A 115,343-nucleotide genomic window follows, 5' to 3' on the forward strand; every position below is an offset into this window, starting at 1 on the left:
CGAGAGAACATACTTTTCAGTATGGAAGGGATGGAATCTATACCACGTTGAGCCGCATTATTAGCCACCGTTAGTGCAAGGTCTGGCTTGGATGAACGTTGAATAGCTTTAATGATCACGCGTCGAGTCGGCCATTTTTCATTATCTGGCACACCGGCTACATCATGATATACATTACGAAAGCCTTCTTTGTATAAGAAGTGTTCCATATCTAATGCCGGAAGCTTCGTTAATCTATCGCGCTCTGCATCATTACTTTTTAACGCAAAATCTTTAACGGTAGCAGCATATTTCTTACCCGCTTCATCACCATCCACTAAAGTATGCCATTCTATCCCCATATAGGTTGCATACTTTAATAATGGCTTAAGTCCACATTGCGCAAATTCAATGACTTTTATACCTTCTGCTTCAAAGAAATAATTACATTGCCTTGCCAATTCGTTCATTAACCAAATCTCTGTTTCACCTTCAACTAATAACCAACAACGCGCAAATAATGCCGAGGGTCGGTTATAACGAATATGAAAGGAGATACGTCGCTCTTCATCAGAATGTAGTTGCTGCTCCCCAACACGATAAGCAGCAACTTTATCGGTATCACGTACTAAACGGCACACACTCTCTAATGGAGCGAGTGACAGTAATTCACCTGAGTTTGTCGTTGTGATCCGTTGTAATGAGAAAAGATTGAGTAATCCCCAAGCCACCGAAAGCATAATAGGATGTAAACGCGTTTCTGGATTTTCAACGATGACAATAGGTCTTGCATAAGGATCTAACGCGGCACTACCACGAGACTGTAAGATAGAAGAGAACATCCCCAAGATAATTAATCGAATACTTCTTTGATTAGGTTTTGCCAACACTTTATTGATATTTTCTAAAGCGTGCCAACCACGCACGTGAGGCTCGTTAACTTTGCGATGACGAGGGCGAGATTTAAACAACAACGAACCGTGATCTGCAAAATAGTGCCCTAATAGTTGTTGCATTGCATCAAGGCCTTCACGTAAATCATCATCTGACAACTCATCAGGATTTTTGACTAACGCTTTGGTTAACTCACTCATTTTATTATTAAACGCTTCTCGATGAGGATTATTATGGGGATCGATAACGTCAGAAGCAAGATCACGCACAAAACGTGCATCTTGTAAGCGAAGAACAGGATAGAGCCTAACTATCTCTGCAATAATTTCTTGAGTTTGTCCATTAGGTAAGCGAATTTGCTTTCCTTCTTTATCAAGAAAATAGCGGAATGTTTTTACATTCTTTTGTTCATCTAATTCAGCACTGATACGGTAATAGATATGTTTTAGTTCATCACCATTTTCAACCCATACAGGCGCTAATTTATGAAAACGATAAGAGCGATGACGTCCAGGGCGAGATTCGGTAAAGGTTAAAATAATTTGTAGACTTTTTTTGCCATTTTCTTCTGGCTCATTCGGCAAACGATGGAAATCCTCGGGTGTAAATGCATATTGATAGGTTTCAATTCCCAAACTGAGTGTTAACGCATCAAGTAATGAGCTTTTACCCCACGCATTTTCACCCACTAAGACTGTATTCATATCAAGAGGTAATGAAAGACGATTAAGTCCACGGAATCCAACTATTTCCACTCTTTCTAAATACATAAATTCCCTCGTTAGTTACGACTAAGCTATGGTTTTATTTTATTCTTCCTATCTTTATTTTATGCTTAATCAGCTAATAATTTCACTTAATGGATGTTTTCATTAAATCACAGTTCAAGATAGCCGTAATAAAATTTACTCAACTATTCGATATATACCCATTTCGTTCACTTTTCAATCAATTAAAGCCTCTTACATCTAAACGTGATAGGCTCGTTACCCCTAATAAATATTTTAGACTTATCTTAATTTCTGTATCCACAACATCATAAGTAAATGTTATAATCCGATTTACATTATTAGTTTACTTTATAATTTGAGCACACTCAGTAAGGAATAGAAATGCTATCAGGGTTATTGATTATCCTACTTCCGCTTTTTGTAGGATATTTGATTAAGTTAAACAATCGCCCATTACTTCATCTGGCAAACCGCCTGCTTAGCGCGATGGTTTACGTTATCCTATTTCTAATGGGCGTTAGTTTAGCCATGCTAGATAATATTGGTGAAAACTTAGTTTCTATTCTTTCTTATGCCAGTGTTTTCTTTTTATGTACCTTTGGCGCCAATTTACTATTTTTATGGCTACTGGATAAGAAAGATCCTTGGCACGTCCCTGCTCATAAGCAGTCCAAGCCCCCTTCACGCATAAAAATGGTACTTGAATCACTGCAATTATGTGGCGTTGTTGTCGTGGGCTTCTTTGTCGGTTTAACCGGTTGGTCAATTTTCCATTATGCTTCTCATGCCAGCCAAGGTGCGCTTATCTTCTTACTTTGGTTAGTCGGATTACAATTACGTAATAGCGGAATGAGCCCAAAGCAAATTCTTATCAACCGTCGTGGAACAACCGTTGCCGTCGTTATGGGCATTAGCGCACTTGCTGGTGGTGCCTTAGCCGCTTACTTACTGGGGTTACCGATGAAAATGGGATTAGCTATTGCATCTGGTTATGGTTGGTATTCATTATCGGGTATTGTACTAACTGATGCATTTGGCCCCGTTATTGGTAGCACCGCCTTTTTCAATGATTTAATGCGTGAATTAGCAGCAATCATGCTTATTCCGATTATAGTTAACCGTTACAGAAATACGGCATTAGGAATTTGTGGCTCAACATCTATGGACTTTACTTTACCTGTTTTACAAAGAAGTGGCGGTGTTGCCATCGTTCCTGCGGCTATTGTGCATGGATTTGTTTTAAGTTTAATCACACCAATCTTGATGGCGTTCTTTACTTCATAGAAAAATCAGTAACAATAGAACCATAACGTTCTCTTTTTACAATGGATTAACCATGAATCAACAGCGTGTATTAGTACTTGGTGCAAGTGGGCACATTGGTCAAAATCTTATTCCTGCTTTGATAGAGCAAGGTCATCAGGTCACTGCTGGTGCCCGTCGAGTAGACTGGATGATGTCTCAAGGTTGGGAAAATACACGCTGTATCTTTGTCGATTTATATGATCCTGAAACCTTAACCAAAGTCATGCATGATACTGATATTGTTTATTACCTTGTTCATAGCATGAGCGATGCACATAATTTAATTGAGCAAGAGCGTAAAGCGGCAATCAATGTTGTGGAAGCATTAGAAGGCAGTAATGTTAAACAAATTATCTTCTTAAGTGCGTTACAACATAAAGACCAACAATATTCACCTCATCTTATTGCCCGAAAACTAACAGGAGAAGTGTTAAGAACCAGCACTATTCCCGTGACCGAAATTCGCACCTCAATGATTGTCGGGCCAGGCTCTGCTGCCTTTGAGATTATGCGTGATATGGTTTACAACCTTCCTATTCTTACACCACCACGTTGGGTTCGTTCTAAATCTTCCCCTATTGCACTCAAAAATTTAATTCACTATTTAACTGAAATAATTCATCACCCCACTCATCAACACCGTATTTTTGATGCCGGTGGTCCTGAATATATTAGCTATCAAACCCTTTTTGAGTGCTTTATTAAAATCTCAGGTAAAAAACGCGTATTAATCCCGCTACCGATGCCCGGCAGTCTTATTTCTGCCGGCTTTATCAGTATGATCACATCGGTGCCAACCTCTATTGCTAAAGAGCTGATCCAAGGGCTTAAATACGATCTCCCAGCCAATGATGAACCATTACGTAAACTTATTCCTCAAACCCTAATTAAATTTGATGATGCAGTAAAAGAAACACTGGCTGATGAAGCCGCCGCTTTAGATAACCAAGATTGGGGTTACTCTTCTGCAGTTCGTAGTCGTTGGAAACCAGGCTATGGTTATTACCCTAAAAATGCAGGTTACACAGTATCCACCCCGGCAAGTGCAACATCACTTTGGCATACAGTGCAACAAATCGGCGGAGAACAAGGCTATTTTTATGGTAATACGTTATGGAAAATACGCGCCATTATGGATGATATCGCAGGAAATAAAGTCACTTACGGACGCCCTTCTAGAGAAACATTAGAACTTGGCGATATGATTGATGGTTGGCGTGTGATCAAACTTGAGCCTGAAAAACAGCTCACACTGTTATTTGGAATGAAAGCACCCGGTTTAGGTAGACTCTCTTTCACGATCCACGACAGTGGTAATCTTCGTTCAATAGATGTTCGTGCTTGGTGGCACCCAGCAGGATTTAGTGGATTGCTTTATTGGTTTGCCATGATGCCTGCGCATTTATTTATTTTCAAAGGTATGGCTAAAACAATAAGTATTAACGCTTACGAACTGGATAAAAATTCATCTAACAATGAGAAAAAATAGCTAAATTACCCATTTTTATATAAAGAAACCACTTTATTATGCAGTTTTAGTTGCATAATTATTCTTACCGTTTTATTATTTGAAACAGTTGATGACTATTCAAAAAAAACGCATGAGTATTCAATTAAAAAACATAAATTGTTTCTACGGTTCGCACCAAGCACTCTATGACATTAATCTAGAATGCTCTGCCGGTGAAACAATGGTTCTATTAGGACCAAGTGGTGCGGGTAAGAGCTCACTAATGAGAGTTCTCAATTTATTAGAAATGCCACGTTCAGGCGAATTAGAAATTGCTGGTCTGCATTTTGACTTTAGCCAACAGCCTAACGCAAAGGCAATTCGCTTATTACGTCAAAATGTGGGTATGGTATTTCAACAATACAATTTATGGCCACATTTAACGGTTCTTGATAACTTAATTGAAGCACCTTGTCGTGTATTAGGTTTATCAAAACCGCAAGCCAAAGAAAAAGCGATGAAATTACTTGAGCGTTTGCGTTTAAGTGATTATGCAGGACGTTTTCCTCTACATTTATCTGGAGGACAACAACAGCGTGTTGCTATTGCAAGGGCATTAATGATGGAGCCTCAAGTTCTCTTATTTGATGAACCAACGGCAGCATTAGATCCTGAAATTACAGCTCAAGTTGTTGATATCATTAAAGAGCTTTCTGAAACGGGTATTACACAAGTTATTGTGACCCACGAAGTTGAAATTGCACGCAAAGCCGCGAGCAAAGTTGTATATATGGAAAACGGCCGTATTATAGAGCAAGGTGATAACTATCGTTTCACTGCTCCACAAACGGAAGCTTTTGCTAATTACTTGTCACACTAAATCAGGATCAGACAATGAAAAAAATATTATTTGCAGCACTTCTGACCAGTATTACACTTTCTGCAACTGCGGCTGAGAAAGAGACAATTCGTTTTGCAACTGAAGCAACGTATCCTCCATTTGAAATGATTGATGCGAATAATCAAATTGTGGGATTTGATGTTGATTTAGCCAATGCAATGTGTGCAAAGATTAATGCTGACTGTACCTTTACCAATCAGTCATTTGATAGTTTAATTCCGAGTCTGAAATTCCGTCGTTTTGAAGCGTTAATGGCTGGTATTGATATTACGCCAGAGCGTCAAAAACAAGTTGATTTCACTGATTCTTACTATGATAACTCTGCAGTATTTATCACCGTAAAAGGTAAAATCTCTGATGTTGCAAGCTTAAAAGGCAAACAAATTGGTGTGCAGAATGGGACAACCCATCAGAAATTCATCAATGAACAACACAAAGAGATGAAAACTGTGCCTTATGACAGTTATCAAAATGCAGTATTAGATCTTAAAAATGGTCGTATCGAAGCTATCTTTGGTGATACAGCTGTTGTTAATGAATGGCTGAAAAAGAATCCTGAATTAGGTATTGTAGGCGACAAAGTTGCAGATCCTAACTACTTTGGTACAGGCCTTGCGATCGCAGTAAGAAAAGGTAATGCTGATTTACAAGATAAATTAAACAAAGCATTAGCTGAAGTAAAAGCTGATGGCACCTATGATGTCATTTATAAAAAATGGTTTGAATAACAATAATAGCTTAATAAATGAATGAAATAACAACTCTAGCAGGTGCGGCCGTCACAACGGTCACACTTGCTATTTCTGCTCTTATCATCGGATTAGTTCTAGCCATGCTGTTTACAGCTTGGGAATCCGCGAGATGGAAAGCCTTTGCTTTCTTAGGAACATGTTGGGTAACACTAATTAGAGGACTACCAGAAATGCTGGTGGTTCTTTTTGTCTATTATGGCACCTTACAAGGTGTCATGATGTTAATGGATGGGATTGATCTCGGTGCTTTCACCTTACAAATTGATTTTGGTGATACTGAATCATTGCCTTTCTATTGTGGTGTTATCGCCCTTTCACTTCTTTATGCGTCTTATGCATCCCAAACTTTACGTGGCGCATTAAAAGCAGTACCTACAGGACAATGGGAAGCCGGCCAAGCCTTAGGCATGGGCCGTATTACTATTTTCTTCCGCTTTATCATGCCTCAAATGTGGCGTCACGCTTTACCGGGTTTAGGCAATCAGTGGTTAGTTCTATTAAAAGATACGGCTTTAGTCTCATTAATCAGCGTTAATGACTTAATGTTACAAACACAAAGTATCGCTAACCGAACTCAAGAGCCTTTTACTTGGTATAGCATTGTTGCATTAATTTATTTGGCAATTACGTTGGTCAGTCAATATATCCTGAAATGGTTAGAGATGAGAACAACCCGATTTGAACGGAGTGCCTCATAATGTGGGATTATATTGTTGATATTTTACCGGGATTACCAACCAGCCTTTCTTTAACATTTGTAGCTCTATTGGTTGCATTTACACTTTCGGTTTTAATGACTTTTGTTTTGGCATTAAAAACACCTGTTATTAGCCAAATAGTAAAAGCCTATATTACCTTATTTACTGGTACACCTTTATTAGTACAGTTCTTCTTAATCTATTATGGCCCAGGGCAATTTCCTACGTTGCAAAACTATCCAGCAATATGGGAGTTACTATCAACACCATGGTTTTGTGCAATGGTTACATTGGCATTAAACAGTGCGGCTTATTCAACTTTACTTTTCTATGGTGCAGTAAGAGCAATTCCGTCAGGACAGTGGCAATCCTGTCAAGCGTTGGGCATGTCACCCGTACAAACAGCACGAGTGATATTACCTTACGCATTTAAGCGTGCGCTTTCATCCTATTCAAACGAAGTGGTCTTAATATTCAAAAGTACCTCACTTGCCAGTACTATCACCTTACTTGAATTAACGGGTTATAGCCGACAAGTTTTTGGTCAGAGTTATGATGTGATGGTCTTTGTTGCAGCAGGCATTATTTATCTGTGTATCAATGGAATGCTGACACTTTTAATGAGATTGATTGAGAAAAAAGCCTTAGAGTTTGAACATCGTAATTAAAAACGAGTAAACTGACCTGTGAATATAAAAACACCCCAAAGTTGGTGTCCAACTTTTGGGGTGCAGTTCACTTTTCATTCTGGGGTGTTTTTATATGTCTGAATAAACAATAAAAACGCTCGATGTGATCCATTGAGCGTCAATACATTATTTATACTAACGCTGAGCTATTATTTTTTAATAACTATCTTAGCTGTCTTGTAATATCAATAATGTAAGGACTTCATAGTGAGAAGTATGAGGAAACATATCAAACAATTGCACTCTATCTATCTGATAGTGTGAAAGTTGCTGAATATCTTTCGCCATAGTTTGAGCATTACAACTTGAATAAAGAATAAAGCGAGGTTTCATTTTATTTAGATAACCACACAATACCTCACCAATACCTCGCCTTGGTGGATTAACAAGCACTAATTCAGGAACAGACTCTTTAGCCAATGCATAGCCCGTTGAATCTAACGCTTGAAACTCAACATGCTCTAACCCTAACTCCTGAGCCGATAAACGTGCACATTCAATCGCTTCTGGACTAATTTCAATCCCTGTTAAGTGGGTGGATTTATCTGCACAATGCAACCCAAACCCTCCTGATCCACAAAACATATCCCACAAATGAGTGATATTTAATTCTCTTACCCAACGACCTGCCGTGGCATAAAGTGATGAAGCCACCGCCGGATTAGTTTGGAAAAAACCTCTAGGACGAATATGCAATGGAATTTGGTTAAATGATTCATCTAAGAACGTTTTTTCTGTCAGAATAATTTCTTGCTCACCTTCCAAAATAGCCATATGTATAGGTTGAATATTGACGGAAATAACGACCAATTGGGGTAATTGCGCTTGTAACCAAGGAAGTGCTTTACGAAGTTGTTCTAGTTTTTTTTCTGAACGCAAAACAAAGCGCAGCATCATCGTGCTATTACTTCGGCTCTCCGTTAATAAAATAAACTTAAGCTCACCACGACGACGCTCAATGTCGTAAGGTACTAACCCTGCTTTCGCAATAAATGTTTTTAAAACTGGGAATACAGGTGCAAAAGAAGCTGGGTACAGTGGACATTCGCATAAATCAACAGCGACACTTTCTTTAGTTTTTAAACCTAATATTGGTCTTTCGACACTCCCGCTGACGACCATTTTGGCTTTATTACGAAACTGCGCCTGTTGGCTTTCAACGGGTGCTAATTTATCAAAAGCATAATCTTCTGGAAGTAATGCTAATAGGCTATGCTGTTTTTTCTTGATTTGTTCAGGATAAGCAAGAGAAAGCCATTCACAAGAATGACATTCACCCGCACTAAATCGTGCGCATTGCATAAGATTTTGTGACCGTTATGGAGATTAATATTAATGTACAGTATAAGAAGAGTCAGTTGATGTGCTATTTATCTCAACATCTTCTTCATCTTCGTTTTCACTTTCTTGCTTTTCACCATACAAGAAACCGTTATTAAAAATTTCGCTAATAACTTCAGCTGATTGCTCTTCTGCTTTTTGTAAGAACAGATCAAATTGATTAAGTGAAATACCTGCAGCAACTGGAAATGATTGGCAAAAAACTAATTTTGGTAAGTTCTCGTCACTAATTTCTAAAAATGTTTTAATAAATAAAGAACTTGCATTAATTTGGCTTAAATTTGCCATTAATGGCACTATTGCTGACGGTTTTAGCTCAGCGATAGCGGTAAATACAAGCACATCTTCAAGAATATCAATTTTGGCATCAAAAATACCACTGATATATTGAAGGTGAGGTAAATGTAACGCCTGACAAGAGTCACATTCATAATAAGCGATCTGCAATTCATCAAGCCAAGACTTTAGCTGATCCAGATCGGTAGTCACAACAGCGTTCATTCAAATAACCTTTACGCGCAAAAAAAGAGTGCCTGTTGGCATTGACGCTATTTTGCCACTTTTTCTATCTTGAAGGCACTAATAAATAGAAAAACTAAGAAAATTAAGCCAATTTACACATTGCGTTTTCTTAGTTTCTAATACATTTTGAGGAAAAACAGATAGCTACTTTTCGTTATTCTCTTTTTTCTTTTGACTCTTTGTAGACTGATGATCAATCCCTAAAAAAGTTAATCGATAAATAGCACGCCATACTATATGGATAGCTGGCGGGATCATGCAGATAACCCCTAATACAACTAACGTTAATTGTCCTGTATATGTTCCTAGCCACTGCGGAGAGGTCATATATTGATTAATATAAAGATAAGCAACCACCAATAAAATAATCCCTATTATTTCAATGATGATAATAGGTTTTGGCATATCTGACAGTGATTTCATATCTCGATTTGAAGGCTTTTCCATCATTTCTCCGCTAAATGCAGTGTTGCAGTCCTATCTCATTATTCAGCAAATTGGTATAATTTATCACACTAAAAGGCAATAACTGTTTTTATTTAGCCTAATAAAAGGGCATAGTAACAACCAATAGAAACTATTATGCCTGAATTTTATTTCCTCAATAAGGAGTGTCGTATGTTTGTTGTCATTTTTGGTCGCCCTGGTTGCCCATATTGTGTTCGTGCGAAACAACTGGCTGAAACTTTGTCTGAAAAACGTGACGATTTCGATTTCCGTTATGTTGATATTCAAGCAGAAGGAATTACAAAAGCTGATTTATCTAAAACTGTCGGTAAACCAGTTGAAACTGTGCCACAAATTTTTATTGATGAGAAACACATTGGTGGTTGCACAGATTTTGAAGCTTATGCTAAAGAAAATTTAGGCATCTACAACTAATTCAAAAGCGCTAAAACAGATTATTTATCAATATGTTTTAGCGCTTTCTTTTTTTTTCATCATGACTTTTCTCTTTACCTACCTTCTCTTTCTAAAAAAAACTCTATTTTTTTTCATTAGTCAGCGAACTTTCTTTCTAACCCGTAGTCTGAATAAGTGCCACTGCTTTTCTTTGATGTCCCCAAATATTGAGGAGCCCGATAGTTTCAACCCTTTTGGTGAAATAACTGTCGGGTTTTTTATTGCTTGATATTTAGTAACACTCACCTTGCAATGTCACAATAATACGACGCTCTCCCCCGTGATTACGATGTTCACCAAGATAAATCCCCTGCCAAATTCCTAAATTCAACTCACCTTGACTAATAGGGATCGTAACACTTTGTCCAAGTAAGCTACTTTTAATGTGCGCAGGCATATCATCACTGCCTTCATAGGTGTGAAGATAGTCATCCTCGTCCTCTTTTACACTTCGATTAAAAAAGCTTTCAAAGTCACTTCGAACTGTCGGATCCGCATTTTCATTAATCGTTAAAGAAGCCGATGTATGTTGAATAAAAAAATGAGCAATTCCAATTTTATATTGTCTTAGTTGCGGTAATTCTTGAATCAATGTTTGTGTAATTAAGTGAAATCCTCTTGGCCTTGCATTAAGGACTATATTTTTCTGGAACCACATAAAGTTATACCTCATTGAAGATAAGAAAAAGAACGATGCGAGAGTAATAACACAAGCGCAATACTCTTTTTAAGCGTGCTTGAGCTCAGTTTGGTATAAAACTGACAAATTTTTTAAAAAAGCACAATTAAATAAGAAAAAAACACTTTACCCCTATTACTCCCTCATTTACCCTTAAAAACTTGCGTATTATGTATCATAAACATCGCTTATCAATACGACATGTATGGAGCCTACTTTGCTGGAACAATTCAATTTAGCCGTATTTTCAATAATGAATGCAACACCTGCGGCATCGCCTTTAGAAATCGGTACGGCGATAATTATTGCTAAGTACCTTGTCTATCTTTTTCCGTTATCTTTAGTGTTCTATTGGTTATGGGGTAATGAAAAACATCTTAGTCAGCAAAGAGCATTAGCATGTAAAGCGGCTGTCTCTTTGGGTATCGCACTTTCTATCTCTTGGATGATTGGTGCTATTGCTCCTCATGACCGCCCTTTTGCTGCCAACATTGGCTACAACTTTCTTGATCATGATGCAACACCATCATTCCCAAGTAACCATGGTACCTTTGTTTTCACCATTGCTTTAGCTTATCTCTTTTGGCATAACAGCAAACGCATTGGCTATATTATGCTCGGTTTAGGAATTGCGATTGCTTGGGCACGTATCTACCTTGGTGTGCATTGGCCAATCGATATGATTGGTGCTTTTATTGTTGCTCTACTCTCTTGTGGCCTTTGCCAGATCTTCTGGTCTAAAGGCGGTGATATACTCCAAAAATGGGTACAACACCTCTATCAGCTCTGTTTCGCTTATCCTATTCGTAAAGGTTGGACAAAGGCCTAACCTTTCTAAGATCGAAAAGGCCACATTTATGTGGCCTTTTTATATTTAACTTAAGTGCCTTCCCTCTTCAATATATTAATATATAAATAAAAATATTCTCTACTATTATATTAATCGTCCAAAAGTAAATGTGTTGTTATTTTAATCAAGTTTAAACTTTTATATTCGTTGTATAACAACCTACCCAACTCATTTATTAACGAATTTATTGTTGTTTTTATAAACAATATTCTATTTATAAATGAAATATAGCTATATTCATTTCATAAAATAAAAAAATTCATTAATAAATAATCATATTGCATCGTTTCTATATTCTTTTATTTACTTTTAAATATTAATTAAGAAAAATAATTTTTCATTAAATTTCAATATGATACACTGTTAATATAATGTTCCAATTGTAAATAAAAATAACCTAATTGATTTTAATCATCTATTTCCCAAATAATAAAAATACCCAAGAAAAATCATTAACATGTGAATGTTTAGGCATTTAGCTTTATTTAATACTTACCTTAAAATTGGAAAATTATTTCAATATGTTTAAAAAACCAATTCAAAAAACATAAAATATAAAAAATGTTACATTTTTAGGTTTTTCAGTTATATTTAGCATTTGAGATGGTGATCACGGTAGTTTATCCTGAAAAACACTATATTCTGCACCTCTTAAGTCTGGATATAAACTTATTGAATATTTTTTCAAATTTTAAAAGAGCTTAATTCTTTTGAAAGTTAAAGATTTTTATATGTGGTAATTGAAGATATTGAGATAACACCAGGTGCTCAATAAACTCATTTATTCATAATTAAATTTATACCGTAGTTGTTTCTAGAAAATACAATTGCGCTCTTATTTTTCTTCATTATTTTTTTACCGCGTTATTTCGGAGAGTATTATGGATACAACCAAAGCTGGTTCTATCGCATCGGGTAACACCCAAGGTGATTACAAAACATGGCGTAAGTCAGATACTGTATGGATGTTAGGTTTATACGGCACAGCTATCGGTGCTGGCGTTCTATTTTTACCCATCAACGCAGGGATTGGTGGTTTAATTCCTCTGTTGATCATGTTAGTGCTTGCATTCCCAATGACCTTCTTTGCACACCGTGGTATGTGTCGCTTTGTGCTATCAGGTAAAAACCCTGGTGAAGATATTACTGAAGTTGTTGAAGAACACTTTGGTAAAACTGCAGGTAAACTAATCACACTGCTTTATTTCTTTGCAATTTATCCTATTTTATTAGTTTATAGTGTTGCTATCACTAATACTGTAGAAAGCTTTATTGTAAACCAAATGCATATGGCTGCTCCTCCTCGCGCAATTTTATCACTGATCCTGATCGTTGGTATCATGTGTATTATTCGCTTTGGTGAACAAGCTATTGTTAAAGCAATGAGCGTGCTGGTATTCCCATTTGTTGCAATCTTGATGGTACTTGCACTGTATCTGATCCCAGAATGGAATGGTGCAATCCTTGAGACACTCTCTTTTGATCACGCAACCACTTCTGGCATGGGTCAAGGCCTATTAGTAACCTTATGGTTAGCTATCCCTGTAATGGTGTTCTCTTTCAATCACTCTCCAATCATCTCTGCGTTTGCAGTTGCAAAACGCGAAGAATACGGCGAAAACGCAGAGAAAAAATGTTCACGCATTTTAGCTTATGCACACATCATGATGGTTATCACTGTTATGTTCTTCGTGTTTAGCTGTGTATTTAGCTTAACACCAGAAAACTTAGCAGAAGCAAAAGCACAAAACATTAGTATCCTGTCTTACCTTGCTAACCATTTTGAAGCACCCGTTATCGCTTATATTGCACCTTTCATTGCCTTCGTTGCGATTACTAAATCTTTCTTAGGCCACTATTTAGGTGCCCGTGAAGGTTTCAATGGTTTAATCATCAAATCACTGCGTGAAAAAGGTAAAACAATCGAAAAAGATCGTTTAAATAAAATCACTGCACTGTTTATGCTGGTTACAACTTGGATCGTTGCGACATTAAACCCAAGTATTTTAGGTATGATTGAAACATTAGGTGGACCAATTATCGCAATGTTGTTGTTCCTGATGCCTATGTATGCAATCCGTAAAGTACCAGCGATGAAGAAATATGCTGGCCACATCAGCAACGTATTTGTTGTAGTTATGGGTCTTATCGCAATCTCAGCAGTTTTCTATAGCTTAATTAACTCTTTCATGGGCTAATAAAGCATCACGTGGCTACTTTCTGAAAAGAGAGTAGCCATTGCTTTAGAGTTCAAAACTGACACTTAACATTCTAATAATCACACAGTTGCGCCTTTAAATGAATTAGGGAGGCGAATATTATGGTTAGCGTCTTTGATATTTTTAAAATTGGTATTGGCCCTTCAAGCTCACACACTGTAGGTCCAATGAAAGCAGGTAAAGAATTTGTTGATTTGCTTGCTGAAAAAGAACTTCTCTCTTCTGTTTCCCGCGTTATCGTTGATGTTTATGGCTCTTTATCTTTAACAGGTAAAGGTCACGCAACGGATATTGCTATTATTATGGGACTCGCAGGAAATTTACCTGATACTGTCGATATTGATTCTATCGCGCCATTTATAAAACAAGTAGAAACAACCGGTCGCTTAATGCTGGCAAATGGCATAAAAGAAGTAGATTTTCCGGTTGAAGGCGGCATGAATTTTCATAAAACCAATCTGCCTCTCCATGAAAATGGCATGACTATTACCGCTTATAACGGTGAACAGATTTTATTGAAAAAAACTTATTATTCTATTGGTGGCGGTTTTATTGTTGATGAAGAACATTTTGGCCAACCTGAAGAAAATACAGTTCAAGTTCCTTATCCTTATCAATATGCGGCTGATTTACGACGCCATTGCAAAGAAACAGGCCTTTCTTTATCAGCATTAGTGATGCAAAACGAATTAGCATTACGTAGCAAAGAAGAAATCTCATCCCATTTTGCTGCTGTTTGGGAAGTGATGAAATCAGGTATTGAACGCGGTGTAAATACCGAAGGCTTATTACCAGGACCATTACGCGTGCCTCGTCGTGCTTCTGCATTACGCCGCATGTTAGTCACAGAAGATAAAACGACAACAGATCCAATGACAGTGGTTGACTGGATTAATATGTTTGCCCTTGCCGTGAATGAAGAAAATGCGGCGGGTGGACGTGTTGTCACAGCACCAACAAACGGTGCCTGTGGTATTATCCCAGCAGTATTGTCTTACTATGATAAATTTATTCGTCCTGTAAATGAAAACTCTTACACTCGCTTTTTCTTAGTTGCTGGTGTTATTGGTTCACTTTACAAAATGAATGCATCTATCTCAGGTGCTGAAGTCGGTTGCCAAGGTGAAGTTGGTGTTGCTTGTTCAATGGCTGCAGGTGCATTAACTGAACTTTTAGGTGGTAGCCCAGAACAAGTTTGCATTGCAGCGGAAATTGCGATGGAGCATAACTTAGGACTTACCTGTGACCCAGTAGCAGGACAAGTACAAGTTCCTTGTATTGAACGTAATGCTATCGCAGCCGTACAAGCAGTAAACTCATCGCGCATGGCTTTACGTCGTGTCAGCGATCCTCGTATTTGTTTAGATAAAGTCATTGAAACAATGTACGAAACAGGTAAAGACATTAATGCTAAATATCGTGAAACCTCTCAAGGTGGATTAGCTATTAAAATTTCCTGTGACTAACCCTGTGAGTCTTAAATACTGATAGCTATAATAGATAAGGCGCTGATATCAGCGCCTTTTTTGTTTATTTAGTATCTATCTCATTACTCTTCTTTTTTAATATCATCTTTTTTGTATGAGATTAAATTGTCATCCTTAGTTAAAATATGTTTTTTCAAACGAGCAAAGCATCACTCAATAAAGATAATGTAAAGAAAAAATAGGAGATAACAACACATATTATTTAAATGCCGTGACGATAAACGCGTTATCTAAAGTAAATAATTACAAATTAATCAATCTATTGGCGATATTTAGATTATTGTCTAAAGTTGATAAGTAAAGATCACTAGAGACATCATCAGCGGGATAAAAAGAGAACTAAAATGAAATCAGATATTCAAATCTCCCAAGAAGCACACCTCTTACCTATTCAAGAAATTGCGAAAAATTTAAATATTGATCAAGATGATATCGAGTTTTATGGCAAGTACAAAGCCAAATTTAGCCACAGTATTTGGTCAAAAATTGCAGCCAAAAAGCCCGGAAAATTAGTTTTAGTTACAGCAATTAATCCGACACCCGCTGGTGAAGGTAAAACAACAGTCACGGTTGGATTAGGACAAGCTCTTAATCATATTGGAAAAAATGCGATTATTGCGTTGCGTGAACCCTCCTTAGGCCCTTGCTTTGGCATTAAAGGCGGAGCAACCGGTGGTGGTTATTCACAAGTTGTTCCTATGGAAGATCTCAACCTTCATTTTACTGGCGATTTTCATGCTATTACCTCTGCCAATAACTTACTTGCAGCCATGCTTGATAATTCAATTTATCAGGGTAATCCTTTAAATATCGATCCTAAGAAAATCGTGTTTAAACGTTGTATGGACATGAACGATCGGGCTTTACGTAATATTGTTGTAGGGTTAGGTGGCGAAAAAGACGGCATCACACGAGAAGATAACTTTGTTATTACCGTTGCGTCTGAAATTATGTCTATCCTTTGTTTAGCAGAAGATATTGATGATTTGAAACAACGACTTTCTCGCATCATTGTTGCCTATTCTTATCGTGGTGATCCTATTACAGCAAGCGATATACAAGCCGTCGGTGCAATGGCTAGTTTATTAAAAGATGCCATTAATCCTAATTTAGTACAAACACTCGAAAATACCCCAGCCATTATTCATGGCGGTCCTTTCGCGAATATTGCTCATGGTTGCAATAGCGTAAGAGCGACAAAACTTGCTCTTCAACTTGCTGATATCACTGTGACAGAAGCGGGTTTTGGTGCTGATTTAGGTGCTGAAAAATTCTTAGATATAAAATGCCGGATCAGTGGATTACGCCCTGATTGTGCCGTGATTGTTGTCACCACTAAAGCGCTAAAATATAACGGTGGATTAGGTAAAGGCGAGTGGAATAATGAAGATTTAAGTGCACTTGAAAAAGGTATTGTAAATCTTGAAAAACACATTGAAAACCTAAAAAAATATGGCTTACCCGTAATTGTCGCTCTTAATGCTTATGTTACTGATAGTATTGCAGAGCATCAGTTTATCAAACAATTCTGCCAAGATAGAAATTGTCGCTTCGCAATGACTAAAGTGTGGGAGAAAGGAGGCGAAGGTGGTATTGAATTAGCTAAGCAAGTGATTGACACACTTGAAAATGAGCAGAGCCAATTCCAATTAATTTATCCTAATGAAGCCTCACTGAGTCAAAAAATCGATATTATTGCCAAAGAAATTTATGGTGCCGAGGGTGTGACTTATAGCCGTTCTGCTCGTAACATGTTGGAAAAAATAGAAAAAATGGGATTTTCTCATTTCCCAGTTTGCATGGCAAAAACGCAATATTCACTCTCAGATGATCCCACATTATTAGGTCGTCCGACTGATTTTACAATAAACGTTCGTGAAGTGTATGTTTCTGCTGGCGCTGGCTTTGTTGTCGCCTTAACTGGCTCTATCACAACAATGCCCGGATTACCGAAAACACCAGCAGCTATCACTGTTAATGTTGATAATCAAGGTAAAATTGATGGTCTGATTTAAACTCTAAAGTAAATATCTCCCAATTTTATTGAATATAAAAAAATCCGTAATCGTAAAACAATTACGGATTTTTCATATTAAAATAACAGCTAATCTTTCTTTTGGGGTGAAAAACTCAGTAACGTTTTGATAGAGCTATTCTTGATAAATTAACCAAAAATAGCATTAAACCAACCGGATACTGTTTTAACAACAAAATCCCAAATACGGCTGAAAAAACCGCCTTCTTGAACCGCTTCTTTGACAACCAGTGGGCGTTGTTCAATCACTTCATCGTTTAATAAAAAGTTAACTGTACCTACAACCTGATTTTGAGTTAACGGCGCTTCTAATACAGGGTTGGTTAACGTAAAAGAGGCTTTCAGGTTTTTCAATTCACCTTTAGGAATAGTAATTGAGGCATCATTAGCAACCCCTAATGCAACTTCACCTTTATCCCCGTACCACACTTTTTGACTGGTTAGTGGTGTAGCGGCTTTTACTGGTGTTACCGTTTCAAAAAAGCGGAAACCCCAGCCTAATAACTTTTCACTTTCAGCAAAACGTACTTTATCTGATGGTGCGCCTAAAACAACAGCAATCAAGCGCATATCACCTTCAGTTGCCGAAGAAACAAGATTGTACCCTGCTCCATTAGTGTGACCGGTTTTCACACCATCGACATTCATATTTTTATTCCACAATAAGCGGTTACGATTTGGCTGACGAATATTGTTGAATGTAAATTCTTTTTCTTTATGTATTTCATACTCTGAAGGAACATCGCGGATCATGGCTGCTGTGAGTAATGCCATATCTTGTGCTGTTGTATATTGTCCTTCAGAATCTAACCCATGAACGGTTTTAAAGTATGTATTTTTTAAACCAAGATTCTTAGCATAGGAGTTCATTAAATCAACAAAAGTTTCCTGACTACCCGCAATATGTTCGGCTAATGCGATACTGGCATCATTACCAGATTGAATAACCATACCGCGATTTAAATCAATCACTTTGACCTGATCACCCGGTTTCAAGAACATCAATGATGATCCCTTCAATACCGGATTTCCTGTTGCCCATGCATTACGTCCAACAATAACCATATCGTCAGGTGACATACGACCTTCTTTAATAGCTTGCCCAACAACATAGCTACTCATGATTTTTGTAAGACTAGCAGGATCTAAACGCTCATCAGGTTTTTCTGATGCTAGAATTTTTCCGCTGTTATAATCCATTAATACATAAGATTTTGCCTCAATTTGAGGAGCGACTGGATTATTTACTGCAAATGAAGGACTAGAAATAATTAGCAGTAAACCCATTCCCGCGGTAACCTTACTCAGAACAGATGGAATATTTTTTGTCATTACCGATCACCCTTTTATATCAATTTGTTAAAGCTTTCCTACTATATGGCTTTCTGGAATAAGACGCCAACATTGATATGTAGAGATTTATCTTATATTCATATTTAGCGCCCTATAGAGGGAAATTTTATTACTTATCGTGGTTTAGGAGACCTTTATGTTAAAAGTCTGGGGTAGAAAAAACTCATCTAACGTTAAAAAAGTTCTTTGGTGTTTAAAGGAATTAAATGTTCCTTATGAGCAAATCGACGTTGGCGGCCCTTTTGGTGGACTCAATGAAGCAAATTATCTAGCGATCAACCCCAACGCATCTATTCCAACCTTACAAGATGATGACTTTGCTTTATGGGAATCTAATACCATTATTCGTTATTTATGTACAAAATATGAAAATAACACACTCTATCCCATTGATCTAAAACAACGAGCAAATATAGAAAAATGGATGGATTGGTCAAATGGCAGCTTATTTGCTCCCATTCAACAAATGATGATCATGATTGTTCGCACGCCTAAAGAACAACAAAATCCTGAGATTGTTAACGCGTTGAAAGAAAAGCTTAATAAGCTTATTAAAATTGCTGACGACCAACTTGCAAAAACAACTTATTTTGCAGGAGATGCATTTTCTCTTGCTGATATAGCAATCGCTCCATTGGTCTATCCATGGCTAGAAGTTTGCAAAGATAGACCACACTTCCCTCACATTGAGCGTTGGTTTGCACAATTAAGTGAAAGACCTATTTTCCGTGATATCGTGTTACTGCCTGTAAATTAAGTTAATTCATTGGCATTTTGTCGGGATCTGGGTAATGGTAATGAAATCCAAGATCTCGACAGATCTGCTGACCATCAATTTCTCGTATTAAAGGCTTCTCTTCCTCAACAAATTCTGGCGGAATAAGATCGAGTTGATTAGATGCTCTTGAGTAAAAATCTTTCTTTTTAGGGTGAATAGGAGCACATAAGTTATATAAATGGCCACCTTCATTCTGCGCAAGAAGTTGTTCAACAGCAAAAATCACATCGTCTAAGTGGACTAAGTTAACGCATTGATGAGCGCCTTTTACCTGTTTTTTACCAGATAAAAAACGTCCTGCATGGCGACCCGGTCCAACTAATCCAGCTAACCGAAGAATATCAACCGTAGTTAACGGTAAACGATGTAGCCAGTTTTCAACTTCTGCTAACATTTTTGCTGATTGTGTTTCTGGTCGAATATCCATTTCTTCCGTGATATTACCCGTTTGATTGCCATATACAGAAGTAGAGCTAATATAAATGACTCTCGTAACATGACGAGACATTGCGCTATCCACTAACGTCTGAATAGCTTCAACATAATCATAGCCACCACCAGCAGCACTGGGTGGTAACGTGATAATAAGGACGTCAGTTTCCATTAAGTAATCAAAATCATCTCTATCACATTCAATTGCGGGTGTTAAATTCACTAAACAGCAGTCAACACCACTCATTCTTGCTGCTTCTACGCCATCTTCGGTGGTTTTAGTCCCTTTAACTTGATAGCCTGCATCACGCAACGCAGCGGCAAGTGGTAAACCTAACCAACCTAATCCTACGATGGTTATTCGTTTCATTTTGCTCCCCTACTTAAATGGCTTAGTCAAAGTATGCTATAAAATTTCAGTTTCGCCATTACTTATAAATAATACTTATATTTCATAAACGTTTCGCATCTCCCTATATACTCGCCTACTTATCCCATTAAGTAAATAAGAGAAATATTAAAATTACATTAAAAACAAAAGGTTATAAAATAATTAAATTATTATTAAAAAATAGGTTGCTTTCTGCTTTGTAAATCATGTAGGTTGAAAGGCAGACAAATTCTAAATGCAGGTTACTAAATAGAGATTAACCGTAACAGGCATTATTAAATAACAAATAGTGTTATTAGCTAGGAAAATAATCATGTATAGCATTCAACTAAACCACCATCATCACCATCACCCTGACTAGTCTTTCAGGCGATGAGTGCTGGAAGACGTTTAAGAAACGCTTCCGGTGGTCTGAATGCAGATAACAACTAAAACCCCGGAAGGCAACTTCCGGGGTTTTTTTATAGCTAATTTTCAAACAAAAAATTAAGACAAGGACAGGGTAATATTATGTTAGACAAAACAAGATTAAGAATTGCAATGCAAAAATCAGGTCGCTTAAGTGATGAATCTCGCGCCCTTTTAGCACGTTGTGGCATCAAAATTAATTTAAACCAACAACGTCTAATTGCTTACGCAGAAAATATGCCAATCGATATTCTACGTGTTAGAGATGACGATATTCCTGGATTAGTAATGGATGGCGTTGTTGATTTAGGGATCATCGGTGAAAACGTTTTAGAAGAAGAGTTATTAAAGCGTCGCTCTCAAGGTGAAAACCCAAGTTATCTGACACTACGTCGTCTTGATTTTGGTGGCTGTCGTCTATCTCTTGCTACCCCTGTCGATTTTGATTATCAAGGTGTGGAATGCTTAAATAATACTCGTATCGCAACCTCCTATCCAAATCTACTCAAGCGCTATTTAGACCAAAAAGGTATCAAATTTAAATCGTGTTTATTAAACGGCTCTGTTGAAGTCGCTCCTCGTGCGAGTCTTGCTGACTCAATCTGTGACTTGGTTTCTACTGGCGCAACATTAGAAGCCAACGGTTTAAAAGAAGTTGAAGTGATTTATCGCTCAAAAGCGTGTTTGATCCAACGCGACGGTGAAATGGAAGCCGATAAACAAGCGCTTATCGACCGCTTACTAACGCGTATTCAAGGTGTTATTCAAGCTCGAGAATCAAAATATATTATGCTGCACGCACCAAGTGATTGTCTTGAAGATGTCATTGCATTACTTCCGGGAGCTGAAAGACCAACTATTTTACCTCTGGCGGGAGACCAAAATCGTGTTGCAATGCACATGGTGAGTAGCGAAACCCTATTCTGGGAAACAATGGAAAAGCTTAAAGCATTAGGTGCAAGTTCAATTCTTGTTTTACCAATTGAAAAAATGATGGAATAAGGTGAAATGATGAAAACGGGTTTTAATACATTAATTTACTGGAATAAATACACGAGAGAACAGCAACAACAGCTATTAACTCGCCCTGCTATTTCTGCATCAGGTTCAATTACAGAACAAGTTGCTAACATCATTTCACAGGTACGTAATGAGGGAGATAAAGCGCTTAAAGCGCTTAGCCAAAAATTCGATAAGGCAGCGCCGGAAAGTGTTTTGGTGTCAAAATCGCAAATCGATGAAGCCTCATCACGACTTGATAACAAAATAAAACAGGCAATAGCACAGGCGATGAATAATATTCGTCGCTTTCATGAGGCGCAAATTCCTAACACTATCAACGTAGAAACTCAGCCCGGTGTATTTTGTCAGCAAGTAAGCAGAGCAATTGATGCTGTAGGACTTTATATTCCCGGAGGTTCAGCGCCATTGCTTTCAACAGTCATGATGTTAGGTATTCCTGCCCGTATTGCAGGTTGTCGTAAAGTTGTTCTTTGCTCACCGCCCCCAATTGCTGATGAAATTTTATATATTGCTCAACAAATTGGTATTGATGAAATCTTTCAAGTAGGAGGTGCACAGGCGATTGCTGCCATGGCCTTCGGTACTGAATCTATTCCTAAAGTTGATAAAATTTTTGGCCCCGGTAATGCTTATGTAACAGAAGCGAAACGTCAAGTAAGCCAATCGCTACAAGGTGCTGCTATCGATATGCCAGCAGGCCCTTCTGAAGTTTTAGTGATTGCTGACGCGGATGCAAATCCTGCGTTTATTGCTGCCGACTTACTTTCACAAGCTGAGCACGGCCCTGATTCACAAGTTGTGTTATTAACACCTGATGAAACACTCGCTAAAGCCGTTATTGCTGAAACTGAAACACAACTGACACTATTAAGCCGTGCTGAAATAGCTAAACAAGCGCTTGCAGAAAGTCGCGTCATTATTACTCGCGATCTTGAACAGTGTATTGAAATCAGTAATAGCTATGGCCCTGAGCACTTAATTATTCAAACCAATGATGCTGATACTCGTGTTGATAGCATTACCAGCGCTGGATCTGTTTTTCTTGGTGCTTGGTCGCCTGAATCTGCGGGAGACTATGCTTCTGGCACTAATCACGTTCTACCAACTTATGGTTATACCTCAACCTACTCCAGTTTAGGTTTAGCTGACTTTATGAAGCGCATGACGGTACAAAAACTGACAGCAAAAGGTTTATCTGATTTAGCAGAAACGATTGAAATATTAGCACAAGCTGAACAATTAACCGCTCACAAAAATGCAGTTACACTTCGTGTTAATGCTTTGGCTCAAGGGAAAAATAACGATGAAAACTAAATTTGATATCACCACACTTGCCAGAAAAAATGTACGCGAACTAACCCCATATCAATCTGCTCGGCGCTTAGGCGGAAATGGTTCTGTTTGGTTAAATGCAAATGAATACCCTATCGCGCCTGACTTTACTTTTAATGAAAAAAACTTAAACCGTTATCCTGAATGTCAGCCTGTGAATGTAATTAGTCGTTATGCAAAATATGCAGGTGTAGACACTAACCAAGTTTTAGTTAGCCGTGGTGCAGATGAAGCGATTGAGCTCCTTATTCGTGCTTTTTGTGAACCGGGTAAAGACGCAGTGCTCTATTGCCCACCCACATATGGCATGTATAGCGTTAGTGCTGAAACTTTCGGTGTAGAACAGCGTGTTGTCCCTGCTCTTGCTGATTGGAGTCCTGATGTCAAAGCTATCGCATCACAACTTGATAATGTCAAACTTATCTACCTATGTAGCCCAAATAATCCGACAGGAAATATTATTGATCCTTCGCTTATTCGTGATGTATTAGCATTGGCTAAAGACAAAGCCATTGTTGCGATAGATGAAGCTTATATTGAATTTTGCCCACAAGCATCAATTGTTTCATGGCTTGAAGATTATCCGAATTTAGTTATTTTGCGAACCTTATCGAAAGCTTTTGCTTTAGCAGGGCTTCGTTGTGGCTTTACGCTTGCCAACCCACCTGTCATTGAATTATTACTAAAGGTAATCGCACCATACCCACTTTCAACACCTGTTGCAGATATTGCGGCACAAGCATTAACAGAAGCCGGTATTGAGATAATGAAAAAGCGAGTAGCCGAAATTTCGCGCAACAGAGCCTTTTTATCTGATACGTTAAAAAAATTGCCTAATGTTGAACAGGTTTATAACAGTGAAACCAACTATATTTTAGTGAAATTTACTGATGCTACTCTGATTTTCCGAACTTTATGGGAACAAGGGATTATTTTACGCGATCAACAACGTCAATATGGGCTTAATGGTTGTTTGCGTATATCTATCGGTACAGCAGAAGAATGTGATAGCGTGATTAATGCCATAAAAAATATTCAAACTGCAAACATATAAAACATTAAAAACGATAACAACAAAAAATCGCAACTGAAGGATCTCAACCATGAGCCAAAAAATTCTTTTTATCGACCGTGATGGAACTTTAATCACAGAGCCCCCCACTGATTATCAAGTTGATAGACTTGATAAGCTTGCCTTTGAAAATGGCGTGATCCCCGCACTTACTGCTCTGCAAAAAGCAGGTTATAAACTCATTATGATCACAAATCAGGATGGATTAGGCACAGAAAGTTTTCCTCAAGCAGATTTCGATCCTCCTCATAATTTAATGATGCAAGTTTTCTCTTCTCAAGGGATCTCATTTGATGACGTTTTAATTTGTCCTCATAAGCCCGAAGACAACTGCCCTTGTCGCAAACCAGAAACAGGACTTGTCACCCAATATTTAGTTGATGGCGCACTAGATAAAGATAACAGCTATGTCATTGGCGATAGGCAAACTGATATTCAGCTAGCTGAAAATATGGGTATCAAAGGCCTGCTTTATAATACCGACAAACTCAATTGGGCTGTTATTACAGAGCAATTGACTAAAAAAGATCGCTATGCCCACGTTGAGAGAAAAACAAAAGAAACACAAATTGCGATCGATATTTGGCTCGATCGTGAAGGCAATAGCCAAATTAGTACGGGGGTCGGTTTCTTTGATCACATGCTTGATCAAATTGCGACACACGGTGGCTTTCGTATGAATATCAATGTGAAAGGTGATTTAGTGATTGATGATCACCACACAGTAGAAGATACCGGCCTTGCTTTGGGTGAGGCATTACGTGAAGCATTAGGTGATAAACGAGGTATTGCTCGCTTTGGCTTTACATTACCAATGGATGAGTGCCTCGCAAGCTGTGCATTAGATATTTCTGGTCGTCCACACCTCGAGTACAAAGCCGAATTTAAATATCAACGCGTTGGTGATTTAAGTACAGAGATGATCGAACACTTTTTCCGTTCTCTCTCTTACACCATGGGTTGCACATTACACCTGAAATCAAAAGGCAAAAATGATCACCACAAAGCTGAAAGCTTATTTAAAGTCTTTGGTCGTACCTTACGCCAAGCCATTCGTGTTGAAGGTAATACTTTACCAAGCTCAAAAGGTGTTCTGTAATGAAAGTGGTTATTCTTGATACAGGTTGTGCCAATTTAGCCTCTGTCGCTTACGCCGTTAAGAGACTCGGTTATGACCCAATAGTGTCCTATGAAAAAAATAAGGTGTTATCTGCGGATAAACTCTTTTTACCCGGAGTAGGCACGGCTAGAGCGGCAATGGAACAACTCAAAGCACGTGAGCTAATTCCTTTGATTAAAGCCTTAACACAACCCGTTTTAGGTATTTGTTTAGGCATGCAAATATTGGCCTCACTAAGCGAAGAAGGTAAGGATATCCCTTTATTAGGTTTAGTTGATGGCACCATAGGTAAGCTTGATACAGCCGGATTACCATTACCTCATATGGGGTGGAACCAGGTATTAGCAAAGCCTGGACATCCTCTTTTTCGTGAGCTTGGTAGCGATGCTTGGTTCTATTTTGTTCATAGCTACGCTTTAGCACTCAATGAATCGACGATTGCAGAAACTGAATATGGCACTCGTTTTAGTAGTGCAATTCAGAAAGATAACTTTTATGGCGTGCAATTTCACCCAGAGCGTTCAGGAAAAGCAGGTGCTCAACTTATCAAGAACTTTTTGGAGATGTAACCCGTTATGATTATTCCAGCATTAGATTTAATTGAGGGTAAAGTCGTTCGTCTTCATCAGGGTGATTATGCCAAACAGCGCGATTATGATGATAACCCGCTGACACGCTACCAACAATATGAAAAAGATGGCGCAAAATTACTTCACTTAGTGGATTTAACGGGAGCAAAAGATCCCTCTGCCCGCCAAATTCCACTGTTAAAAGAGCTTGTTACTTGTGTCAATGTACCAGTACAAGTGGGAGGCGGTATTCGCACTGAAGATGATGTTAAATCACTACTTGATGCAGGAGCAAGCCGTGTTGTTATTGGCTCTACCGCAGTCAGTCAGCCCGAAATGGTAAAAACATGGTTTGAGCGCTATGGAGCAGACGCCATTGTATTAGCCCTCGATGTTCGCATTGATAAACAAGGCAAAAAGTGGGTTGCTGTCAGTGGTTGGCAAGAAAACTCGCCCTATACGCTTGAAGAGATCATCGAGCTTTATCAAAGTGTGGGTTTAAAGCATGTGTTATGTACTGACATTTCTCGAGATGGCACATTAGCGGGCTCTAACGTCGAACTGTATAAAGAAATTAGCCAGCGTTTCCCTGATATTTTATTCCAAGCTTCGGGCGGTATTGGTGATTTACAAGATATCGCAGATCTTCCAGCATCTGGTGTTGCCGGTATTATTGTTGGTAGAGCATTATTAGAAGGCAAGTTTACATTAAAAGAGGCAATATCATGTTGGCAAAACGCATAATTCCTTGTCTTGATGTCCGAGATGGGCAAGTTGTTAAAGGTGTTCAATTCCGTAATCATGAAATTATTGGTGATATTGTTCCTCTTGCTGAACGCTATGCCAAAGAAGGTGCTGATGAACTAGTATTCTATGATATTACAGCATCTTCTGATGGTCGTGTTGTGGATAAAAGTTGGGTATCGCGTGTCGCTGAAGTGATTGATATTCCTTTTTGTGTTGCAGGTGGCATTCGCTCTGTTGAAGATGCAGGGAAAATTCTTTCATTTGGTGCAGATAAAATTTCGATTAACTCCCCTGCACTTTCCGATCCTTCACTGATATCTCGTTTAGCTGATCGCTATGGTGTACAGTGCGTTGTTGTAGGCATTGACACTTGGTTTGATGAAAAAACAGGTGAATATTTAGTTTATCAATTCACTGGCGATGAAAAACGCACACAACAAACGCACTGGAAAACCCTTGATTGGGTACGTGAAGTTCAGCAACTTGGCGCAGGCGAAATTGTTTTAAATATGATGAACCAAGATGGTGTAAGACAAGGCTATGATCTAAAACAACTGGCTTTAGTACGCCAAGTTGCAGATGTTCCTATTATTGCATCAGGGGGAGCTGGCGAAATGTCACACTTTCTTGATGCATTTCAATTAGCCAATGTTGATGGCGCTCTTGCAGCTTCTGTTTTTCATAAACAAATAATTAATATCAACGAATTAAAACAGTATCTTGCAAAGAATGACGTTAAGGTAAGAATATAATGAATAGTGAAACATTAGCGCAACTAGATTGGGAAAAAGTCGATAATCTGATGCCTGTGATTATCCAAAATACCATTTCAGGTGATGTATTAATGCTAGGATATATGAATAAAGAAGCATTAAATGTCACTCTAGAAAGTGGAAATGTTACCTTCTATTCGCGCACTAAACAGCGTTTATGGACAAAAGGTGAAACTTCAGGCAACTTTCTCAAATTAGTCAATATTTACCCAGACTGTGATAACGATACTTTACTTATTTTAGCCAATCCTATTGGCCCAACTTGCCATAACGGAACCGAAAGTTGTTTTGCCCCAGCACAAAGCCAATGGGGATTTCTCTATGAGCTTGAAAATTTATTACGTGAACGTAAAAATGCCTCGCCTGATAGCTCTTATACTGCCCGCCTTTATGCCAGTGGTACAAAACGTATAGCCCAGAAAGTGGGAGAAGAAGGTGTTGAAACAGCATTAGCTGCCACTGTTAATGATAGAGAAGAGCTAAAAAATGAAGCCTCAGACTTGCTTTATCACTTAATGGTACTACTACAAGATCAATCATTATCACTCACTGATGTCATAGGTTGCCTACAAGAGCGCCATAAAAAAACAGAGTAAATGAATTAACATTAATATGAAAAAAGCCGATACAAACTAACGTATCGGCTTCATTTTTTGGGAAAAACAAAAGTAATGGCTTAATTACCTTTTTATTTCCTAAAGAACATTACATTGCTTGGCGGAATAACTCGATAACATCACTTTCAGAACCCTGAACTGGGTTAGTGATTGCGCAAGCATCTTTCAGCGCATTTTCAGCTAATGTTTTGAAATCTTCTTCTTTCACACCTAATTCTTTCAGACCTGCTGGAATACCAACATCTTTAGCCATTTTACGAATTTCTTCAATACACGCTTTCGCACCTTGCTCATCGCTCATTGCAGAAACATCAACACCCATAGCTTGCGCGATATCTTTTAAACGACCTGCGGCTGCTTGAATGTTATAAGCTTGAACATGTGGTAATAGAACCGCATTACACACACCATGAGGTAAGTTATAGAAACCACCTAATTGGTGAGCCATAGCATGTACATAACCTAAAGAAGCATTGTTAAATGCCATTCCGGCTAAGAACTGAGCGTAAGCCATGCTTTCACGCGCTGCCGCATCACCACCATTATCAACAACTTTACGTAAAGACTCACTGATCATAGTAACAGCTTTTAATGCACACGCATCAGTAATTGGATTAGCAGCAGTTGAAACATAAGCTTCAACAGCATGAGTTAACGCATCCATACCTGTTGCAGCGGTTAAACCTTTTGGCATACCAATCATTAATTCTGAATCATTTACAGATAAAAGTGGTGTAACGTTTTTATCAACGATAGCCATTTTAATATGACGCACAGTATCTGTGATGATGCAAAAACGTGTCATTTCTGACGCAGTACCTGCTGTGGTATTAATTGAAATTAATGGTAATTGAGGTTTTTCAGAACGGTCTACACCTTCATAATCTGCAATTTTCCCACCATTAGAAGCCACTAAAGCAATACCTTTAGCACAGTCATGTGGAGAACCACCACCTAAAGAAATCACACAATCACATTGATTTTCTTTCAGCAGAGCTAAACCCGCTTCTACGTTTTCAACAGTAGGGTTTGGTGCTGTACCGTCATAAGTAACACTAGAAATACCAGCCTCAGTCAGTAACTTACTGACTTTATCAACAACACCCAGTTGATTTAAAATGCTATCAGTGACAATCAACGCCTTATGAAAACCGAAGTCTTTCATTGAGCTTACAGCATCAGCAAGGCAACCAGCACCAATTTTATTTACAGAAGGGATATAGAATGTTGAAACTGCCATTATTGACTTCCTTTTTAGTAATTAAATCTGCGTTTTAATATGTTCTATTCTTTTTGTTCTTAAATTGATCATCATCAAAATAATGAATAAATATCAATTTGTTTATCATTCTATTATAGGTAATTTAATAAAGAAGCCCAATTACCCTATTAATTCAATAGGATAATACTATTAACATATTATCATTTGTAACAAAATAATTTGAAAAGCTTATCAAAATAATCAAAACCAGCTATGAACATCACAGCAGAATATTTTTTTTAAAGTCGTATAATGACCTAAAAGAAATAACTTATTAAATTCAGGAGTCATTGATGTCTTTGACTATTTTTGAGCAACTTACAGCTTTATTAGATAAAAACCACGCTTCTTACCGTGTTATGAAACACCCAACTGCAGGTCGTTCTGAAGAAGTTGCAAAAATCAGAGGAACACAATTAGGACAAGGAGCAAAAGGACTTGTTTGCCATATAAAAGGTAATGGCGTTAAGCAACATGTTCTTGCAATATTACCCGCCGATAAACAAGCCGATCTATCAAAACTCGCTCACCAAATTGGTGGAACAAGGGCATCGCTGGCAAGCCCTAAAGAAGTGGATGATCTGACTCAATGCGTATTTGGCGCAATACCGCCTTTTAGTTTTCATCCTGCATTGAAACTTGTAGCTGACCCTCTACTTTTTGAACGTTTTGATGAATTAGCTTTTAATGCAGGTACATTAGAGCGTTCTATTATTCTTAATACACAAGATTACAAACGTATTGCACAACCGGAATTAATCTCTTTTATTCGAGATGAAGAAACCCAGCAATAAAAATCTTCAACTTATCTTTAACAATTACCCTAATCTAAGGGTAATTGTTATCATAATAACTATTCTTTCTGAAGGCTTATTTGTTTGTGGGTTAACGTTTTATTTATATTAAGGAGTTTATCATTAGTTAATTTCCACTTTAAACAAATCCAACAAAAACAAACAGTTACATGAAATCTCTTTTCCTATCTCTCCCCCACCATATATATTTACATTTTAATCATTTTATTCACTAAAAAAACGAAGCAAAGACACATGCTTTTAACGAAACACTATAAATAAAAACAAAACATAACCTTATTAACCTATTGATTTAAGATAAATAAATCCCACAAATAGCGATAAATTGAAATTAAATCTAATTTTTTAGATGAAGAGCACAATATTTGATAAAATCAACTTTATTTTATTGACCTGATTTACTCATACCTTTAAGTTACCTATTACAACAAAATAAATGTAAATAATAATTTACATCATAATTTCTTTTTTATTTAGTCAATATCTTTCAGTTACAGGGAATTTTTATGCAGACTTCATCCCGCAAGCTCCCCTTTTATCGTGTGTTATATATTCAAGTTATTATTGCTATCATTTTCGGCATTCTATTAGGGCATTTTTACCCTGATGTTGGTGAATCCTTTAAACCACTAGGTGATGGATTTATCAAAATTGTAAAAATGATCATCGCACCGGTTATCTTCTTAACAGTAGTAACGGGTATTGCTGGTATGAATAACATGAAAGCCGTCGGTAAAGTGGCTGGTAAATCAATGATTTACTTTCTCACTTTTTCTACGATTGCACTTGTGATTGGATTAATCACTGCTAACATTATTCGTCCCGGCGATGGCTTAAATATCACTCCTGAATCATTAGATAGTAGCCGAGTAGAAATGTATGTCACTCAGGCACATAGCTCTTCTCTTGTTGATTTTTTAATGAACATCATCCCTGACACTATCGTTAGCCCATTAGTTAACGGCAATATCTTACAAGTATTGTTTGTTTCTGTGATTTTTGGTCTAGCATTAGCATCAATCGGCTCTCGGGGTGAACCTGTATTAAAATTCTTACAACAACTTTGCGACCCAGTCTTTAAGATGGTTAGTATGCTAATGAAATTAGCACCTATTGGTGCCTTTGGTGCAATGGCTTTTACAATAGGTAAATATGGTATTTCTTCTATTGGCAATTTAATGTTGTTAGTTATCACTTTTTATTTAACAGCATTACTTTTTGTATTGGTGGTTTTAGGCGCTGTTGCTAAATATAACGGTTTTTCTATTCTCTCTTTAATTAAATACATAAAAGATGAACTCTGGTTGGTGCTAGGTACTTCTTCATCTGAAGCCGCACTCCCCACATTAATGAATAAAATGGAGAGTCTAGGCTGTAAAAAATCAGTTGTCGGTTTAGTTATTCCAACGGGTTACTCTTTTAATTTAGATGGCACTAATATCTATATGACTATGGCAGCCTTATTTATTGCGCAAGCAACGGGCGTAGATTTGTCATTAACAGAACAAATTACGTTACTCTTTGTTGCCATGATTAGCTCAAAAGGCGCGGCAGGTGTCACTGGTGCAGGTTTTATTACTTTAGCAGCAACCTTATCGGTTGTCCCTAGTGTTCCCGTTGCAGGTATGGCTCTAATCCTCGGTATCGACCGTTTTATGTCTGAATGTCGTGCATTAACTAATATTGTGGGTAATGCTTGTGCCTGTATTGTTGTTGCGCGTTGGGAAGATGCCTTAGATAAAGAGAGAATGAATGATGTTTTTAGTGGAAAAATATCAAAAGAAAACTTTTCTGATGATAATTTAGTCTCTGATAAAACAAACAAAGAGCCTCATTATGTGAAAATCTCTGAGCAATAACTTGTGTTTTTTCTTCACTCGATAATGATAAAAGAGGATATTTAAATAAGTATCCTCTTTTTTATTGAATTATTCATATTTAATTACTTTGTTATTACCATAGTAATAAATAATACAATCATGACAAGTCATCGATTGTATTTAAATACCACTGAAAATTATTTTCACTTTAATAGATTAAAATAAGTGTATAGAAAAATAGTATTTTTAATGTTTTTTAATAATGCTCATCCCGTTTAATACTACAATATTATATCTATAAAAAAGGTGCTCTATTTGAGCACCTTTTGTTTGCTATATTTTGAGTAATATAACCGAATATTTAATCTTACTTATTCCATCCACTCAGTGTGGAATACGCCATCTTTATCAGTACGTTTATAAGTATGCGCACCAAAGTAATCACGCTGAGCTTGGATTAAGTTTGCTGGTAACACTTCTGCACGATAGCTATCATAGTAAGAAATCGCCGCAGAGAATGTTGGAGTAGGAATACCTGCTTGTACACCATAACACACAACATCACGCAGAGCTTGTTGGTAATCGTCAGCGATTTGTTTGAAGTATGGCGCTAATAGCAGATTTGCAATATTTGCATCTTCGTTATAAGCATCTGTAATTTTTTGCAGGAATTGAGCGCGAATAATACAGCCAGCACGGAAAATTTTCGCAATTTCACCGTAGTTTAAATCCCAATTATATTCGTCTGATGCTGCTTTTAGTTGTTGGAAACCTTGAGCATAAGAGACAATTTTACCTAAATACAGCGCACGACGAACATTCTCGATAAAGGCTTTTTTATCACCTGAGAATGCTTTAGGTGTTGGGCCTGATAGTACTTTAGATGCAGCAACGCGTTGATCTTTTAATGAAGAGATATAACGAGCAAACACAGACTCGGTGATAAGAGTAACTGGTACACCTAAGTCTAAAGAGCTTTGGCTAGTCCATTTACCAGTACCTTTATTTGCCGCTTCATCAAGAATCACATCGACAAGGTATTTACCTTCGTCATCTTTTTTACGGAAAATATCAGCTGTAATTTCAATTAGATAACTACTTAATTCACCTTTATTCCACTCGGTAAAGGTTTCTGCTAGTTCTTCGTTAGTTAGACCTAAAGAGTGTTTTAATACTGAATATGCTTCTGCAATCAGTTGCATATCGCCATATTCGATACCGTTATGTACCATTTTTACATAGTGACCCGCACCATCAGCACCGATATAAGTGACACAAGGTTCACCTTCAGCAACAGCCGCAATCTTTTCAAGGATTGGAGCAACTAATTCGTAAGCTTCTTTTTGTCCACCAGGCATGATTGAAGGACCTTTTAATGCACCTTCTTCACCACCAGAAACACCTGTACCAATGAAATTGAAGCCTTGTGCTGATAATTCACGGTTACGACGAATAGTATCTTTAAAGAAAGTATTTCCGCCATCGATAAGGATATCACCTTTATCTAAATGCGGTGTCAATGCAGCAATTGTTTTATCCGTTGCTTCACCCGCTTTTACCATTAATAAAATACGGCGCGGTTTTTCTAACGAATCAACAAACTCTTCAATAGAATAATTCGGAACCAGTTTTTTACCTGGATTTTCAGCGATAACATCGTTGGTTTTATCGCTTGAGCGGTTGTAAATGGATACAGAATAACCACGGCTTTCAATATTTAGCGCAAGGTTACGTCCCATAACGGCCATACCAACCACGCCGATTTGCTGTTTTGACATGAAAATAACTCCCGTCTGAAAATAAACCTGCCAGTATCAATGTACTGACAATTTGTTAACCTGATCACATAGTAACTCACTCTCTCACTTGGTGGTAGTTATTGATGTAATTGGTATCACAATCTTTTAGACGAAATGAAATTATTCCCCTACTACTAATAATAATTTATTGAAAAATTCCTTCAAATTGCTCATTATTCTCAAGTCGGCATATGCCGTCTTTATAGAAGGTAAAACAAACTGTATGGAATGGATCTTAGATCCGACAATCTGGGTAGGGCTCTCCACCCTTATTGTTCTCGAAATCGTACTTGGTATTGATAACCTTGTTTTCATTGCTATTCTGGCAGATAAACTCCCAGCAAAACTAAGAGATAGAGCTCGTATAACAGGTCTATTGTGTGCCCTTGTTATGCGGATTGTGTTGTTATTTAGTCTCTCTTGGCTTATCACTCTGACAAAACCTCTTATTACACTGTTTGATCATCCTTTCAGTGCAAGAGACTTAATTATGTTGCTCGGAGGGATATTCTTACTGTTCAAAGCGACTATGGAGCTTAATGAGCGACTAGAAGGTAAAGATCACGACGAAGGAAAACAACGCAAAACTACTCGCTTTTGGTCTGTGGTTGCACAAATTATCGTGCTGGATGCGGTATTCTCACTTGACTCAGTGATAACCGCTGTAGGTATGGTTGATCATTTAGGCGTAATGATTGCGGCTGTTACTATTGCAATGTTCTTGATGATCCTAGCAAGTAAGCCTCTAACAAGTTTCGTCAATAATCACCCAACCATTGTTATCTTGTGTTTAAGCTTCTTGCTGATGATTGGTTTTGCATTAGTTGCCGAAGGCTTTGGCTACGCCATTCCAAAAGGTTATCTATATGCAGCGATCGGCTTCTCTATCATGATAGAAGTCTTTAATCAGCTTGCACAATTTAACCGTCGCCGTTTTTTATCTGCTTCTCGCTCTTTGCGTGAACGTACAGCAGAAGCGGTTCTACGTATTATTAATGGTAAGCCCGAATCGTCTGAATTAGATCCTCACACATCTGATTTAGTCTCCAGCTCAGAAGAAGTGTTTGATCCTCAAGAGCGTCAAATGATTGTGCGTGTGCTTGGTTTAAGCCAACGTAATGTCAACAGTATTATGACGTCTCGTCATGATGTTGAATACGTAGACTTAAATGCAACACAAGATGATATCCGCCAATTATTAGAGAAGGATCCCCACTCTCGTCTGGTGATCACTGATGAACAACATAGTGATGAACCGATCGGCGTGGTTAATGTCATTCAGCTACTGAATCAACAGTTACGTAATGAGCCTCTAAACTTACGTTTATTGGTCACTCAACCTTTGATTTTCCCTGAAGGCTTATCCTTGCTACAAGCGTTAGAACAGTTCCGTAGTGCTCACACTCACTTCGCTTTTGTTGTAGATGAATTTGGTTCAGTAGAAGGGATCGTGACGCTAACTGACGTTATGGAAACTATCGCGGGTAACCTACCGGTCAGTTCTGAAGAAAACGATTCACGTCATGACTTGGTTCAAAATGAAGATGGTTCATGGACTGTAAACGGTTTTACACCACTTGAAGACTTAGTGCTTTATATCCCAATCAAATTGGATGAAAAACGTGAGTATGAAACCTTAGCAGGCTTATTAATGGAACATTTACAACGTGTTCCAACTGTTGGTGAAAAAATCCTTATTGATGGCATTGAATTTGAGCCGTTAGAAGTGAACAACCATCGAATTAATAAAGTCCGAATTGTTGAACCGACACCAGAAAACGAAGAGAACGTTGACGAAGCGTAATCCCCGTCAAATAGCAAAATATCCGCCTTAAAGGCGGATATTTTTTTATCTGAAGATAATGCGCTGGAAAATACTGCATACCAATGTCAGTGTTAAAATCATCTGGTTAACCTCTATTGTCTATTGAAGGAGGAAGACAATCACCACCACCTTTAACTGGTTTTTATTATCCAACGATTCAACTGCCTAATGTGCAAAATAGCTGGAGCCTTGTGATTGAAATTTATGAAGGCCCGAAAAAAGTCGCAGATGTTTTTATTCAATTTAAATAACCACCTTCTATATAATTTTTCCTGAGTAAATAAAAAAACGGGCTTTGTTTTCACACAAAGCCCGCCAATAAAATTTTAAACACTCATTTTAGATTAATTCAATACAATGAAAATTAACCTAAAGTACTTGGTACAAGAATTTCTGTAGCAACAATTACAATCACAAGACCGACTAATACAGGTACAGAAACTCGTTTCATCACTTCGAAAGGTGAAATTTTTGCCATACCCGATACCGCGACCACAACACCAGAGACCGGTGATAATGTACGGCCTAAGTTTGAAGCTTGTAACATAGGAATAGTTAAATAAGCCGGGTTTACACCCATATTGCTTGCTAAACGAGGAATTAATTCAACAAACGCATAGAATGGCGCATTACCAGAGCCAGTTGTCATTGCTGCTAACATGGTAATTAAGACCAGCGCAATCATCATCACAATCGCACCCGAACCTAATGATTGAGCACCATCAATTAACGCATTGATAAAGCCAACTGTTGTTAAGCCTTGAGCAAATACCCCTGCCGCCACTAATAACATAACAACTTGAGCAAAGGCATCGGCCATACCGCGATAAGCAACTTCTAAACCTTCAAAAACTTGTTTTGCACTAAAGCTACGAATAAATTCGATAACAGCCGCTAAAATCATACAGATAATAATAATGGCGACAATATGTAATTCTGGCAACCATTTACCATCAAAGACGAGAACGCCGATAATTGGCGTGAAAGGTAAAATCGCATAGAAACTTGGTGCATGAGTTTTGATCTCATTCACGTCTAACATTTCTGTTTCGATATGCTCTTTACGGTCAAGATAACGTTGCCAGAAGAAGTGAGCGATACACATACCTATAATTGCAGCAATAGAGATAGGTAATGTGGTTTTAAATGCAAAATCAATTAACGGCATTTTAGACGCTTCTGCGGCTAAAATAACATCACCTGATGTTGGCGCTAAAATAATAGAAGCTGGAGAGGCACAGATTGCAGCCGCCGCTCCGCGGCTAATTCCCATGTTCACCATAACAGGGAACAATGTTGCCATTAATAACACACCTAAACCTGTTGCTGATGAAACAGCCAGCGACATCAAACATGCAACAATGTAAGCCGCAACCATTAGCAGATAAGGCGAGTTAATCATTTTCAGTGGACGTGAGGCTAATTTAACAACAACATCATTAGCGCCGATGTGTGTCATATAAGAAGCAAAGCCACAAAGTATCATGATCATCATACCTAAATCGCCACCACGGCTCATTAGTAGATTTTTCACATACTCAACAATATCGATTAAACCATAACCTGTCGCAGTTGCACTTGCAGGTAAAACAGTTCTTCCCATAATAACGCTGATGATCAGTAATAACAGACCACCCGTCATTAAAACACCTGTTGGTGAATAGCCTTTTACAATATAACGTCCAACACCTACAGCAACGAAGGCGCCGATAAGAATTTCGATCATTTATTTATCCTGTCTAACATAGTCATTTATAAAATGAAGTTTTTTTATTTTTATCATCATTTTTGCGTTTAGTGCGATTGACACACTCTGCCCAAAGGCAACGTTCCAGTGTATGATATATATCAAAAAAAACGACTATTTTTTTGCACATACATAGCATGAATGCTTACTTTTCATTCAAAAGATAAATTAAATGATAGATATAAAGCAAAAAGCACACAATTACCAAAATAGTGTGCTTTTATTAAGAATGTGATGAAGTTAAAAATCGTGAAATTAGATTTTCTTCAATAGTTGATTAAGTGCTTTTACTTCAGGACTTTCTGCATCTTGTTTATTTAACCAATTATCGATAGCTTGCTTGGCTTTTTGCTGTAATTGGTCGCGCAATAATTTTTCAATATTAAGTTCATATTGAATAGCATTCCAATCACCATAGAGCCTTAATGGAATTTCAATTTTAGCCAATTGACGGATAAAATCGTTTTCTTTACCCCAACCTTTTTTGATATTAACCAGTAACATCACATCAAGATCATGACGTTGAAGATCCACTTTACCCTGCCCTTTAATTTGATAAGCCTCTGCTTGAGCATCGAGTGAATTAATGGTTACTTTCCCTTTGGGCGCTAATTTAAATTGGGCAATCACATTATCTGCTTGGGTATAACTTTCGACATCTTCAGGGTAAATTACTTTATCCGTCGCTTGAGCGACAGATTGCTGAATAACCTGTGGTACATTTAATCCCTGCATTTTAAATTGAGCAACTGATGTATTAAGCGTACCTTGCCAATAATTATAAAAAGCTTTTCGGTTATATCCCGTTCCTTCTAAATTTCCTTTTGCTGAAATTAATCCACTAAAATTTTCAGGTTGATTAAAAACACGCAATAGTGGCTGTAATGGAATATTGTTCATTGTGATATCCATGCTAATATGCGCTGGCACAATGCTTGTAGAGATAACCGTTGGAAGTGAAAAATCACCTTGAAGGAGTTGCCCTGTTAAGGTTTTAATATTCAAGGAGTTAGGATTATTTAGAGCATCAAGTTTAAAATTATTAATCTCTAAATCTTTATAAAGAAGCTTATTCAGTGCTAATTTCAATGTAAATTCAATATTACTCCAATGAGTTAAATCATATTCTTTACTTTCAACAGCGACTGAAGTAATAACCGGTTTTGCCATAATAGTGGCATTTGGTGCAGGTGCTGCATGGGCTGTATTAAATAATGAAAATAACGGTGACGTTTTATTATCTTTTGATGTCAATAATACAGTTTCAGTAGTGTTAGTCGCAGCTAACTCAGGTAACAAGGTATTTAAATTTAATTGTTCACCTTTTAGATCAACTTGATAACGAGTCGTATCTGCAAATTCTGCACTGATATTACCTTGCAATTGACTATCATTAGCAGTGAGATTTAAGTTATTAAGTGAAATTTTTCTCACGCCTTCATTTTGGATATGAAAATCTGAAGTTAAACTTCCTGCAATTCCATTTTCAGGGATCCCAACACCTGATAAAGCGTAATCTAACTGTGTGATATTACCTGAAACTTGGTAAGGATAACTTTTCATATCCGCATTAGCGGCAATATTTAGCATGATCTCACGACGGTCACGATTCACTTTCGTGCTCATTTCAAGACTAACTTGTTTTTTCTCGTCTGTTTTCAACGACAGATTAATATCACGTAAATTAAGTTGCTCACCATCTTTCATTTGCCAAATAATTAAGCTATCTGAAATATTCACTTTAGCGATATTCAACTGCCAATTATTGGCTCTAGGTTCGATAACGGAACGAGAAATATCTCGAGGAGTAGACGGAGGTGATATTTTAGGAATTGCTTTACTTTCAGGTGTTTGGCGAACCACTGCACCTTTAAGCATAACTTCTTTTACTTCAAGTTGATGGGAAAGTAGCGGCAATAACTCAACATCAAGACGCATGTTATCTGCTGTGACTAAAGGCATTTCAGCACCAGGTGCTGTCAATGACATTTTACCACTGATAATGCTTAACTTTGGCCACACATGCCAACGCATATCATCTTGTAATGTGAGTTTATAACCGCTTTGTTTTTCAACCCTTTCAATAAGGTATCCACGGAAATCATTTGGGTTAATGAGTAAAACTAACGCTGTTAAGCCTGCCAAAATAACCACAAGCAAAATAGCCAGTGTTGTCAAAAACCTTTTCATATAATTACCCGTTTAGTGAACATGATAATGATGATTATAAAGATAGTTAATCTTCACTAATCCGACTACCAACTGCACCTTGTTGATTTTTATATTTTGCATCTTGACGACGATTATAAGGTCTATCAGCAGAACCCGACATAGGCTCAAAGCTTAATGCACCAATAACCATACCCGGTCTTAATGCGAGAGGAAGTTTACCTGAATTAAAGAATTCTAATACGATTTGTCCATGCCAGCCAGGATCAATACGATGGGCGGTAACATGCACCATTAAACCTAAACGAGCTAATGATGAGCGTCCATCTAACCATCCAACAACATTATCAGGCAAAGTGACTGACTCCAGTGTCACTGCTAACGCTAATTCACCCGGATGTAAGAAAAATGCTTCACCTTCAGGTAAAACAATTTCATCACTCATTACACGCTCTAGCGCAGCGTTCACTTCAGCCTTAGGTCCACTCAAATCAATATAAGCTGCAGTATGACCTTGGAAAACACGAAATTGATTTCCTAAGCAAACATCTGCTGTTGCGCCGTTAATTCGCTCGACGGGCGGGCGGGGTTCAATGACTAATTTACCTTCATCCAGCCACTGAATAATATCACGGTCGCATAATCGCATTTTATTTCCTTCTTCAAGTTAAACAGGCAGTTTCATCATGCATGAAAGCTGCCTACAAATGAATCTATTATTCGCAGAATTGCCCAATTTTTGCTTTCAGAATATCAATCGCAACGCGGTTTTTTCCCCCTCTAGGGACAATAATATCGGCATATTGTTTAGAAGGCTCAATAAACTGGAAGAACATCGGACGAACGGTTTTATTATATTGTTCAATGACTGAGTCTAAGCTACGTCCACGTTCATTCACATCTCGTTTAATTCTACGCATCAAGCAAATATCTAATGGCGTATCAACAAAGATAGAAAAATCCATCTCTTCACGCAGGCGTTTATCTGTTAATAACAAGATGCCTTCAATGATAATAACTTTTTTAGGTTGAAAAGGAATGGATTCTGCTTTGCGAGTGTGAGCAACGTAGTCGTATTGAGGGAGTTCTATGGATTTTCCTGCTTTTAATTCACACAAATGATGATATAAAAGTGCGTGATCCATCGAGTTTGGGTGGTCATAATTGACCTTATATCGTTCTTCCATCGTTAAATCACTTTGGTCACGATAATAACAATCTTCTGGTATCACTCCGATATTATGATCACCTACTTGCGCTCTTAATTCGCGGTAAAGTGTACTTGCAATAAGGCTTTTACCCGAAGCAGAGGCTCCAGCGATACCTACAATTGTGCACTGATGTGCTGTGTCAGCCATAATCAAAAACCTGGTTTGAAATAAAAAGAGGGATAACGTAATAATATGTAAATATTACGCTAGCGCAGATTATAGTTTTGAAATCACTCTGGTTCCAGCGTAAAACCAGAAATCTATTTGTTTTTTATCAAAAACAGTCGGAAATTGCATATAAAAATGGAAAGCCAAATGGCTCTCCATTTAAATCAGCAAATAATTCAAGATATTATTCCACTGTAATTACACTGCGCGGAAAGAAATTTCCGTTGGAATTGCATCACCATCCCAATACATTTGAGCGGACACTGTAGATGCGATTTCGCGATAAATATCGGCAAACTCACCTTCAGGATCACGCATCACGGTTGGTTGTCCGCGGTCTAGGTCTTCACGTAAAGAGATATGAAGAGGAACTTGACCTAATAATTGACAATGATACTTCTCTGCTAATTTAGCCGCACCACCAGTACCAAAGATAGGTTCAAGGTGACCACAGTTACTACAAATATGTGCACTCATGTTTTCAATAATACCTAAGACAGGCACATTGACTTTTTTAAACATGACGATCCCTTTCATTGCATCCACCAGCGCGATATCTTGTGGTGTTGTTACCACAACCGCAGCAGTTACAGGGATATTTTGAGATAAGGTCAATTGGATATCACCTGTTCCCGGTGGCATATCGATAACCAGATAATCCAAGTCAGGCCACAGCGTATCTTGAAGCATTTGCATTAATGCTTTGCTCGCCATAGGACCACGCCATACCATTGCATTATCATCGGTGACTAAATAACCGATAGAGTTAGACGCTAAACCATAAGCCATAATCGGTGCCATATGTTGTCCATCAGGAGACGTTGGACGCTCCATTGTGGTCCCCAACATATTCGGAATAGACGGCCCATAAATATCAGCATCAAGAATACCTACTTTAGCGCCTTCTTGTGCAAGAGCTAACGCAAGGTTAACGGCTGTACTTGATTTACCAACGCCACCTTTACCAGAGCTCACTGCAAGAATATTACGCACACCATTAACACCTGGCAGATCATTTGCACGGCGTAAGGTTGAAATATTATGCTTGAGTTTCCATTCAATGGCTTTTGCACCAGTAATATTGCGAAGTTCGGCGGTCTTTTCTTCAATTAGGACTTGGAAAGGTTTTTTCCAAACAAACGGCATCACTAACTCGATATGAAGAACATCGTCAATCATCGCACATTGATGTAATGCTTTTAGAGAAAGCAGATTACGTTTCAATGTTGGGTGTTCAAAAGTAGACAAGACACCTGAAACTTTTTCGTTCAGAATCTCAGGGGTGGTCTGCTCGGGGGATTTATCACTCATCCCGGCTCCTCTCGTTTTCATTATTTATTAAATATATGAGTGTATCTATCATATCAGATAGTAGATGACTACGATAATGCCTTACCTCAATTTGCCAACTGAAATTTCTCTTGCAAAAACTCAATTATTGCCCTAGCGACATCATGACGGATCGGTTAACATCAAAGTCCCTTTTATTAATTTTATGGAAGTAAGATCCTTACTATGTCTCACGTCGCGAATAAATTATTGGTAACCTGCGCGTTACCTTATGCTAACGGTTCAATTCATCTCGGTCATATCCTTGAACACATTCAGGCAGATATCTGGGTCCGTTATCAACGAATGCGCGGCAAAGAAGTTCATTTCATCTGCGCTGACGATGCTCACGGTACACCTATTATGCTAAAAGCCCAACAACTGGGTATCACGCCAGAAGCAATGATTGAAGAAATGAGCAAAGAGCATCAGCAGGATTTTGCGGGTTTCAATATCAGTTATGATAATTATCACTCTACACACAGTGAAGAGAGTCGCCAATTATCAACTAAAATTTATCTTGCACTGAAAAAAAATGGTCACATCAAAAGCAAAACTATTTCTCAGCTTTATGATGAAGAAAAAGGTATGTTTTTGCCTGACCGCTTTGTAAAAGGCACTTGCCCTAAATGTAAAGCGCAAGACCAATATGGTGATAACTGTGAAGTTTGTGGCTCAACCTACAGTCCAACAGAATTAATTAACCCACGCTCTGTTGTATCAGGTTCAACGCCTGTTATGCGTGAAACTGAACACTATTTCTTCGACTTACCTGCATTTAGCAATATGTTACAAGAGTGGATCCGCTCTGGTGCTCTGCAAGAGCAAGTTGCGAATAAAATGCAAGAGTGGTTTGACAGCGGTTTACAACAGTGGGATATCACTCGTGACGCACCTTATTTTGGGTTTGAAATTCCAGATGCACCGGGTAAATATTTCTATGTATGGTTAGATGCACCAATCGGCTACATGAGTTCATTCTTAAACTTATGTGAAAAACGCGGTGATTTAAGTTTTGACGAGTTTTGGAATAAAGACAGCAAAGCAGATCTTTATCACTTTATTGGTAAAGATATCGTCTATTTCCACAGCTTATTCTGGCCTGCAATGTTAGAAGGTAGCGAATATCGCAAACCAACCAACTTATTTGTTCACGGTTACGTCACTGTAAATGGTGCGAAGATGTCAAAATCTCGTGGCACCTTTATTACAGCGCGTGCTTATCTTGATCATTTTGATGCTGATTGTCTACGTTATTACTATGCTGCAAAACTTTCATCACGCATTGACGATATTGACCTAAACTTAGAAGACTTTGTTCAACGTGTTAATAGCGACATTGTAAATAAAGTCGTTAACCTAGCATCACGTACAGCGGGTTTTATCAGCAAGCGTTTTGATGGCAAATTAGCTGATTCTTTAGATGATGCTAAACTTTATCAACACTTTGTTGATATGAAAGAAACTATCGCACAGTCATTTGAAAATCGTGAATTTGGTAAAGCTGTTCGTGAAATTATGGCATTAGCTGATGAAGCTAACCGTTACATTGATGAAAAAGCGCCTTGGATCGTGGCTAAACAAGAAGGTCAAGATGCTCAGTTACAAGCAATCTGTACTATGGGAATTAACTTATTCCGCGTATTGATGACTTATTTAAAACCAGTATTACCTTCACTAACAGAGCGTTCAGAAGCCTTTTTACAAACTCAATTAACATGGGATGCGCTTGAAAAACCGCTGTTAGGCCAAGAGATCACTAAATTCAAAGCGCTGTTTAATCGCATTGAAATGGATAAAGCCAATGCCATGGTTGAAGCATCAAAAAGTACCATTGCGCCAGTAAAAGAAATAACAGGCCCATTAGCAGATTCGCCGATTCAAGAAACCATCAACTTTGATGATTTTGCGAAAATCGATATGCGTATTGCTGAAATTAAACAAGCAGATTTAGTTGAAGGTTCAGACAAACTGCTGAAATTAATTCTGGACTTAGGTGGCGAAACTCGCCAAGTATTCTCAGGTATTCGTACTGCATACCCTGATCCTAAGGTGTTAGAAGGTCGCTTAACGGTAATGGTGGCAAACTTAGCTCCTCGTAAAATGCGTTTTGGTATTTCAGAAGGCATGGTAATGGCGGCAGGTCCTGGCGATAAAGATATCTTCTTACTCAGCCCAGATTCTGGTGCAAAACCGGGTCAGCAAGTGAAATAACGACTAAAATTCATTTACAAAATAAATGAATGGCGGGGTTCTATTAGAGCCCCGCCTTTTTTTTATTGTGATCCATAGCACACTTTCAAAATCGGTGTATGATAATTCTGTTAGTTGATTTGGGACACTTACTTATGAAATCTAAACGGGCACGATTGCAGATTACGCTTTGGCATTATCTACGATCTTTTTTGGTACTTTATCTTTGTCTCTTCGCTGGTAATCTTATTTCAGCCCTTCTACCCTTCGCGGTTCCAGGCAGTATTGTTGGCTTACTAATTCTTTTTGGTTTACTGGCTTTTCAGCTTATCCCTGTGCGTTGGGTTAAACCTGGTGCAAATATCCTCTTAAAAAATATGTCATTACTCTTTATCCCCATCGGGGTTGGTGTAATGAACTATTATGATTTGTTAAGTCAGCAACTTTTTCCCATCGTTTTAGCCTGCGTCGTGAGTACCTTTGGTGTTATGGCACTCGTTGCCTATTGCTCACACTATGTTCATCGCGAGCGCGTTATCGTGGGTTCGAAACCAGACCAAGTTGAAGATATTGTTGAAACAAAAGAGAAAGACGATGATAAAGCGTTAAGTGAGAAGAGAAAATGTTAGCTATATTAATGAATATTTGGTGGTCACTTCCTTTAAGTATTTTTATTTTTTACTTAGCTCGTAAGCTTGCAGCCCGATTTAAATTGCCTATTTTAAATCCTCTGCTAATTGCTATTGTGGTAATTATACCTATTTTGTTAATAGCCAAAGTGCCTTACGAAAATTATTTCGCAGGTAGTCGAGTTTTAAATGACTTACTGCAACCCGCCGTTGTCGCTTTAGCTATACCACTTTATCAGCAATTACACCAAATTCGTGCACAGTGGAAATCATTAATCAGTATTTGCTTTATTGGTAGTATTGCTGCGATGGCCAGTGGCACAGCCATTGCATTATGGGCTGGTGCAACACCTGAAATTGCCGCATCAATCTTACCTAAATCAGTGACAACGCCAATTGCAATGGCTGTCGCAGACTCCATAGGTGGTATTCCTGCAATCAGTGCTGCATGTGTTATTGCAGTAGGTATTTTAGGTGCCATTTTTGGTCATACATTATTTAAGCTACTGCGTATTCCTACTCACGCCTCTCGTGGTTTGGCTATGGGAACCGTATCTCACGCAGTGGGAACAGCACGAGCTGCAGAAATCGATTATATTGAGGGGGCTTACAGCTCATTGGCCTTAATGACTTGCGGGATTATTACTTCCCTTACTGCGCCATTTATCTTCCCTATTATTTTACATCTCTATAGTTGATATCTTTCTTACCCTCTATTCTTAAATCCCCGATTTAATTAAATTTATTTCGGGGATTTCACTATAAATTTGAGATATATCTCTCAATTAATGAATTTGTTGCAATTGTTTCATTGAAAACATGACTTTTATCACATATAAGAGTGAGTAAAGATGCCTAGAATCTTACAATACAGAAAGATTAATGGGAGACTCATGTATGCATACTCGTTTTCAGGCAGTTTGGTCAGATTTATCCCCTCAGTTGCAACAAGCGCTTGCTCCTTATCTTGAGCAGGATGAATTCCCTGCAATGTTTACGGCAGAGCAGGTCAATGCCATAAAAACTCAGTTACAATGTAATGATGATGCCTTAGCCCTCGCACTTTTACCGGTTGCTGCTGCTTGTGCTGTTGCACCAATCTCTAATTTTAAAGTCGGTGCGGTTGCACGTGGTGAGAGTGGTAATCTCTACTTCGGTGCCAATATGGAATTTGCTGGCGCCCCACTACAACAGACTGTTCACGCTGAACAAAGTGCTGTAACTCATGCTTGGTTACGTGGTGAGTCTCGCTTAATTTCAGTCACCGTTAACTATACACCTTGTGGTCATTGTCGCCAGTTTATGAACGAATTGAACAGTGGCACCCATATTCAAATTCAGTTACCGGGTAGAAAAATGGCAACATTGGGTGATTATTTACCTGATAGCTTTGGCCCAAAAGATCTTAATATCACCTCTTTATTAATGGACAAAGTTAATCACGGTTACAAAATTGATAACCCTAGTGAGTTAGCGCAACAGGCGCTACAAGCGACTAATCGTAGCCACGCACCTTATAGTGAGTCGCACAGTGGTATTGCTGTGCAAATGAAAAGTGGCAAAATTTTCCAAGGTAGCTACGCAGAAAATGCTGCATTTAACCCAAGTCTTCCGCCATTACAAGCCGCATTGATTTTATTAAATATGGCAGGTGAGAGTGTGATGGATATTGAATCGGCTGTCTTAATTGAAAAAGCAGAAGCCATTTTAACGCAATGGGATGCAACTCAAGCCACATTAATGGCTTTAGGTTGTCGCCAGATGCAACGCATCACTTTGTAAAAAATTTTAACTTATTCCTCTAAAAATCGCTCCTAAAAAAGCATCAGCATGTAAATTTTGCTGATGCTTACCAGAAAAAGTTGTAACAACTGTATCTATCTCTCATTTCTAAGCATAAAAATCATAAAAAAATAACATAAGCTGTACATATTTTTATTATTTTGTAGGATCTACAATTGTCATGTGACTAACTGCCTTACAAGAGTATTTTTCATGGAACTGGAACACGAAAGTAAACGCCCTCTCTACATCCCGTATGCAGGCCCAATCCTGCTTGAATTTCCCCTGTTAAATAAAGGTAGTGCTTTCAGCGAAGAAGAACGCAGCACCTTTAACTTACATGGTTTACTGCCAGAAGCAGTTGAAACCATCGAAGAGCAGGTTGAACGCGCTTATCGCCAATATCTTGATTTCAAAAACGATAACGATAAACATATTTACCTACGAAATATCCAAGATACCAATGAAACCCTGTTTTACCGTCTATTGGAATCTCACCTCACTGAAATGATGCCAATCATTTATACGCCAACAGTGGGTGAAGCTTGTGAACATTTCTCTGATATTTATCGTCGAGCTCGCGGTTTATTTATCTCTTACCCTAACCGTGCCAATATCGACGATATGCTACAAAACGCCACGAAACAGAACGTCAAAGTCATTGTTGTAACAGATGGCGAACGTATTCTCGGTTTAGGTGACCAAGGTATCGGTGGTATGGGTATACCTATCGGTAAACTCTCTTTATATACCGCGTGTGGTGGTATTAGCCCAGCGTACACACTGCCTGTTGTACTTGATGTTGGTACTAACAACCCACAACGTTTAAATGATCCTCTGTATATGGGATGGCGTCATCCTCGCATTACAGGTGATGAATACAACGAATTTGTTGATGAGTTTATCCAAGCAGTTAAACGTCGCTGGCCAAATGTTTTATTACAATTTGAAGATTTCGCACAAAAAAATGCGATGCCTTTATTAAACCGTTATCGTGATGAACTATGTTGCTTTAACGATGATATTCAAGGTACAGCATCGGTCACTTTAGGTAGCCTAATTGCAGCAAGTCGTGCTGCTGGTCGCCAGTTAAAAGACCAAACAGTCACTTTCTTAGGTGCTGGTTCTGCAGGTTGTGGTATTGCTGAGCAAATCATTGCCCAAATGAAATCTGAAGGTTTAAGTGATGAGCAAGCGCGTGAACGTATCTTTATGGTTGACCGTTTCGGCTTATTAACAGACAAACTGCCAAATTTACTGGATTTCCAAAGCAAACTTATCCAAAAAAGCGAAACCATTGCTAATTGGGAAACCGCAAGTGATGCAATTTCACTGCTAGAAGTGGTTAAGAATGCAAAACCAACTATTTTGATTGGTGTTTCAGGACAAGCAGGTTTATTCACTGAAGAAATTATTCGTGAAATGCACAAACACTGTGAACGTCCTATCGTAATGCCATTATCTAACCCAACGTCTCGTGTAGAAGCGCGTCCTGAAGATATTATCAACTGGACTGATGGACAAGCTTTAGTGGCCACAGGTAGCCCATTTGCACCCGTTAAATACAAAGATAAAGAGTATCCAATTGCACAATGTAACAACTCTTATATCTTCCCAGGTATTGGGTTAGGTGTTATCGCATGTGGTGCGAAGCGTGTTACTGATGCCATGTTAATGGTTGCAAGCCGCGCATTAGCAGATTGCTCTCCAATGGCAAAAGAAGGTGATGGTTCTCTGTTACCTTTACTGGCTGATATTCAACAAGTTTCGCGCTACATCGCAAAACAAGTTGCCAAACAAGCACAAGTACAAGGTGTTGCTACTGTTACGTCTGATTCAGCATTAGAAGAAGCGATTGAACGTAACTATTGGGCACCAGAGTACCGTATTTACAAAAGAACCTCGTTCTAGTAGCTTGAAACACTAAGTACCATTCTGAAAAGCGCGTCATTACTTAATATGAGGCGCTTTTTTCTTGCTTCCCTATTCCTGCTCAAGTAGCCTTAAGCATTATGAAAGTCATTGGTTATTTGCGTCATTAAGGCAAGGACATGCTAAAACGCCTCATTTATCTCTTTCTCACACTTTTTATGCTGCTTGCAGTCATTTTGATTGCCTGCGATCGTTGGATCGGCTGGAAAACTAATCCTTATATCTTTGAAGATGTGGATACATTACCCGCTAAAAAAGTGGGTATGGTGTTAGGTACATCGAAGTACTATACCAGCGGTTATATAAATCAGTTTTATCAATACCGTATTCAAGGTGCTGTTAATGCTTATAATAGTGGCAAAATTCAGTATTTATTACTTAGCGGTGATAATGCAAAACATAGCTATAATGAGCCAAATACGATGCGTAAAGATCTCATTAAAGCAGGCATTCCTGCCTCTCGTATTGTGATGGATTTTGCGGGTTTCAGAACACTCGATTCAGTTGTACGAACAAAAGAGGTGTTTGGTACAGATGGATTTACCATTATTACTCAGCGTTTTCACTGTGAACGTGCTGTTTTTATCGCATTAGAAAAAGGAATTGATGCGCAATGCTTTGCGGTTGCATCCCCAAAAAGCATGTTTAAAGTGCGTGTACGCGAAGTATTTGCAAGAGCAGGTGCAATGATTGATGTTTATATTCTAAACCGCGAACCCCGCTTTTTAGGGCCACCAGAAACGATCCCCGCAATACAATCTATCCCTGAAGGCATTAAAGGTTATCCTGCGGTTTCACCGGAGGAAGTCGAATCACTTCCTCTGAATGAAAATAATCATGAAAAAACCTAAAAAAATTGTGCTAATTTTGAGGCTGATTTGCGCCAGATCCACTCTATTGGCCCTTGCGGAAAATAACGTAACCAAATCACAGCAAAAGCAATATTAATTGCCCAAATGACGACAACAAAAGGCATCAGCTCAGGTAAAGTAAATTGGTTAAATAACCCCATACGCTGAAATAGATAAATACCAATAACACTTTGCATTAAATAGGTCGTTAACGCCATTTTGCCAACACAACGTAAAGCATAAGCAAAATAAGAATGTTGAATACTATTCCAACTCCAATAGAACAGCGCAATATATCCCAAACTTTGCACCACTTGTATCAGCATAGTTAAAGGCTGTGCTAAAATAGCCGCCCAGCGGTAATCCCAATCAAGATAATAATCCACCAGCACAATAACCGTTTGTAAGCTTAAACTTATTGTGAGGAAATAAAGTGCTACACGACCATAATGAGCGCGACTAAATTTCTGCTGCAACCAGCCTGATGCCATTAATGCTGCTCCCATCAACATCGCACCAAACAAAAACCAACTGTATTGACGTACTAGATTAAAAACAAACAGCGTTAGCTCATTTAAACGATAATAAACACTATTTAAATAAGGCCCTGTTTTCCAATCTGATTCAGATAATTGAGAATATGGTGTGCTATACCAAACGGTATCAATAAAATCACGATAATAATAAAACAACGCACCTAAAATAAGCGCACCACAAAAATAGAGTACCGCGCCTAATATAAATTGGTGCTTTGTCGCAATTGATTTGATAAACGCAAAAACAAATAAACCACATATACTATATGGAAATAAAATGTCACCTTCCCAAATAAATAATGTGTGAATAACCCCAATCAATGCCAATACAACGAGTCGCGATAAATTAAAACGCATCCCTTTATACAAAAGCAGATAAAGCGTACCACCAAATAGTAACGCAAAAATAAAGAGGAATTTTCCTTGAGCAAACAGATTTAATGCCATCCATGTTATACGATCACCAAAAGAGGCTTCTCCCGAATGTAATGGGTTAAATGAAGCCACTCTTAATAATGCAAAACCTGAAATATTGAGCAATAAAATGCCAAGGATCGCCATTCCTCTCAACGCATCAAGTGCTTCGATACGCTGATGAGACGATTCATTCATTTTTATTTAAAATCTCAAATATGACGAACAGCGCGCAAAAACTCCTGACGCGTATTTTGACTAGATTTAAATAATCCACCTAACGAAGTTGTTGTCGTTGCACTCGTTGCATCACGGATGCCTCGCGCTTTAACACAATAGTGCACCGCATCAATAGAAACAGCCACATTTTTTGTACCGAGTAACGTTTGTAATGCGATAAGAATTTGCTGTGTTAAACGTTCTTGAACTTGAGGGCGCTGAGCAAAGAATTGCACAATTCGATTAATTTTAGATAACCCAATCACTTTATCTTTTGGAATATAAGCCACAATCGCTTTACCATCAATAGTGACAAAATGATGCTCACAAGTACTTGTTAATGTGATATCTCGCACCGTCACCATTTCATCAACTTGCATTTTATTTTCAATTAGCGTGATTTTTGGGAAGTTGTGGTAATCCAGCCCTGAGAAAATTTCATCAACATACATTTTAGCAATACGACGAGGTGTTTCAGCTAAACTATCGTCGCTTAAATCCAGATTTAACAGCTTCATCACTTCTGTCATATGATGTTCAATTTGCTGCTTGCTCTCACTTGGAGAGAGTTGTGGTTCACGAAGAGGCGTTTCCAAACCGCGTTCGACTAACGCAGCGTGCACCCATTGCGCCTCTTTACTTAATGATGACATTGGACTCTCCGATAAACACATTAATTAAGTAGCTGTTATCGCGCTTAGCAACAACAGCTTACACTTTAGATGACCTCAATCACATTATCCAGCAATACCGCATTTTTCGTTATGAAATTATTGCATTTTTGTATGGACTATTTTTTGTTTGCTAAGCTATTTTTCTTTTAAACACACCAGAAAACCGCCGATTATCAATACAATAAAGGCAACATAAAGTGCGGGTTCTAATTTTCCCGTCAATGCCGTTGAAAGTGAAGAAATGACAGGGCCAACTAATTGTCCAATAGCATAAAAAGTAGTGAGTAAACCCGCCATATAACGCCCATGCTCAGGCGCTAATTCTCTACCTCGTAAAAAAGCCAGCTGTACCGCACACATAAGACCGCCACCAATTAAGAAAGCGCCAATCGCAAGCCCTGTTATTGTCGGAAGCCACTCTGCAATCAAAATACCTAATGCTTGTAACCAAAGCGTAATAGCTAAACGTAACTGCGTATTTAATACATTACGCGTTAAAATAGCGATCCCAATACATAATGCCGCAGAAGCACCGAATACAGGCCAAACAAATTGCGCAATTAGGCTTCCTGGAAAGCGTTCTGCCGCCATTTGAGAAAGAAATGTTGCAGGTAAAATATAACCAAATCCGGCAAAAGTATAACCCCAAATCAGCTTTTTCATCGCGGGAGTTAGCGTTAAAGGGGCAACGTTTACTGCTTCTCTACTCATTGACCAAGGCTTAGGAAGATAGTAGCTCACATATAGGGCACAAATAAAAGCAAGAGAACCATAAATTAACCATCCCGCCATCGCGCTCATTTGCCATTTCATTATAAACACAGCAAGAATACCGCTAATAAATATACCTGCGCCAGTTCCGGCATAAACAGCCACACTTAATGCTGGTCGATTAAGACGAGCCAGTAATTCGTTAGCCCATGAAGCCACTAGCACTAACGTCCAACCACTTGCCCAGCCAATAAAAAATCGTGCAATACTATGTGTAAATGCATCATTTAAAAAAGCAGACAGCAGCGTAATTATCACCGCTCCCCAAAGACCAGCCCACAAGCGATATCCCACACCTTTAACGGCTTTCATCGCATCATAGGAGCCCGCAAGATAACCAAGATAATTAAATGCAGCGACAATACCCGCACTTGTCAGTGTTAATTGATATTCTGCAATCATCAACGGCACTTGTGGTGTAAATGTAAAGCGCCCTATTCCCATTGCCACAACTAAAGCAAGAAACCCACTAAAAGCGATATGAAAAGCTTGCGCTGAATGACTTTGATGATTTGAAGTATTCATGGATATCCACTATTTTATCATTTTAAATATGCTACTCATTAATAGCAGAACAAGTAACATATTACCGCCAACACACTAACATTTTCGTAATAATAAGTTTCATTTCTTTCTATTCACAAGATGATCTCTGACATGATGATGTTCATCGTGATAGATTAGTATCATGAAATAAAAAAGAACATTTTGATAGATCTTGGAGTATATGATGAGTCAATGTCACGTTAGCGGTTTATTATCTCTTGATGAAGCGCTAGAAAAACTACTTGAAAAACCGCTGGCAATTACCAATACCCTTAACATTCCATTAAATAACGCCGCAGATTATATTCTAAGTGAAGATATTACATCTCCACTGAATGTTCCCCCTTTTGATAATTCGGCAATGGATGGTTACGGACTTCGTTACGCTGACTTAGAAGCCCAAGCTCCACTTCCTATTGCAGGTAAATCGTTTGCAGGGATCCCTTTCGAGGGAGAACTCCCTGTTGGGCAATGTGTACGCATTATGACAGGAGCAATGGTTCCTACTGGTGTTGATACTGTCATTATGCAAGAAGAAGCTGAAGTAACTGAGCATGGTGTTCGTTTTTTACAGCCGGCAAAAAAAGGCCAGAATATTCGCCGGATTGGTGAAGATATTAAAGAAAACGACATTGTATTACCTGCTGGTACTAAACTTTCAACCGCGCAATTACCTTTAATTGCCTCTTTAGGTGTAGCAACAGTACACGTTTATCGTCGTTTAAAAGTAGCTGTTTTCTCAACTGGTGATGAATTACAAACTATCGGTCAGCCATTAAAAGCGGGACAAATTTATGATACTAATCGCTTTGCAGTACGTTTAATGCTAGAAAAACTAGGATGTGAAGTGTTAGATTTAGGCGTTATTCCTGATTCACCAGAAAAACTGCGTGAAACCTTTAAAAAGGCTGATCAAGAAGCAGATTTAGTGATCAGCAGTGGGGGTGTTTCTGTGGGCGAGGCCGATTACACCAAACAAATTCTTGATGAAATTGGTGAAATTGGTTTTTGGAAATTAGCGATCAAACCAGGAAAACCTTTTGCTTTTGGTCGGTTACACAACGCATGGTTCTGCGGTTTACCAGGTAATCCAGTCTCGGCAACGGTGACATTCTACCAATTAGTCCAACCTTTAATCGCTCGTTTGTCAGGATTTAGCCATTGGAAAGCACCACAACGTTTCCAAGCTATTGCTCAATCATCATTGAAAAAATCAGTAGGTCGCTTAGATTTTCAACGAGGTATCGCCAGTATCAATGCAGATGGCAAATGGCAAGTCGATACTTCAGGACATCAAGGCTCTCATGTTTATAGCTCATTTAGTGTCGCTAACTGCTTTATTGTTTTAGAGCGTGAACGCGGTAAAGTCGCTGCGGGCGAAACTGTGACTATCGAACTATTTAATTCTCTATTAAAAAGTGAATAGCCTTTATGAGTATTGAATTAACGGATGAAGAAACACTACGCTACAATCGCCAGATCGTATTAAGAGGCTTTGATTTTGATGGTCAAGAAGCGCTGAAAAGCGCTTCTGTATTGATTGTTGGCGCAGGTGGTTTAGGATGTAGTGCCTCGCAATATCTTACAGCCGCAGGTATAGGGAAACTCACATTATTAGATTTTGATACCGTTTCCCTTTCTAATCTGCAACGCCAAATTCTTCATCGCGACGCCACGATTGGTCAACCTAAAGTACTCTCTGCAAAAGCAACATTAGAAGCAATTAATCCTCATGTCACGATAGAAACCGTTGATGCATTACTTGAAGATGAAGCTTTATCAGAGCTTATTAGCCACCATAATATGGTTATGGATTGTACTGATAATGTGACAGTGCGTGAACAACTTAATCGCCTCTGCTTTCAGCAGAAAAAACCGCTCGTTTCTGGTGCTGCTATTCGGATGGAAGGACAAATTAGTGTGTTCACCTATCAAGAAGACGAGCCTTGCTATCGCTGTTTAAGTCATCTTTTTGGTGATAATGCATTAAGTTGTGTTGAAGCTGGCGTAATGGCACCCGTAGTAGGTACTATTGGCACATTACAAGCCGTTGAAGCCATTAAATTACTGACTGGCTACGGTGAAAATTTACATGGTAAAGTATTGATGTTTGATGCAATGAGAATGCAATTTCGCGAATTCAAATTACCTAAAAATCCACATTGCGAAGTGTGTTCTGCCAATTTACCAGACAACTAACCACTTTTTATCCAAGATAAGGTAAGTCTAACCGATTTAAACTTACCTTACTTTCTCTCAAAAATAGAGGTATTAAACTGTTTTTTACACATTTTAATCCACCTTCTAAGTCGTATTTTTCGTTAAGTCGATGTAACAAGCTTGTAGTATTCACTCTGATTTAATTCTACTATGACCGCCCGCGTCAAAACGCAACAGGATGCCCTATAAGCAAAACCATCATTTAAGCACGCATTCTATGTGCTAAAAAAGCAATACAAGGTAGAAGAATGACATTTCAAATTGCAGACACTCTCTATTACAACGGACTTATTTATACCGCTGATCATAATAACAATATTGTTGATGCCATCGCGATCGAGCAAGGTATCATTATTGCTTCAGGTAAAAAAGAGGCGTTACTTTCTTACTGCAATGAAAATACAGAGCAGATTGATTTGCAGGGAAGAATGGTCATGCCGGGCATTATTGATGCACATATGCACCCTTTCTGGGGAGGTGCAACGTTAGCAGGTTGCCATCTTGATTATCAATCACTCTCTATCGATGACATTTTATTGCGTATTCAGAACTACCTTGATGAAAACTTTATCGATAGTGATACCGAATGGTTAAAAGTCTCCGCATGGTATCGAGAGGGTATGCAACCAGAAGGCGTGCAAATGACACGTTACCACCTTGATACCTTAAATACGACCCGCCCTATTTTGCTCTTTTCTAGTGATTGCCATAGCGTTCTTGCTAATTCTCGCGCTCTAGCGCTATTAAATATCACCGCAGAAACGCCCGATCCCCCTGATGGAAACATTGAACGTGATGGTGATAGAACACCTATTGGTATTCTTGAAGATGCACCAGCAATGCAAGCCATTGATAGTTTACCTCCATTGACTGACGCTCAAAATTTACAGATAGCTCGCCATGTTCAAAAATTATTAAATCAACAAGGCGTGACCACCATTATGGATGCTCGTGTGGGTGAGCCTCAATTACGTGCCTTTAATACATTAAGAAAAACAGGCGAATTGACTCTTCGTATAGAGAATGCCGTTGAAATCACGCCAGATGATGTAGCGTGTATTGACGATATTCCAAACGCTGTACACCATGCTACTACTCGCTTTTCACAATGGCATCAAATCAGCAATGGCGCTCAACCCAGTGTTGCGATCCGCCATATCAAACTTTTCCTTGATGGTGTATTACAAGCACCGATTATGACAGCGCGCTTACACTCACCTTATCGTATTAATGTTGGTACTGATGACACGCCACACTGGCAAAACTCTGAACATATTGGCGATCTCTATTTCTCACCTGAAATTTTAACACCACTAATCACTGAGATTGCCCGTGCGGGTTATCATCCTCATATTCATACTGTTGCTGAAGGTGCCATTAGTACAGCACTTGATGCAATTAGTGTAATGCGTAAAGCGTTACCTGAAAAAGACATAAGACCGGGACTTGCACATAATGAATTGATGTGTGAAAAAGATTACGCCCGCTTTACACAACTAAAAGCCTACCCTTTTCTCTCCTTCCAATGGGCAGCAGTAGAACAGAGCAATATCGAAAAAGATATTGAAATGCTAGGTAAATCTCGCTGTGACTATTTAGAGACTGCTGGCAAATTTATTGATGCAGGTGTTACTGTTGCTTTTGGTAGCGATTGGCCGATTGATCCACTTAATGAATGGTACGATTTTAAAGTCGCGATGACTCGCCAAAAAGATGCAACAAGCCCACGTCTTGATAACGATCGTAACCTTACGACAATTGAAGTTTTACGTGCAGCGACTATTAATGCCGCTCAAGCATTAGATATGGATAAGCAAATTGGATCACTAGAAGTCGGAAAATTTGCCGATTTAATTGTATTAGATAGAAACTTGTTTGAAATATCGGCAGAAGATGTTGAAAATGTCAGGGTATTGTGTACGATCATTGCGGGGAAACCCACAATTTAGCTGAATAATATAATTAATAAACCCGCCGTTGAAGCGGGTTTATTTTTATCTACGCACTTAATCCTATGAGAATTAACGTAAATTGGATCTGCTATAAAGCAATCCCCATCACGGAGCTCACTTCTTTTAACCCTTCACGCTGGTAAAAACGTTTAGCCGCACCATTTTCAGCTAATACAGATAACTCAAGATGAGTCATTTTTTCTGATTTAGCCCACTCTTTCATTGCTGTTAATAGCAAGCTACCTACGCCTTGGCTACGAATGGAAGGGTCAACAATAATATCGTAAATATAAGCATATTTACGTTGAACTAAGCAGTTAAACATCGGTGTTTCTTGAATTTGCGCCATGCTAAATCCAACCACTTTACCGTCTAAATCTGCTACTAAAAGATGAAACTTATTATTTTTTATTCCATTAATAATAAAAGCTTCATCTTGCTCACCCGGTTTTAATCGATCAGGTTGTAACTTCGCCATTTCATTAAATAAATAAGTGTAAAGCGTGCTAATTTCTTCTATATCAGACAAAATTGCTTTTCTTATTATTATCATTTTTTACCTTTATTTGTTATAGGTTTTTACTGGTGGCGCAATATATGTTTCAAATTTATCTAAAAGTTGAATAGGACATTGTTCCACAATCGCCATAGTTCGATATTTTTCATGTAAGAATTGTTCATCAGCCATTTTATCAATCATCATTAATAATGGAGAATAGAACTGATTGATATTAAGCAAGCCTAACGGTTTTTGATGTAAACCAATTTGGCTCCAAGTAAAGACTTCACTAAACTCTTCTAATGTACCAAAACCTCCAGGCAAAGCGACAAAACCTTCAGCTAATTCAATCATTTTGCTTTTACGTTGATGCATTGTTTCAACGACATGTAGCTCGGTCAGATTTTTATGTGAAATTTCACGGCCTTCTAATAATACAGGAATAACACCAATCACCTTTCCGCCTTCGGCTAATACAGTATCAGCGAGAGTGCCCATAATACCGACGCTGGCACCACCATAAATTAAGGTAATATTACGTTTAACCAGCTCTTTAGCAAAAATAATTGCTTGTTCTTTATAAATAGGTGAAGCCCCTAAACTAGAACCACAATACACTGCGATAGATTTTATTTTACTCATTTTTTATTCTCTTTTAGCTAGTTAAAACGAGCTTGGAATTATACTGAAGGTACTTTTAATAAAAAAGGTTAAAAAAAGTGTTTTTACGCTTTTTATCGCATATATATATTTAATCATTATTAACACTTATATTTATGAGAAGTTATTTTTAATTTTGTTAAATATAAATTAATTTATATTTTAGCCAAGTTCACTAAACAAAATTAAAATAAAAAATATTTATTAATGAGTAGCTATATTAAAGTGGGTAATTTTACTTTATATTATGCGATCCTTTGTTAGCTGTTAACAGAGAACACATACGATTGATTATTGACGAGGTTTTATAGGATGTTGTCAGCCAGGCACTCAGCTAAATTACAGGTATTTTACCCTGTGCTTCTTTTGCTTCTCTCTATGCTTTCAATTCAAAGTGGCGCATCCCTTGCTAAAAGCCTATTTCCTGTTATTGGTGCCCCAGCTGTAACGGCATTACGTCTATTATTGGGCACGTTGATCCTCTTTTTTATTTTTAAACCGTGGCGACTCAAGTTTAATCGAGAATCAATTATGCCACTGTTTCTATATGGTTTATCTTTAGGGGCAATGAATTACCTTTTCTACCTCTCGCTTGAAACCATTCCTTTAGGTATTGCTGTTGCCCTTGAATTTACAGGACCTTTAGCTGTTGCCATGTTTTCATCGCGCAGAGCTATCGACTTTTTATGGATAATTTTAGTCATTGCTGGATTAGGGTTATTACTCCCTATTGGCGATAATATTCATGGATTAGATCCTCTAGGTATTCTTTATGCACTGGGTGCTGGTGTAGGTTGGGCATTATATATTGTATTCGGGCAACGTGCAGGTAAAGGCTATGGCGCGGCAACAGTTTCAATTGGCTCATTAGTTGCTGCCTTTATTTTTGTACCTATTGGTATGTTGCAAAGTAGTCCTGATATTATGTTTAGCTGGTCAATTTTACCTGTTGCATTAGCTATTGCGATTTTATCAACCGCTTTCCCCTATACGTTAGAAATGATTGCTCTTACACGTTTACCAGCTAAAACATTCGGTACTTTAATGAGCTTAGAACCATGTATGGGTGCCTTTATTGGTATTATTTTCTTACACGAACATTTGACATTAATTCAATGGATTGCTCTTGCCTTTATTGTGTTAGCCTCTATAGGTTCAACAGTAACCATGAAAAGCAAAACCAAAATTGAGGAAGTAAAATAGATATTTAACTCATTTTGCTCAATAACAAATAAATATTAATTTAAAAAGGATCTTATGATCCTTTTTACTTATTAAATAATAACTTTACTGATCTATCATTGCTATTTTACGCACATTGTCCTAACCTAAATAGGTTATTTCGATAGATTAGTTTTTTTTAAATAGATGACCTATCAATTTAATAGTATCAATCGATAAGACTAACCATTAATAATTCACTATCATAATTAACAGAAATTAAGATATTGAGTTATTAATTATTTAGGGAGAACGATTATGAGTACTGCTAAATTAGTCAAATCCACACCTTCAAGCCTGCTTTATACCCGTAATAACCTCGATGACAGTGTAAAACTTCATGCTATCGAACTATTGCAACAGATGGTGACGCAGTTTATCGACCTATCTCTCATCACAAAACAAGCGCACTGGAATATGCGTGGCAGAAACTTTATTTCTGTTCATGAGATGGTTGACGGTTTCCGCGATACCATTAATCAGCACACTGATGAGTTTGCAGAGCGTGTTGTCCAATTAGGTGGCACTGTATTGGGTACGGCACAAGTGGTGAGTAAGAAAACCCCCTTAAAAGCGTATCCTCTGGATATCCATGATGTACAAGATCACCTAAAAGCGCTGGCTGATCGTTATGCAGTTGTTGCTAATGATATTCGCAAAGCTATTGACGAAGTTGAAGACGAAGATACCGCCGATATGTTTACAGCCGCATCGCGTGATCTTGATAAATTCTTATGGTTCATTGAAGCCAATATTGAGAACTAATTAACATATAACAATACATTGTTAATAATGAGAAAAGCGGTCATTTAAGACCGCCTTTCTCTATTTTCGATTTAGTTAAAATTTATAGACAACGCCAACATTAACGCTAAAACCATTTCCTGGAAAAAATAAAGCATTATTTTTATTCACACTTGGATTAGCTAACGTACTTGCCGCATAACGTTTATTGGTTATGTTATCTAAATTAAGATAAGTCAACCATATATTGTCATATTGATAGTGTGCATTAAATCCTAATAATGCATAGGGTTTACTCTTTTCAAGATTAAGATGGTTGCCATGATCAACAGCAACATTTGTTGGTGACCAATACACTGTAGGACCGAATCTCAATCCATTTAATTGGTAGTTAATTTCACCCGAAATAAGATTTCTAGGAACACCTGCAATATATTTTCGGTTATATTCTCCGCCCATAAAACGAAAATCATTATACGTCCATGTTGCGCGGTAGAGAAAATCCCCTACACGAAGAGGTTGAATGGCATTTATAGTAAATTCGACACCTTGATGACGAGTTTTAGCAGGATAATTATAAATATCGACAATATTCCCGTTTTGATCGTGGGATGTAATATATTCATCTTTAATAAAACTGCGATAAAGCGCAGTACTCAAACTAATATTATCAGTTAATTCAATATCACTACCAATTTCAAAACTAGTTGCTTTTTGAGGCGAAAACTTTAACAGATTGACCTTATTTAACGGTGCTTTAGGGTTAATAATATCATTAAAAGAAGCTGGCTCTTGGCTCATACTGACATTAGCAAATAAACGTGTTTTGTAATTAGGATACCAAATCAGCCCAACTTTAGGTGTTAAGAAATTAAAGGATTGTGCAAGGGAATTATGACCCGAAAATACATCTCTTTTCGCATATGTTCCTTTTATATCTAAATTAAATAACACACTGTTACTAATATGTATTCCTGCGCCTAAAGATGCATAAATATTCTCAGCTCGTCCATCATATCGACCTAACCAACCTTTGGGATTTTTCTCGATATCATCTTTCATTATCGAATGATCCCAAGCTAACGCTGCACGATAACTAATATGCTGGGTTTCTAATTTATAATTAAATTGAGCGCCTTTCGTATAGTAATTCACAAATTGATAATGACTGGGTGTTTTGAAATTATCATGTGTTTGTGAATACCACCATCCTAGTTGAATATCATGAGCACCGAGATCCCACGTTGACTTATTCATAATGCGTATTTGCTCCACATTACGATGGGGATCTTTCTTCTGGATAGCAGGTAATACACTTTTGGGATCATTTGCAAGCATTTGTGATGTTGCAGGGCCGGGAACATCGAAACGCAGATCAGTCCAATTAATCCATGTTCTGTTTTCAAAGTTGCCTGAGGTATACCCTAATGTTGAACGTATTGTTTTACGTTGAGAAGCAGAATGCTCCCGATACCCATCATAATGGTCATAACTTAGGCTTATTCTGGCATCAATAGGATGATCATCACTATAACCACCTAACGCCATTTGTAGACCTTGACGTCCAAAAGAACCTTGTTCATAACGCAATTGATTTTGATTATCTCGTCCTGTATAAGTGATAAAATCAAGCTCTCCTCCTAAGTTATTGCTTTGTAATTGTGTACTATTTGCACCACGGCGAATGCTAATAAATTGTACATCTCGTACATCAATCATACTTGAGTGAAAGCTCCCATCGGCTTCATTGAGAGGTAATCCGTCTTGGAGTAATAACACCCCTCTAGAAAGTGGCGCACTTTGAACACCTGAACCGCGAATACTTAAACGAGGTTGATCTAATCCACCAAATAAACTTTGTATCACAATACCTGGTTGATTCTTTAAGGCATCATTCAACGTTAATAAGCGGCTCTCATGATTAACTGTAATTAAATTGGTTCCTCCAGCTATATTACTTATTTTTTCAGACTCAATGTTATAAATGCGATTTGATGTATGTTCTTCTTTTTGTCCAGTGACAATAATATGTTCCAGTTTATTTTCACTCGCTTGGGAATAGTTAAATAGTGGTGTAATCGAAAGCAAAGAGAATGAAATAAACCATAAAGATTTTTTTAAAATAAGCATATTTATCGTTCTATTTATCGTTAAAGAAAAAATAAAAATATTTTTTAGTTTTATTTATAAAAAATGCCCAATAAAATTGGGCATTAAGTTAATTAATGTTTGGCGTCTTCATGTTCAATAATACGGAAGTTTTCGCAGATAAATAAATAAGCAAGCGCTCCCATTGAAACCAGACCAAGAGTGATAGTTAATTCTGGTAGCGATGGCCAATAAGAGACACCCGTTGATGTTACCATACCAGTCACTACTACGTTATAACGGTTTAAAATAACCCCTAAAGCCACTAGTACACCAAAGGTCACCAGCCAGCGACGACGTTTTATTAATGGAGAGAAGCAGATAATTAATGGAACAATAACGCCAAAACCGACCTCAATCCAAAAAAATAAGGATTCAAAGCTACCTTCAAAAAGGTAATGTACTTTATCTTCCATAATAATACTGCCGAATTTCAATACTAAATAAACCAGCATTGCATAACCTGAAACTCGAACTAATCCACTTAATACCGGTATTGGCACTTTATGATTAAATGCTCGGCCTGCTAATGCAGTTTCAACAGCAATCATGGCGGGACCCACAAAGAATGACGAAATCAAAAATTGGAAGAAAATAATTGGCGACCACCATAATGGATGTAATTTATCGACCATTAATAAATAAAGTGCCCCAAGTGATGATTGATGCATTGATGGAATTGCAATACCAATAACTAACAATACTGGTAATATTTTACGGAAAAACGGATGATATTTTCGTCCAATTCGCTCAGTAGCCACTTCACCAAATTCTATTAATTGCACGCTGGTATAAACAGAAACGCAAATAAAGACTTCAAATAATACTGAACTATGACCTTGAGAAACTAATGGGCGCCAGAAATTCCACCATTGCCCAATATCAAGAAAAAGCCCAACCATCACCAATAAATAACCAATTAATGACGTTAATGCTGCACTTCGGGCAATACTTGAAAATTGTTCTTGTTTAAACACATAAACAATTAACGCCGTACCATATCCGCCTCCTGCTAATGCCACACCACACATCACGTCAAAAGAGATCCAAAGCCCCCAAGGCCATTCATCATTAAGATTGGTCACTAGTCCCAATCCAGTGACTAAACGAAATAAGATAAGCCCTACGGCAATCAAACTGATAGCAACGAGTACCCAGCGTACTGGTGTCATAGGAAAACGCCACTTACCAAAGTAGGTCGAATTATCGATAACACTCATTCTGATCTCCTTGTTTCTTCATCAGTGTTATTCTGGTTATGTTCTAGATTCTGATAGGATTTTTCATCGTGGCTCACTTTATCTTTTCTGTGATTAAACATGGCAATACCCCCTAAAATCACAGCCCATGTAGCGCCTGCTATCGGCGTATATTTCATAAAATCAGAGGTATAAGAAGAGAGTGGTTTTTCAGTTAACCCTGTTTTAAAACCTAGTTTTTCAAACGACACATCCGAAATATAGAGCCATTCAGTCCCTCCCACTTCTTTCTCTCCATAAATATGCTGAACATAATTTGGATTATTCGTGATGGTTTCTCTGGCTTTTTCTAATAAAGTTTGGCGCTCACCAAATATCAACGCTTGAGTAGGACAGACCGCGACACATGCGGGTGATTGCCCTTCTTCTACACGCGATGAGCACATCATGCATTTAGTGACATAAGGAAGTGACTTTTCCCACTCATATTTAGGGATATCAAAAGGACAAGCCACCATACAATATCGGCAACCCACACAGAGATCAGGATAGTAAACTACTGGCCCTGCTGGTGTTTTTTGAAAGGCTTTTGCAAAACACGCTGAAGCACACGCGGGATCAATGCAGTGAAAACATTGCTCTTTAACATAACGCCAAACCGCTTTATCTTCTTTTTCAACCGTGACCGTTTTGATAACCGTCCAGTTTTCATCCGCAAGTTTAGCATTCTCACCACTTGTGGGTTGTCTGTCTTCTATCCATTTATTTTCGTTGTACATTTTGCATGCAACTGTACAACTACCGCAGCCGATACACTTTGTAAGATCGACTAATACACCTTTAGACATAATGTGTTTCCTCAATCTTTAAGCTTTCTTTTTGTTAAAATGAATACTGCGATCTTGGTAATGCGTATGAAGCAACTGATGAGCACGCTCACTACAAGGTTCGCCTAAAAATTGTTCGTAAATACTTTGAATTTCACTGTTTTCATAACTTAAGCGAATGGTGGCGCGTTCATCTTTGCTATAAAGCGCTTTCATGCGTAAAGCTCGTATTTCATCTGAAGGCGGTAATGCCGAACGAGGTTGTCCACCACCCGCAATACAACCTCCAGGACATCCCATAAATTCAACAAAGTGCCACTCTTTTTCCCCTTTTTGAATTGCTTCTAAAACCGGGCGTGCATTTCCCATACCAGAACAAACCGCAACGCGGATCTCCCCCACTCCTGGAATATCTACAGCTGCCTCTTTGATGCCTTCTAATCCACGTACAGGTTGTAAATTAAATAACGGCTCAGGTGGTCTTTCACCCGTAATAAAGTAGTAACTGGTTCTGACAGCCGCTTCCATTACACCCCCTGTTACGCCAAAAATGGCACCGGCACCACTGTATTCCGACATTAAGCGATCATAATTTGCGGGTTGAAGAGACGTTAAATTGATATTGTGGCTTTTAATTAATCTGGCGAGTTCTCTTGTTGTTAGCACGATATCAACATCACGAAGATTGGGTTTTTCCCATAACACGCTAGCGCCATTCATTTCAGGACGTGCTGCTTCTGATTTTTTAGCGGTACATGGCATAATGGCAACAGAGACAATTTTGGTAGGATCGATATTTTGCTCTTTGGCATAATAGGTTTTTATCATCGTGCCCAACATTGTCATGGGTGATTTTGCTGAAGATAAATTAGGGATCAATTCAGGATAAAACATCTCACAGAATTTAACCCAACCCGGCGAGCACGATGTAAATTGTGGTAATACACCATTATTTTGAATTCGTTGCAGTAATTCTGAGGCTTCTTCCATAATGGTCAGATCAGCCGAAAAGTTTGTATCAAAAACTTTATCAAAACCCAGTTTTCTCAGTGCAGCAACTTGCAGTAACTCAATATCCTTACCCGGTTGCATACCAAACTCTTCCCCTAATGCCACTCGTGTTGCAGGCGCAGTTTGAACAACAACATGCAATGTTGGATCTAATAAAGCCCTAATCACCTTATCCGTATCATCAACTTCTGTTATCGCACCTGTTGGACACCAAAGTGTACATTGCCCACAATCAATACAAGGCACGCTATCAATTAACGGTAAATTATAATTTCCCATCACCGTTTGTACTTTTTCACACACCTCAACACATTGACCACATAAAATGCATTTTTTATCATCACGACAAATTGCTACATTATTAGGATCAATAGGAATTCGGCCTCGGACTTGTACAGGGAAAGTGCCTTTCGCATTATATTGCTCAGGAACCCAGCCAGTACCTCCCGAAACATTACCATCACATCCGGTAGTAACAGCAGTTACCCCAGCTACAAGACTCATCTTTCCAGCAAATGAAAAAAAAGAACGCCGAGATAATAATTTCTCGTCACTTTCTTCTTTTGTAGGGAGAATAGATTTCATTTGTTACAATGCTCCTGCTTTAATATATAAATAAAATTACCGTTTAAAAGTAATAATATATAAATAATTAAAGCTTATTTTTGTTAAATATATTTACATAATTATATTAATAAAAAGATCAATACTTAAAATAAGCATTAACCTTAAAGAAATTATTTTATTGGATAAAACACCCTATCAGCAATCATCGTTTCATTTAAGAAAATCAGGAGAGATTTTTAAATTCAAATAAGTGATAGGGTGTTATTAATGTATATATTGTACTGAAGAAAAATTTAAAGAAAACATTATAGCGCATCATTGATAAAATATAGTTGACTTTATTGATAAATGTCAAAATACAAATAAAAAACAATTAATACACACAACCAACATACAAAAAAAACATTAAAAAAAACAATAAAATAAACTTAATAATCAATATGTTATTAGTGTTGTTATTTTTTATTAATTTATTGAGCGTTTATCTTAATTGATAAATAAAATAAAAAATATAACTTCTTATTTATTTTATTAAACTAAAAATAAAAATGAATGATAAAAAATCTAAATAAAGTATATACTTTTTCTTAATTCAAAAAAAATAACAAAATTATAATTTCATTCAATATTGTTATAATTTCATTCTATATTGTAAATAAATTATTACATTTTAAATATAAAAAATTAATTTTTAAAATAGCAATAAGATAAGGTGAGTCATTTTAAACATTTTATATATTTTATTTTTAATAAAAATAAAATAAACAATAAAAAAATTATCTATATAAAAATATTCCAGAATTAATCATATAAAAATGAATTATAAAGCATAAAACACTTATAAAAAGAGGTTTGTTTTATCAATAATCAATGTAGAGCCTATTTAGGCATATCCGGCTGATAGATAGGAAAAACAGGCAAAGCCGTTAATAAACGTGAACCATAGTTTTTAGTTAACAGACGTCGGTCATAAATAACGATTTCACCGTGGCAATGATGACTACGAATAAGGCGCCCAACTTGCTGAATTAAATTAAACGATGCGCTTGGCAAGCTCTGTACTTCAAAAGGATAACGTTTTAGAGATTTAAGCCACTCACCTTCTGTCACAATCACCGGATCCGTCACGGGTGGAAAAGCAATTTTATGAATATGCACCTGCGTTAAATAATCACCTTTTAAATCGAGCCCTTCGGCAAAAGATTGCAAACCTATCAATACACTATTATCTCCCGCATCAATGCGCTTACAATGCGTTTCAACTAATCGATAGCGTGGCTGATCACCTTGTACTAATAAGCATAAACGCAAATCTTTCACTTCTTCTAAAAAGCCATCCATTGCACGTTGACTACTAAATAAAACCAATTGCCCGCGATGATTATTCTCTTCCATTTCTTGGCGAAAATAACGAGCCATCTCTTTTAAATGCTCACGTTCATGGAGCATAGTTGGCTCATAGTGCATTTTTGGGATCACCAGTTTACCTTGCTTTTGATGCTCAAAAGGGGAAGACAACGTAATAAAGCGATCATCAAAATGTTCACTTAATCCTGTTAATTCTTGAATACGAGAATAGCTATTTAATGAACGTAATGTTGCAGATGTAATCACCACATGCGGGATATTTTTCCATAATAATTGCGTCAGTTGTTCACTGACACGAATACCCGCGCAATGAAAATAGAGATGAGACTGCTTTTTATCGTAACGGCGAGTTAACCATTTGGATACTGGTGCTTTTGAAGTTTGCTCTAATGTGGCTAAACGCCACAATTTCGCCATATTTTCTAAATAACCCACCATCCTACTGGTCGTTAAAATAGCACGATGTAAACGTACAACATCTTCTTTCGCTGTTCGTTCTGTTAAATCGTTTAAAATAGCTTCGCCCAGCATTTTTAAACCATCTGTTAACTTAAATAATGTCTGACAACTTAACAGAAGTTGTTCCGGTAATTCACCTAACGGAAAGAGATATTCATCTTGTTCACTGCGTTCTGGTAATAGTGCACGGGTAAATGTATCAATCTCTTGATAAGCTTCACGTAACTTAGCAATATGAGCATCAAAACGAATAGGATCAGCTAATTTAGGTGGTCTTACAGGAATAAATTGCGCTAAATACTGGCTAACATGGCGAGTGATATTATCAAGCTGATTATTAAGAGAAACTAAGGTTATTTCCCCTTCGACTTCAAGTGCATCTCGCGCAACATCAGGAATATGATGCCCTTCATCAAGCACCAAAAGCAGATTTTTCGCATCAGGCAATACGGATTCACTTTCCATTGCTGCCATCACTAAAGCGTGATTAGTAATAACGACATCTACTTCATCAATTTCACGACGTGCAATAAAGAAAGGACAGCGATGATAGTATTGGCAATTGCGCCCTAAGCAATTCATTTTATCCGTACTGATTTTGCGCCATAAACTGTCTGTTAGTGCGCGTTTATGGTGATCACGCAAGCCATCCCAACCGAAACTAGTGAAATCATTTTTGAGCTCTCGACAAATTTCTCTTTCTGCACTTGTTGCAACATCAACTTTATCTTCAAGTAAAAACATTAAGTCAATTTGCTCGCCTTCTGTTGCACAGATCGCATCTAAATTGCGAGGACACAAGTAACGCCCACGACCGAAAGCGCCAGTAAACGTAAGATCAGGAATAATTTTTTTTAGTAATGGCAGATCTTTGCTATAAATTTGATCTTGCAGTGCCACATTTGCCGTACTGATTATCAGTGGTTTTTTCTCATCACGACTAATAGCAATACCCGGAATAAGATAAGAGAGTGTTTTACCCACACCTGTTGGGGCTTCTATTACTAAATGACGTCCCATTTCATCAGAAAAAGTCTTAGCCACCTCCGCGATCATTTCACGCTGTGGCGCACGCGGAATAAACCCTTCAATATGCTCTGGTAGGGCTTTATACCACTGACTTATTTGATTTTTAACTGATTGGGAAAGGGACATAACCACTCTGCAACTGATTTTAAGAAAGGCGTCATTGTCTCATAACACTGTATAAAAATCAGTAGTTACCTTCGATTGGTCTCCTTTTTCATCAAAGAATGGATAACACCTCGAAATTATTGAGCTTTGTTATGGATTATTAATTCAACTCTTCATAGTATGAGTATTCATTATGTAACATCTAAAATAGTCTTATAAAAAATATGATTTATGATTTTTACTAAATACAACATCAGTTAAGAGACTCCTATAATGACCTCTGCAAAGCGCCCTATTTTTAACTTAGAACTTGATTTACTTCGAACCTTTGTTGCTGTTGTCGATGGTAATACCTTTGCAGCAGCAGCGGAATCTGTTTGTCGTACACAATCCGCGGTAAGCCAGCAAATGCAACGGCTAGAGTCGCTAATAGGCAAAGAGCTATTTGCTCGTCAAGGTCGAAATAAAACGCTGACAGAAGCCGGTACACAACTACTTAATTATGCTCGCCGTATTTTGCGTCTGAATGATGAAGCGTGTCTTTCATTGATGCATGAAGAAATTGATGGGATCTTAAAAATAGGATCTCCTGATGACACGGCAAACACTATTTTACCTGATCTTCTCGCGCGTTTTTCTGGAGCTTATCCTCGCTTAATCATGGAAATTATTGTGAAACGTAGTCCGTTTTTAATGGCTATGTTAGAAAATAACGAACTTGATTTAGCCATTTCCACCGAAGAACATGTAGGTTATCCCAAAATTGTATTACGCGTTTCCCCCTCTTTATGGTACTGCGGAAAACACTTCAGATTTGATCTTGATGATCCCCTACCATTAGTTGTATTAGATGAACCAAGCACATACCGCGATATGATGATTAATCATCTTGATCAGCAAGGTATTCGTTGGCGAATCGCTTATGTTGCTACAACACTTTCAGGTGCTAGAGCCGCTGTACATGCAGGCTTAGGTATTATGGCGCGTTCAATTGAACTGTCAGGTGATGATTTGCGTATTTTAGGAGAAAAAGAAGGTTTACCCGCTTTACCCGCGATTAGTTATAACCTGTATCTCAATGCCAATAGCCCAGGGAAAGCTGCCCAAATACTGTTTGATTCATTAAAAAACGAACAAAATGAAGTGATTAATCATGCTGATATTACTCTTCAACAAAAATAGTCAAAATAAATAAACTATTACGATAACACATCAGAAAATCAGCAATAACAAAGACTAGATTTTATCTATACTAGTCTTTGTTATCTATTTAATTCAAATTTCTCAGCCCAAAGACAGGCTAACACTGTACGATATTGAATAAGAATGAAATAATAGCCACCATTATTATAAAATAAAGTTTATCCTATCATCATAACGAGGAGAAAATGTATGCCCATTTCCGTCAGTGAAATAATGGAAATATTGCCTCATCGTTATCCATTCTTATTAATCGATCAGGTTATTTCTAAGCCAGCTGAACTTGCCAGTGGCAAATTAACAGCTATTAAAAATATCACCACCAATGACACTGTTGTTTTTGGCGAGTTTTACCCACCGTTGTTACTACTTGAAAGCATGGCTCAAGCTTCAGGTGTTCTTGCACATTATTACCTTTCACCTATGAATGAAGATCAGCGATGTTATTTTGCTAGCATAAAAAACGCACGCTTTTATGATGCGGTTAAAGCGGGTGATCAGCTACTTATTGAGATCCAATTTTGCCGGCAGCGTCGCACTATTGTTAGCTTTTCAGGTACAGTAAAAATTGGGGAAAAGATAGTTTGTACATCTGAGTTTATGTGTGCAAGGCAATAAAAAAGGATTGGTGGCTCAAACCAATCCTTCTTGTCATTATCTCATTGTTTTATCTTTATTCAGCTTTTTCTTTAACACGTAATAATTGTGTTATTTCTGAAATAGTGACATTATCGAAATCAAGTATCTTTTCAACTAATTGTGCCGATTGTTTAGCTTCTATCACCATAGATGTATTATCGTAAAACTTACTGATCACATCTTTATCTGTTATTGGATTTTTCGGATTACCATACTGAATATCTAATCTCTCCGTGATCTTCTCACCATTTTTTAATGTCACGAAAATTAATCCGGGGAAATAGGTAGGAAATGGAATTTCCCCTTTTTCTGGATAACGATAACTCACACGCTTCGCTAACGATTGAATATCTTCCCGCTGTAGGTTTTCAGGGAATAATGAAGATAGCGTTAAAGCATTATCTAAAAAGCCGGCAGCAAATAACCACGGCAGACTAAATTTGGCACCATAAGCTGTTTGCGGTGCCCATTTTGTTTCTGGAGGCTCACAAATCAGGGCTGCCGCTACCGGATCGACAACGCACTCCACACTCACAATATCGTCAGCCGTGATCCCTTTTTTCAGTAAATTACGCCCACAATCAACCGTTGCATGAGCAAAATGGCACACCGGATAAGGCTTAATAGAAACATTTAAAAACTCCCATACTTCACCTAATCCCAATGCCACCTGTTCTGGTTGCGCTTGCTCTCGAATGCCATGGGTTTGATAAAGACTATATCGACCTTCAAATATTGTTTCAGGCCCCGTCATTCCACCTTTTGCTAATGATGCCGCGATAATACCTGATTGTGCAGCCCATCCCGCATGAAAGCATTTAGAAGATGAGCTATTGGTAAGATATTCCGCCACACCTCCAGCTTGACTTCCTGTTAATCCTAATGCATTCACAGTTTGTTCAGAGCTCAATTTTAATAGTGAAGCGGCACAAGCCGTTGCGCCAAAAATCCCAGCAATTGCTGTGGTATGAAAACCACGTTGATGAAATCCACTATGGCTTGCTAAGCCCACTCTTGCTGCGACTTCCCAGCCAATCACCCACGCCGTTAAAATATCTTGTGATGATGCATCGATAGATTCACCCAATGCAAAAGCAATCGGCGTTAATACCGCACTGCCATGTGCTATCGAGTCTGTGTGTGTATCATCAAAATCTAATGCATGTGAAGCAATACCATTTGTAAGTGCAGCCACGGTGGTACTTGTCGTTAGCGAACTCCCCCAGATTGGGATATTGCCTTGACTATCAGGTAAAAAAGCCACACCTTGGCGACTTTGAATAGCACTTTGTTGCATACTTCCAGCAAGGGCGACACCTAATGTATCTAATAAATGAATTTTGGCTCGGCTAACAACTTGAGCGGGTAAATCAGAAAAATGGGTTGTGGTAATAAATTGGGCTAACTGCTGACTCAATGTCATAAACACCTCGAAGTCGATAAGAAAAAGCCAGCAATATCACCGGCTTTTAGATAATAAGAAGGTTAGATGCAATTAAGTCACTTAGTCATTTAACCAGCCAGAGGCTTTGGTTTGTGCAACAACACGATCAACTTGGGCTGGTGCATTACCAACATATGTTGTTGGATCTAAAAGTGCATCAAGCTCTTCTTGAGTAATGTGATCACGAATACGGGTATCACGATTAATCGCTTCCACGAAGGTAATACCTTCTTCTTGTCCAGACATTGATGCTTCATACACAATTTCATGCGCAGTTTGTTTGCCAGCCTTATCAGATAAGGCAAACATCACACGCTCTGCCAACATAAAGCCCCCAAGAATATCCATATTTTCGCGCATTTTCTCGACATGCACATTCAGTCCGCCTATTACTGTTTTCATATTATCAAAAATAACAGACAGCATCAGACACAGCTCTGGCATGATCTTCCATTCCATTTTCCAGATTGCACCATCACGTTCATGTTGGTGTTTCATCATATCCGTTAAAACAGAAAGATTCGCTTTTAGGGTATTACTCACACAAGCCGCATTTTCAACAATGGCAGGGTTACGTTTATGTGGCATGGTCGAAGAACCCACTTGCCCCTTACCGAAAGGCTCAGATAACTCATCAATTTCGTTATGCGCTAACAGTAAGATTTCATTGGCAATTTTACCTAGAGTTCCACTAATTAAACCTATTAGCATGCCATATTCGCTGAATCTATCACGCGCAGGTTGCCATGAAATTTCAGGTACAGCTAAGCCTAAGCGTTTTAATACGCGAGCTTCTAATTCATCTGCCTTATCGCTTAAAGAAGCTTTTGTGCCTACCGCCCCAACAACACTACCAACGAATAAACGAGGCTCGATCTCTTTAAGGCGTTGATAATGACGCGCTAACTCAGTTAACCAAATTGCAGTTTTATGACCAAACGTAATTGGCAGAGCTTGCAATGCTAATGTACGCCCAACCATAGGGGTGTTACGATGTTGTTCACTTAATGAAAGCAGTGCACGACCTAATACTTTGATATCACGTAAAAACGTATGATGTGCATCTTTTAATTGCAGTACAAGTCCAGTATCAATAACATCTTGTGTTGTTGGACCAAAGTGAACATATTCCCCATAATGTTCTGGACAAGCATGTTCTAAACCACGAATTGTTGGCACTAATGGATGGCGAGTAAGACGCACTTGTTCTAATACATAATCCATATCAAGTTTTTCAAGTTTTGCAGTATCTGCAATAACTTTTGCCGCGTCTTTTGGGATCAAACCTAATTCAGCTTGCTCAATCGCTAATGCAGCTTCGTAATCAAGCCAATTTTGCATTCTGGTTTTATCAGAAAAAATAGTTCTCATTTCTTCTGTTGACCATAAATTCTTTAATAAAACAGAATCAAAAACACTGGTTCCCATAATTATTTCCCCTGTTAAAAGAATAATAAAAAAATCGTTTTTTTAATCAAACGACTTGTTAGATTGTTATTTTATTTATGCAATAGAATCTCAATAAAAACACTTTGATAATTTTAATCTAATTTAAAACATTTCTAATCAATTAAAAAATAACATTAATTCAATTGGTTATAAATATCCCTTTATTTATTAGTTATAACTTTTGAATCTTAAATGTTATTTAAGATTTAATTAGAATAATTAATGCTAAAAAATTAGAGGAAGATCATCATTTTTAAAAAATAGCTATTTTAAAAACAAATAAGTTTGTTATAAATAATAGAAACAAAATAAGCACAAACAGTAATTAATCCTTTTATTTAATTACCAGGGAACTCTATTTCTATATTTGGAGATATTAATAATGAAACAAAATAAACAAACAAAACTGATACACAGTGGACGCCAAACAATCAAAACTTCAGGCCCTATTAATCCACCAGTCATGAGAGCCAGTACCATTGTTTTTGATTCAATTAAAAGCTGGCGCGAAGTGCGTGATCGCCGAGCAACAGAGCGTGTTTTAAGTTATGGCGCACGTGGTACCGAAACTGCATTTGCCCTTGAAGCTTTAGTAACCGAATTAGAAGGTGGCTATCGCGCTCAGTTGTTCCCTACTGGATTGGCAGCTATCGCCGTCACTATTATGGGATATGCACGTAGTGGTGGGCATGTTTTATTTGCTGATTCTGTTTATGAACCCGTTCGTAAAATTGCATCGGCTTTTCTTGAACCTAATAACATCGCTTATAGTTTCTTTAAAACTGATGGTTCTGATTTTGAACAAAAAATTCAAGAAAATACGCAACTTATTTTTGTCGAATCACCGGGCTCATTACTTTATGAAATGCTCGACTTACCTGAAATTTGTCGTATTGCTCATGAGAGAGATATTCCTGTCGGGGTTGATAATACTTGGGGCTCAGCATGGCTGTATAACCCGCTAGAGTTAGGCGCTGATGTCTCTGTTATCGCTGCAACTAAATATCTATGTGGTCACTCTGATGTGATGATGGGCATTATGGTTGCAAATGAAAAAGCATGGAAAAAAATTGGTGCATTGCCTGAAGCATTAGGCCAAGCCAGTAGCCCAGATGATGCAGCATTAGTTCTTCGTGGCATAAGAACACTAGGTCAACGCATTGCTGCTCATGGTAAATCAGCACTAGCCATTGCACAGTGGTTAGAAACTCGCCCTGAAGTTGAAAAAGTTTGGTTTCCTGAATTACCTAATCACCCTCGTCATGACTTATGGAAACGAGACTGCAAAGGCAGTAACGGTCTATTAACTATTGAATTTAAACAAAAATATACCACAAAACAATCAGAGCAATTTATTGATGCACTTGAACTTTTTGGTATCGGTGCTTCTTGGGGAGGATTTGAGAGCCTTGCTTTACCTGCCAATGTTGTCGGTGCAAGAACAGCCTCTGATTGGCGTGAAGGTCATGGGCCTTTTGTCCGTTTACATATTGGCCTTGAAGCAACGGATGATCTTATTGCAGATATTACACAAGCGTTTTCAGCATTAAACCAATAACAAAAAATATTGCATCATTACCGGGGAATTCACTATGACAGGTTTAATTATTGCCGCACTGGTAACAGCGCTGGTGGTTTATTTACTGGCGCGGGGTTATAAACCTCAGCCAGTATTATTACTCGGCGGGTTATTACTCTTGCTCTTAACAGCATCTCTAGACCTTAATCCGTTATTACCAGAAAATAAATCCACTCAATTTAAATATTTTGATATTTTCCAAATCTTTACGAATATTATGAGTTCTCGCTTAGCGGGCCTTGGTTTAACATTAATGGCAATAGCAGGTTTCTCTCGTTATATGGAACATGTTGGCGCAAGCCGTGCTTTATTCGCTATTTTTGAAAGACCATTAAAAGCGATAAAATCGCCTTACTTATTATTAGTGATTTCATTTCTAGTTACCCAAATCTTGGTGATCTTTATTCCTAGCCATGCAGGTTTAGGTATGCTGTTAATGGTTACCATGTATCCGATATTAATTCGTTCTGGTATTAGCCCACTTTCCGCTTTAGCCGTAATTGGATGTTGCCAGTTTATCGACCATGGTCCTGGTTCAGGTAATGTGATTATGGCGGCAAAAACAGCGGATATCGAACCTGCTGTCTATTTTGTGCAGTATCAGTTACCAATCACTATTCCTATTATTATTGCGGTTGCTATCACTCACTTTTTTATTCAACGCTGGTGGGATAAACGTGAAGGATTTGTTTTTGACCCAACAACAATTGATGTCGTAAAAGAAGAAGGTAATAAAATCCCGTTATCTTATGCCTTACTACCCGTGATCCCTTTAATTCTAATTATCGGCTTCAGTCCTTTGCTACACCCTTATATTAAATTAGAAGTCACCACAGCGATGATTATTAGTACTGTGATTGCCCTTCTTTTTGAATATGTTCGCTTACGCGATGCAAAAGCGGTAATGAATAGCTTTATGCTGTTTTTTGAAGGAATGGGTAAGCAATTTGTCTTAGTGGTATCGTTAATTGTATCAGGTGAATTCTTTGCGAATGGTTTACTCAAAAGTGGTGCCGTCGATACGCTAATTAGCTCTGCTCAAGATGCGGGTTTTGGTATTGCAGCCATGATCATTGTAATGAGTGCCATTCTCGCATTAGCCGCCTTTTTAATGGGATCAGGTAATGCGGCATTCTTCTCATTTGCCGCCTTAACTCCCAAAATTGCCACCTTCTTAAAAGTAGATGTGATCACCCTAATTTTACCTATGCAAATAATGACAAGCTTTGGCCGTACTGTTTCACCAATTACTGCCGCTATTGTCGCTATTGCGGGTATTGCGAATGTCTCACCTTTCCAAATAGTTAAACGTACCGCTATTCCTATGGCTGTCGCAGCCATTGTGAACTTAGCAATGACATTCTGGTTTTTATATTCCTAATTAAGTTGCGTTACCCCTTGCCCTTAAACTCCGTTACTCCTGAGTTTAAGGGTTTTTTTCTTATCATTGACTGTCAACTTTGATTGAAATCATTAACGTCAACCTTAACTTTACTCAGGCTGTTTATAAAAAATAAATAGCCTGTTTATTTATCTATTTGCCTCTTTTTTACTTAAAAAAACAGATGTTTTCGCCACTATTACTTGTCGATTAAACCAACTGAGTACTTGTTTCAACTTTATATCTCGATATACTTTTGCGTAACATTCATCTGCAAATGAACATTATGAAAAAAATAATTATTGTTATTATCGCGCTACTTGCCTTTGGTTCTATTGGTGGTATTTTCTTGGCGGGTTTAAATATCTATACACGCTCTACGACGCCAATAGAAACTGAGCAAACTCAACCAGAAATATCTCCTACACAGCAATTTCCAGCTATCCCAGACAGCTCACCTTCTACAAAATAAATGAGGTCGCACCGTGGAATACGATTACTTTGTTACTCCCCAATGGCTATTTGAACATCAAAATAACGCTGATCTTGTGATCCTTGATGTAAGTGCACCAATGCCAACTCAAGATATTGATTATCAAGCACTTTACCTTGAACGTCATATTCCACATGCCCATTTTTTTGATCTTGATGAAGTCGCAGATAAAACCACGTCACTCCCCCATATGCTACCTTCTGATGCGCTATTTTCAGAGACTCTGACACAATTAGGTATCTCTAATAGCACGACTGTCATTCTTTATGATCAAGGCAATTTATTCTCGGCACCAAGAGGCTGGTGGACATTCACAACACTAGGTTGTCGTAATGTGCGTATTCTTGCTGGTGGATTACAGGCATGGATTGAAGCGGGATTTGCGACAGAACAAGGTGAAGCAATTAAAGCACCTGCACAGTCTCCTTTTGTTGTTGAACGCCATGCACAACGTTATGCTAATAAACAGCAACTTCTTGATAATTTAGAGACTAAACAAAAACAGATAGTTGATGCTCGTTCTGCTGATCGTTTTTATGGTAGAGCACCTGAACCTCGCCCAGGTTTACGTAGTGGGCATATCCCTGGCAGTAAAAATGTGCCTTGGAATGAATTAGTTATTGATGGGAAATTAAAAGAAAAAACCGAACTAAAACAAATCTTTGAAAAATCCGGCATTGATTTATCACAACCTATTATTGTGACTTGTGGTTCAGGTATGACCGCGGCAATTTTATTTTTAGCGTTAACTGTATTAGGTTGCCAATCTATTGCACTTTATGACGGCTCTTGGGCGCAATGGGGTGCTGAAAGTGCCCTTCCTTGTGAATGCTAACTTGATCTATTTTGCCTGAAAAAGTAAACCCGCATTAAGCGGGTTTATTATCAATATCGATTAGATGTGAATATTGATGCAAATACATTAACTTGCGAATACTTTCGCAAGATAGAGCACAACAATAGCACCAATGACAGCGACAACAAAACTACCGAAGTTAAAGCCATCCACTTTGCCTTTGCCAAAGAAGCTACTAATTGCACCACCAACAACCGCACCCACAATACCTAAAATACAAGTCCATATCAGACCAATATCATAAGAGCCTGGCATTAAGAATTTCGCCAAAATACCCGCGATCAAACCAAAGATAATCCAAGCAAGAATTCCCATAGTTCCCCCTAAAATAGTCATGATATAAACAACATACCTAAAAATGTCACTTATTGAGTGTAAGTCGAAATAATTATTTTTTCCAATTATTGAAGATAAGTAACATCATATTTAAGATAAATAGAGAAATTATTGTTTAACGAACAAAAAAATAGCGCTAATTTATTAGCGCTATTGTTATCGAATAAGATGATTTTTAAACTACAACGCTTCTATTGCAAGCGCGATTTCTGGCGATGTTTTTAATGTTCTTATTTGCCTAAATAACTCATCTGCTTCTGAGTATTCTTTGCGTAAATAGCTGAACCACTGCTTAATACGTGATGCATGATAAATCGTCGTATCGCCACGCTTTTCTAAACGAACATAGCGCTTTAATAATTCTATCACCTCTTGCCAAGGCATTCTCTCTTCTATGCCTTTTACAACACGACTTAAGTTAGGGGTATTCATTGCACCGCGACCAATCATAATCGCATCACAACCTGTTGTGGCTAAGCAGGCTAATGCATCTTCACGGTTCCAAATTTCGCCATTAGCAATCACAGGGATTGAAAGCCTTTGACGAATATCCCCAATGGCTTGCCAATTAATTTTTTCGGCATTATAACCATCTTCTTTAGTTCTACCATGTATGGTGATTTCCGTAGCGCCACCTTGCACCACAGCATCGGCAATTTCATGACTATACGCAGAAGAATCCCAGCCAAGTCTCACTTTAACAGAGACAGGTAACTCTGAAGGCACTGCGCCACGCATTGCTTTTGTTGCTTGATAAATCGTTTCTGGCTGTTTTAGAAGAGAAGCACCACCACCACTACCATTGACTGTTTTTGAAGGGCAACCACAATTTAAATCAACCCCCCAAGAGCCTAATGATACCGCTCTAAAGGCATTTTCAGCCAACCATTGTGGATGTTGTCCTAATAATTGTACTCGCACCAGTGTGCCACTCTTAGTGCGACTTTCTGTCTGCAACTCAGGGCATAAGCGATAAAATGCTTTCGTTGGCAGTAATGAATCAACAACGCGTACAAACTCTGTAATACAGAGATCATAATCGTTAATCGAAGTGAGTAATTCTCTCACAAGGGGGTCTAAAACCCCCTCCATTGGCGCTAATAAAACTCGCACTTTTTAACCTCAAAACTCTTTTCTAGCTTTTGACCAAGGGCTTTGATTATTACTACCTTCATCACTTTTACGTGAACGGCGAGGCCCTAATTTTCCGCTACGAGAGCCATCTTTATTACGGTAGTTTTCTCTGTTTTTATTACGCCCGGACTCTTTACCTTCGTTGTCACCCTCTGTACGGTTATTGTTGCGATTGTCCTTACCGCGAATATCTGCACGACCACCACTTCTACGTGGTGTTTTATTCTTTGGCTTTTTATGCAAAGGCGCAGCTTTAATTGAAGGATCAGGATCGTAACCTTCTAATGCTAAACGAGGGATTTCACGTTTTAATAAACGTTCAATATCAGCTAATAAACCATGTTCATCAACACAAACTAGCGAAATAGCCTTACCCGTTGCAGCTGCACGACCTGTTCTACCAATACGGTGCACATAATCTTCTGCAACTTGCGGTAATTCAAAATTGACGACATAAGGTAGTTGGTCGATATCAAGACCACGAGCGGCAATATCTGTTGCAACTAACGCTCTTAATTTACCGTCTTTAAAGTCAGCTAAAGCTCGGGTTCTCGCACCTTGGCTTTTATTACCGTGAATAGCCGCTGATTTAATACCATCTGCATTTAAATGTTCAGCAAGTTTATTTGCACCATGTTTAGTGCGGGTGAAAATCAGTACTTGTGACCAATTTTCTAAACCAATTAAATGTGATAACAGTTCAGTTTTACGCTTTTTATCAACTAAATGTACATGTTGATCGACAGATTCAGCAGCTGAGTTTTTTGGTGCAACAGAAATACTCACCGGATCATTTAAGAGCGAATTGGCAAGACCGGTGATCTCTTTAGAAAACGTCGCGGAAAATAGTAAGTTTTGACGTTTTTTCGGTAATTTACTAATCACTCGGCGAATATCGTGAATAAAGCCCATATCTAACATACGATCAGCTTCATCAAGCACCAAAACTTCAACGCGAGAAAGATCAACCGCATTTTGATGTTCAAGATCGAGTAAACGTCCTGGTGTTGCAATCAATACATCAACACCACCACGTAACTTCATCATTTGTGGATTAATGCTCACACCACCAAAAACAACTAATGAACGAATAGGAATATAACGGCTATACGCTTTTACATTTTCAGCAATTTGAGCGGCAAGCTCGCGTGTTGGTGTCAAAATCAGCGCTTTAACTGGTTGGCGACCTTTTGTTTTCGTAGCTGATTGAGATAACTTTTCCAATATTGGTAATGTAAAAGCTGCTGTTTTACCTGTGCCTGTTTGTGCACTGGCTAATACGTCTTTACCTGCCAAAATCGGCTCAATCGCCTGTTGTTGAATAGGGGTTGGGGTTTTATACCCTTGCTCATCAATAGCGCGGAGAAGCGCCTCACTTAAGCCAAGCGATGTAAAATCGGTCAAAACAGTAGTCTCCTACAACCAGAACGTATAACACGGTGATTGAAATTAAAAATGACGGGCTTTCATACTGTCAATCTATAGGTATTGTTACTCTATAAGTACTATCATTTCTAGATATAGACAGTGATGAAAGAGAATGAACCTTGCTAGGTTAACCTAATAACCCCTATTTTAACAGTTTTTGCTATATTCAGAATACAAAAATAATTTTCAATAATAGATAGTGTTTTTTATTACAAATCACCTTTATTCGATTATTTATTACAAATTTTCCCTATTGTTCAATATCATCTAATATAATACTCCTTGTTATCGCTGTTTTTAATATCATTGGTTTTGTTACATTTTACTTAAGTAAGGTATCTTCTATTATGTCAGAAACCCATCAGAAGACGACACGTGGTGAACTAGCAAAACGACAATTATTGGAAGCGGCATGTGAGATCTTTGGTAAAAATGGCCCCGATGCAGCCACAACACGCCAAATTGCACAAGCTGCTCAACAAAATATTGCCGCTATCGCTTATTATTTTGGTTCTAAAGAAGGGTTATATCTCGCCGTTGCACAACATATTGCTGATCTTATTCGCCTTGATTTTGAACCGACAGTAGTCATTCTTGACGAATTTCTTGAGCGGCCTAACCCAGCAGAACATTTGCCATTACTGCAAACGCTTATCACTGATAGTTTTCTACAATATGCTCGTCTTGTGCTTGATAAAGAAAATATTCATCTTAGTCGTATTATGGCAAGAGAACAGCTTGTTCCCACAGAAGCATACTCGCTAATCCATCAACAAGCGTTATCGCCTCTTTTAACGCGTGTAAACAAACTATTAGCTCTCTATATTGGTTTAGATCCTTCACTTCCAACGACAATGCTACACACTCACGCTATTTTAGGAGAAGTGCTATCATTTCGTTTAGTAAGAGAAACCATTCTTAGACAAACAGGATGGGATAGAATAGGTAAAAATGAATATCAAATTATCTCGAACACCTTAAAAACTCATATTACTTTATTACTCAACGGATTAAGAGAGATTTACACTAACCCACATCACGCATAAATAGAGTTATTATGAAAACTAAAAAAGTCAGTTTGTTTATTATCTTAATGATTATTATCGGTATTATTGCAGGTATCTATTATTATGAAGAAAACAAAGAGTCTGAATTAGTACTCTATGGCAATGTCGATATACGTACAGTCAATCTCAGTTTTCGTGTTGCTGGAAGATTAGACTCATTACTCGTTGACGAAGGTGCACCCGTCCAAAAAGGACAACTATTAGGTAAGCTTGATGATGCCCCCTATCGCAATGCACTCAATAAAGCTTATGGTGAGCGTGATAGTGCCATTGCTTCGTTAGCTTTAATGGAAGCGGGGTATCGTACTGAAGAAATCGCGCAAGCTCAATCTGATGTGTCATTAAAGCAAGCCGCTTGGCAATATGCCGATAACTTTTATAAACGCCAGCAAGATCTTGCCAAGCGAAAAGTCATTTCAGCCAATGATTTAGATAGCGCAAGAAATAATCGCAATCAAGCAGCCGCAGCCTTAAAAGCAGCACAAGATAAATTAAATCAGTATCAAAATGGTTATCGAAAAGAAGATATTGAGGCGGCAAAAGGGCAGGTTATGCAAGCTAAAGCCGCCGTTGCACAAGCTGAATTAAACCTCCAAGACACACAATTAATCTCTCCATCACAAGGTACTGTGTTAACTCGAGCTGTGGAACCAGGCACAATGTTATCTGCCGGAAGCCCTGTATTTACGGTGTCATTAACTAACCCTGTTTGGGTCAGAGCTTATATCAGTGAAACACATTTAAACGAAGCTATTCCTAATCGAGAAGTTTATCTCTACACCGATGGACGTAAAGATAAGCCATACCATGGCACGATTGGATTTGTTTCCCCTACAGCCGAATTTACGCCAAAAAGTGTCGAAACACCTGAATTAAGAACTGATTTAGTTTATCGCCTCAGAGTGGTTGTGACAGATGCTGATGACGAATTGCGCCAAGGTATGCCAGTCACCTTAAAATTTGCCTCCTCTCATTAAGTGTGGGGAAAAAATGGAACACACTGATTACACTATCGAACTTAAAGGTGTTGAGAAACGCTTTATAGGGATGGAAAACCCTGCTGTTTCGTCATTAACCGCCACCATCACAGGTGGCTCTGTGACGGGGTTAGTTGGCCCTGATGGTGCAGGTAAAACAACCTTAATTCGGATGCTTGCGGGTTTATTAAAACCTGATGCGGGTGATATTCGAATTTTGGGTATGGATCCGCAAAAACAGAGTGTCGATGTCAGAGCAATTCTTGGCTATATGCCACAAAAATTTGGGCTCTATGAAGATTTAACGGTATTAGAAAACCTTAATCTTTATGCTGATTTAAAAAATGTCATTGGTGAGGAGCGCGAAAAAGTTTATCACCAACTACTCACTTTTACTGATCTTACTCGCTTTACATCTCGCCTTGCAGGTAATCTTTCCGGAGGGATGAAACAAAAACTTGGCCTTGCCTGTACTTTATTAGGTAGCCCTAAAGTTTTACTACTTGACGAGCCTGGTGTCGGGGTCGATCCCATTGCACGCCGTGAACTTTGGCAAATGGTACATGCTTTGGCTAGCGATGGCATGTTGATACTATGGAGCACCTCTTATCTTGATGAAGCAGAGCAATGTAAAAACATTCTCTTACTTAATAAAGGAGAGCGACTTTATAGTGGCATCCCTCAAGATTTAACAGCCAAAATGGCAGGTCGCTCTTTTTTACTTAATATTGAAGGTCATCAGCGTAGAAAAGTATTGCAACAGGCGATTATTCAACCTCAAGTAACTGATGGCGTTATTCAAGGGCAATCCGTTCGTTTGATCTTGAAAAAACAGAGTAATCAAACTGAATTACTGAGTGCTTTGGGTAAACCTGATGCGAAGCTTATTCCTGCTACACCTCGCTTTGAAGATGCTTTTATCGATTTATTAGGAGGTGGGCCTTCTCATAAATCTGAATTAGCTGAAATTATGCCTCAGATCCCCCCCTCACCTAACGAGACTGTGATTGAAGCACAACAGTTAACCAAAATGTTTGGTCAATTCGCAGCAACCGATCATGTCGACTTCCAAGTTAAACGTGGTGAAATTTTCGGTTTATTGGGCCCTAACGGTGCAGGTAAATCGACAACTTTTAAAATGATGTGTGGTTTATTAGTCCCTACCAGCGGTAAAGCCCTTGTGCTAGGGATGGACTTGAAAGAAAGCTCGGGTAAAGCACGCCAACATTTAGGTTATATGGCACAAAAATTCTCACTTTATGGCAACCTTAAAGTGGGACAAAACTTGAAATTCTTCTCTGGTGTTTATGGCTTACATGGCAAACAGCAACGCGACAAAATCAACGATATGTTAACAGCTTTTGGTTTACAACCGATGGTAAACCAAATCACTGAAACCTTACCTCTAGGTTATAAGCAACGCCTTGCCCTTGCGTGCTCATTAATGCACGAGCCCGATATTCTCTTTTTAGATGAACCTACATCAGGCGTTGATCCATTAACGCGAAGAGAATTTTGGCTACATATTAATGGTATGGTTGATAAAGGGGTGACTGTGATGGTTACCACTCACTTTATGGATGAAGCCGAGTATTGTGATCGTATTGGCTTGGTTTATAGAGGAAAAATCATTGCGGCCGGCGAGCCTGATTCTCTTAAAAAAATGGTTGCCAGTGATGATAATCCAACCCCTTCAATGGAAGATGCCTTTATTGGTTTAGTGCTGGATTATGATAAGAAACTTGAAAGTGAAAATGATAAAGGGAGCGAAAAACATGCATAATTCAGCTCAATCATCTCATGCTCGCTTTTCTTGGCGACGTTTATACGCACTGTGTTTAAAAGAAACAAAGCAAATTACTCGTGATCCCAGTAGTGCCCTAATTGCTATTGTTATCCCACTTACTTTGCTGTTTATTTTTGGATATGGCATTAATTTAGATTCAAGCAAATTAAACATTGGTATTTTAACTAATCAACAAAGCCAACCAGCACAAGAGCTTGTTTACACCTTCACAAACTCACCGTATATCAATGCAACTATTAGTGATAATCGACAATTATTAATCGATAAAATGCAAGCGGGACAAATTCGTGGCATTGTCGTTATTCCTGTTAATTTTGCTGAATTGCTTGCCCGTCAAGATACTACAGCCCCTATTCAAGTGATCACTGATGGCAGTGAGCCCAATACCGCAAACTTCGTTCAGGCTTATACTAAAGGAGTTTGGCAAATTTGGTTACAACAACAAGCCATTAGTAAAGGTATTGATACTACACCATTAATTGAAATAGAACCTCGCTATTGGTTTAATCCTGCTGCAATCAGCCAGCACTATATTATTCCGGGTGCAGTGACTATTATTATTACCGTAGTTGGAGCTATCCTTACCTCGTTAGTGATTGCTCGCGAATGGGAAAGAGGCACTATGGAAGCCTTACTTTCCACTCAAATTACGCGCACAGAACTCTTACTTTCAAAACTTATTCCTTACCAAGTGTTAGGTAGTTTTGTCATGATCTTGTGTATGATAGTCACCGTGTTTGTGCTTGGCGTACCTTATCGAGGATCGTTGTGGATTTTAGGCGGGATCACCTCGCTCTTTTTAGCTACCGCTTTAGGTATGGGGTTGCTTATTTCCACGCTAACGCGCAATCAATTTAATGCCGCAATGATTTCATTAAACGCTGCATTTTTGCCCGCAATTATGTTATCAGGCTTTGTTTTTGAAATTGATAGTATGCCCATCTTTATTCAAGTGGTGACCTATTTTATTCCTGCGCGTTATTTTGTGAGTAGTTTACAAACGCTATTTTTAGCTGGCGATATTCCGTTGATATTGATGCTAGATATGTGGCTATTAATTGTATCGGCGATATTTTTTATTGGATTAACGGCGTTAGCAACACGTCGTCGATTAGATTAAAGGGAGAACTTTATGTTTTATCGCCTTCTCACCTTGATAATGAAAGAGCTACAGTCATTATTACAAGAGCCTCAAACGCGTATTATTTTAATAGTGCCAGTTATCTTTCAGATGATCTTATTCCCTTTTGCCGCGACGTTAGATGTTACTAATGCCTCTATTGCAATTTTTGATGAAGATAATGGTAAACAATCTATTGAGTTAACCCAACGTATCGCCAAAGCAAGTGCATTTTCTCAAACTCTTTTGCTTAAAAATGAACATGAAATAAAAGAAACGATTGATAATCGCAAAGCGCTTTTATTAGTTCGTTTTCCACAGAATTTTAGTGCTGATTTAGAAAGCCATACTGCTACTAAATTGCAAATAATCCTAGACGGTCGAAATTCTAATAGTGCGCAAATCGCTGCTAATTATGTACAGCAAATCGTACAAAACTATCAAACTGAATTAGCAGGTAATACACCTTCTTTGCTGAATAAAACAGAGCTTGTTGTTCGCAATTGGTATAACCCTAATTTAAACTACAAATGGTTTATTGTACCTTCTTTGGTGGCATTGATTATTACCATAGGCGTTATGATAGTCACCTCACTTTCTGTTGCTAGAGAGCGTGAACAAGGCACATTAGATCAACTATTAGTTTCTCCTCTATCAACATGGCAAATATTTATCGGCAAAGCGGTTCCCGCAATGGTTGTCGCTGCCGTTCAAGGCACTATCGTATTAATTATTGGGATATTTGGTTATCAAATTCCGTTTTCAGGTTCGCTAGCTCTATTTTACTTTACCATGTTAATTTATGGCTTATCACTGGTAGGGTTTGGTTTGTTAATATCAGCCTTAAGTTCGACACAACAACAGGCTTTTATTGGTGTATTTGTGTTTATGATGCCTGCGGTTTTATTATCTGGCTATATTTCCCCCGTAGAAAATATGCCGATTTGGCTACAACATGCCACATGGATAAACCCAATTCGTCATTTCACCGATATCACAAAACAGATTTACCTTAAAAATGCCGATATTACTGTTATATGGCACAGTCTGTGGCCTTTATTAGTGATTGCAGTAGGAACGGGTAGCATTGCCTATTACCTTTTCCAACGGAAGATAGCTTAAAATCCGTATATTGATCACTAACTCTAATAGACTGATGCTAAAGAAAAAAATAATAGGCGAACAAGATACAAATCAGCTTGATATCAGCATAAAAAAATCCCATAACTGACAAAGTTATGGGATTTATTTTTTAAACTGTTTTTAAACTTTTTAACTACATTTATCCGTAGCTATCGTTAAAATTAACGACGATCGCCTAAAATACGCAGTAACATTAAGAACAGATTGATAAAATCTAAATAAAGCGTTAATGCACCCATGATTGAGTAACGGCGCATATTTTCTTTATCTTCTTGGTTAATCTCATTACCCATATCTTTTAATTTTTGTGTGTCGTAAGCAGTTAAACCTGCAAAAATTAACACACCAGCGTAAGAAATAACCATGCTCATCATTGAGCTTTGCATAAAGATATTCACAATAGAAGCAATAATGATACCGATAAGCCCCATAAACAGGAAGCTACCCATACCCGTTAAGCTACGTTTAGTGGTATAACCGTAAATGCTTAATGCACCGAACATTGCCGCACAAATAAAGAAGGTGCTAGCAATTGAAGATGCAGTATAAAGCAGTAATACGCTTGAGATAGTCACACCTGTTAACACGGAATAGAGCATAAATAATGAGGTTGCCATTGCACCACTCATTTTATGAACCATACCTGATAACACGAAAACTAGCCCTAATTGAGCAATGATTAAACCAAAAAAGACGATCTTGCTGGAGAAAATCATTGATAATAGTGCTTCGCTTGATGCAACGTATAATGCAACAAACGCAGTTAATAACAGCCCTACCGTCATCCAACCATAAACCTGAGCCATAAAGGTTTGTAGGCCAGAACCTGTGCGCTGTACGATTGAATCATTTGAACGTGAAAATCGATCCATGATGATTACCCTTTAATCATAGTAATAACGTTAGATTTAATAATAACGCTTATTTCAGCAAAGAGCCCATTATAGGCTCATTAGAATTTAATTTTATCACACTAATTTTACATTTCCATGAAATAAACTGTATGAAATGTCACCATAAAATAAATTTAAGTAAAGTAATGTAGTGATTAATTCAGTGTAGTGATTTATTCCCAACGCTCAGCCGAGTCATAATCACTTTGGCGTGCTTCTACCCATCTATCATTATTTTCAGAAAGCCCTTCTTTTTTCCAAAAAGGCGCTCTTGTTTTTAAAAAATCCATAATAAATTCAGCAGACTCAAAAGCACTATTACGATGAGAACTGGTAACGCCCACAAACACTATCTCTTCACCAATATGCAAAGTCCCTACCCGATGAATAACACTGACACGTTGCAAAGGCCAGCGAGAACGAGCTTCATTCACTATATCTGTCAGTGCTTTTTCTGTCATTCCCGGATAGTGTTCAAGCGTGAGCGTACTCACTTCATCACCAAGATTATGATTACGAACTTTACCCGTAAAGGTCACAACAGCACCATCGCTGTCGCACTCTGAAAGCCATTGGTATTCATCACCCACGCTAAAATTTTCAGTTTGTACTGAAATACGAGTTGATGCACTCATCTTATCCTCCTGTAACAGGTGGGAAAAAGGCGATTTCATCACCATCTTTAATAACATGAGAGCCTTGAACAAAAGATTGATTTACCGCTGAGAGTAACTTGCCATCTTCTAACGCAAGTGACCAGCGTTCACCTTTGTTAATTAATACTTTACGTAAATCGTCTACTGTGTGGTATTCACAATCTAATTCGAGAGAATCAACACCCACTAATTCACGCACTTGAGCAAAAAAGAGAACTTTAATCATGCTTCCACCTTAAAGTGACCTGATTTACCACCTGTTTTTTCTAATAAACGTACAGGCCCTATCACCATATCTTTTTGAACGGCTTTACACATATCATAAATCGTTAACGCTGCGACTGATGCCGCAGTTAATGCTTCCATCTCAACCCCTGTTTTACCCGTTAAACGGCAAACAGATTCAATGCGTACACGGTTAGACTCCGTTAGTGCTTCTAAACGCACTTCGACTTTAGTTAATAACAGCGGATGACATAATGGGATCAACTCCCATGTTCTTTTTGCTGCTTGAATACCAGCAATTCTTGCCGTGGCAAAAACATCACCTTTATGATGTTTACCTTCAGTGATCATACTTAATGTTTCTGCTGACATTTCAACAAAGGCTTCAGCACGTGCTTCTCGTACTGTTTCAGCTTTAGCGCTAACATCCACCATGTGAGCTTCACCGGCGGCATTAATATGGGTTAGTTGAGACATGCACAACTCCTGAAATTAACGAAATAACAGAGCGAAAAACTATCCACCAATAACTGATAAGTTCGGTGTAATACCGCTATCGCCTTGATGAAGAAAATGGGTTTCTCGTTTATGAAGAAGACCACCCTGAATACGCTGTTGTAATGCTTGTTGTTGACTATCATCAGCAAGTAAGTCACGTAAAGGAATTCCATTTTCACCAAATAGGCAAAGATGAAGATTACCAATAGCTGAAACACGTAAACGGTTACAAGTTAAACAAAAGTCTTTTTCATAAGGCATGATAAGACCAATTTCACCTTGATAATCAGGATGGGTAAACACTTGAGCGGGCCCGTCACTACGAGCGCGAGGGATCTGTAACCAACCTTCATTGAGTAAGCGCTGGCGAATCACTTCACCAGACAAATGAAAGCGGTTGAAAATATCACTACCGTCACCTGTTTCCATTAATTCAATAAAGCGCAACTGAATCGGTCGGTCTTTGATCCAATTAAGAAAATCAGGGAGGTTTTTATCATTCACATTGCGCATTAGCACAACGTTAACTTTTACTTTTTCAAAACCCGCAGTAAATGCAGCATCAATACCTTCCATTACTTGACTAAATTTATCTTGCCCAGTAATAGCATGGAATTGACGAGGATCGAGGCTATCAACACTCACATTAATGGCACTTAAACCTGCATCACGCCATTGGGCAACATCTCTGGATAAGCGATAGCCATTGGTTGTTACTGCGATTTTTTTGATGGATGCATTGTCTTTAATGGTTGCAATAATATCAGTAAAATCACGACGCATTGTCGGCTCACCGCCTGTTAGGCGAATTTTTTCTGTCCCTAACGCGGCAAAAGATTGTGTCAATCTGCTGATTTCATCTAACGAAAGAAATGATTTATGGCCATTAGGCTTATAACCATTAGGCAAGCAATAAGTACAACGGAAATTACAAACGTCGGTAATTGAAAGACGTAAATAGAAAAATTTGCGGGAAAACGCATCAACAAGTTGTTGCATAGTAACACCTTTCCAAATCGGGAGATGCTGGCATTTCTACCTTGCACCCTGGTGACTTGTTTCGTCACGGCCAGAACATCATATCTTGTCTTGTAAGCACATGACTTAGACGTTAAGGCTAGGAGTTAATCTTTATCTGTTTTTCACAGATTTCTAATACCTATATATTTATTGTGGATTCTACCTGCTAATTTTTCAAAAAGCGAACAATGTTTTCGCTATATAATTTATAATACAACGACTTACAATACTTTAATCACTCTAATAACATAAGTAAAAACACCTTTATTGATTAAATATTAGGCTATCAAAAGTAAAATTGAATTAGGAATGTGATGAAATCACGTCGTGATCATAGGCTTAAAATTTAATTGTGATAAATTAGCGACAAATTTTTAAAGATGAGTAGAACAAATATGCGAAATCGCACGCTAAGTGATTTAGATCGTGTTGTTGCCCTGGGTGGTGGTCATGGCCTTGGACGTGTGCTTTCAGCACTCTCCTACTTAGGCTCTCGTCTGACTGGTATTGTTACAACAACAGACAATGGCGGTTCTACTGGCCGTATTCGCCAAGAAGAAGGGGGGATTGCGTGGGGAGATATGCGCAATTGCATTAATCAGTTAATTACTGAACCTTCCGTGGCTTCTGCGATGTTTGAATACCGTTTTTCGGGTACAGGTGAATTAGCAGGACATAACTTAGGTAATTTAATGCTTAAAGCTCTCGATAACTTAAGTGTTCGACCTTTAGAAGCCATTAACCTTATCCGTGGGTTATTAAGAGTGAATGCTCACCTTATTCCGATGTCTGAACAAGCTGTTGACCTTATGGCGATAGATGACCAAGGAAATGAAATTTATGGTGAGGTCAATGTTGATATTTTACCGAAGATCCCCAAAAAACTTGATCTCTATCCTAAAGTACCCACTACACGCGAAGCCATTGAAGCGATTGAACAAGCAGATTTGATCTTGATCGGTCCTGGTAGCTTTTTTACCAGTTTAATGCCTCTATTATTACTGCCAGAGCTTGCACAAGCATTGCGCCGTAGCAGTGCAACCACAATTTATATTGGTAATTTAGGCAAAGAGCTAAGCCCTGCAGCTGCCAGTATGACGATATCTGATAAAATCGCTATGATGGAAAATTATATTGGTTTACAAACGATAGATGCCGTGATCATTAGCCCCGAAACACAATATGAATCGATGAAAGGTCGATTAATTGTACAAGCTCAATTGGAAGCCAAAGATATTCCTTATCGTCACGATCGCCATCTATTAAGCAAAGCTATTGAGTTAACATTGCAGCAATTAGGGCAACGTAATGCATCACCTCGAGCTGTTAAATAGTATTTAACCATCTACTTTCATAAAAAACCGCATCGGCAAACAGCAAATGCGGTTTTTTTGTTGGTAAAAACACAATATCACTATTGGTCTTCAACGAATTATTAGCTATTAAGTTGCTTTAATGTAATACGCTGGCTAATCACTTCTTCAATTTCGTCAAGTGTCATTGGTACATCATTTTTCATCAAACCAAGGCCTGCCACAGTGCGAGAAAACGACATTAAATCTAACGGAGGTAACTCCATGATCCAATTCTCTTCTGTTGCCAGCGTATCTTCTGCATTCAGAATATTTTGTATCACATCCGTAAAAGCTTGATGTGAAGAGACCCAATCTTGATCGCCACTTGCCCAAAACCAACGAGTAGCAATAAAGTTTCTCCACATATCTTCCCAACCATCATAGATCCGACGCAGCATTGATGCGCTCATTAATGACCATGTTTGGGCTTCTTGTTGAGTAATATAACCTTGCTGGCAACCTTCTAAACAGAGCTTGTTAAAACGACAGAGATCCCAAATAAGGTATTTCACATTTTGGATATTCATACGATTTGTGCTCATCATATCGATTTGCCATAAACGCTCATTTTTATCATGTTCAGTTAACTCAGAAAGTAAGATATCATTTTTTAATGACTGAACATCGTCTTCTTTGCCATTCAAAATTTGGTCACGTAACTGATAAAAATCATTCGTGTGACCTTGAGTAAGCAACCAAAAGAGTTGATAGACTAAATCCCAACGGTCGTTAATTCCCCAGCCTGCTGATAATCCACCATCATCTTTGCCTTGAGCATATTCGTTATATGCCCACTCATTCATTACGGCATAAGGCGCTGCAACATATAGACCCCATTCGTTGGGTAACAACTGATCTGCCGTATTTTCTACTTTAGATAAAATGGGCTCCTGCCCTGCTGTTGATGATTTTTGCAACTCACTATCTTGTACAGCAAATTTGCGTAGCCATTTAAAAAGTATAATAAGAAGAATAACACCAAGAATTACTCCAGCAGAGCTAGGAAACCCTGCATAAACATAACCACTCATTCACTGTCCTTAATGTCTTTTTATCTTTGTAAATAATTGACGCTTTGTTTGTGGTGATATTTAAACAGTTGCACGCCATTAAGGGAATATCAAAAAAAGCAAAAAATGGAAGATAGAAGGTAAAAAGGGATAATCCCTTAAAAAATACGGATATCCCTTTATCGGTTTGTGACCTTAATTTCGCTAACTAAGAGTTCGCAATAAATTGAGCACGTAAAGCTTGCAATTTATCACGCGTACTCGCCGCTTTCTCAAATTCAAGATCTTTTGCATATTGATACATTTCGGCTTCTAAACGTTGGATCTCTTTTTCCAATTCAGCCGTTGATAACAACGGATAATTTTCATGAATATCTGTTGCTTTATGCCCTTTCTTATTGCGCCCTTGCGTAGGTTGACCAATCTTAAGAATATCACCCACTTTTTTATTTAATCCTTTAGGCACAATGCCATGCTCAAGATTAAACTGTTGCTGTTTCTCACGACGGCGCTCAGTTTCACTTATCGCTTTTGCCATTGAATCAGTAATTTTATCACCATATAAAATCGCTTTACCTTCAAGGTTACGTGCAGCACGACCAATTGTCTGAATCAATGAACGCTCTGAACGTAAGAAGCCCTCTTTATCAGCATCTAAAATCGCCACTAAAGAGACTTCTGGCATATCTAAACCTTCTCGAAGTAAGTTGATCCCCACCAATACATCAAACTCACCTAAGCGCAAATCACGAATAATTTCGACACGTTCAACAGTATCAATGTCAGAGTGTAAATAGCGAACTCGTTCACCATGCTCTTCAAGATATTCGGTTAAGTCTTCAGCCATTCGTTTTGTCAGTGTTGTCACTAGTACACGTTCATTTTTTGCCGCACGAATACGAATTTCAGACAGTAAATCATCGACTTGCGTAGCAACAGGTCGCACCTCAACAACCGGGTCAAGTAAACCTGTTGGTCTTACAACTTGCTCAACAATTTCATCACCCGATTTTTCAAGTTCATATTTACCCGGTGTCGCTGAAACATAAATCGTTTGTGGGGCTAACGCCTCAAACTCTTCAAAACGTAATGGACGGTTATCAAGCGCGGAAGGCAAACGGAAACCATATTCAACTAAGGTTTCTTTACGCGAACGGTCACCTTTATACATTCCACCAATTTGAGGAATAGTAACGTGTGATTCATCAATCACTAATAAACCATTAGCGGGGAGGTAATCAAACAGGGTTGGTGGTGGCTCACCGGGGCCTCTACCAGATAAATAGCGTGAATAGTTTTCGATACCAGAGCAATACCCCAACTCATTCATCATTTCGAGATCAAATTGAGTACGCTGTGTCACACGTTGCTCTTCAACCAGTTTATCGTTAGCTAAAAGCACTTTGCGTCTGTCTGCAAGCTCTTCTTTGATTTTCTCCATCGCCTCAAGAATACGTTCACGAGGTGTAACATAGTGCGTTTTAGGATAAACAGTAAAACGAGGCACATTGTAGTGAATTTGTCCCGTTAAAGGATCAAACAGTGAAAGGCGTTCGACTTCTTCATCAAATAGCTCAACACGTAATGCATAATCATCAGATTCAGCCGGAAAGATATCAATCACCTCACCACGTACGCGAAATGTCCCGCGCTGAAAGGCTTGATCGTTGCGAGTATATTGTAAATCAGCAAGACGACGTAAAATGGCACGTTGGTCGATTATCATGCCGTTAGTCAGATGAAGCATCATTTTTAAATAGCTATCAGGATCACCTAAACCGTAGATAGCAGAAACTGATGATACGACAATAACATCTTTACGTTCTAGCAAAGCTTTAGTCGCAGATAGGCGCATTTGCTCAATATGTTCGTTAACAGAGGCATCTTTTTCAATAAAGGTATCAGAGCTTGGAACATACGCTTCAGGCTGATAATAATCATAATAAGAAACAAAGTATTCCACTGCATTTTCAGGGAAAAACTCTTTCATCTCACTATAAAGCTGAGCTGCCAATGTTTTATTCGGCGCCAACACCATAGTTGGACGATTTAGATTGGCAATTACATTGGCAATCGTAAAGGTTTTACCTGAGCCCGTTACCCCTAAAAGAGTTTGATGAGCAAGACCATCATCTAACCCTTCACAGAGTGAGGCAATAGCGGCGGGTTGATCCCCCCCCGGTTTAAATTCAGAATGCAGTTTGAAATCTTTGCTCATATTTTCTTCTCCTCGCTGACACTCCTTATGATACTGGATAAAAATCCAGCTTCAATCTCTATCTCACAAAATTTATCTGAATAAATTAGCATAAGTTATCCCCAGTTTTGGAACTGGATTTTTTTCAAAAAGGCAACCCCCTTTTTTGCGAATTATTCCAAGAGGCTCACCAATACCACTCCCTCTATTGATTTTATTTAATTAATTGATATATAAGAATTAAAAATAAAAGTTGAGAATAACACCAATCTTTAGCAATGCCTTGTATTCTCTCTATTCAGCGTATTTTTATAATGGTAATACACAAGGTTATCCACAGGAATAGTGGATAACTGCACAAAGTTGTTATCTCTCGGTAGGTTACGTCTTTTTTTCCACCTTAAAACATCCCTAAAAATTGACTAAATTTATTTTTTTTATTTTTTTATTGGTATAAAAAATAGACTTTTATAATTTACTTAATAACCACCTATCAACTTAGTTTTAAACAGGAAAGATCAAGGTAAGAAGTAAAATTATGCTCTTTTACTTCGTTTAAATAGGGTATTTTGCCTAAGAATGGTGCGTTAATATGCTGTTTTAATGTTGCCAAATATTCTTTTTGATATCGCCCCGCAGGTTCAACTTCATTTGCAACCCAGCCAGCCAATGTTAAACCAGACTGAATAATTGCTTGTTGCGTTAATAACGCATGATTAATGCACCCCAATTTAACACCCACAGTCAAAATAACAGGTAGCTTTTCATTGATAACCCAATCAGAGAAAAAATGGTTTTCTGACAGTGGGGTAAACCAACCACCAGCACCTTCGACTAAAACCCAATCAGCTTGTTGCTTTAAATAAGACAAACCTTCTGACATCACATTAAAATCAATAGGCTGTTTTATTTCTTGGCTAACAATATGTGGTGATGTTGGCGTTTCAAAACAGTAAGGATTAACGCGATGATAATCTAACTGTACCGTACTGAATTTTTGCAAAGTAAGTGCATCTGAATTACGTAATCCTTCATTTAACCACTCACTTCCTGACGCCACGGGTTTATAGCCTGCAGTTTGAAACCCAAGTTGCGCCGCACATTGTAATAGAGCACTACTGACTACAGTTTTACCCACTTCTGTATCTGTACCCGTCAAAAAATATGTTTTAGCCATGTGACACCTTAACCATAACAAGTTGATAAGTAAGTAAATATTTACCAAACTCTCTTTTCCATACATTTTCTAATCCACGAAATTTCTGTCGTGTCATCAACCCTTTTTGTCGATCCCCTTGCACAAAATTGGCGCCAACTCCCTTCAAAGAAGCAAAAAGTGCATGTAATGAATCATATCGTTCAGTGACCGTTTCAAGAGACAATTGGTAATGAAAACCACAACACGCTTTCTTAATATCGTGAAGTGATAAAAAAGGATTTACATGAGAATGTTGATCAAGAGATTGCCAAGCCTCTCTAACTTCTTGTAATGTCAACGTAGTCAGTGTTGAGAAATAAAGCGCACCTTTTGCATTGACTGCGTTCATTAATGTTTTAATCGCACCAGATAAATCATCACACCATTGCATCGCTAAATTACTAAATACAATGTCCACACTTTGTGGTGCAATCGCGCAATGCTCGATATCACTTTGTAAGTAACCATCAGCTCGCTGTTGTTGTTTTGCCACTTGTAGCATGGTGTGTGACAGATCAAGTGCAATAACAAACTTATCTTGTTGTTTCCATTTTTGACTGAAATATCCTGTTCCACATCCTGCATCTAACACGATATGACCACTATCATGACGTGCTAAATCCATTAATTTATTACCGCTATAGCGCTGAATATTGGCGTGATTATCGTAATGAACAGCCGCTTTACCAAATGTTTGAGCTATACGTTGTTTATCTGTTTTGACTGAAGAAAGCATGAAGCGTCTCGATTAACAGCTTAATATCTGAAAGATGATGGCGAGTGGTTAACGTTATTCGTAAACGTGCACTTTGAGGAGGTACCGTAGGAGGAAAGATGGCCTTTACCCAGAGCCCTTTAGATTGCAGATAATCTGAAAGTGTTTGGCACAATTGTTCATCACCAATAATTAATGGCTGAATAGCCGTCTCTGAAGGTAATAATTTAACAGGTAGTGAAATTACACCTTGGCGAAAAGCAGTGATTAATTGTTGAAGATATTCCCGTTCCTTATCTGCTTGCTTAATAACATTTAGAGCTGAGTTTAAAGCAATAACTTGTGCTGGTGGCATTGATGTACTGTAAATAAGATGGCGAGCATATTGTTCAAAAAACTCTGCTGTCGGCTTGTTACAAAGCACTGCCGCCCCACTGATACCAAAAGCTTTACCAAAAGTGGCTACCAGTATTTCAGGTTTAATACCCGCTTCATCACAACTACCTCGACCTTCTTTACCTAAAACACCCATGCCATGCGCATCATCAACCATTAACCATGCCTGATGTTTTTGGCTTATTGTTGCTATTTCTCTTAATGGCGCTTTATCCCCATCCATACTAAATACCCCTTCTGTTACCACAAGGGTTTTATTAGCTAATGTTTTACTGAGTCTTTGAGATAAAGAGTCAGGAGAATTGTGTAAAAATCGCCATAATGTCGCGGGTGATAATACAGCGACTTCCATTAGAGAAGCATGACAAAGTTTATCTGCAATAATGGCATCTTCTTTTTCAAGTAATGCCGATATCACACCTTGATTAGCACTATAACCGGATGAAAATAACAGCGCATTATCGTAACCTAACCAATCTGCAAGATGCTGTTCTAATTGCGCATGAGCTTGTGTAAATCCTGTAATATGCCCTGAACCACCGCTACCTACACCGTACTTATCAGCACCTTGCTGCCATGCTTTAATGATATCTTCATGTTGGCTAATACCTAAATAATCATTGCCTGAAAAATTAAGGTACTTTTCGCCCGCTATTGTGATCAAAAAACGTCCATTAGCTTGTTTGATCACTTGGCGCTTTCGCCATAATGGCGTATTTCTACGCACATTAAGTTGTTCAGCTAAATAGTTTTTCCAGCTCATTACAGTGCCGCATTATAAAATTGTTCAGTGTCTTTATTGGCAACCGCTTGCATCAAAGCTTCTTCTTGCTGATTGTCGCCCATAGATACCGCTAATCGTTCAGGGTTTAAACCTAACTTACGGAATAATTGGTGATCTTTATCTTCAGTTGGATTAGTTGTCGTTAATAATTTACAACCATAGAAAATAGAGTTCGCCCCAGCCATAAAGCAGAACGCTTGTGTTTGTTCACTCATTTGCTCACGACCAGCAGAAAGACGCACATAAGAGCGTGGCATCATGATGCGGGCAACGGCGATAGTACGAATAAAATCAAACGGGTCGACATCTTCATTATCAGCCAATGGCGTACCTTTGATTTTGGCTAACATATTAATGGGCACACTTTCAGGAGGCTGCGGTAAATTCGCTAATTGCACTAACATTGCTGCACGATCTTTAACTTCTTCGCCTAATCCTAAAATTCCGCCGGAGCACACTTTAATACCGGCATTACGCACTTTATCAAGTGTATCTAAACGATCTTGATAGGTACGTGTTGTCACAATACTGCCGTAAAATTCAGGGGAGGTGTCAAGGTTATGATTATAAAAATCTAGCCCTGCATCTGCTAATCGGTTAGCTTGTGAATCATCTAATTTGCCAAGTGTCATGCAGGTTTCCATACCCAGTGCTTTAACTTCTTTTACCATTTGCTCAAGGTAAGGCATATCTCGCTCATGCGGGTTTTTCCATGCTGCTCCCATACAAAAACGTGTTGAACCTGCTGCTTTTGCTTTTTTTGCCGATTCAATTACTTGCTGCACTTCCATTAATCGCTCTTTTTCTAATCCTGTTTTATACCGCGCGCTTTGGGCACAATATTTACAATCTTCAGGACAAGCGCCTGTTTTAATAGAGAGCAACGTACTCACTTGGATTTGTGAAGGATCAAAATGTTGACGATGAACTTGTTGTGCCTGAAAAACTAACTCTAAAAATGGCATATCAAACAGTGCTCTGGCTTCTTTTAATGTCCAACGTTTTAGTGCGCTCACAATACAATCTCCTGTTTAAAAGTGATTGCCAGTTTAAATAATAGGGTTATCATGTCAACTAAAATTGATCACCATTGGTTTACATGATTAAGTGAAAAATATAATGACATCTGAAGATATCGCTTTCGATTTACGCCATATTTGGCATCCATACACGTCGATGAGTAATCCGTTACCTGCTTACCCTATCGTCAGTGCAAAAGGCGTTGAATTAGTCTTGGCTGATGGCAGAAAACTGATTGATGGAATGTCTTCATGGTGGGCTGCAATTCATGGTTATAATCACCCAGAACTTAATAATGCCGTTACAACACAACTCAGTAATATGTCTCATGTGATGTTTGGTGGCATTACTCATCCACCAGCAGTATCACTTTGTCGAAAATTATTAGCGATAACACCAGCGCCTCTGGAATGCATATTTCTAGCAGATTCTGGCTCGGTTGCTGTTGAAGTTGCGCTGAAAATGGCGTTGCAATTTTGGCAAGCTAAAGGTGAAAAACGCCAACGTATTGTGGCATTAAAACAAGGCTATCATGGTGACACATTTGGTGCCATGTCTGTGTGTGATCCGGATAACTCCATGCACAGTCTTTACAAAGGTTATCTGCCTAATCATCTCTTCGTGGATGCCCCTAAAACAGGTTTTTATGAAGAGTGGGATCCGGCTGATATCCACTCATTACGCTCAACGTTAGAGCAACATCATCAAGAAATTGCGGCCGTGATGCTTGAGCCCATTGTTCAAGGTGCGGGAGGAATGCGAATTTATCATCCTGAATATTTGAAACAGGCTAGAGCGTTATGTAATGAGTTTGATGTGTTATTAATTGCTGATGAAATTGCTACAGGATTTGGCAGAACAGGCAAACTTTTTGCCTGTGAACATGCAGGAATATCGCCAGATATAATGTGTGTAGGTAAAGCATTAACGGGTGGTTACATGACTTTATCATCCACCTTAACAACGCGTCATATTGCCGAAACCATCAGTCAAGGCGATGCGGGTTGCTTTATGCATGGCCCAACCTATATGGGAAATCCACTCGCTTGTGCTGTTGCTGATGCCAGTTTATCTCTATTAGAAAAAGGCGATTGGGTAAACCAAGTTGCAAACATTGAAAAACAACTAAAACATGAGCTATTACCATTAAAACAGGCTAAAAGTGTCAAAGATGTGCGGGTTTTAGGTGCGATTGGTGTGGTCGAAATGAACGAGCCAGTCAATATGGCAAAATTACAAAAAATCTTTGTTGATGAAGGGGTCTGGATCAGACCTTTTGGTAAGCTAATTTATATCATGCCACCCTTTATTATGTCATCAGAAAGCTTAACTAAACTCACTCAATCAATTGGAAAAGTAGTTAATCTTTAATAAGCCAAACAATGCGCTAACCTCTAGTGAGAAACTATTTTCACTAGAGGTTAAAAGTGAGATTTATTTAGTGACAACCGTTACCCACATTGCACCTTTTCCAACAGGATACTGTGCTAATTCTGTTAAGGCTCCCGTATATTTATCAATACGAGAAACAGAAGCAAAATCTGATTTTTGACCACAAGAAATCAGATAATTTCCTGTATTATCAAGATTAAAGCCACGAGGCTGTGTTTGTGTTGGGTAATAACCCACAGGTTGCAGATGGTCGCCCGTCTCTGAAATTGTCATTGCACAAATAAAGCTTTCAGAGCGTTCACTTGCATAAAGAAAACGACCATCAGCGGTAATATGAATATCTGATGCCCAACGAGTACTGTTAAATGTTTCAGGAACAATATCAACCGTTTGCATTAAACGATATAAATCGCCCATACGACAATAAACATTGATTGTCGCATCCAATTCATTAAGGCAATAAAACACATTACCATTAGGATGAAATGCCATATGGCGAGGCCCTGCATTTTGCGCTGTTGTCAGCGATTCAGTACCTGCTTCTGTTAAACGCCCATCTTCTGATAAATTAAATAAACGAATATGATCTTCACCTAAACAAGGCACAATCAGTTGTTTATTATTCCAATCAATATTAGAGGAGTGAGGTTTATCTAGTCCTTCAATAATTTGGATTGGTGATTGAGGGATCCCCTTATCATTAATAGGTAAAACTGCCAAATTGCCTTGATGATAAGAAGGTACAAATAAGAAACGCCCTGTTTTATCTAAGCACAAATGAACAGGAGTACTTGGAATAGAAGTGATAGCTTTTTGCTCTAACTGGCCATCGACAGCAATCGCAAATGTCACCACACTAAAATGAGGACGAATACCTACATAAAGGTATTTTCCATCTGCACTTGCAATCATCGGTTGTACTTGCCCTGCAACCTCAACAACCTGCAATAAATCCATTTCACCTTCAGTGTTTAATGCATAAACATGGATTTGTTGACTCTCTGGGCTTGCTACGTAGACTACCTGTTTCATCCCTTCTCCTTAAAACTGATTACCCATTGATTTATAAAGAATAATAGAAAAACCAACAATAACCTGTCACGATTAAGCTAGTTTATCTTTTATTGGTTAACGTGTAACATCAACAGCATTGCATCTTAATACTATCAAGGGGCTTATTTATGTCATATCGCGTTATTGCATTGGATCTTGATGGCACACTGCTTGATGACCAAAAACGTATCCTGCCAGAATCTTTAGAAGCACTCAATCTTGCAAGAAAAGCAGGTGTTAAAGTTTTAATTGTAACAGGTCGTCATCATGTTGCTATCCATCCATTCTATCAAGCACTCGATCTTGACACCCCTGCAATCTGCTGTAATGGAACTTACCTTTATGACTATATTGGTAAAAAGGTACTAGAATCTGATCCATTAACCACACAAGAAACCAGAGCAGTATTAGATCTCGTTAAACAAACCGATGTACACCATTTAGTTTATGCTGACGATGCAATGATGTATGACCAACTAACTGCAACAGTACAACGCACACTTAATTGGGCCGATACCCTTCCCATCGCACAGCGCCCCAATCTCGTTAAAGTCGATGATTTTTATCAAGCAATGCATGATGTTAATGCCATTTGGAAAATTGCCACTACAACGCCTGATCACGATGAACTACACGCATTAGTTGAGAAAATTGAACAACAAGTCGGCTTAGAGTGTGAATGGTCTTGGATTGATCAAGTTGATATCGCTAAAAAAGGCAATAGTAAAGGCCGTCGTTTACAACGTTGGGTGGAAGCAAATGGTATGAAGATGAGTGATGTTATTGCTTTCGGTGATAATTTTAATGATCTGAGCATGTTAGAACATGTTGGTTTAGGGGTTGCAATGGGTAATGCTTCAGATGAAGTAAAAGCACGCGCTAAAATGGTCACTAAAGTGAATTCACAACCAGGTATCGCAGAAACTATCCATAAATATATTCTGTCTTAATCTCATTTCTATATTGAGCCCAAAACAAAACCTCATCAAAGATGAGGTTTTTTATCAATAAATATAACTAATAAATTATAGATGACGACTTAGCGAAAGACTCTTTATCTGAGCATAAAGCCATTGCCCTTCTTGAATATTCAATTCATCTTTCGCCCAAGGAGTGATCCTCGCCCATAAATAATTGCCATCATTGACAAGCTTTACATCAACTTGACCATCATTTTTTATGGTTTCAACCACTTTCATATGCAAAATATTACGAATACTACTATTGGATGGACGAGTCGTTGTTAATGACACATCAGAAGCATCAATACGCACACGCACATCACGACCGATTTTTGTTTCAATTTGAGGTAACCACAACACTTGATTACCAAAAGCCGTTGCAGTCATATCGTAATGGCTATGGTGTTCGACTACCATTACATTAGCGATACTGCTTAATGTCTCTTTTTGTAACCAAGGGCGTAATGCACTACTTGCCCACACATCTTCCAGCTTACCTGTCGCCTTGATCTTTCCTGCATCCATCACAATGACGTTATCTGCAAGTCGAATAATTTCATCAAGACTATGGCTCACATACAAAATAGGAATTTGTACATCTTGTGAGAGTTTTTCTAAATAAGGTAATAACTCACGTTTACGAGGTAAATCCAGTGAGGCTAAAGGCTCATCCATTAGCATAATATCTGGAGCAGTGAGCAATGCACGGCCGATAGCAACACGTTGCTTTTCACCACCTGATAAGGTGATAGGAAAACGTGAAAGTAAATGTTCGATACCTAACAAATGAATAATGCGATCAAACTGCACTTTCATTGTCGGTGACATACCGTAAAGCAAATTTCCTCTTACCGTGTAATGAGGAAACAGTCGGGCATCTTGGAATACATAGCCCACTTTACGTTTTTCAGGCGGCAGATAAATTTTCTTTTCAGTATCAACCAGTGTGTGATTATTTAATACAATTCGCCCTGAATCGGGTTTGGTTAAACCACCAATCACATTAATCAGTGAAGTTTTACCCGCCCCAGATAAACCAAAGACGGCAGTAATACTTTCTGTTGGCAGTTCAGTATTAATTTCCAGACGCAGTGATCCTAACGTCTGTTTAAAATTCATCTCTAACATACGCCCCCCAGTCTTTTACGGCCCCAACGAGTTAGCCACTCAGAAGCCATTAAAGAGACGAGCGCCAAAATAATTGCAATCACACATAAACGAGCGGCATCCATTTCCGCACCCGGTGTTTCAATCAAGGTATACATTGCCAGAGGTATGGTTCTTGTTTCCCCCGGAATATTGGAGACGAAAGTGATCGTTGCGCCAAATTCTCCCAATGAGCGCGCAAATGCCAACACAATTCCTGCGATGATCCCTGGCATAGACAAAGGTAATGTTATGGTAAAAAAGACACGCAACGGTGAAGCACCTAAAGTTCTCGCTGCTTGTTCCATACGTTGATCAACAGCTTCTAATGCTAATCTGATCGCTCTTACCATCAGTGGAAATGCAACCACTGCGGATGCAAGTGCCGCACCTCGCCAACTAAAGGTAAAACTAAAACCAAACCAGTCATACAACCATTCACCAATAAATCCACGTCTTCCCATACTGATCAGTAAAAGATAACCGACCACAACGGGAGGTAGAACTAAAGGTAAATGAATAATGCTATCAAGCAATGATTTACCGGGAAAACGTACCCTAACTAAAAGCCAAGCCATAAAAATACCAAAAGGTAGACTAATAATAACTGCAACAGTCGATACCTTAAGACTTAGTATGATGGCTTGCCATTCGTATTCACTTAACATCTCCAAAAGTATAATTCCTACAGTGGACTAAAGCCGTATTTCTTAAAAATTTCTGCGGCTTGAGGTGTTTTCAGATAGTCATAAAAATCACGAACTGCTTTATTGTCATGACCTTTTACAACTGCCATTGGATACTCAACAGGTTTGTGGCTATCAGCTGGGAATACGCCGACCACTTTCACTTTATTACTCGCAACCGCATCAGAACCGTATACAATACCTAATGGTGCTTCATCACGTTCAACTAACGCCATACCACTACGTACGTTATTAGTTCGAGCCATTTCTGGACTTACTGTATTCCATGCACCTAAATATTCTAATGATTCTTTTGCATAGATACCAACAGGCACATGGTCCGGATCGCCAACAGCAAGTTTTCCACCATTAAGTAAGGATTTCCATTTGGTTTCCTTATTTATAACAACGTCATTTAATTTGCTATCTTTAGGGGCAATGAGTACTAAATCATTACCTAATAGTGTATGACGTGAATCTGCAACCATTAAATCTTTATCGATTACGTAATCCATCCACTGCTGATCTGCTGAAATAAACAGATTTGCAGGTGCACCTTGCTCTATTTGACGAGCCAATGTTGAAGAAGATGCATAAGATGCAACCACTTCAGTTTTCTTTTCTTGTTTATATTGTGCCGAAATTTCATTAAGAGCATTGGTAAGAGAAGCGGCAGCAAATACCGTTACTTTTTCCGATGCAAAACTTTGACTCACTAAAGCAAAAGAGATAACCGCACCAGCAAGTAACTTACCTGATAATTTTTTCATGTTCTAATTCCACTTAAATTAAAGGATAACCACGCTGTATATATCAAGATACAACGTAAAATGAAAGAATTAGATGTGAGAAACTGGTTATATATCAATAAATATAACCATTAAGAAGAAACAGAAAATAGAGATAGAGAAATTTACATACTCTAAATAATTCAAGTCACAGCTAGGCAACAAGAGAATGACTCACTAGTAGCATACATAAGTATGTGACTAATGCGAAAGAACGCAGTCAACAACGCTGTGGCTTGAAGTATGACATTACGAGTATAAAAAAATAGCCCTTTAATAATAAAGGGCTATTCTAAATCAGGGAGGGAGATTTTATGATTTTTTATCTGCTTTTGGCTGACTTGGTGAAATCAGGTTAAACACTTCACCTAAACCATAAATGATGCCCATAATGAGTACCATTACAACAGGTACCATCAAGAGAGCGAACCCTAAACTTTTCAATAATTCAAGCATGATAACCTCTTTATCATGGTATATTCGGAAAGCCAGAGTTGGCATTTCTTCACGAATAACGAATAATAACGCTATAGTTGTATATATTCTAGAGAATTATCGCTTTGTGTCGGCACAAAAAATGCGATAAACACACAAAAAAAGAAGAAGCCTATCATTATGCAAGCAGAAATATTATTAACACTTAAACTTCAAGATAAGCTCTTTGCCGATCCTCGTCGTGTTGCATTATTAAAACAGATCAAAGCGACAGGTTCTATTAGCCAAGGGGCAAAAATGGCAGGCATTAGCTATAAAAGTGCTTGGGATGCCATTAATGAAATGAATCAACTCGCAGACGAACTTCTTGTTGATAGAGCAACAGGTGGCAAAGGCGGCGGTGGTGCAACTCTTACTCATTATTGTGAACGCTTACTTCAACTTTACGATCTACTAGGTCAAATTCAGCAAAAAGCCTTTGATGTATTAAAAGACGATTCACTCCCTCTTGATAGCTTATTAGCAGCTATTTCTCGCTTTTCATTACAAACGAGTGCTAGAAACCAATTTTTCGGTACCATTATTGAACGTGATAACCTGCAAGTTCAACAGCATGTTAATGTGCAACTTGCAGATAAAAAAACGACTATTCGTGCTGCTTTAACAGAAAAAAGTGCAGATCGCTTAGGCCTGAAAAAAGGCAAAGAAGTACTGATCTTAATTAAAGCCCCATGGGTTAATATTGAAAAAGGGACTTCTTTAGCACAACAATATGACAATGCCCTTTCAGGCACGTTGACTCAAATTGAAACAGGCAATGAAAACAGCGAACTAGTGGTAACATTAGAAGGTGGACAAGAAGTGTGTGCCACCTGTTCTAATCAGCATGTTAAAGAGCAAAATTTGCATATTAATGACAATGTAACGGCTTTATTTAATGCCGATCAGGTGATTGTCGCCACACTGTGTTAATTATTAGCATGGTTGCTTTTTATTAAACAATAAAACCATCACTTAGTATTTTAGAAATAATATTAAGTGATGGTTTTTAGTTTAGAAAAATATTTTTATTAAAGAATAAACAATTAAAATTATTTATTCTGAATACATGCGAGTAAAATAATCGCTAATTTTATTGTTATCAATCAATCTATCTTTGGTAAAATCAAGACTATCAGAGACTACAATATATTTTCTTAGCTCTTCAGGAATATCTTTTATCGTTGCATAAATAGTTGGAACAATAAAGCGAAAATAGTCACCCATTTTGGTTTCACCTTCATAACCAATAGGATAATCTTCTCCTATAGATTGCCCCTCTAATGCTTCAAAATAAAACATTCCCATTTTAGTTGCTAACTCAGCATCACAATTTTTTTTATTTTCTAACCTAAAGTTAAAGTTATTAATTATTTCTTGTTTATTTTTATATCTTTTATATACCCAGCTAGAATATAGATCTATAAAATACTCACCTTTTTTATTTACATCATTACTATATTTTTCAGATTCGCAATCGATATATTCACATAAATCATTAAGTGATTCTTTTATATTATTTATTTTTAATATGCATTTAGGTAACCATCCATACCCATTATTTAGCATCATTGAAATACATCCATTTTTATCCATAGCAATCCATGAATGATTTCTTGCTTGACCAGGATACCAGTTTATATCAAGTAACAGTCCCATATATGCTCCCTAGTACTATTTATCTAAAAAAACTTTAATACAATTTTTACATGTATCAACAAATGCTTCTTCTGGCATAGTTGATAAATCATACCCGTAAGCTTTTCTGGGGCGATATACCTGAGAAATTCGAATATCTTGAGGTTTGATCCCTTTTCGAATCAACTGATCTGCTGCTAATACCTCACCACATCCTCCTACAATATTATCACAGTGTACTGTTTTTGTTCCGACTTTAGCATCGCCTAATTTATTTTTTAATAGAATCACAGTATCTTTATGAAGCATTTCTATTTTAATGTCAGAACCAACACTTCCTCTTACTATAATAGTTCCTGTTTTAATATCATATGCAGCTACCATTGTTGCAATATTTTTAGCTTTACTCTTTGAAGATATTTTATTAATTTCCTCTATTACACGTTTATTTGTTTCTATTAATAATTTTTCTTGTTCTACTATCGGTTTTATAGCAGTAATATTTAATTTACCCGACGTCATTAAAGACTTTGAGCTATTAGCTAACATGATAGAGAAAGCTTTAGTACTTTCTTCTGAACTTGCTAACACTTTATACCCGCTGCCAAAAGTGACGCCTGCTATTGCTGCTTCCGGAGCCGATATTCCCGCAATATTAATACCTAGCTGATTAGCACAATAAACCCAGTTAGTTTTACATGTATTAAATGCAACTTGAGCAATAGCGATAAGTTCTGGTGTTGCTGCAATAACAGTATGACCAGCAATAAAACTTACACTTCCTCCTAAGCCAAGAGCGATTGCAACCATTCCTGCATTTTGTCGATTGACAACTCTTTCTGCTGCTGCAACATCTCCTTTCGAAGCAGCGATCATATCCTTATTATTTTCTAAAGCTAAGTTAGAAAGCATATGCTCACTATAATTATGCCGATAAACTAATTCCGCAGAATTAGCCGCAGAAAATACGCCCTCAGGCTTACGAGTCACAATAGCGCCTGTCAGTGCACCAATTAATTTAGTGAGCTGTGTTTGACCTTCATTGCCATGCATTGCCTCTTGAATTAATGCAACTTGTCTGTCAGTTTCATTTAAATAACTAGGCTCAAATAATTTACTTTGTAGCGATATCGCCGCTATCTCTGCCGCCAAGGCGCCTGCTACAGCTCCTGTAACACTGCCTCCTGCAATTTCTGCACTAATACCTGCTACGACGCCATGACTTAAAACCTTTCCTGCATGTCCTAATACGGCACCGTTATCACCAATTAAGTTGGCACCTTCTGCATGGAATTGACTGCCAATATTACTTAATAGCGCGGTTTTAAAATTATCAATAAAACTACCGCCTTGAATTGCCGTACCTAGGGTTGAACTGACAACTGAATGCGAGGCGACACGCTGTGCAACTTGATCCCATGTTGCGTTATCAGTAAGCAATAACTTGCTTGTTGAGGGTAATGTTCCGCCTTGGATTGCCTGATCCCACCCCATAAATTGGTCAAGACCTTGCAATGCCCCGGCAACCACCATGCTTGTAACAATAGATTTAGCGGTATCACTACGGCCGAGGGATTCAATAGTTTTATAAATACTGCCTTTGTTTTCGGCTAAAGATACCGCTGCTTGCGATACTAAAGAGGCAAAACCTGCTTGTGCTGCAACCGATGCCGTTGAAGCCACACTGGCTGATGCACCTGCCGCAATAGTTGCTTTACTTGCCATTCCGCCAATGGTCGCCGCCGTTGAAGTACCGTAAGTTGCGACCCCTACTGCGATGGCAATAACGGCACCGACAACAGGATTTAATTGCTGTGTTTTATCATCCCAACTGGAATAAGTGTCTTTCACTAAATTCCAATTAATATTTTCTTGGCGTTGGAGAGAGTTAAGCCAAGCATATTCTGGTGTATTACTTAAAACGGTTAATGCTTGTTCTAGTGATTCTTTTTTCTTAGCTTTAATATCCGCAGATATGCCTTTTGGGGCATCAATTGTGAGTTTTCCGCCAATATAAAGTTCAGGTAAGTACCGCTATTCTTTGTTAATTGTTAGCATGATTACTTTTTATTAAAAAATAAAACCATCACTTAGTATTTTAGAAATAATATTAAGTGATGGTTATTATTTATCTTTTTTAAAAAGGATATGAAATAAAATCAAGCATTAATTAAATCTAATTTGGCACTATTCAAAATAGTCATGAAATCATCTAAAGTAAATTTATTCTTCACATCTTCACTTAAACATCGGCTATCATTAAAAAATTAAACTTCTATTTTATCGGTTCCACTATCTTTATTTAATTGACAAAGTATTTGTTTTATATGAAATTTCAACAGTAATATTCTCATATTTATTGTCACTTACAAAATCGATTTTAAAGTTAGAATCTATCATATTTTGTCCTTTAACTTATGAATAATATTATAAAAAATTCTAGATAACAGGCCCATCCCATCGTAATTGATGACGTAATTCATTAGGAACTAAATCAAATAACATTTTTATATACTTTACATTTTCATCATATAATATACTTATTTTTGAACTGCATTTTTCAGTATATGTTTTAGCTTGAAAGTTTAAAAATGAAATATCACTTTCATCAATATTTTGATTAAGTATTTTTTTTGGCAAATTATGAATTAACTGTAATTCATAATAACAAGATTTATCTTTTGCTTTTGCTATCATTCCTCTGGACTGAATATTTCTTAATTGAGGTAAAACCCAATACATCATATCTATGTATATTTCATTTTTAGTCATTACTTTTTAATCTCTTAAAATAAACATTACTAATATAATGTCAGCCAATTAAACCTTACGACTTATACAACGCGTAAAAGCTTCTTTTATTGAGGCACCTAAAACCTCGTCACTACAATTGGTTTTCAATATAATAATTGCACTGTCGGGTATTCCCTCACCTATCCAATGCTCCATACATAAATGATTTTTGTATTTTACAATTTTATTTATAAACTAAAGTGATTTAATCTATTTTTTGATAGCAATATTTTAATTTTTATCTTATCTTCAGGATGAATTAACAAATACTTTTCACAAGATAATCTAATATATTGATAACAAGTATCTTCGCTTACAATAACAATATCTTTATCTGTTAGAGGATATCCTACTCCAAATTCAACACCTAAAAAATGATCAGATGCATCAGCGCTATTCATATCTGGGAAAAAACAATATATTCCATCAAGGACAAAAGACTCTTTTTGAACAATATTAGAAACAGCTTCTAAAAAACAACCTTCATTATATATAAGATCAAAATAACTTTTTATAGTCCAACTAGGCTCACTCTTTTCATAGGGTAATTCAAATAGAAATTTCATTAATAATGTTCCTATTTAGGATGGAAGTTAGTAATTATCTTTGTTTCTTTATCTAAATATACTCTAAAAGTAATGCCTTCTGATATTGCATCATAAGATTGCAAATTTTTATCTAACGCATTCTTATATCCATTTGCAGCTGCTTTTTGACCTAATTCAAGTATTTTTTGATCTGAAAAAACTTTGGGATCATAAATTGTTTTTTTAAAAGGTTGAGCACCATTACCTTTATAATGAGTTATTTCTCCAGTTTGGGGATGCTTCGCAGGTATTTTATATTCAATATACGTTATCCCTCGCACATTTGTTGGGATCTCTTTTATAATTTTCAAATCTTTATCCTTTACAACATTATAAAATACATTAGCATTATGACCACCTGAAATTCCCATTTTCTGAGTAAATTTATCTACTGTAGCTAAATGTTTTGGTAATTCAATTTGGAAACTTATTCCATCAGGAAATGAAACTCTTGTTGTTTTTCCTATTATTTTAGCTGATGTCTTAGCTATAAGCTGAGAACTTCCTTTCGCAACTCCAGCACCACCAGCAAATAAACCTACAAGATCAAAAATGAGTTTTCCACTTTCAACACCCGCATTAAATGAACCAGATACACCTGCTTTTTGATATTCTGCCTCCAGCTTTTCAATACGATCGATATACGATTGTTTAACCGCTTGAGTTAATGTATCGAAAGCATTATCACTTTGGATAACAGCTTTGATTGCTTGATATGTTTCTAATGGATTTATAGCAAGAGAAGCGAGCCCTTCAATCGTTTCATACAATCCTGTTGGTATACCTGCTACAAGGCCTGCATTAAACCCTGTATCTTGTCCTATATCTGCTGATAGCCATTTAAGATAAATTGCTGTCTTTTTAAAATAATTAGTTTCAGCAGATAATTCTTTCTCCATTAATTTTTGCTGATGATGAGAGAGATAATTGTAACGGAAACTATTTTCAGCCCCTCTAGCGCCACTATATACACCACCTGGCTCACCAGTAAAAATACCGCCTGCAATGCCACCAAATAATCTAACAAATTGAGCTTGTGATTCTGATTTTTTATGCCACTCCTCAGCCTTAATAGTATTATCACCCAACGAAATAGCCGCAATTTCAGCAGCCAAACCACCTATAATTGCACCTTTAACATTTCCTCCACTAATTTGGGCAGATAAACCAGATAATGTTGCATGGCTTAACACCTTTCCTGCATGCCCTAATACGGCACCGTTATCACCAATTAAGTTGGCACCTTCTGCATGGAATTGACTGCCAATATTACTTAATAGCGCGGTTTTAAAATTATCAATAAAACTACCGCCTTGAATGGCAGTACCGAGGGTTGAACTGACAACTGAATGCGAGGCGACACGCTGTGCAACTTGATCCCATGTTGCGTTATCAGTAAGCAATAACTTGCTTGTTGAGGGTAATGTTCCGCCTTGGATTGCCTGATCCCACCCCATAAATTGGTCAAGACCTTGCAATGCCCCGGCAACCACCATGCTTGTAACAATAGATTTAGCGGTATCACTACGGCCGAGGGATTCAATAGTTTTATAAATACTGCCTTTGTTTTCGGCTAAAGATACCGCTGCTTGCGATACTAAAGAGGCAAAACCTGCTTGTGCTGCAACCGATGCCGTTGAAGCCACACTGGCTGATGCACCTGCCGCAATAGTTGCTTTACTTGCCATTCCGCCAATGGTCGCCGCCGTTGAAGTACCGTAAGTTGCGACCCCTACTGCGATGGCAATAACGGCACCGACAACAGGATTTAATTGCTGTGTTTTATCATCCCAACTGGAATAAGTGTCTTTCACTAAATTCCAATTAATATTTTCTTGGCGTTGGAGAGAGTTAAGCCAAGCATATTCTGGTGTATTACTTAAAACGGTTAATGCTTGTTCTAGTGATTCTTTTTTCTTAGCTTTAATATCCGCAGATATGCCTTTTGGGGCATCAATTGTGAGCTTTCCGCCAATATAGAGTTCAGGTAATACCCATATTCCTTTGGTATATCCCTGATCACGCTGAGTAATATAAATATCTTTTGAATTGGTAATAACTTGTTTAAAGGCAGTGTTTTTTACTGCTTTAAAATTAACTTTTCCTATTTTACTGGTTAACTTGGCATTTTTTGCTGTATCAATTTTAGTCGCTTCTAAAGTGATATCATCTTTAGCAAATAAATTAATATTGCCATTAGCAATAAATTCGGTAACTTTATTATTGGTGTTATAAAATGTTTTCGTATATTTCTTTTTAGTAATACACAAAGTCCACTTATTACATTTTTTCTTTTCTTCTTTGTAGTAACTCGACTCTTCCATTGCTTGCGCGTAAAGGAACCCACCTTTAGCCGCGATATCAATCTCTTTATTGGCAGTTAATTTTGATGCCTGAAATAAAATACTACCCTCAGATAATAGTGTTAGATTATTACCACTATTAATTTCAGTACTGACTTGTTTACGAAGTTCTTCTAAGTCAGAACCCGACTCTTTACGAAAATGCGTTCTTACTGATCCCAATTGAATATTGCCACCACTTGAAATAGTGACATCACCCTCTGATTTAAACGAACTTCCTTCTGTGATTAATGTACCTGATGACGCAATAGAAATGCCTTTATTGCCAGTTATCGTTGCTGTGGCATACTGAATATCTTGAGCATCTTCATGGGGATCTTTGATAGCAGAATAAGCGTTTGCACCCAGCTTTATATTTCTACTTGCTAATACAATGACTTTATCTTTTGAATTTAATACTGTTGAACTTAAATCAATATCACGAGCGGCATTTAAAATAAGGTTATTGTCTGAAAATAACTTAGATTGTAATTGAGGATAATGAACATCACTAAAGAAAGGATCGGCTTCTTTTATTGATTTAGAGGCAAGAAAAATATCCTGTCCGGCATTGAAAGTTATGGCTTTATCACTATGATATTTTATTCCTTGACTAATAATATCTTTGCCTGAAGTGAATATAATATCACCACGCGCTTTCCAGCTTTCCGTTTTTGATAATGCAGGTTCTTGAGTATATAAATGAAAATACGGTAATATTTTAAAAAGTGCTGATTCATCTCTCTGAATTTTTATATCACCATGTGCAATCACACTTAAAGAATTAGCATTATTAATCTCAATATTATTAAAAGTTATACCTTGTCCAGATTGAAATAAAACAGAATCAGAGACATTAATAACCGGTGGAGTTAAAACGTTATTTTCATTAAATGCAGAAATAGGATTTAATGTATAATCAATTTTTCCATTCTTAGCAAGAACAACACTATCTTTTGCTGTTAAATCTACTTGGTTAAGTTCTATATTTTTATTTGAAATTAAACTTAACGAATATTCAGATGAGAGTTGTGCATCTTTTATTGTAATATCATTATTAGAGATAATAGATAGATCATTATTTGATTTTATATTTGACGATATGTTAATAGAACTAGAATTAATTAATATATTATTAGCTAAGAAGTCATAACTTGATGGAGTTTTATTGATCAATCTTTTTGTTGGTGAGTATTTAGATGGTGGCTTCGTTTCTATATTAATACTATCTTTAAAATCTAAAATTAAATTACCCTTTGATGATATTGTTAACGAATCATTTCCATCAGGTAACCAAGAATAAAATTTATTAACTAATTCAAACTTCAATGGTTCTCTTACATAAAGGATGTCATAATTATCTTCATCATCCTCCTCATCTGCATATACCCCTAGATGATCATATGCAGTCTTATACTTGTACCATAAATTTAATTCTCCAGATCCTAAATTTGAAATTACAGCATTACTTCCTGTTAAAATAGTATTTTTATTACTCCGTATCACTCCTAATTTATTGACCAATTTATTAGCATTAATATAAATATTTTTTCCTGAATCTATATATCCTATAGAATTACTATACTTATATTTATACCTTTCAGTATTAATAACATCCGTACTTGTTAAATCTAGATAGCCAAACCATTTTTCATATGGAAAATTCTCTAATTCGGGATAATAGGTGTTTATAGAAACAACACCTTGACTATTTCCCCAATATGATGCGACAAAACTTCTTTTAGCGATAGAGTTTGCTTCAATACTTGAAATAATGGGTAAATCACTTAAAGATGTATTAACCAACTTCTTTGTTCTAATAATCAAATCACCCTTTTCTGTTTTTATTGTGGCGGATTGATTTTCAATTAAACTACTGGGTTCACCCTGTGCATTTTTTTGTATCCATAAATTATCTTTAGCTTGAATAAGTGCTTTTACGCCTTTATTAGTGAGCTTATCTGCAAATAAACGCATATCTTTTTCTGAGGTAATTTCACTATGATTAGTTAGCCCGTTAGTTGCTAAAGTAATATCCCTTTTTGCTTTTAATTTTGCATTACTATTAATTTGTATTTCTTTACTGCTAACATTAATATCTTGTTCAGATTGAATATTGCCATTAAAGGTAATTTTTCCATCAACCGTTAAATTCACACTGTTTTGAGTTGTCTGAATATCACTTAAATTAATACCGACTCCCTTTTCTGTGCTGACTAGGCGTATTTGATTGGCATACATTCCACCCAACGCTTTAGTATCAATAGAGATTGTTGGTTTTATACCTTCTCCAGTAAGGCTATTTACTGCTCCTTTTTCAAAATCAATACGGTTATTTCCTTGCATTAAAGAAAGATTTTTAGCATTTATTTTCCCGTTTAACTCAATACTACGGCTAATAATGTCAGCATAATTTTGCAACTCGGTATTCATACCTTGTTTACCAATAACAACACTGCCTTTTTTCACTTCTATTGCTGAATAGGCACCTTGAGGGCTAAATTGAGGTTTTCCTGTCGTAAGCGTAATTGCAGGGGTATTAATAAACGAACAGCCATCACACGTAATACCATTCGGATTTGCAATAACCACTTTCGCCTGTTCACCTGCAACTTCTAATTTTCCTAATAACTGTGAACGTCCATTTCCTACCACTTCATTAATAATTAAATGCGCTGCATTACCTTTTAAATTGGCATTGGCATTCACTTG

Annotated in this window: 100 protein-coding genes, 1 pseudogene, 1 riboswitch and 1 other annotated feature (2 of these 103 only partly in view); of the genes and pseudogenes, 50 read left to right on the forward strand and 51 right to left on the reverse strand. The window is 37.8% G+C overall.

The window, feature by feature from the left end; translation table 11 throughout:
- On the reverse strand, nucleotides 1-1,643 hold the 5' portion of the coding sequence (locus QSH13_RS03045) for an ATP-dependent nuclease (RefSeq protein WP_109398046.1). 34 nt of this gene lie to the left of the window's left edge; 1,643 of the gene's 1,677 nt are visible here — the first part of the coding sequence; its start codon is at nucleotides 1,641-1,643; its stop codon lies beyond the left edge, outside the window.
- Between the two features lie 342 nt (nucleotides 1,644-1,985).
- Between QSH13_RS03045 and QSH13_RS03050 the strand changes: the two genes are divergently transcribed.
- The 6 genes from QSH13_RS03050 (at nucleotide 1,986) to artM (ending at nucleotide 7,378) form a co-directional block, all read left to right on the forward strand.
- On the forward strand, nucleotides 1,986-2,888 hold the full coding sequence (locus QSH13_RS03050) for a LysO family transporter (protein ID WP_109398047.1): 903 nt from the start codon (nucleotides 1,986-1,988) through the stop codon (nucleotides 2,886-2,888).
- 52 nt (nucleotides 2,889-2,940) lie between these two features.
- On the forward strand, nucleotides 2,941-4,398 hold the full coding sequence (locus QSH13_RS03055) for a DUF2867 domain-containing protein (RefSeq protein WP_286038815.1): 1,458 nt from the start codon (nucleotides 2,941-2,943) through the stop codon (nucleotides 4,396-4,398).
- Between the two features lie 112 nt (nucleotides 4,399-4,510).
- The gene (gene artP / locus QSH13_RS03060) at nucleotides 4,511-5,239 is read left to right on the forward strand and encodes an arginine ABC transporter ATP-binding protein ArtP (RefSeq protein WP_006537475.1); all 729 of its coding nucleotides are present in this window, start codon (nucleotides 4,511-4,513) and stop codon (nucleotides 5,237-5,239) included.
- Nucleotides 5,240-5,253: 14 nt separating this feature from the next.
- A complete protein-coding gene (gene artJ / locus QSH13_RS03065; RefSeq protein WP_109398049.1) occupies nucleotides 5,254-5,988 on the forward strand; it encodes an arginine ABC transporter substrate-binding protein in 735 nt (244 codons plus the stop codon).
- A 17-nt stretch (nucleotides 5,989-6,005) separates the two neighbouring features.
- Complete coding sequence (artQ, locus tag QSH13_RS03070; protein ID WP_006537477.1) at nucleotides 6,006-6,710, forward strand: arginine ABC transporter permease ArtQ; 705 nt, start codon at nucleotides 6,006-6,008, stop codon at nucleotides 6,708-6,710.
- Nucleotides 6,710-7,378: an arginine ABC transporter permease ArtM gene (artM, locus tag QSH13_RS03075; protein ID WP_109398050.1), complete on the forward strand. Its 669-nt coding sequence runs from the start codon at nucleotides 6,710-6,712 to the stop codon at nucleotides 7,376-7,378. The genes artQ and artM overlap by 1 nt, the downstream gene beginning before the upstream one ends.
- A gap of 189 nt (nucleotides 7,379-7,567) precedes the next feature.
- Here the strand turns inward: artM and rlmC are convergent, their stop codons facing one another.
- The 3 genes from rlmC to QSH13_RS03090 all read right to left on the reverse strand — a co-directional run bounded on the left by rlmC (nucleotide 7,568) and on the right by QSH13_RS03090 (nucleotide 9,709).
- Nucleotides 7,568-8,701 (reverse strand): 23S rRNA (uracil(747)-C(5))-methyltransferase RlmC, encoded by a 1,134-nt coding sequence (gene rlmC, locus QSH13_RS03080; RefSeq protein ID WP_286038816.1) that lies wholly within the window; start codon nucleotides 8,699-8,701, stop codon nucleotides 7,568-7,570.
- Between the two features lie 30 nt (nucleotides 8,702-8,731).
- Entirely contained in the window at nucleotides 8,732-9,241 is a 510-nt protein-coding gene (locus QSH13_RS03085; protein WP_109398052.1) for a type III secretion system chaperone family protein, read from the reverse strand.
- 165 nt (nucleotides 9,242-9,406) lie between these two features.
- Nucleotides 9,407-9,709, reverse strand: coding sequence for a YbjC family protein (locus tag QSH13_RS03090; RefSeq protein WP_109398053.1), 303 nt, complete (start codon nucleotides 9,707-9,709; stop codon nucleotides 9,407-9,409).
- 171 nt (nucleotides 9,710-9,880) lie between these two features.
- Here QSH13_RS03090 and QSH13_RS03095 point away from each other — a divergent pair, with 171 nt between their 5' ends.
- Nucleotides 9,881-10,144 carry a GrxA family glutaredoxin gene (locus QSH13_RS03095; protein WP_036912158.1) on the forward strand — a complete coding sequence of 88 codons (264 nt, stop codon included), beginning with the start codon at nucleotides 9,881-9,883 and terminating at the stop codon, nucleotides 10,142-10,144.
- Between the two features lie 253 nt (nucleotides 10,145-10,397).
- Here the strand turns inward: QSH13_RS03095 and QSH13_RS03100 are convergent, their stop codons facing one another.
- Nucleotides 10,398-10,823 carry a secondary thiamine-phosphate synthase enzyme YjbQ gene (locus QSH13_RS03100; RefSeq protein ID WP_109398054.1) on the reverse strand — a complete coding sequence of 142 codons (426 nt, stop codon included), beginning with the start codon at nucleotides 10,821-10,823 and terminating at the stop codon, nucleotides 10,398-10,400.
- A gap of 238 nt (nucleotides 10,824-11,061) precedes the next feature.
- Between QSH13_RS03100 and ybjG the strand changes: the two genes are divergently transcribed.
- From ybjG to QSH13_RS03120, 4 genes are all read left to right on the forward strand, one after another.
- Nucleotides 11,062-11,673 carry an undecaprenyl-diphosphate phosphatase gene (gene ybjG / locus QSH13_RS03105; RefSeq protein WP_109398055.1) on the forward strand — a complete coding sequence of 204 codons (612 nt, stop codon included), beginning with the start codon at nucleotides 11,062-11,064 and terminating at the stop codon, nucleotides 11,671-11,673.
- A gap of 902 nt (nucleotides 11,674-12,575) precedes the next feature.
- Nucleotides 12,576-13,892: an HAAAP family serine/threonine permease gene (locus QSH13_RS03110; RefSeq protein ID WP_109398056.1), complete on the forward strand. Its 1,317-nt coding sequence runs from the start codon at nucleotides 12,576-12,578 to the stop codon at nucleotides 13,890-13,892.
- Between the two features lie 122 nt (nucleotides 13,893-14,014).
- Nucleotides 14,015-15,379, forward strand: coding sequence for an L-serine ammonia-lyase (locus tag QSH13_RS03115; RefSeq protein WP_261191090.1), 1,365 nt, complete (start codon nucleotides 14,015-14,017; stop codon nucleotides 15,377-15,379).
- A gap of 365 nt (nucleotides 15,380-15,744) precedes the next feature.
- The gene (locus tag QSH13_RS03120; RefSeq protein WP_109398058.1) at nucleotides 15,745-17,415 is read left to right on the forward strand and encodes a formate--tetrahydrofolate ligase; all 1,671 of its coding nucleotides are present in this window, start codon (nucleotides 15,745-15,747) and stop codon (nucleotides 17,413-17,415) included.
- Nucleotides 17,416-17,564: 149 nt separating this feature from the next.
- Here the strand turns inward: QSH13_RS03120 and QSH13_RS03125 are convergent, their stop codons facing one another.
- Nucleotides 17,565-18,767 (reverse strand): serine hydrolase, encoded by a 1,203-nt coding sequence (locus QSH13_RS03125; RefSeq protein ID WP_109398059.1) that lies wholly within the window; start codon nucleotides 18,765-18,767, stop codon nucleotides 17,565-17,567.
- 157 nt (nucleotides 18,768-18,924) lie between these two features.
- Between QSH13_RS03125 and QSH13_RS03130 the strand changes: the two genes are divergently transcribed.
- Nucleotides 18,925-19,545, forward strand: a complete 621-nt coding sequence (locus QSH13_RS03130; RefSeq protein ID WP_109398060.1) for a glutathione S-transferase family protein — start codon at nucleotides 18,925-18,927, stop codon at nucleotides 19,543-19,545.
- Nucleotide 19,546: 1 nt separating this feature from the next.
- Here QSH13_RS03130 and QSH13_RS03135 read toward each other — a convergent pair whose 3' ends face one another.
- Entirely contained in the window at nucleotides 19,547-20,368 is an 822-nt protein-coding gene (locus QSH13_RS03135; protein ID WP_109398061.1) for an SDR family oxidoreductase, read from the reverse strand.
- Between the two features lie 357 nt (nucleotides 20,369-20,725).
- Nucleotides 20,726-20,855 (forward strand) — a sequence feature (His leader region).
- Between the two features lie 44 nt (nucleotides 20,856-20,899).
- On the opposite strand from QSH13_RS03135, the gene hisG reads away from it, so the two are divergent.
- The 8 genes from hisG to hisIE are packed head-to-tail and all read left to right on the forward strand — an operon-like array spanning nucleotide 20,900 to nucleotide 28,029.
- Nucleotides 20,900-21,799 carry an ATP phosphoribosyltransferase gene (gene hisG, locus QSH13_RS03140; protein ID WP_286038817.1) on the forward strand — a complete coding sequence of 300 codons (900 nt, stop codon included), beginning with the start codon at nucleotides 20,900-20,902 and terminating at the stop codon, nucleotides 21,797-21,799.
- Nucleotides 21,800-21,805: 6 nt separating this feature from the next.
- A complete protein-coding gene (gene hisD / locus QSH13_RS03145) occupies nucleotides 21,806-23,134 on the forward strand; it encodes a histidinol dehydrogenase (protein WP_286038818.1) in 1,329 nt (442 codons plus the stop codon).
- Nucleotides 23,124-24,206, forward strand: a complete 1,083-nt coding sequence (gene hisC, locus QSH13_RS03150; protein WP_109398064.1) for a histidinol-phosphate transaminase — start codon at nucleotides 23,124-23,126, stop codon at nucleotides 24,204-24,206. The genes hisD and hisC overlap by 11 nt, the downstream gene beginning before the upstream one ends.
- Before the next feature lie 49 nt (nucleotides 24,207-24,255).
- Entirely contained in the window at nucleotides 24,256-25,323 is a 1,068-nt protein-coding gene (gene hisB / locus QSH13_RS03155; RefSeq protein ID WP_109398065.1) for a bifunctional histidinol-phosphatase/imidazoleglycerol-phosphate dehydratase HisB, read from the forward strand.
- Nucleotides 25,323-25,913, forward strand: coding sequence for an imidazole glycerol phosphate synthase subunit HisH (hisH, locus tag QSH13_RS03160; protein WP_109398066.1), 591 nt, complete (start codon nucleotides 25,323-25,325; stop codon nucleotides 25,911-25,913). The genes hisB and hisH overlap by 1 nt, the downstream gene beginning before the upstream one ends.
- 6 nt (nucleotides 25,914-25,919) lie before the next feature.
- Complete coding sequence (gene hisA / locus QSH13_RS03165; protein WP_109398067.1) at nucleotides 25,920-26,657, forward strand: 1-(5-phosphoribosyl)-5-[(5-phosphoribosylamino)methylideneamino]imidazole-4-carboxamide isomerase; 738 nt, start codon at nucleotides 25,920-25,922, stop codon at nucleotides 26,655-26,657.
- On the forward strand, nucleotides 26,639-27,412 hold the full coding sequence (gene hisF / locus QSH13_RS03170) for an imidazole glycerol phosphate synthase subunit HisF (RefSeq protein WP_109398068.1): 774 nt from the start codon (nucleotides 26,639-26,641) through the stop codon (nucleotides 27,410-27,412). The genes hisA and hisF overlap by 19 nt, the downstream gene beginning before the upstream one ends.
- Nucleotides 27,412-28,029, forward strand: coding sequence for a bifunctional phosphoribosyl-AMP cyclohydrolase/phosphoribosyl-ATP diphosphatase HisIE (hisIE, locus tag QSH13_RS03175; protein ID WP_162556408.1), 618 nt, complete (start codon nucleotides 27,412-27,414; stop codon nucleotides 28,027-28,029). The genes hisF and hisIE overlap by 1 nt, the downstream gene beginning before the upstream one ends.
- A gap of 109 nt (nucleotides 28,030-28,138) precedes the next feature.
- Here the strand turns inward: hisIE and yiaY are convergent, their stop codons facing one another.
- Entirely contained in the window at nucleotides 28,139-29,290 is a 1,152-nt protein-coding gene (gene yiaY / locus QSH13_RS03180) for an L-threonine dehydrogenase (protein ID WP_109398070.1), read from the reverse strand.
- Between the two features lie 314 nt (nucleotides 29,291-29,604).
- Between yiaY and QSH13_RS03185 the strand changes: the two genes are divergently transcribed.
- Complete coding sequence (locus QSH13_RS03185) at nucleotides 29,605-30,105, forward strand: YbaK/prolyl-tRNA synthetase associated domain-containing protein (protein WP_109398071.1); 501 nt, start codon at nucleotides 29,605-29,607, stop codon at nucleotides 30,103-30,105.
- A 527-nt stretch (nucleotides 30,106-30,632) separates the two neighbouring features.
- Nucleotides 30,633-31,985 carry a dicarboxylate/amino acid:cation symporter gene (locus tag QSH13_RS03190; RefSeq protein ID WP_109398072.1) on the forward strand — a complete coding sequence of 451 codons (1,353 nt, stop codon included), beginning with the start codon at nucleotides 30,633-30,635 and terminating at the stop codon, nucleotides 31,983-31,985.
- Nucleotides 31,986-32,317: 332 nt separating this feature from the next.
- Here QSH13_RS03190 and gnd read toward each other — a convergent pair whose 3' ends face one another.
- Nucleotides 32,318-33,724 (reverse strand): NADP-dependent phosphogluconate dehydrogenase, encoded by a 1,407-nt coding sequence (gnd, locus tag QSH13_RS03195; protein ID WP_196544416.1) that lies wholly within the window; start codon nucleotides 33,722-33,724, stop codon nucleotides 32,318-32,320.
- A 244-nt stretch (nucleotides 33,725-33,968) separates the two neighbouring features.
- Between gnd and QSH13_RS03200 the strand changes: the two genes are divergently transcribed.
- Nucleotides 33,969-35,549 (forward strand): TerC family protein, encoded by a 1,581-nt coding sequence (locus QSH13_RS03200; protein WP_109398074.1) that lies wholly within the window; start codon nucleotides 33,969-33,971, stop codon nucleotides 35,547-35,549.
- 116 nt (nucleotides 35,550-35,665) lie between these two features.
- Complete coding sequence (locus QSH13_RS03205) at nucleotides 35,666-35,821, forward strand: hypothetical protein (protein WP_196544417.1); 156 nt, start codon at nucleotides 35,666-35,668, stop codon at nucleotides 35,819-35,821.
- Nucleotides 35,822-35,934: 113 nt separating this feature from the next.
- Here the strand turns inward: QSH13_RS03205 and dcuC (QSH13_RS03210) are convergent, their stop codons facing one another.
- The 5 genes from dcuC (QSH13_RS03210) to apbC form a co-directional block, all read right to left on the reverse strand.
- A complete protein-coding gene (gene dcuC / locus QSH13_RS03210; protein ID WP_109398075.1) occupies nucleotides 35,935-37,296 on the reverse strand; it encodes an anaerobic C4-dicarboxylate transporter DcuC in 1,362 nt (453 codons plus the stop codon).
- Between the two features lie 276 nt (nucleotides 37,297-37,572).
- Nucleotides 37,573-39,507, reverse strand: a complete 1,935-nt coding sequence (gene asmA, locus QSH13_RS03215; protein ID WP_196544418.1) for an outer membrane assembly protein AsmA — start codon at nucleotides 39,505-39,507, stop codon at nucleotides 37,573-37,575.
- A 46-nt stretch (nucleotides 39,508-39,553) separates the two neighbouring features.
- Nucleotides 39,554-40,135, reverse strand: a complete 582-nt coding sequence (gene dcd / locus QSH13_RS03220; RefSeq protein ID WP_006537532.1) for a dCTP deaminase — start codon at nucleotides 40,133-40,135, stop codon at nucleotides 39,554-39,556.
- Between the two features lie 67 nt (nucleotides 40,136-40,202).
- Complete coding sequence (gene udk / locus QSH13_RS03225) at nucleotides 40,203-40,844, reverse strand: uridine kinase (RefSeq protein WP_109398077.1); 642 nt, start codon at nucleotides 40,842-40,844, stop codon at nucleotides 40,203-40,205.
- Nucleotides 40,845-41,063: 219 nt separating this feature from the next.
- Nucleotides 41,064-42,176 carry an iron-sulfur cluster carrier protein ApbC gene (gene apbC / locus QSH13_RS03230; protein WP_036912151.1) on the reverse strand — a complete coding sequence of 371 codons (1,113 nt, stop codon included), beginning with the start codon at nucleotides 42,174-42,176 and terminating at the stop codon, nucleotides 41,064-41,066.
- A 204-nt stretch (nucleotides 42,177-42,380) separates the two neighbouring features.
- Here apbC and metG point away from each other — a divergent pair, with 204 nt between their 5' ends.
- The 6 genes from metG (at nucleotide 42,381) to sanA (ending at nucleotide 49,581) form a co-directional block, all read left to right on the forward strand.
- Nucleotides 42,381-44,408, forward strand: coding sequence for a methionine--tRNA ligase (gene metG, locus QSH13_RS03235; RefSeq protein ID WP_109406466.1), 2,028 nt, complete (start codon nucleotides 42,381-42,383; stop codon nucleotides 44,406-44,408).
- Nucleotides 44,409-44,542: 134 nt separating this feature from the next.
- Nucleotides 44,543-45,016: a CidA/LrgA family protein gene (locus QSH13_RS03240; RefSeq protein WP_286038819.1), complete on the forward strand. Its 474-nt coding sequence runs from the start codon at nucleotides 44,543-44,545 to the stop codon at nucleotides 45,014-45,016.
- Between the two features lie 2 nt (nucleotides 45,017-45,018).
- Nucleotides 45,019-45,714: a CidB/LrgB family autolysis modulator gene (locus tag QSH13_RS03245; RefSeq protein WP_109398215.1), complete on the forward strand. Its 696-nt coding sequence runs from the start codon at nucleotides 45,019-45,021 to the stop codon at nucleotides 45,712-45,714.
- Between the two features lie 199 nt (nucleotides 45,715-45,913).
- Nucleotides 45,914-46,798: a cytidine deaminase gene (gene cdd / locus QSH13_RS03250; RefSeq protein ID WP_109398079.1), complete on the forward strand. Its 885-nt coding sequence runs from the start codon at nucleotides 45,914-45,916 to the stop codon at nucleotides 46,796-46,798.
- A gap of 213 nt (nucleotides 46,799-47,011) precedes the next feature.
- The gene (locus QSH13_RS03255) at nucleotides 47,012-48,709 is read left to right on the forward strand and encodes an NAD-dependent malic enzyme (protein ID WP_109406467.1); all 1,698 of its coding nucleotides are present in this window, start codon (nucleotides 47,012-47,014) and stop codon (nucleotides 48,707-48,709) included.
- A 140-nt stretch (nucleotides 48,710-48,849) separates the two neighbouring features.
- Nucleotides 48,850-49,581 (forward strand): outer membrane permeability protein SanA, encoded by a 732-nt coding sequence (gene sanA / locus QSH13_RS03260; protein ID WP_109398081.1) that lies wholly within the window; start codon nucleotides 48,850-48,852, stop codon nucleotides 49,579-49,581.
- On the opposite strand, the gene yeiB is transcribed toward sanA, so the two are convergent.
- From yeiB to QSH13_RS03275, 3 genes are all read right to left on the reverse strand, one after another.
- Nucleotides 49,578-50,729, reverse strand: coding sequence for a DUF418 domain-containing protein YeiB (gene yeiB, locus QSH13_RS03265; protein WP_196544421.1), 1,152 nt, complete (start codon nucleotides 50,727-50,729; stop codon nucleotides 49,578-49,580). The two genes, sanA and yeiB, sit on opposite strands and share 4 nt — an antisense overlap.
- Before the next feature lie 14 nt (nucleotides 50,730-50,743).
- The gene (gene folE / locus QSH13_RS03270; RefSeq protein WP_109398083.1) at nucleotides 50,744-51,403 is read right to left on the reverse strand and encodes a GTP cyclohydrolase I FolE; all 660 of its coding nucleotides are present in this window, start codon (nucleotides 51,401-51,403) and stop codon (nucleotides 50,744-50,746) included.
- A gap of 156 nt (nucleotides 51,404-51,559) precedes the next feature.
- A complete protein-coding gene (locus tag QSH13_RS03275; protein ID WP_109398084.1) occupies nucleotides 51,560-52,720 on the reverse strand; it encodes a YbfB/YjiJ family MFS transporter in 1,161 nt (386 codons plus the stop codon).
- Nucleotides 52,721-52,925: 205 nt separating this feature from the next.
- On the opposite strand from QSH13_RS03275, the gene moeA reads away from it, so the two are divergent.
- The 3 genes from moeA to QSH13_RS03290 all read left to right on the forward strand — a co-directional run bounded on the left by moeA (nucleotide 52,926) and on the right by QSH13_RS03290 (nucleotide 56,910).
- A complete protein-coding gene (moeA, locus tag QSH13_RS03280) occupies nucleotides 52,926-54,167 on the forward strand; it encodes a molybdopterin molybdotransferase MoeA (RefSeq protein WP_109398085.1) in 1,242 nt (413 codons plus the stop codon).
- A gap of 5 nt (nucleotides 54,168-54,172) precedes the next feature.
- Complete coding sequence (gene moeB, locus QSH13_RS03285) at nucleotides 54,173-54,940, forward strand: molybdopterin-synthase adenylyltransferase MoeB (RefSeq protein WP_109398086.1); 768 nt, start codon at nucleotides 54,173-54,175, stop codon at nucleotides 54,938-54,940.
- 269 nt (nucleotides 54,941-55,209) lie between these two features.
- On the forward strand, nucleotides 55,210-56,910 hold the full coding sequence (locus tag QSH13_RS03290) for an amidohydrolase (RefSeq protein ID WP_286038820.1): 1,701 nt from the start codon (nucleotides 55,210-55,212) through the stop codon (nucleotides 56,908-56,910).
- A 91-nt stretch (nucleotides 56,911-57,001) separates the two neighbouring features.
- On the opposite strand, the gene QSH13_RS03295 is transcribed toward QSH13_RS03290, so the two are convergent.
- The gene (locus QSH13_RS03295; RefSeq protein ID WP_286038821.1) at nucleotides 57,002-57,466 is read right to left on the reverse strand and encodes a GNAT family N-acetyltransferase; all 465 of its coding nucleotides are present in this window, start codon (nucleotides 57,464-57,466) and stop codon (nucleotides 57,002-57,004) included.
- A gap of 9 nt (nucleotides 57,467-57,475) precedes the next feature.
- Nucleotides 57,476-58,054, reverse strand: a complete 579-nt coding sequence (locus tag QSH13_RS03300) for an LOG family protein (RefSeq protein ID WP_109398089.1) — start codon at nucleotides 58,052-58,054, stop codon at nucleotides 57,476-57,478.
- Between the two features lie 330 nt (nucleotides 58,055-58,384).
- Between QSH13_RS03300 and rhtA the strand changes: the two genes are divergently transcribed.
- Nucleotides 58,385-59,275 carry a threonine/homoserine exporter RhtA gene (gene rhtA, locus QSH13_RS03305; RefSeq protein ID WP_109406469.1) on the forward strand — a complete coding sequence of 297 codons (891 nt, stop codon included), beginning with the start codon at nucleotides 58,385-58,387 and terminating at the stop codon, nucleotides 59,273-59,275.
- 276 nt (nucleotides 59,276-59,551) lie between these two features.
- Nucleotides 59,552-60,058, forward strand: coding sequence for a DNA starvation/stationary phase protection protein Dps (dps, locus tag QSH13_RS03310; protein WP_006537560.1), 507 nt, complete (start codon nucleotides 59,552-59,554; stop codon nucleotides 60,056-60,058).
- 75 nt (nucleotides 60,059-60,133) lie between these two features.
- Here dps and QSH13_RS03315 read toward each other — a convergent pair whose 3' ends face one another.
- The 5 genes from QSH13_RS03315 to dinG form a co-directional block, all read right to left on the reverse strand.
- The gene (locus QSH13_RS03315; RefSeq protein WP_196544424.1) at nucleotides 60,134-62,167 is read right to left on the reverse strand and encodes a TonB-dependent receptor plug domain-containing protein; all 2,034 of its coding nucleotides are present in this window, start codon (nucleotides 62,165-62,167) and stop codon (nucleotides 60,134-60,136) included.
- Between the two features lie 92 nt (nucleotides 62,168-62,259).
- On the reverse strand, nucleotides 62,260-63,405 hold the full coding sequence (nrfD, locus tag QSH13_RS03320) for an NrfD/PsrC family molybdoenzyme membrane anchor subunit (RefSeq protein ID WP_109398092.1): 1,146 nt from the start codon (nucleotides 63,403-63,405) through the stop codon (nucleotides 62,260-62,262).
- On the reverse strand, nucleotides 63,402-64,232 hold the full coding sequence (locus tag QSH13_RS03325) for a 4Fe-4S dicluster domain-containing protein (protein ID WP_196544425.1): 831 nt from the start codon (nucleotides 64,230-64,232) through the stop codon (nucleotides 63,402-63,404). The genes nrfD and QSH13_RS03325 overlap by 4 nt, the downstream gene beginning before the upstream one ends.
- Nucleotides 64,233-64,250: 18 nt before the next feature.
- Complete coding sequence (locus tag QSH13_RS03330; RefSeq protein ID WP_109398094.1) at nucleotides 64,251-65,807, reverse strand: [FeFe] hydrogenase, group A; 1,557 nt, start codon at nucleotides 65,805-65,807, stop codon at nucleotides 64,251-64,253.
- Between the two features lie 861 nt (nucleotides 65,808-66,668).
- A complete protein-coding gene (gene dinG / locus QSH13_RS03335; protein ID WP_109398095.1) occupies nucleotides 66,669-68,771 on the reverse strand; it encodes an ATP-dependent DNA helicase DinG in 2,103 nt (700 codons plus the stop codon).
- Between the two features lie 252 nt (nucleotides 68,772-69,023).
- On the opposite strand from dinG, the gene QSH13_RS03340 reads away from it, so the two are divergent.
- Both QSH13_RS03340 and fabZ read left to right on the forward strand, forming a co-directional pair.
- Nucleotides 69,024-69,932 carry a LysR family transcriptional regulator gene (locus QSH13_RS03340; RefSeq protein WP_286047516.1) on the forward strand — a complete coding sequence of 303 codons (909 nt, stop codon included), beginning with the start codon at nucleotides 69,024-69,026 and terminating at the stop codon, nucleotides 69,930-69,932.
- A gap of 210 nt (nucleotides 69,933-70,142) precedes the next feature.
- A complete protein-coding gene (gene fabZ, locus QSH13_RS03345) occupies nucleotides 70,143-70,568 on the forward strand; it encodes a 3-hydroxyacyl-ACP dehydratase FabZ (protein ID WP_109406472.1) in 426 nt (141 codons plus the stop codon).
- Between the two features lie 55 nt (nucleotides 70,569-70,623).
- On the opposite strand, the gene QSH13_RS03350 is transcribed toward fabZ, so the two are convergent.
- Nucleotides 70,624-72,012 carry an MmgE/PrpD family protein gene (locus QSH13_RS03350; RefSeq protein WP_286038823.1) on the reverse strand — a complete coding sequence of 463 codons (1,389 nt, stop codon included), beginning with the start codon at nucleotides 72,010-72,012 and terminating at the stop codon, nucleotides 70,624-70,626.
- Between the two features lie 81 nt (nucleotides 72,013-72,093).
- Nucleotides 72,094-73,461, reverse strand: coding sequence for an adenylosuccinate lyase (gene purB, locus QSH13_RS03355; protein ID WP_109398099.1), 1,368 nt, complete (start codon nucleotides 73,459-73,461; stop codon nucleotides 72,094-72,096).
- Nucleotides 73,462-73,864: 403 nt separating this feature from the next.
- Here purB and metC point away from each other — a divergent pair, with 403 nt between their 5' ends.
- The 4 genes from metC to sseA all read left to right on the forward strand — a co-directional run bounded on the left by metC (nucleotide 73,865) and on the right by sseA (nucleotide 77,770).
- Complete coding sequence (gene metC / locus QSH13_RS03360; RefSeq protein ID WP_109398100.1) at nucleotides 73,865-75,040, forward strand: cystathionine beta-lyase; 1,176 nt, start codon at nucleotides 73,865-73,867, stop codon at nucleotides 75,038-75,040.
- A gap of 34 nt (nucleotides 75,041-75,074) precedes the next feature.
- Nucleotides 75,075-76,442, forward strand: a complete 1,368-nt coding sequence (gene dcuC / locus QSH13_RS03365) for a C4-dicarboxylate transporter DcuC (RefSeq protein ID WP_109398101.1) — start codon at nucleotides 75,075-75,077, stop codon at nucleotides 76,440-76,442.
- A gap of 286 nt (nucleotides 76,443-76,728) precedes the next feature.
- A complete protein-coding gene (locus tag QSH13_RS03370; RefSeq protein WP_109398102.1) occupies nucleotides 76,729-76,914 on the forward strand; it encodes a hypothetical protein in 186 nt (61 codons plus the stop codon).
- A gap of 13 nt (nucleotides 76,915-76,927) precedes the next feature.
- Complete coding sequence (sseA, locus tag QSH13_RS03375) at nucleotides 76,928-77,770, forward strand: 3-mercaptopyruvate sulfurtransferase (protein ID WP_109398103.1); 843 nt, start codon at nucleotides 76,928-76,930, stop codon at nucleotides 77,768-77,770.
- A gap of 87 nt (nucleotides 77,771-77,857) precedes the next feature.
- Here sseA and QSH13_RS03380 read toward each other — a convergent pair whose 3' ends face one another.
- The 3 genes from QSH13_RS03380 to rhlE all read right to left on the reverse strand — a co-directional run bounded on the left by QSH13_RS03380 (nucleotide 77,858) and on the right by rhlE (nucleotide 80,665).
- On the reverse strand, nucleotides 77,858-78,106 hold the full coding sequence (locus tag QSH13_RS03380; protein WP_069367521.1) for a GlsB/YeaQ/YmgE family stress response membrane protein: 249 nt from the start codon (nucleotides 78,104-78,106) through the stop codon (nucleotides 77,858-77,860).
- A 201-nt stretch (nucleotides 78,107-78,307) separates the two neighbouring features.
- Nucleotides 78,308-79,240 (reverse strand): tRNA dihydrouridine(16) synthase DusC, encoded by a 933-nt coding sequence (gene dusC / locus QSH13_RS03385; RefSeq protein WP_109398104.1) that lies wholly within the window; start codon nucleotides 79,238-79,240, stop codon nucleotides 78,308-78,310.
- A 9-nt stretch (nucleotides 79,241-79,249) separates the two neighbouring features.
- Complete coding sequence (gene rhlE, locus QSH13_RS03390; RefSeq protein WP_109398105.1) at nucleotides 79,250-80,665, reverse strand: ATP-dependent RNA helicase RhlE; 1,416 nt, start codon at nucleotides 80,663-80,665, stop codon at nucleotides 79,250-79,252.
- Nucleotides 80,666-81,036: 371 nt separating this feature from the next.
- Here rhlE and QSH13_RS03395 point away from each other — a divergent pair, with 371 nt between their 5' ends.
- The 5 genes from QSH13_RS03395 to QSH13_RS03415 are packed head-to-tail and all read left to right on the forward strand — an operon-like array spanning nucleotide 81,037 to nucleotide 86,782.
- Nucleotides 81,037-81,735, forward strand: coding sequence for a CerR family C-terminal domain-containing protein (locus tag QSH13_RS03395; protein WP_109398106.1), 699 nt, complete (start codon nucleotides 81,037-81,039; stop codon nucleotides 81,733-81,735).
- Nucleotides 81,736-81,746: 11 nt separating this feature from the next.
- Nucleotides 81,747-82,733: a secretion protein HlyD gene (hlyD, locus tag QSH13_RS03400; RefSeq protein ID WP_235376175.1), complete on the forward strand. Its 987-nt coding sequence runs from the start codon at nucleotides 81,747-81,749 to the stop codon at nucleotides 82,731-82,733.
- A gap of 13 nt (nucleotides 82,734-82,746) precedes the next feature.
- Nucleotides 82,747-84,516 (forward strand): ATP-binding cassette domain-containing protein, encoded by a 1,770-nt coding sequence (locus QSH13_RS03405; protein WP_196544482.1) that lies wholly within the window; start codon nucleotides 82,747-82,749, stop codon nucleotides 84,514-84,516.
- Entirely contained in the window at nucleotides 84,509-85,660 is a 1,152-nt protein-coding gene (locus tag QSH13_RS03410; protein WP_109398109.1) for an ABC transporter permease, read from the forward strand. Before QSH13_RS03405 ends, QSH13_RS03410 begins: the two co-directional genes overlap by 8 nt.
- A 12-nt stretch (nucleotides 85,661-85,672) precedes the next feature.
- Nucleotides 85,673-86,782 carry an ABC transporter permease gene (locus QSH13_RS03415; RefSeq protein ID WP_109398110.1) on the forward strand — a complete coding sequence of 370 codons (1,110 nt, stop codon included), beginning with the start codon at nucleotides 85,673-85,675 and terminating at the stop codon, nucleotides 86,780-86,782.
- Nucleotides 86,783-86,964: 182 nt separating this feature from the next.
- Here the strand turns inward: QSH13_RS03415 and QSH13_RS03420 are convergent, their stop codons facing one another.
- The 5 genes from QSH13_RS03420 to moaA all read right to left on the reverse strand — a co-directional run bounded on the left by QSH13_RS03420 (nucleotide 86,965) and on the right by moaA (nucleotide 90,074).
- Nucleotides 86,965-87,675 carry a Bax inhibitor-1/YccA family protein gene (locus QSH13_RS03420; protein ID WP_109398111.1) on the reverse strand — a complete coding sequence of 237 codons (711 nt, stop codon included), beginning with the start codon at nucleotides 87,673-87,675 and terminating at the stop codon, nucleotides 86,965-86,967.
- A 194-nt stretch (nucleotides 87,676-87,869) separates the two neighbouring features.
- Entirely contained in the window at nucleotides 87,870-88,331 is a 462-nt protein-coding gene (gene moaE / locus QSH13_RS03425) for a molybdopterin synthase catalytic subunit MoaE (RefSeq protein WP_109398112.1), read from the reverse strand.
- A 1-nt stretch (nucleotide 88,332) separates the two neighbouring features.
- Entirely contained in the window at nucleotides 88,333-88,578 is a 246-nt protein-coding gene (gene moaD, locus QSH13_RS03430; RefSeq protein WP_109398113.1) for a molybdopterin synthase sulfur carrier subunit, read from the reverse strand.
- On the reverse strand, nucleotides 88,575-89,054 hold the full coding sequence (gene moaC, locus QSH13_RS03435) for a cyclic pyranopterin monophosphate synthase MoaC (protein ID WP_072062889.1): 480 nt from the start codon (nucleotides 89,052-89,054) through the stop codon (nucleotides 88,575-88,577). Before moaC ends, moaD begins: the two co-directional genes overlap by 4 nt.
- Before the next feature lie 39 nt (nucleotides 89,055-89,093).
- Nucleotides 89,094-90,074 carry a GTP 3',8-cyclase MoaA gene (moaA, locus tag QSH13_RS03440; RefSeq protein WP_109398114.1) on the reverse strand — a complete coding sequence of 327 codons (981 nt, stop codon included), beginning with the start codon at nucleotides 90,072-90,074 and terminating at the stop codon, nucleotides 89,094-89,096.
- A riboswitch (molybdenum cofactor riboswitch) is annotated at nucleotides 90,064-90,211 on the reverse strand. It overlaps the preceding gene by 11 nt.
- 279 nt (nucleotides 90,212-90,490) lie before the next feature.
- Here moaA and yvcK point away from each other — a divergent pair.
- Complete coding sequence (yvcK, locus tag QSH13_RS03445; protein WP_286038824.1) at nucleotides 90,491-91,429, forward strand: uridine diphosphate-N-acetylglucosamine-binding protein YvcK; 939 nt, start codon at nucleotides 90,491-90,493, stop codon at nucleotides 91,427-91,429.
- A gap of 101 nt (nucleotides 91,430-91,530) precedes the next feature.
- Here yvcK and QSH13_RS03450 read toward each other — a convergent pair whose 3' ends face one another.
- From QSH13_RS03450 to bioB, 6 genes are all read right to left on the reverse strand, one after another.
- Nucleotides 91,531-92,481, reverse strand: a complete 951-nt coding sequence (locus QSH13_RS03450) for a DUF1266 domain-containing protein (RefSeq protein ID WP_109398116.1) — start codon at nucleotides 92,479-92,481, stop codon at nucleotides 91,531-91,533.
- A 187-nt stretch (nucleotides 92,482-92,668) separates the two neighbouring features.
- Entirely contained in the window at nucleotides 92,669-94,678 is a 2,010-nt protein-coding gene (gene uvrB / locus QSH13_RS03455) for an excinuclease ABC subunit UvrB (protein WP_109398117.1), read from the reverse strand.
- Between the two features lie 472 nt (nucleotides 94,679-95,150).
- Nucleotides 95,151-95,834: a dethiobiotin synthase gene (bioD, locus tag QSH13_RS03460; protein WP_109406480.1), complete on the reverse strand. Its 684-nt coding sequence runs from the start codon at nucleotides 95,832-95,834 to the stop codon at nucleotides 95,151-95,153.
- Complete coding sequence (gene bioC, locus QSH13_RS03465; protein ID WP_109406481.1) at nucleotides 95,827-96,591, reverse strand: malonyl-ACP O-methyltransferase BioC; 765 nt, start codon at nucleotides 96,589-96,591, stop codon at nucleotides 95,827-95,829. The genes bioD and bioC overlap by 8 nt, the downstream gene beginning before the upstream one ends.
- Nucleotides 96,566-97,729 carry an 8-amino-7-oxononanoate synthase gene (gene bioF / locus QSH13_RS03470; RefSeq protein ID WP_286038825.1) on the reverse strand — a complete coding sequence of 388 codons (1,164 nt, stop codon included), beginning with the start codon at nucleotides 97,727-97,729 and terminating at the stop codon, nucleotides 96,566-96,568. The genes bioC and bioF overlap by 26 nt, the downstream gene beginning before the upstream one ends.
- Nucleotides 97,729-98,766 (reverse strand): biotin synthase BioB, encoded by a 1,038-nt coding sequence (gene bioB, locus QSH13_RS03475; RefSeq protein ID WP_109406483.1) that lies wholly within the window; start codon nucleotides 98,764-98,766, stop codon nucleotides 97,729-97,731. Before bioB ends, bioF begins: the two co-directional genes overlap by 1 nt.
- A gap of 103 nt (nucleotides 98,767-98,869) precedes the next feature.
- On the opposite strand from bioB, the gene bioA reads away from it, so the two are divergent.
- The gene (gene bioA, locus QSH13_RS03480) at nucleotides 98,870-100,141 is read left to right on the forward strand and encodes an adenosylmethionine--8-amino-7-oxononanoate transaminase (RefSeq protein WP_286038826.1); all 1,272 of its coding nucleotides are present in this window, start codon (nucleotides 98,870-98,872) and stop codon (nucleotides 100,139-100,141) included.
- 63 nt (nucleotides 100,142-100,204) lie between these two features.
- On the opposite strand, the gene pgl is transcribed toward bioA, so the two are convergent.
- The gene (gene pgl / locus QSH13_RS03485) at nucleotides 100,205-101,194 is read right to left on the reverse strand and encodes a 6-phosphogluconolactonase (protein ID WP_109406485.1); all 990 of its coding nucleotides are present in this window, start codon (nucleotides 101,192-101,194) and stop codon (nucleotides 100,205-100,207) included.
- Nucleotides 101,195-101,343: 149 nt separating this feature from the next.
- On the opposite strand from pgl, the gene QSH13_RS03490 reads away from it, so the two are divergent.
- Complete coding sequence (locus tag QSH13_RS03490; protein ID WP_286038827.1) at nucleotides 101,344-102,165, forward strand: pyridoxal phosphatase; 822 nt, start codon at nucleotides 101,344-101,346, stop codon at nucleotides 102,163-102,165.
- A 75-nt stretch (nucleotides 102,166-102,240) separates the two neighbouring features.
- Here the strand turns inward: QSH13_RS03490 and modC are convergent, their stop codons facing one another.
- The 4 genes from modC to QSH13_RS03510 all read right to left on the reverse strand — a co-directional run bounded on the left by modC (nucleotide 102,241) and on the right by QSH13_RS03510 (nucleotide 105,253).
- Complete coding sequence (gene modC, locus QSH13_RS03495) at nucleotides 102,241-103,305, reverse strand: molybdenum ABC transporter ATP-binding protein ModC (RefSeq protein ID WP_109398124.1); 1,065 nt, start codon at nucleotides 103,303-103,305, stop codon at nucleotides 102,241-102,243.
- Nucleotides 103,299-103,991 carry a molybdate ABC transporter permease subunit gene (gene modB, locus QSH13_RS03500; protein WP_006537607.1) on the reverse strand — a complete coding sequence of 231 codons (693 nt, stop codon included), beginning with the start codon at nucleotides 103,989-103,991 and terminating at the stop codon, nucleotides 103,299-103,301. The genes modC and modB overlap by 7 nt, the downstream gene beginning before the upstream one ends.
- 17 nt (nucleotides 103,992-104,008) lie before the next feature.
- The gene (gene modA / locus QSH13_RS03505) at nucleotides 104,009-104,779 is read right to left on the reverse strand and encodes a molybdate ABC transporter substrate-binding protein (protein WP_109398125.1); all 771 of its coding nucleotides are present in this window, start codon (nucleotides 104,777-104,779) and stop codon (nucleotides 104,009-104,011) included.
- Between the two features lie 330 nt (nucleotides 104,780-105,109).
- A complete protein-coding gene (locus tag QSH13_RS03510; RefSeq protein ID WP_071788544.1) occupies nucleotides 105,110-105,253 on the reverse strand; it encodes an AcrZ family multidrug efflux pump-associated protein in 144 nt (47 codons plus the stop codon).
- 159 nt (nucleotides 105,254-105,412) lie between these two features.
- Between QSH13_RS03510 and modE the strand changes: the two genes are divergently transcribed.
- Nucleotides 105,413-106,204: a molybdenum-dependent transcriptional regulator gene (gene modE, locus QSH13_RS03515; RefSeq protein ID WP_109398126.1), complete on the forward strand. Its 792-nt coding sequence runs from the start codon at nucleotides 105,413-105,415 to the stop codon at nucleotides 106,202-106,204.
- 123 nt (nucleotides 106,205-106,327) lie between these two features.
- Here modE and QSH13_RS03520 read toward each other — a convergent pair whose 3' ends face one another.
- The 6 genes and pseudogenes from QSH13_RS03520 to QSH13_RS03545 form a co-directional block, all read right to left on the reverse strand.
- Nucleotides 106,328-106,930 carry a hypothetical protein gene (locus QSH13_RS03520; protein ID WP_286038828.1) on the reverse strand — a complete coding sequence of 201 codons (603 nt, stop codon included), beginning with the start codon at nucleotides 106,928-106,930 and terminating at the stop codon, nucleotides 106,328-106,330.
- A gap of 15 nt (nucleotides 106,931-106,945) precedes the next feature.
- Nucleotides 106,946-108,760 carry a DUF637 domain-containing protein gene (locus tag QSH13_RS03525; RefSeq protein WP_286038829.1) on the reverse strand — a complete coding sequence of 605 codons (1,815 nt, stop codon included), beginning with the start codon at nucleotides 108,758-108,760 and terminating at the stop codon, nucleotides 106,946-106,948.
- A gap of 588 nt (nucleotides 108,761-109,348) precedes the next feature.
- On the reverse strand, nucleotides 109,349-109,681 hold the full coding sequence (locus QSH13_RS03530) for a zinc ABC transporter substrate-binding protein (protein WP_286038830.1): 333 nt from the start codon (nucleotides 109,679-109,681) through the stop codon (nucleotides 109,349-109,351).
- Nucleotides 109,682-109,729: 48 nt separating this feature from the next.
- A pseudogene (locus tag QSH13_RS03535) lies at nucleotides 109,730-109,870 on the reverse strand (contact-dependent growth inhibition system immunity protein); the annotation flags it as partial.
- Nucleotides 109,871-109,890: 20 nt separating this feature from the next.
- Entirely contained in the window at nucleotides 109,891-110,268 is a 378-nt protein-coding gene (gene cdiI / locus QSH13_RS03540) for a ribonuclease toxin immunity protein CdiI (RefSeq protein WP_196570376.1), read from the reverse strand.
- A gap of 11 nt (nucleotides 110,269-110,279) precedes the next feature.
- On the reverse strand, nucleotides 110,280-115,343 hold the 3' portion of the coding sequence (locus QSH13_RS03545) for a DUF637 domain-containing protein (protein WP_286038831.1). It continues 276 nt past the right edge of the window; 5,064 of the gene's 5,340 nt are visible here — the last part of the coding sequence; its start codon lies beyond the right edge, outside the window; the stop codon is at nucleotides 110,280-110,282.

The sequence above is a fragment of the Proteus faecis genome (genome assembly GCF_030286765.1).
Taxonomy (GTDB): domain Bacteria; phylum Pseudomonadota; class Gammaproteobacteria; order Enterobacterales; family Enterobacteriaceae; genus Proteus; species Proteus faecis.

What these genes read in the sequence shown, in the direction of transcription:
- hisG (WP_286038817.1), top strand. Translation starts at nt 20,900, where the DNA reads ATGTTAGACAAAACAAGATTAAGAATTGCAATGCAAAAATCAGGTCGC.
- metC (WP_109398100.1), top strand. Translation starts at nt 73,865, where the DNA reads ATGAAACAAAATAAACAAACAAAACTGATACACAGTGGACGCCAAACA.
- QSH13_RS03135 (WP_109398061.1), bottom strand. Translation starts at nt 20,368, where the DNA reads ATGAAACGAATAACCATCGTAGGATTAGGTTGGTTAGGTTTACCACTT.
- QSH13_RS03085 (WP_109398052.1), bottom strand. Translation starts at nt 9,241, where the DNA reads ATGAACGCTGTTGTGACTACCGATCTGGATCAGCTAAAGTCTTGGCTT.
- QSH13_RS03300 (WP_109398089.1), bottom strand. Translation starts at nt 58,054, where the DNA reads ATGAGTAAAATAAAATCTATCGCAGTGTATTGTGGTTCTAGTTTAGGG.
- moeA (WP_109398085.1), top strand. Translation starts at nt 52,926, where the DNA reads ATGAGTCAATGTCACGTTAGCGGTTTATTATCTCTTGATGAAGCGCTA.
- modA (WP_109398125.1), bottom strand. Translation starts at nt 104,779, where the DNA reads ATGAAAAAATTATCAGGTAAGTTACTTGCTGGTGCGGTTATCTCTTTT.
- yvcK (WP_286038824.1), top strand. Translation starts at nt 90,491, where the DNA reads ATGCGAAATCGCACGCTAAGTGATTTAGATCGTGTTGTTGCCCTGGGT.
- QSH13_RS03350 (WP_286038823.1), bottom strand. Translation starts at nt 72,012, where the DNA reads ATGACATTGAGTCAGCAGTTAGCCCAATTTATTACCACAACCCATTTT.
- QSH13_RS03510 (WP_071788544.1), bottom strand. Translation starts at nt 105,253, where the DNA reads ATGCTTGAATTATTGAAAAGTTTAGGGTTCGCTCTCTTGATGGTACCT.
- QSH13_RS03295 (WP_286038821.1), bottom strand. Translation starts at nt 57,466, where the DNA reads ATGATAATAATAAGAAAAGCAATTTTGTCTGATATAGAAGAAATTAGC.
- folE (WP_109398083.1), bottom strand. Translation starts at nt 51,403, where the DNA reads ATGTCATCATTAAGTAAAGAGGCGCAATGGGTGCACGCTGCGTTAGTC.
- moeB (WP_109398086.1), top strand. Translation starts at nt 54,173, where the DNA reads ATGAGTATTGAATTAACGGATGAAGAAACACTACGCTACAATCGCCAG.
- bioA (WP_286038826.1), top strand. Translation starts at nt 98,870, where the DNA reads ATGACATCTGAAGATATCGCTTTCGATTTACGCCATATTTGGCATCCA.
- rhtA (WP_109406469.1), top strand. Translation starts at nt 58,385, where the DNA reads ATGTTGTCAGCCAGGCACTCAGCTAAATTACAGGTATTTTACCCTGTG.
- udk (WP_109398077.1), bottom strand. Translation starts at nt 40,844, where the DNA reads ATGGCTGACACAGCACATCAGTGCACAATTGTAGGTATCGCTGGAGCC.
- moaA (WP_109398114.1), bottom strand. Translation starts at nt 90,074, where the DNA reads ATGCAACAACTTGTTGATGCGTTTTCCCGCAAATTTTTCTATTTACGT.
- fabZ (WP_109406472.1), top strand. Translation starts at nt 70,143, where the DNA reads ATGCCCATTTCCGTCAGTGAAATAATGGAAATATTGCCTCATCGTTAT.
- QSH13_RS03240 (WP_286038819.1), top strand. Translation starts at nt 44,543, where the DNA reads ATGAAATCTAAACGGGCACGATTGCAGATTACGCTTTGGCATTATCTA.
- QSH13_RS03340 (WP_286047516.1), top strand. Translation starts at nt 69,024, where the DNA reads ATGACCTCTGCAAAGCGCCCTATTTTTAACTTAGAACTTGATTTACTT.
- QSH13_RS03115 (WP_261191090.1), top strand. Translation starts at nt 14,015, where the DNA reads ATGGTTAGCGTCTTTGATATTTTTAAAATTGGTATTGGCCCTTCAAGC.
- moaE (WP_109398112.1), bottom strand. Translation starts at nt 88,331, where the DNA reads ATGAGTGCATCAACTCGTATTTCAGTACAAACTGAAAATTTTAGCGTG.
- bioF (WP_286038825.1), bottom strand. Translation starts at nt 97,729, where the DNA reads ATGAGCTGGAAAAACTATTTAGCTGAACAACTTAATGTGCGTAGAAAT.
- dcd (WP_006537532.1), bottom strand. Translation starts at nt 40,135, where the DNA reads ATGCGATTATGCGACCGTGATATTATTCAGTGGCTGGATGAAGGTAAA.
- QSH13_RS03395 (WP_109398106.1), top strand. Translation starts at nt 81,037, where the DNA reads ATGTCAGAAACCCATCAGAAGACGACACGTGGTGAACTAGCAAAACGA.
- QSH13_RS03255 (WP_109406467.1), top strand. Translation starts at nt 47,012, where the DNA reads ATGGAACTGGAACACGAAAGTAAACGCCCTCTCTACATCCCGTATGCA.
- artQ (WP_006537477.1), top strand. Translation starts at nt 6,006, where the DNA reads ATGAATGAAATAACAACTCTAGCAGGTGCGGCCGTCACAACGGTCACA.
- artJ (WP_109398049.1), top strand. Translation starts at nt 5,254, where the DNA reads ATGAAAAAAATATTATTTGCAGCACTTCTGACCAGTATTACACTTTCT.
- yiaY (WP_109398070.1), bottom strand. Translation starts at nt 29,290, where the DNA reads ATGGCAGTTTCAACATTCTATATCCCTTCTGTAAATAAAATTGGTGCT.
- QSH13_RS03410 (WP_109398109.1), top strand. Translation starts at nt 84,509, where the DNA reads ATGCATAATTCAGCTCAATCATCTCATGCTCGCTTTTCTTGGCGACGT.
- rlmC (WP_286038816.1), bottom strand. Translation starts at nt 8,701, where the DNA reads ATGCAATGCGCACGATTTAGTGCGGGTGAATGTCATTCTTGTGAATGG.
- uvrB (WP_109398117.1), bottom strand. Translation starts at nt 94,678, where the DNA reads ATGAGCAAAGATTTCAAACTGCATTCTGAATTTAAACCGGGGGGGGAT.
- moaD (WP_109398113.1), bottom strand. Translation starts at nt 88,578, where the DNA reads ATGATTAAAGTTCTCTTTTTTGCTCAAGTGCGTGAATTAGTGGGTGTT.
- QSH13_RS03090 (WP_109398053.1), bottom strand. Translation starts at nt 9,709, where the DNA reads ATGGAAAAGCCTTCAAATCGAGATATGAAATCACTGTCAGATATGCCA.
- hisH (WP_109398066.1), top strand. Translation starts at nt 25,323, where the DNA reads ATGAAAGTGGTTATTCTTGATACAGGTTGTGCCAATTTAGCCTCTGTC.
- modC (WP_109398124.1), bottom strand. Translation starts at nt 103,305, where the DNA reads ATGTTAGAGATGAATTTTAAACAGACGTTAGGATCACTGCGTCTGGAA.
- QSH13_RS03530 (WP_286038830.1), bottom strand. Translation starts at nt 109,681, where the DNA reads ATGACTAAAAATGAAATATACATAGATATGATGTATTGGGTTTTACCT.
- dcuC (WP_109398101.1), top strand. Translation starts at nt 75,075, where the DNA reads ATGACAGGTTTAATTATTGCCGCACTGGTAACAGCGCTGGTGGTTTAT.
- QSH13_RS03450 (WP_109398116.1), bottom strand. Translation starts at nt 92,481, where the DNA reads ATGAGTGGTTATGTTTATGCAGGGTTTCCTAGCTCTGCTGGAGTAATT.
- QSH13_RS03055 (WP_286038815.1), top strand. Translation starts at nt 2,941, where the DNA reads ATGAATCAACAGCGTGTATTAGTACTTGGTGCAAGTGGGCACATTGGT.
- apbC (WP_036912151.1), bottom strand. Translation starts at nt 42,176, where the DNA reads ATGAGTGATAAATCCCCCGAGCAGACCACCCCTGAGATTCTGAACGAA.
- hlyD (WP_235376175.1), top strand. Translation starts at nt 81,747, where the DNA reads ATGAAAACTAAAAAAGTCAGTTTGTTTATTATCTTAATGATTATTATC.
- QSH13_RS03200 (WP_109398074.1), top strand. Translation starts at nt 33,969, where the DNA reads ATGGAATGGATCTTAGATCCGACAATCTGGGTAGGGCTCTCCACCCTT.
- hisB (WP_109398065.1), top strand. Translation starts at nt 24,256, where the DNA reads ATGAGCCAAAAAATTCTTTTTATCGACCGTGATGGAACTTTAATCACA.
- QSH13_RS03380 (WP_069367521.1), bottom strand. Translation starts at nt 78,106, where the DNA reads ATGGGAATTCTTGCTTGGATTATCTTTGGTTTGATCGCGGGTATTTTG.
- purB (WP_109398099.1), bottom strand. Translation starts at nt 73,461, where the DNA reads ATGGGAACCAGTGTTTTTGATTCTGTTTTATTAAAGAATTTATGGTCA.
- QSH13_RS03190 (WP_109398072.1), top strand. Translation starts at nt 30,633, where the DNA reads ATGCAGACTTCATCCCGCAAGCTCCCCTTTTATCGTGTGTTATATATT.
- QSH13_RS03420 (WP_109398111.1), bottom strand. Translation starts at nt 87,675, where the DNA reads ATGGATCGATTTTCACGTTCAAATGATTCAATCGTACAGCGCACAGGT.
- QSH13_RS03185 (WP_109398071.1), top strand. Translation starts at nt 29,605, where the DNA reads ATGTCTTTGACTATTTTTGAGCAACTTACAGCTTTATTAGATAAAAAC.
- bioD (WP_109406480.1), bottom strand. Translation starts at nt 95,834, where the DNA reads ATGGCTAAAACATATTTTTTGACGGGTACAGATACAGAAGTGGGTAAA.
- asmA (WP_196544418.1), bottom strand. Translation starts at nt 39,507, where the DNA reads ATGAAAAGGTTTTTGACAACACTGGCTATTTTGCTTGTGGTTATTTTG.
- modB (WP_006537607.1), bottom strand. Translation starts at nt 103,991, where the DNA reads ATGTTAAGTGAATACGAATGGCAAGCCATCATACTAAGTCTTAAGGTA.
- metG (WP_109406466.1), top strand. Translation starts at nt 42,381, where the DNA reads ATGTCTCACGTCGCGAATAAATTATTGGTAACCTGCGCGTTACCTTAT.
- QSH13_RS03125 (WP_109398059.1), bottom strand. Translation starts at nt 18,767, where the DNA reads ATGACAAAAAATATTCCATCTGTTCTGAGTAAGGTTACCGCGGGAATG.
- cdd (WP_109398079.1), top strand. Translation starts at nt 45,914, where the DNA reads ATGCATACTCGTTTTCAGGCAGTTTGGTCAGATTTATCCCCTCAGTTG.
- QSH13_RS03100 (WP_109398054.1), bottom strand. Translation starts at nt 10,823, where the DNA reads ATGTGGTTCCAGAAAAATATAGTCCTTAATGCAAGGCCAAGAGGATTT.
- bioC (WP_109406481.1), bottom strand. Translation starts at nt 96,591, where the DNA reads ATGCTTTCTTCAGTCAAAACAGATAAACAACGTATAGCTCAAACATTT.
- hisC (WP_109398064.1), top strand. Translation starts at nt 23,124, where the DNA reads ATGAAAACTAAATTTGATATCACCACACTTGCCAGAAAAAATGTACGC.
- hisF (WP_109398068.1), top strand. Translation starts at nt 26,639, where the DNA reads ATGTTGGCAAAACGCATAATTCCTTGTCTTGATGTCCGAGATGGGCAA.
- dps (WP_006537560.1), top strand. Translation starts at nt 59,552, where the DNA reads ATGAGTACTGCTAAATTAGTCAAATCCACACCTTCAAGCCTGCTTTAT.
- QSH13_RS03315 (WP_196544424.1), bottom strand. Translation starts at nt 62,167, where the DNA reads ATGCTTATTTTAAAAAAATCTTTATGGTTTATTTCATTCTCTTTGCTT.
- gnd (WP_196544416.1), bottom strand. Translation starts at nt 33,724, where the DNA reads ATGTCAAAACAGCAAATCGGCGTGGTTGGTATGGCCGTTATGGGACGT.
- hisIE (WP_162556408.1), top strand. Translation starts at nt 27,412, where the DNA reads ATGAATAGTGAAACATTAGCGCAACTAGATTGGGAAAAAGTCGATAAT.
- cdiI (WP_196570376.1), bottom strand. Translation starts at nt 110,268, where the DNA reads ATGAAATTTCTATTTGAATTACCCTATGAAAAGAGTGAGCCTAGTTGG.
- QSH13_RS03415 (WP_109398110.1), top strand. Translation starts at nt 85,673, where the DNA reads ATGTTTTATCGCCTTCTCACCTTGATAATGAAAGAGCTACAGTCATTA.
- QSH13_RS03405 (WP_196544482.1), top strand. Translation starts at nt 82,747, where the DNA reads ATGGAACACACTGATTACACTATCGAACTTAAAGGTGTTGAGAAACGC.
- QSH13_RS03490 (WP_286038827.1), top strand. Translation starts at nt 101,344, where the DNA reads ATGTCATATCGCGTTATTGCATTGGATCTTGATGGCACACTGCTTGAT.
- QSH13_RS03520 (WP_286038828.1), bottom strand. Translation starts at nt 106,930, where the DNA reads ATGGGACTGTTACTTGATATAAACTGGTATCCTGGTCAAGCAAGAAAT.
- QSH13_RS03095 (WP_036912158.1), top strand. Translation starts at nt 9,881, where the DNA reads ATGTTTGTTGTCATTTTTGGTCGCCCTGGTTGCCCATATTGTGTTCGT.
- hisA (WP_109398067.1), top strand. Translation starts at nt 25,920, where the DNA reads ATGATTATTCCAGCATTAGATTTAATTGAGGGTAAAGTCGTTCGTCTT.
- QSH13_RS03110 (WP_109398056.1), top strand. Translation starts at nt 12,576, where the DNA reads ATGGATACAACCAAAGCTGGTTCTATCGCATCGGGTAACACCCAAGGT.
- QSH13_RS03330 (WP_109398094.1), bottom strand. Translation starts at nt 65,807, where the DNA reads ATGAAATCTATTCTCCCTACAAAAGAAGAAAGTGACGAGAAATTATTA.
- artP (WP_006537475.1), top strand. Translation starts at nt 4,511, where the DNA reads ATGAGTATTCAATTAAAAAACATAAATTGTTTCTACGGTTCGCACCAA.
- QSH13_RS03370 (WP_109398102.1), top strand. Translation starts at nt 76,729, where the DNA reads ATGAAAAAAATAATTATTGTTATTATCGCGCTACTTGCCTTTGGTTCT.
- hisD (WP_286038818.1), top strand. Translation starts at nt 21,806, where the DNA reads ATGATGAAAACGGGTTTTAATACATTAATTTACTGGAATAAATACACG.
- QSH13_RS03120 (WP_109398058.1), top strand. Translation starts at nt 15,745, where the DNA reads ATGAAATCAGATATTCAAATCTCCCAAGAAGCACACCTCTTACCTATT.
- dinG (WP_109398095.1), bottom strand. Translation starts at nt 68,771, where the DNA reads ATGTCCCTTTCCCAATCAGTTAAAAATCAAATAAGTCAGTGGTATAAA.
- dcuC (WP_109398075.1), bottom strand. Translation starts at nt 37,296, where the DNA reads ATGATCGAAATTCTTATCGGCGCCTTCGTTGCTGTAGGTGTTGGACGT.
- artM (WP_109398050.1), top strand. Translation starts at nt 6,710, where the DNA reads ATGTGGGATTATATTGTTGATATTTTACCGGGATTACCAACCAGCCTT.
- nrfD (WP_109398092.1), bottom strand. Translation starts at nt 63,405, where the DNA reads ATGAGTGTTATCGATAATTCGACCTACTTTGGTAAGTGGCGTTTTCCT.
- QSH13_RS03290 (WP_286038820.1), top strand. Translation starts at nt 55,210, where the DNA reads ATGACATTTCAAATTGCAGACACTCTCTATTACAACGGACTTATTTAT.
- moaC (WP_072062889.1), bottom strand. Translation starts at nt 89,054, where the DNA reads ATGTCTCAACTAACCCATATTAATGCCGCCGGTGAAGCTCACATGGTG.
- QSH13_RS03275 (WP_109398084.1), bottom strand. Translation starts at nt 52,720, where the DNA reads ATGAATACTTCAAATCATCAAAGTCATTCAGCGCAAGCTTTTCATATC.
- QSH13_RS03050 (WP_109398047.1), top strand. Translation starts at nt 1,986, where the DNA reads ATGCTATCAGGGTTATTGATTATCCTACTTCCGCTTTTTGTAGGATAT.
- yeiB (WP_196544421.1), bottom strand. Translation starts at nt 50,729, where the DNA reads ATGAATGAATCGTCTCATCAGCGTATCGAAGCACTTGATGCGTTGAGA.
- pgl (WP_109406485.1), bottom strand. Translation starts at nt 101,194, where the DNA reads ATGAAACAGGTAGTCTACGTAGCAAGCCCAGAGAGTCAACAAATCCAT.
- modE (WP_109398126.1), top strand. Translation starts at nt 105,413, where the DNA reads ATGCAAGCAGAAATATTATTAACACTTAAACTTCAAGATAAGCTCTTT.
- QSH13_RS03130 (WP_109398060.1), top strand. Translation starts at nt 18,925, where the DNA reads ATGTTAAAAGTCTGGGGTAGAAAAAACTCATCTAACGTTAAAAAAGTT.
- sanA (WP_109398081.1), top strand. Translation starts at nt 48,850, where the DNA reads ATGCTAAAACGCCTCATTTATCTCTTTCTCACACTTTTTATGCTGCTT.
- QSH13_RS03325 (WP_196544425.1), bottom strand. Translation starts at nt 64,232, where the DNA reads ATGTCTAAAGGTGTATTAGTCGATCTTACAAAGTGTATCGGCTGCGGT.